General features: G+C 56.3%; 91 protein-coding genes, 7 tRNA genes, 6 rRNA genes, 2 pseudogenes and 2 riboswitches (2 of these 108 only partly in view). Of the genes and pseudogenes, 69 read left to right on the top strand and 37 right to left on the bottom strand.

Features of this window, described 5'->3' with window-relative positions; translation table 11 throughout:
• A protein-coding gene (gene yigL, locus LPQ25_RS24920; protein WP_004146466.1) for a sugar/pyridoxal phosphate phosphatase YigL crosses the window boundary here: on the top strand, positions 1-293 show its final stretch. It extends 508 nt beyond the left edge of the window; only the last 293 of its 801 coding nucleotides appear in the window; its start codon lies beyond the left edge, outside the window; the stop codon is at positions 291-293.
• An 88-nt stretch (positions 294-381) separates the two neighbouring features.
• Positions 382-1,281, top strand: a complete 900-nt coding sequence (locus LPQ25_RS24915) for a carboxylate/amino acid/amine transporter (RefSeq protein ID WP_012737134.1) — start codon at positions 382-384, stop codon at positions 1,279-1,281.
• Here the strand turns inward: LPQ25_RS24915 and metR are convergent.
• Positions 1,169-2,122, bottom strand: coding sequence for an HTH-type transcriptional regulator MetR (gene metR, locus LPQ25_RS24910; protein ID WP_012737135.1), 954 nt, complete (start codon positions 2,120-2,122; stop codon positions 1,169-1,171). The two genes, LPQ25_RS24915 and metR, sit on opposite strands and share 113 nt — an antisense overlap.
• Before the next feature lie 247 nt (positions 2,123-2,369).
• Between metR and metE the strand changes: the two genes are divergently transcribed.
• Positions 2,370-4,634: a 5-methyltetrahydropteroyltriglutamate--homocysteine S-methyltransferase gene (metE, locus tag LPQ25_RS24905; RefSeq protein WP_002883416.1), complete on the top strand. Its 2,265-nt coding sequence runs from the start codon at positions 2,370-2,372 to the stop codon at positions 4,632-4,634.
• Between the two features lie 58 nt (positions 4,635-4,692).
• On the opposite strand, the gene LPQ25_RS24900 is transcribed toward metE, so the two are convergent.
• Positions 4,693-5,505: a dienelactone hydrolase family protein gene (locus LPQ25_RS24900; protein ID WP_002883417.1), complete on the bottom strand. Its 813-nt coding sequence runs from the start codon at positions 5,503-5,505 to the stop codon at positions 4,693-4,695.
• Between the two features lie 272 nt (positions 5,506-5,777).
• On the opposite strand from LPQ25_RS24900, the gene udp reads away from it, so the two are divergent.
• The 9 genes from udp (at position 5,778) to tatD (ending at position 13,744) form a co-directional block, all read left to right on the top strand.
• Positions 5,778-6,539: a uridine phosphorylase gene (gene udp / locus LPQ25_RS24895; protein ID WP_002883419.1), complete on the top strand. Its 762-nt coding sequence runs from the start codon at positions 5,778-5,780 to the stop codon at positions 6,537-6,539.
• A gap of 135 nt (positions 6,540-6,674) precedes the next feature.
• The gene (rmuC, locus tag LPQ25_RS24890; RefSeq protein ID WP_004895061.1) at positions 6,675-8,123 is read left to right on the top strand and encodes a DNA recombination protein RmuC; all 1,449 of its coding nucleotides are present in this window, start codon (positions 6,675-6,677) and stop codon (positions 8,121-8,123) included.
• Between the two features lie 70 nt (positions 8,124-8,193).
• Complete coding sequence (gene ubiE / locus LPQ25_RS24885; RefSeq protein WP_002883421.1) at positions 8,194-8,949, top strand: bifunctional demethylmenaquinone methyltransferase/2-methoxy-6-polyprenyl-1,4-benzoquinol methylase UbiE; 756 nt, start codon at positions 8,194-8,196, stop codon at positions 8,947-8,949.
• 13 nt (positions 8,950-8,962) lie between these two features.
• The gene (gene ubiJ / locus LPQ25_RS24880; protein WP_004895056.1) at positions 8,963-9,568 is read left to right on the top strand and encodes a ubiquinone biosynthesis protein UbiJ; all 606 of its coding nucleotides are present in this window, start codon (positions 8,963-8,965) and stop codon (positions 9,566-9,568) included.
• Positions 9,565-11,205 (top strand): ubiquinone biosynthesis regulatory protein kinase UbiB, encoded by a 1,641-nt coding sequence (gene ubiB / locus LPQ25_RS24875; RefSeq protein WP_004177924.1) that lies wholly within the window; start codon positions 9,565-9,567, stop codon positions 11,203-11,205. Before ubiJ ends, ubiB begins: the two co-directional genes overlap by 4 nt.
• A gap of 129 nt (positions 11,206-11,334) precedes the next feature.
• Entirely contained in the window at positions 11,335-11,586 is a 252-nt protein-coding gene (gene tatA, locus LPQ25_RS24870) for a Sec-independent protein translocase subunit TatA (protein ID WP_002883425.1), read from the top strand.
• A 3-nt stretch (positions 11,587-11,589) separates the two neighbouring features.
• Positions 11,590-12,126, top strand: a complete 537-nt coding sequence (tatB, locus tag LPQ25_RS24865; RefSeq protein WP_012737137.1) for a Sec-independent protein translocase protein TatB — start codon at positions 11,590-11,592, stop codon at positions 12,124-12,126.
• Between the two features lie 2 nt (positions 12,127-12,128).
• Complete coding sequence (gene tatC, locus LPQ25_RS24860) at positions 12,129-12,908, top strand: Sec-independent protein translocase subunit TatC (RefSeq protein ID WP_002883427.1); 780 nt, start codon at positions 12,129-12,131, stop codon at positions 12,906-12,908.
• Positions 12,909-12,940: 32 nt separating this feature from the next.
• Positions 12,941-13,744: a 3'-5' ssDNA/RNA exonuclease TatD gene (tatD, locus tag LPQ25_RS24855; RefSeq protein WP_014908111.1), complete on the top strand. Its 804-nt coding sequence runs from the start codon at positions 12,941-12,943 to the stop codon at positions 13,742-13,744.
• Here tatD and rfaH read toward each other — a convergent pair.
• On the bottom strand, positions 13,741-14,229 hold the full coding sequence (gene rfaH / locus LPQ25_RS24850; RefSeq protein WP_002883430.1) for a transcription/translation regulatory transformer protein RfaH: 489 nt from the start codon (positions 14,227-14,229) through the stop codon (positions 13,741-13,743). The genes tatD and rfaH overlap by 4 nt on opposite strands.
• A gap of 178 nt (positions 14,230-14,407) precedes the next feature.
• Between rfaH and ubiD the strand changes: the two genes are divergently transcribed.
• Positions 14,408-15,883 (top strand): 4-hydroxy-3-polyprenylbenzoate decarboxylase, encoded by a 1,476-nt coding sequence (ubiD, locus tag LPQ25_RS24845; RefSeq protein ID WP_009309755.1) that lies wholly within the window; start codon positions 14,408-14,410, stop codon positions 15,881-15,883.
• A 49-nt stretch (positions 15,884-15,932) separates the two neighbouring features.
• Positions 15,933-16,634, top strand: a complete 702-nt coding sequence (fre, locus tag LPQ25_RS24840; protein ID WP_002883448.1) for an NAD(P)H-flavin reductase — start codon at positions 15,933-15,935, stop codon at positions 16,632-16,634.
• A 106-nt stretch (positions 16,635-16,740) separates the two neighbouring features.
• Here fre and fadA read toward each other — a convergent pair whose 3' ends face one another.
• Positions 16,741-17,904 (bottom strand): acetyl-CoA C-acyltransferase FadA, encoded by a 1,164-nt coding sequence (gene fadA, locus LPQ25_RS24835; protein WP_012737138.1) that lies wholly within the window; start codon positions 17,902-17,904, stop codon positions 16,741-16,743.
• 9 nt (positions 17,905-17,913) lie between these two features.
• Positions 17,914-20,103 carry a fatty acid oxidation complex subunit alpha FadB gene (gene fadB, locus LPQ25_RS24830; protein ID WP_004181655.1) on the bottom strand — a complete coding sequence of 730 codons (2,190 nt, stop codon included), beginning with the start codon at positions 20,101-20,103 and terminating at the stop codon, positions 17,914-17,916.
• Between the two features lie 191 nt (positions 20,104-20,294).
• Between fadB and pepQ the strand changes: the two genes are divergently transcribed.
• From pepQ to birA, 11 genes are all read left to right on the top strand, one after another.
• Positions 20,295-21,626: a Xaa-Pro dipeptidase gene (gene pepQ, locus LPQ25_RS24825; RefSeq protein ID WP_048336825.1), complete on the top strand. Its 1,332-nt coding sequence runs from the start codon at positions 20,295-20,297 to the stop codon at positions 21,624-21,626.
• Entirely contained in the window at positions 21,626-22,240 is a 615-nt protein-coding gene (locus LPQ25_RS24820) for an IMPACT family protein (protein ID WP_002883449.1), read from the top strand. The genes pepQ and LPQ25_RS24820 overlap by 1 nt, the downstream gene beginning before the upstream one ends.
• Before the next feature lie 38 nt (positions 22,241-22,278).
• The gene (gene trkH / locus LPQ25_RS24815) at positions 22,279-23,730 is read left to right on the top strand and encodes a Trk system potassium transporter TrkH (RefSeq protein WP_002883450.1); all 1,452 of its coding nucleotides are present in this window, start codon (positions 22,279-22,281) and stop codon (positions 23,728-23,730) included.
• A gap of 11 nt (positions 23,731-23,741) precedes the next feature.
• Complete coding sequence (gene hemG, locus LPQ25_RS24810; protein WP_002883453.1) at positions 23,742-24,275, top strand: menaquinone-dependent protoporphyrinogen IX dehydrogenase; 534 nt, start codon at positions 23,742-23,744, stop codon at positions 24,273-24,275.
• Positions 24,276-24,662: 387 nt separating this feature from the next.
• Positions 24,663-26,200, top strand: a 16S ribosomal RNA gene (locus LPQ25_RS24805).
• A gap of 71 nt (positions 26,201-26,271) precedes the next feature.
• Positions 26,272-26,348, top strand: a tRNA-Ile gene (locus tag LPQ25_RS24800).
• Between the two features lie 105 nt (positions 26,349-26,453).
• Positions 26,454-26,529: transfer RNA gene (locus tag LPQ25_RS24795), tRNA-Ala, on the top strand.
• 169 nt (positions 26,530-26,698) lie between these two features.
• Positions 26,699-29,591: ribosomal RNA gene (locus LPQ25_RS24790) — 23S ribosomal RNA — on the top strand.
• A gap of 196 nt (positions 29,592-29,787) precedes the next feature.
• Positions 29,788-29,903: ribosomal RNA gene (rrf, locus tag LPQ25_RS24785) — 5S ribosomal RNA — on the top strand.
• The 16S, 23S and 5S rRNA genes sit together here with 2 tRNA genes alongside, the layout of an rRNA operon.
• Before the next feature lie 417 nt (positions 29,904-30,320).
• Positions 30,321-31,349 carry a UDP-N-acetylmuramate dehydrogenase gene (gene murB, locus LPQ25_RS24780; RefSeq protein WP_012737140.1) on the top strand — a complete coding sequence of 343 codons (1,029 nt, stop codon included), beginning with the start codon at positions 30,321-30,323 and terminating at the stop codon, positions 31,347-31,349.
• Positions 31,346-32,308 carry a bifunctional biotin--[acetyl-CoA-carboxylase] ligase/biotin operon repressor BirA gene (gene birA / locus LPQ25_RS24775; protein ID WP_002883521.1) on the top strand — a complete coding sequence of 321 codons (963 nt, stop codon included), beginning with the start codon at positions 31,346-31,348 and terminating at the stop codon, positions 32,306-32,308. The genes murB and birA overlap by 4 nt, the downstream gene beginning before the upstream one ends.
• 25 nt (positions 32,309-32,333) lie before the next feature.
• Here the strand turns inward: birA and coaA are convergent, their stop codons facing one another.
• Positions 32,334-33,284, bottom strand: coding sequence for a type I pantothenate kinase (gene coaA, locus LPQ25_RS24770; RefSeq protein ID WP_002883524.1), 951 nt, complete (start codon positions 33,282-33,284; stop codon positions 32,334-32,336).
• A 428-nt stretch (positions 33,285-33,712) separates the two neighbouring features.
• Between coaA and LPQ25_RS24765 the strand changes: the two genes are divergently transcribed.
• The 14 genes from LPQ25_RS24765 to dcuB all read left to right on the top strand — a co-directional run bounded on the left by LPQ25_RS24765 (position 33,713) and on the right by dcuB (position 49,751).
• Positions 33,713-33,788: transfer RNA gene (locus LPQ25_RS24765), tRNA-Thr, on the top strand.
• Positions 33,789-33,798: 10 nt separating this feature from the next.
• Positions 33,799-33,883, top strand: a tRNA-Tyr gene (locus LPQ25_RS24760).
• Between the two features lie 115 nt (positions 33,884-33,998).
• Positions 33,999-34,073: transfer RNA gene (locus LPQ25_RS24755), tRNA-Gly, on the top strand.
• A 5-nt stretch (positions 34,074-34,078) separates the two neighbouring features.
• Positions 34,079-34,154: transfer RNA gene (locus LPQ25_RS24750), tRNA-Thr, on the top strand.
• Between the two features lie 115 nt (positions 34,155-34,269).
• Positions 34,270-35,454: an elongation factor Tu gene (tuf, locus tag LPQ25_RS24745; RefSeq protein ID WP_004174069.1), complete on the top strand. Its 1,185-nt coding sequence runs from the start codon at positions 34,270-34,272 to the stop codon at positions 35,452-35,454.
• 336 nt (positions 35,455-35,790) lie between these two features.
• Positions 35,791-36,174, top strand: coding sequence for a preprotein translocase subunit SecE (gene secE / locus LPQ25_RS24740; protein WP_002883772.1), 384 nt, complete (start codon positions 35,791-35,793; stop codon positions 36,172-36,174).
• A gap of 1 nt (position 36,175) precedes the next feature.
• Positions 36,176-36,721, top strand: a complete 546-nt coding sequence (nusG, locus tag LPQ25_RS24735) for a transcription termination/antitermination protein NusG (RefSeq protein ID WP_001287521.1) — start codon at positions 36,176-36,178, stop codon at positions 36,719-36,721.
• 156 nt (positions 36,722-36,877) lie between these two features.
• The gene (gene rplK / locus LPQ25_RS24730) at positions 36,878-37,306 is read left to right on the top strand and encodes a 50S ribosomal protein L11 (protein ID WP_002884034.1); all 429 of its coding nucleotides are present in this window, start codon (positions 36,878-36,880) and stop codon (positions 37,304-37,306) included.
• A gap of 3 nt (positions 37,307-37,309) precedes the next feature.
• Positions 37,310-38,014 (top strand): 50S ribosomal protein L1, encoded by a 705-nt coding sequence (gene rplA / locus LPQ25_RS24725; protein ID WP_002884036.1) that lies wholly within the window; start codon positions 37,310-37,312, stop codon positions 38,012-38,014.
• A 413-nt stretch (positions 38,015-38,427) separates the two neighbouring features.
• Positions 38,428-38,925 carry a 50S ribosomal protein L10 gene (gene rplJ, locus LPQ25_RS24720; RefSeq protein ID WP_001207203.1) on the top strand — a complete coding sequence of 166 codons (498 nt, stop codon included), beginning with the start codon at positions 38,428-38,430 and terminating at the stop codon, positions 38,923-38,925.
• 66 nt (positions 38,926-38,991) lie between these two features.
• Entirely contained in the window at positions 38,992-39,357 is a 366-nt protein-coding gene (rplL, locus tag LPQ25_RS24715; RefSeq protein WP_002884142.1) for a 50S ribosomal protein L7/L12, read from the top strand.
• A gap of 324 nt (positions 39,358-39,681) precedes the next feature.
• A complete protein-coding gene (gene rpoB / locus LPQ25_RS24710; protein ID WP_004901914.1) occupies positions 39,682-43,710 on the top strand; it encodes a DNA-directed RNA polymerase subunit beta in 4,029 nt (1,342 codons plus the stop codon).
• Between the two features lie 76 nt (positions 43,711-43,786).
• Complete coding sequence (gene rpoC / locus LPQ25_RS24705; RefSeq protein WP_002884146.1) at positions 43,787-48,010, top strand: DNA-directed RNA polymerase subunit beta'; 4,224 nt, start codon at positions 43,787-43,789, stop codon at positions 48,008-48,010.
• Between the two features lie 400 nt (positions 48,011-48,410).
• Positions 48,411-49,751, top strand: a complete 1,341-nt coding sequence (gene dcuB, locus LPQ25_RS24700) for an anaerobic C4-dicarboxylate transporter DcuB (RefSeq protein WP_002884148.1) — start codon at positions 48,411-48,413, stop codon at positions 49,749-49,751.
• Between the two features lie 42 nt (positions 49,752-49,793).
• Here dcuB and LPQ25_RS24695 read toward each other — a convergent pair whose 3' ends face one another.
• The 10 genes from LPQ25_RS24695 to LPQ25_RS24650 form a co-directional block, all read right to left on the bottom strand.
• Positions 49,794-50,111, bottom strand: coding sequence for a PTS lactose/cellobiose transporter subunit IIA (locus LPQ25_RS24695; RefSeq protein ID WP_004212847.1), 318 nt, complete (start codon positions 50,109-50,111; stop codon positions 49,794-49,796).
• Between the two features lie 3 nt (positions 50,112-50,114).
• Positions 50,115-50,420, bottom strand: coding sequence for a PTS sugar transporter subunit IIB (locus LPQ25_RS24690; RefSeq protein WP_002884150.1), 306 nt, complete (start codon positions 50,418-50,420; stop codon positions 50,115-50,117).
• A 172-nt stretch (positions 50,421-50,592) separates the two neighbouring features.
• On the bottom strand, positions 50,593-52,125 hold the full coding sequence (locus tag LPQ25_RS24685; protein ID WP_004212849.1) for a sensor domain-containing diguanylate cyclase: 1,533 nt from the start codon (positions 52,123-52,125) through the stop codon (positions 50,593-50,595).
• 316 nt (positions 52,126-52,441) lie between these two features.
• Complete coding sequence (gene thiH, locus LPQ25_RS24680; RefSeq protein WP_004177872.1) at positions 52,442-53,575, bottom strand: 2-iminoacetate synthase ThiH; 1,134 nt, start codon at positions 53,573-53,575, stop codon at positions 52,442-52,444.
• Complete coding sequence (gene thiG / locus LPQ25_RS24675; RefSeq protein ID WP_004152308.1) at positions 53,572-54,342, bottom strand: thiazole synthase; 771 nt, start codon at positions 54,340-54,342, stop codon at positions 53,572-53,574. The genes thiH and thiG overlap by 4 nt, the downstream gene beginning before the upstream one ends.
• Position 54,343: 1 nt before the next feature.
• The gene (gene thiS / locus LPQ25_RS24670) at positions 54,344-54,544 is read right to left on the bottom strand and encodes a sulfur carrier protein ThiS (protein WP_002884183.1); all 201 of its coding nucleotides are present in this window, start codon (positions 54,542-54,544) and stop codon (positions 54,344-54,346) included.
• A complete protein-coding gene (thiF, locus tag LPQ25_RS24665; protein ID WP_004177871.1) occupies positions 54,528-55,283 on the bottom strand; it encodes a thiazole biosynthesis adenylyltransferase ThiF in 756 nt (251 codons plus the stop codon). Before thiF ends, thiS begins: the two co-directional genes overlap by 17 nt.
• Positions 55,276-55,911: a thiamine phosphate synthase gene (thiE, locus tag LPQ25_RS24660; RefSeq protein ID WP_004152310.1), complete on the bottom strand. Its 636-nt coding sequence runs from the start codon at positions 55,909-55,911 to the stop codon at positions 55,276-55,278. The genes thiF and thiE overlap by 8 nt, the downstream gene beginning before the upstream one ends.
• Positions 55,911-57,806: a phosphomethylpyrimidine synthase ThiC gene (gene thiC / locus LPQ25_RS24655; protein WP_009485012.1), complete on the bottom strand. Its 1,896-nt coding sequence runs from the start codon at positions 57,804-57,806 to the stop codon at positions 55,911-55,913. Before thiC ends, thiE begins: the two co-directional genes overlap by 1 nt.
• A gap of 85 nt (positions 57,807-57,891) precedes the next feature.
• Positions 57,892-58,016, bottom strand: a riboswitch (TPP riboswitch).
• A gap of 52 nt (positions 58,017-58,068) precedes the next feature.
• Complete coding sequence (locus LPQ25_RS24650; protein WP_002884324.1) at positions 58,069-58,566, bottom strand: Rsd/AlgQ family anti-sigma factor; 498 nt, start codon at positions 58,564-58,566, stop codon at positions 58,069-58,071.
• A gap of 93 nt (positions 58,567-58,659) precedes the next feature.
• On the opposite strand from LPQ25_RS24650, the gene nudC reads away from it, so the two are divergent.
• The 6 genes from nudC to LPQ25_RS24620 all read left to right on the top strand — a co-directional run bounded on the left by nudC (position 58,660) and on the right by LPQ25_RS24620 (position 63,022).
• Positions 58,660-59,433 carry an NAD(+) diphosphatase gene (gene nudC, locus LPQ25_RS24645; RefSeq protein ID WP_002884327.1) on the top strand — a complete coding sequence of 258 codons (774 nt, stop codon included), beginning with the start codon at positions 58,660-58,662 and terminating at the stop codon, positions 59,431-59,433.
• A 40-nt stretch (positions 59,434-59,473) separates the two neighbouring features.
• Entirely contained in the window at positions 59,474-60,538 is a 1,065-nt protein-coding gene (gene hemE, locus LPQ25_RS24640; protein WP_004178235.1) for a uroporphyrinogen decarboxylase, read from the top strand.
• Between the two features lie 12 nt (positions 60,539-60,550).
• Positions 60,551-61,222, top strand: coding sequence for a deoxyribonuclease V (gene nfi / locus LPQ25_RS24635; RefSeq protein WP_012737143.1), 672 nt, complete (start codon positions 60,551-60,553; stop codon positions 61,220-61,222).
• Positions 61,223-61,264: 42 nt separating this feature from the next.
• Complete coding sequence (locus LPQ25_RS24630) at positions 61,265-61,855, top strand: YjaG family protein (protein WP_002884331.1); 591 nt, start codon at positions 61,265-61,267, stop codon at positions 61,853-61,855.
• A gap of 186 nt (positions 61,856-62,041) precedes the next feature.
• On the top strand, positions 62,042-62,314 hold the full coding sequence (hupA, locus tag LPQ25_RS24625) for a nucleoid-associated protein HU-alpha (RefSeq protein ID WP_002884342.1): 273 nt from the start codon (positions 62,042-62,044) through the stop codon (positions 62,312-62,314).
• Between the two features lie 12 nt (positions 62,315-62,326).
• Positions 62,327-63,022, top strand: coding sequence for a DUF1481 domain-containing protein (locus tag LPQ25_RS24620; RefSeq protein ID WP_002884344.1), 696 nt, complete (start codon positions 62,327-62,329; stop codon positions 63,020-63,022).
• 3 nt (positions 63,023-63,025) lie between these two features.
• On the opposite strand, the gene zraP is transcribed toward LPQ25_RS24620, so the two are convergent.
• Entirely contained in the window at positions 63,026-63,463 is a 438-nt protein-coding gene (zraP, locus tag LPQ25_RS24615) for a zinc resistance sensor/chaperone ZraP (RefSeq protein WP_012737144.1), read from the bottom strand.
• 259 nt (positions 63,464-63,722) lie between these two features.
• On the opposite strand from zraP, the gene zraS reads away from it, so the two are divergent.
• Together zraS and zraR are read left to right on the top strand one after the other, a co-directional pair.
• Positions 63,723-65,117 carry a two-component system sensor histidine kinase ZraS gene (zraS, locus tag LPQ25_RS24610; RefSeq protein ID WP_004895017.1) on the top strand — a complete coding sequence of 465 codons (1,395 nt, stop codon included), beginning with the start codon at positions 63,723-63,725 and terminating at the stop codon, positions 65,115-65,117.
• Complete coding sequence (gene zraR / locus LPQ25_RS24605) at positions 65,104-66,435, top strand: sigma-54-dependent response regulator transcription factor ZraR (RefSeq protein WP_012737145.1); 1,332 nt, start codon at positions 65,104-65,106, stop codon at positions 66,433-66,435. Before zraS ends, zraR begins: the two co-directional genes overlap by 14 nt.
• On the opposite strand, the gene purD is transcribed toward zraR, so the two are convergent.
• The gene (purD, locus tag LPQ25_RS24600; protein ID WP_002884357.1) at positions 66,425-67,720 is read right to left on the bottom strand and encodes a phosphoribosylamine--glycine ligase; all 1,296 of its coding nucleotides are present in this window, start codon (positions 67,718-67,720) and stop codon (positions 66,425-66,427) included. The two genes, zraR and purD, sit on opposite strands and share 11 nt — an antisense overlap.
• A 15-nt stretch (positions 67,721-67,735) precedes the next feature.
• Positions 67,736-69,325, bottom strand: a complete 1,590-nt coding sequence (gene purH, locus LPQ25_RS24595) for a bifunctional phosphoribosylaminoimidazolecarboxamide formyltransferase/IMP cyclohydrolase (protein ID WP_002884359.1) — start codon at positions 69,323-69,325, stop codon at positions 67,736-67,738.
• 627 nt (positions 69,326-69,952) lie between these two features.
• On the opposite strand from purH, the gene LPQ25_RS24590 reads away from it, so the two are divergent.
• The 4 genes from LPQ25_RS24590 to rrf (LPQ25_RS24575) all read left to right on the top strand — a co-directional run bounded on the left by LPQ25_RS24590 (position 69,953) and on the right by rrf (LPQ25_RS24575) (position 75,040).
• Positions 69,953-71,489 (top strand): 16S ribosomal RNA (locus LPQ25_RS24590).
• A gap of 85 nt (positions 71,490-71,574) precedes the next feature.
• A tRNA-Glu gene (locus LPQ25_RS24585) sits at positions 71,575-71,650 on the top strand.
• A gap of 182 nt (positions 71,651-71,832) precedes the next feature.
• Positions 71,833-74,729: ribosomal RNA gene (locus LPQ25_RS24580) — 23S ribosomal RNA — on the top strand.
• 195 nt (positions 74,730-74,924) lie between these two features.
• Positions 74,925-75,040, top strand: a 5S ribosomal RNA gene (gene rrf, locus LPQ25_RS24575).
• A gap of 162 nt (positions 75,041-75,202) precedes the next feature.
• On the opposite strand, the gene LPQ25_RS24570 is transcribed toward rrf (LPQ25_RS24575), so the two are convergent.
• The gene (locus LPQ25_RS24570) at positions 75,203-75,664 is read right to left on the bottom strand and encodes an acetyltransferase (RefSeq protein WP_004178258.1); all 462 of its coding nucleotides are present in this window, start codon (positions 75,662-75,664) and stop codon (positions 75,203-75,205) included.
• A gap of 156 nt (positions 75,665-75,820) precedes the next feature.
• Between LPQ25_RS24570 and metA the strand changes: the two genes are divergently transcribed.
• The 4 genes from metA to aceK all read left to right on the top strand — a co-directional run bounded on the left by metA (position 75,821) and on the right by aceK (position 81,883).
• On the top strand, positions 75,821-76,750 hold the full coding sequence (gene metA, locus LPQ25_RS24565; protein ID WP_004146576.1) for a homoserine O-acetyltransferase MetA: 930 nt from the start codon (positions 75,821-75,823) through the stop codon (positions 76,748-76,750).
• Positions 76,751-77,010: 260 nt separating this feature from the next.
• A complete protein-coding gene (aceB, locus tag LPQ25_RS24560; RefSeq protein ID WP_002884559.1) occupies positions 77,011-78,612 on the top strand; it encodes a malate synthase A in 1,602 nt (533 codons plus the stop codon).
• A gap of 79 nt (positions 78,613-78,691) precedes the next feature.
• Positions 78,692-79,996: an isocitrate lyase gene (gene aceA, locus LPQ25_RS24555; protein ID WP_004192658.1), complete on the top strand. Its 1,305-nt coding sequence runs from the start codon at positions 78,692-78,694 to the stop codon at positions 79,994-79,996.
• Between the two features lie 102 nt (positions 79,997-80,098).
• Entirely contained in the window at positions 80,099-81,883 is a 1,785-nt protein-coding gene (gene aceK, locus LPQ25_RS24550) for a bifunctional isocitrate dehydrogenase kinase/phosphatase (protein ID WP_002884575.1), read from the top strand.
• Between the two features lie 50 nt (positions 81,884-81,933).
• Here aceK and iclR read toward each other — a convergent pair whose 3' ends face one another.
• The gene (gene iclR, locus LPQ25_RS24545) at positions 81,934-82,764 is read right to left on the bottom strand and encodes a glyoxylate bypass operon transcriptional repressor IclR (protein WP_002884578.1); all 831 of its coding nucleotides are present in this window, start codon (positions 82,762-82,764) and stop codon (positions 81,934-81,936) included.
• 194 nt (positions 82,765-82,958) lie between these two features.
• Between iclR and metH the strand changes: the two genes are divergently transcribed.
• A complete protein-coding gene (metH, locus tag LPQ25_RS24540) occupies positions 82,959-86,642 on the top strand; it encodes a methionine synthase (RefSeq protein ID WP_004178260.1) in 3,684 nt (1,227 codons plus the stop codon).
• A 129-nt stretch (positions 86,643-86,771) separates the two neighbouring features.
• The gene (locus tag LPQ25_RS24535; protein WP_004177864.1) at positions 86,772-88,403 is read left to right on the top strand and encodes a Na/Pi cotransporter family protein; all 1,632 of its coding nucleotides are present in this window, start codon (positions 86,772-86,774) and stop codon (positions 88,401-88,403) included.
• A 111-nt stretch (positions 88,404-88,514) separates the two neighbouring features.
• Here LPQ25_RS24535 and pepE read toward each other — a convergent pair.
• A pseudogene (gene pepE, locus LPQ25_RS24530) lies at positions 88,515-89,203 on the bottom strand (dipeptidase PepE).
• 198 nt (positions 89,204-89,401) lie between these two features.
• On the opposite strand from pepE, the pseudogene rluF reads away from it, so the two are divergent.
• Positions 89,402-90,275, top strand: a pseudogene (rluF, locus tag LPQ25_RS24525) (23S rRNA pseudouridine(2604) synthase RluF).
• Here the strand turns inward: rluF and LPQ25_RS24520 are convergent.
• The 3 genes from LPQ25_RS24520 to lysC form a co-directional block, all read right to left on the bottom strand.
• On the bottom strand, positions 90,272-90,544 hold the full coding sequence (locus tag LPQ25_RS24520; protein ID WP_002884625.1) for a YjbD family protein: 273 nt from the start codon (positions 90,542-90,544) through the stop codon (positions 90,272-90,274). The pseudogene rluF and the gene LPQ25_RS24520 sit on opposite strands and share 4 nt — an antisense overlap.
• Positions 90,545-90,660: 116 nt before the next feature.
• On the bottom strand, positions 90,661-91,590 hold the full coding sequence (gene panS / locus LPQ25_RS24515) for a ketopantoate/pantoate/pantothenate transporter PanS (RefSeq protein WP_002884627.1): 930 nt from the start codon (positions 91,588-91,590) through the stop codon (positions 90,661-90,663).
• 138 nt (positions 91,591-91,728) lie between these two features.
• Positions 91,729-93,078 (bottom strand): lysine-sensitive aspartokinase 3, encoded by a 1,350-nt coding sequence (gene lysC, locus LPQ25_RS24510; RefSeq protein ID WP_004146591.1) that lies wholly within the window; start codon positions 93,076-93,078, stop codon positions 91,729-91,731.
• 179 nt (positions 93,079-93,257) lie between these two features.
• A riboswitch (Lysine riboswitch) is annotated at positions 93,258-93,493 on the bottom strand.
• A 349-nt stretch (positions 93,494-93,842) separates the two neighbouring features.
• On the opposite strand from lysC, the gene pgi reads away from it, so the two are divergent.
• Positions 93,843-95,492 (top strand): glucose-6-phosphate isomerase, encoded by a 1,650-nt coding sequence (pgi, locus tag LPQ25_RS24505; RefSeq protein WP_012737148.1) that lies wholly within the window; start codon positions 93,843-93,845, stop codon positions 95,490-95,492.
• A gap of 49 nt (positions 95,493-95,541) precedes the next feature.
• Here pgi and LPQ25_RS24500 read toward each other — a convergent pair whose 3' ends face one another.
• The 6 genes from LPQ25_RS24500 to LPQ25_RS24475 all read right to left on the bottom strand — a co-directional run bounded on the left by LPQ25_RS24500 (position 95,542) and on the right by LPQ25_RS24475 (position 99,437).
• Positions 95,542-95,997 carry an acyltransferase gene (locus tag LPQ25_RS24500; RefSeq protein ID WP_004177857.1) on the bottom strand — a complete coding sequence of 152 codons (456 nt, stop codon included), beginning with the start codon at positions 95,995-95,997 and terminating at the stop codon, positions 95,542-95,544.
• 8 nt (positions 95,998-96,005) lie between these two features.
• On the bottom strand, positions 96,006-96,515 hold the full coding sequence (locus tag LPQ25_RS24495) for a GNAT family N-acetyltransferase (protein ID WP_004177856.1): 510 nt from the start codon (positions 96,513-96,515) through the stop codon (positions 96,006-96,008).
• 107 nt (positions 96,516-96,622) lie between these two features.
• Positions 96,623-97,003: a Rid family detoxifying hydrolase gene (locus tag LPQ25_RS24490; RefSeq protein WP_002884637.1), complete on the bottom strand. Its 381-nt coding sequence runs from the start codon at positions 97,001-97,003 to the stop codon at positions 96,623-96,625.
• 20 nt (positions 97,004-97,023) lie between these two features.
• Complete coding sequence (locus tag LPQ25_RS24485; protein WP_004177855.1) at positions 97,024-97,344, bottom strand: AzlD domain-containing protein; 321 nt, start codon at positions 97,342-97,344, stop codon at positions 97,024-97,026.
• The gene (locus LPQ25_RS24480; protein WP_004177854.1) at positions 97,337-98,077 is read right to left on the bottom strand and encodes an AzlC family ABC transporter permease; all 741 of its coding nucleotides are present in this window, start codon (positions 98,075-98,077) and stop codon (positions 97,337-97,339) included. Before LPQ25_RS24480 ends, LPQ25_RS24485 begins: the two co-directional genes overlap by 8 nt.
• Positions 98,078-98,159: 82 nt before the next feature.
• Positions 98,160-99,437 (bottom strand): L-cysteine desulfidase family protein, encoded by a 1,278-nt coding sequence (locus tag LPQ25_RS24475; RefSeq protein ID WP_004178268.1) that lies wholly within the window; start codon positions 99,435-99,437, stop codon positions 98,160-98,162.
• A gap of 373 nt (positions 99,438-99,810) precedes the next feature.
• Here LPQ25_RS24475 and psiE point away from each other — a divergent pair, with 373 nt between their 5' ends.
• Entirely contained in the window at positions 99,811-100,221 is a 411-nt protein-coding gene (gene psiE, locus LPQ25_RS24470) for a phosphate-starvation-inducible protein PsiE (RefSeq protein ID WP_002884721.1), read from the top strand.
• 191 nt (positions 100,222-100,412) lie between these two features.
• On the opposite strand, the gene malG is transcribed toward psiE, so the two are convergent.
• The 3 genes from malG to malE form a co-directional block, all read right to left on the bottom strand.
• Positions 100,413-101,303, bottom strand: a complete 891-nt coding sequence (gene malG, locus LPQ25_RS24465) for a maltose ABC transporter permease MalG (protein ID WP_002884725.1) — start codon at positions 101,301-101,303, stop codon at positions 100,413-100,415.
• 14 nt (positions 101,304-101,317) lie between these two features.
• Entirely contained in the window at positions 101,318-102,862 is a 1,545-nt protein-coding gene (gene malF / locus LPQ25_RS24460; RefSeq protein WP_002884726.1) for a maltose ABC transporter permease MalF, read from the bottom strand.
• Between the two features lie 117 nt (positions 102,863-102,979).
• Positions 102,980-104,170: a maltose/maltodextrin ABC transporter substrate-binding protein MalE gene (malE, locus tag LPQ25_RS24455; protein ID WP_002884740.1), complete on the bottom strand. Its 1,191-nt coding sequence runs from the start codon at positions 104,168-104,170 to the stop codon at positions 102,980-102,982.
• A 370-nt stretch (positions 104,171-104,540) separates the two neighbouring features.
• On the opposite strand from malE, the gene malK reads away from it, so the two are divergent.
• From malK to ubiA, 5 genes are all read left to right on the top strand, one after another.
• Positions 104,541-105,650: a maltose/maltodextrin ABC transporter ATP-binding protein MalK gene (malK, locus tag LPQ25_RS24450; protein ID WP_002884743.1), complete on the top strand. Its 1,110-nt coding sequence runs from the start codon at positions 104,541-104,543 to the stop codon at positions 105,648-105,650.
• An 83-nt stretch (positions 105,651-105,733) separates the two neighbouring features.
• Complete coding sequence (locus tag LPQ25_RS24445; RefSeq protein ID WP_002884747.1) at positions 105,734-107,023, top strand: maltoporin; 1,290 nt, start codon at positions 105,734-105,736, stop codon at positions 107,021-107,023.
• A gap of 114 nt (positions 107,024-107,137) precedes the next feature.
• The gene (malM, locus tag LPQ25_RS24440; RefSeq protein ID WP_004151749.1) at positions 107,138-108,061 is read left to right on the top strand and encodes a maltose operon protein MalM; all 924 of its coding nucleotides are present in this window, start codon (positions 107,138-107,140) and stop codon (positions 108,059-108,061) included.
• 187 nt (positions 108,062-108,248) lie between these two features.
• Positions 108,249-108,746, top strand: a complete 498-nt coding sequence (gene ubiC / locus LPQ25_RS24435) for a chorismate lyase (protein WP_002884807.1) — start codon at positions 108,249-108,251, stop codon at positions 108,744-108,746.
• Positions 108,747-108,758: 12 nt separating this feature from the next.
• The gene (gene ubiA, locus LPQ25_RS24430) at positions 108,759-109,625 is read left to right on the top strand and encodes a 4-hydroxybenzoate octaprenyltransferase (protein WP_002884808.1); all 867 of its coding nucleotides are present in this window, start codon (positions 108,759-108,761) and stop codon (positions 109,623-109,625) included.
• Between the two features lie 48 nt (positions 109,626-109,673).
• Here the strand turns inward: ubiA and plsB are convergent, their stop codons facing one another.
• Positions 109,674-112,097: a glycerol-3-phosphate 1-O-acyltransferase PlsB gene (gene plsB, locus LPQ25_RS24425; RefSeq protein WP_004178269.1), complete on the bottom strand. Its 2,424-nt coding sequence runs from the start codon at positions 112,095-112,097 to the stop codon at positions 109,674-109,676.
• A gap of 128 nt (positions 112,098-112,225) precedes the next feature.
• Here plsB and LPQ25_RS24420 point away from each other — a divergent pair, with 128 nt between their 5' ends.
• The 3 genes from LPQ25_RS24420 to dinF all read left to right on the top strand — a co-directional run bounded on the left by LPQ25_RS24420 (position 112,226) and on the right by dinF (position 114,711).
• The gene (locus LPQ25_RS24420; RefSeq protein WP_002884819.1) at positions 112,226-112,594 is read left to right on the top strand and encodes a diacylglycerol kinase; all 369 of its coding nucleotides are present in this window, start codon (positions 112,226-112,228) and stop codon (positions 112,592-112,594) included.
• A 122-nt stretch (positions 112,595-112,716) separates the two neighbouring features.
• Positions 112,717-113,325 carry a transcriptional repressor LexA gene (gene lexA / locus LPQ25_RS24415; protein WP_002884822.1) on the top strand — a complete coding sequence of 203 codons (609 nt, stop codon included), beginning with the start codon at positions 112,717-112,719 and terminating at the stop codon, positions 113,323-113,325.
• A 69-nt stretch (positions 113,326-113,394) separates the two neighbouring features.
• On the top strand, positions 113,395-114,711 hold the full coding sequence (gene dinF / locus LPQ25_RS24410) for an MATE family efflux transporter DinF (protein ID WP_004151748.1): 1,317 nt from the start codon (positions 113,395-113,397) through the stop codon (positions 114,709-114,711).
• A 19-nt stretch (positions 114,712-114,730) separates the two neighbouring features.
• On the opposite strand, the gene LPQ25_RS24405 is transcribed toward dinF, so the two are convergent.
• Complete coding sequence (locus tag LPQ25_RS24405) at positions 114,731-114,880, bottom strand: hypothetical protein (RefSeq protein ID WP_226340387.1); 150 nt, start codon at positions 114,878-114,880, stop codon at positions 114,731-114,733.
• Positions 114,881-114,945: 65 nt separating this feature from the next.
• Here LPQ25_RS24405 and LPQ25_RS24400 point away from each other — a divergent pair, with 65 nt between their 5' ends.
• A complete protein-coding gene (locus LPQ25_RS24400) occupies positions 114,946-115,155 on the top strand; it encodes a CsbD family protein (protein WP_004151747.1) in 210 nt (69 codons plus the stop codon).
• Positions 115,156-115,249: 94 nt separating this feature from the next.
• Here the strand turns inward: LPQ25_RS24400 and zur are convergent, their stop codons facing one another.
• Positions 115,250-115,343 carry the end of a zinc uptake transcriptional repressor Zur gene (gene zur, locus LPQ25_RS24395; RefSeq protein ID WP_002884931.1) on the bottom strand. The gene runs 422 nt beyond the window's last position, so only the last 94 of its 516 coding nucleotides appear in the window; its start codon lies off the right edge, out of view — the gene reads right to left on this strand; it ends in the stop codon at positions 115,250-115,252.

Below are 115,343 nucleotides of genomic sequence, written 5' to 3'. Positions count from 1 at the left end.
ATCGGGTGAACGTCAGCTTCTCCACCTTAACCTGCCTGGAAGTCATGGCGGGTGGGGTATCGAAGGGGCATGCGCTGGAGGCGGTGGCGAAGATGCTCGGCTACACTCTTTCCGATTGCATCGCCTTCGGCGACGGTATGAACGACGCTGAGATGCTGTCGATGGCTGGCAAAGGCTGCATCATGGCCAACGCCCACCAGCGGCTGAAGGATCTGCATCCGGAACTGGAAGTGATCGGCAGTAACGCCGACGATGCTGTCCCGCACTACCTGCGTAAGCTATACCTCGACTGAAAAAGATTGACGACTGGCGAATAAGCGTCCAGTCGTCAACCTGACTCTTCGCTACAATGCCTGTTCTTTATCCAACGAGACGACCATTGTGGCGCTGTTAATTATCACCACTATCCTGTGGGCCTTTTCTTTTAGCCTGATTGGCGAATACCTGGCCGGTAGCGTCGACAGCTATTTTTCGGTGCTGATGCGCGTGGGCCTGGCGGCGCTGGTGTTCCTGCCTTTCCTGCGCACGCGCGGCCAGTCGCCGCGCACGATCGTGCTCTATATGCTGGTGGGCGCGATGCAGCTAGGCATCATGTACCTGCTGGCTTTCCGCGCCTATCTCTATCTGACGGTCTCGGAATTTCTGCTGTTTACCGTGTTTACTCCCCTGTATATCACGCTGATCTACGACCTGCTCAGCGGACGTAAGCTGCGCTGGGGCTATCTGCTGAGTGCCGCGCTGGCGGTGCTGGGGGCGGCGATTATCCGCTATGACAAAGTCAGCGATCATTTCTGGACCGGGCTGTTACTGGTACAGCTGTCAAACCTCTGCTTCGCCATCGGTATGGTGGGGTATAAGCGTCTGATGGAGGTGCGTCCGATGCCGCAGCACAATGCCTTTGCCTGGTTCTATGTCGGGGCCTTTATCGTGGCGGTGGCGGCGTGGTTAATGCTCGGCAACGCCCAGAAGCTGCCGACCACCACGCTGCAGTGGAGCGTGCTGGTGTGGCTCGGCGTGGTGGCTTCCGGGCTGGGTTACTTTATGTGGAACTATGGCGCCACCCAAGTGGATGCCGGCACGCTGGGGATCATGAATAACGTCCATGTCCCCGCCGGGCTGCTGGTTAACCTTGCCATCTGGCAGGAGCAGCCGCACTGGCCGAGCTTTATTAGCGGAGCGTTGGTGATCCTGGCCTCGCTGTGGGTCCATCGCCGCTGGGTCGCTCCGCACTCCGGACAAACGGCAGATGATCGCAGGCGTGGTTCCGCGCAGAGCGAATAAACGCTTCGGTGACCGGTTGACGCTGTTCGCCATCGCGAACGGCCGCGTACAACCGGCTCCATAATCCCTCACCCAGGGTTTTGGTGACCACCAGGCCCTGGCGTTCAAAGCTTTCCACCACCCAGTGCGGCAGCGCGGCGATGCCCATCCGGGCAGCCACCATCTGGATCAACAACAGCGTGTTATCGACGCTTTTCAGGTGCGGGCTGATGCCGGCCGGCTGCAGGAAGTGGCGCCAGATATCGAGGCGCCCGCGCTGCACGGGATAAATCAACAGCGTTTCCGCGGCCAGATCCTCCGGGGTAACCAGCGTCTTCATAGCTAACGGATGCTCGGGCGCCAGCACCAGACGCACCTCAAAATCAAACATCGGCGAGTAGTGCAGGCCGCTGCGCGGCAGAATATCGGAGGTCATCACCAGATCCAGTTCACCCTGCTGCAGCGCAGGCTGTGGGTCGAAGGTGACGCCGGAATGGAAGTCGACCTCCACATGTGGCCAGCGGGCGCGGAAATTCTCCAGCGCCGGCGTCAGCCACTGAATACAGCTGTGACATTCGATAGCCAGCCTCAGCCGGGTCTGCTGTGGTTCGTTACAGTCCTGCAGGGCGCGAGCGATCTGCGGCAGCACCTGGTTGGCCAGCTGTAAGAGGATTTCCCCCTGAGGAGTAAAACGCAGCGGCTGGCTCTTACGCACAAAGAGACGAAAGCCAAGGCGCTGTTCCAGATCGCTGAACTGGTGAGACAAGGCGGACTGGGTCTGGTGCAGGGCCGCTGCCGCACCCGCCAGTGAACCGCTGTTCCGCAACGCTTGCAGCGTTTTCAGATGTTTAATTTCGATCATGAAAGTCCTTCACTTCGCCATGAGCAATTTGCGCTTGAGGAATATACAGTAACTGTCAATTATGGATGTGTAAACATCTGGACGTCTAAAACTCGTCATATTTCGACTTGCAGATGCGTTGGCTGCCTTGCTTACCCCAGTCACTTCCTTCAGTAAGCTCCTGGGGATGCGCATCGTTGCCGCCTTCCTGCAAGCCGAACTATTGAGACTTTTTCTTCAGATTCAATGAAATAAGAGAGGAACAAAAATGACAATTATTAACCACACCCTCGGTTTTCCTCGCGTTGGCCTGCGCCGCGAGCTGAAAAAAGCGCAAGAGAGCTACTGGGCGGGCAACGCCACTCGCGAGGAACTGCTGGCGGTAGGCCGTGAGCTGCGCGCCCGTCACTGGGAGCAGCAGAAACAGGCGGGCGTTGATCTGCTGCCGGTGGGGGATTTCGCCTGGTACGACCATGTTCTGACTACCAGCCTGCTGCTTGGCAACGTGCCGGCTCGTCATCAGAACAAAGACGGATCCATCGACATCGATACCCTGTTCCGCATTGGCCGCGGCCGCGCGCCGACTGGCGAACCGGCCGCCGCTGCGGAAATGACCAAATGGTTTAACACCAACTATCACTATATGGTGCCGGAGTTCGTGAAGGGCCAGCAGTTCAAACTGAGCTGGACCCAACTGCTGGATGAAGTAGACGAAGCGCTGGCGCTGGGCCACAAGATCAAGCCCGTGCTGCTGGGGCCGGTAACCTATCTGTGGCTGGGTAAAGTGAAAGGTGAACCGTTTGACCGCCTGACCCTGCTGAATGCCATCCTGCCGGTTTACCAGCAGGTGCTGGCCGAACTGGCGAAGCGCGGCATCGATTGGGTGCAGATTGATGAACCGGCGCTGGTGCTGGAGCTGCCGCCAGCGTGGCTGGAGGCCTTTCAACCGGCTTATGACGCCCTGCAGGGCCAGGTGAAGCTGCTGCTGACTACCTATTTTGAAGGCGTTAGCGACAATCTCGCGACCATTGCTGCGCTACCGGTCCAGGGGCTGCACGTCGATCTGGTGCACGGCAAAGATGATGTTGCCGAACTGCACAACCGCCTGCCGGCCGACTGGCTGCTGTCCGCGGGCTTGATCAATGGGCGTAACGTCTGGCGCGCCGATCTCACCGAAAAGTATGCGCAAATTAAAGACCTCGTCGGTAAGCGCGAGCTATGGGTCGCGTCATCCTGCTCTCTGCTGCATAGCCCGATCGATCTGAGCGTGGAGACGCGCCTTGATGCGGAAGTGAAGAGCTGGTTTGCCTTCGCGCTGCAGAAATGCGGTGAGCTGGCGCTGCTGCGCGATGCGCTGAACAGCGGCGATACGGCGGCGATTACCGAGTGGAGCGCGCCAATCCAGGCCCGTCGCCATTCGACCCGCGTGCACAACGCGGAGGTGGAAAAACGGCTGGCGGCGATCACTGCTCAGGACAGCCAGCGCGCCAGCCCCTATGAGGTTCGCGCGCAGGCACAGCGCCAGCGCTTTAACCTGCCGAAATGGCCGACTACCACCATCGGGTCATTCCCGCAAACGACCGAGATCCGCGGCCTGCGCCTGGACTTCAAAAAGGGTAACCTTGACGCCAGTCATTATCGGACGGGGATTGCGGAACATATTAAGCAGGCGATCGTCGAGCAGGAGCGGTTAGGTTTAGACGTACTGGTGCACGGGGAGGCCGAGCGGAACGACATGGTGGAATACTTCGGCGAACATCTGGACGGTTTTATCTTCACGCAAAACGGCTGGGTGCAGAGCTATGGTTCCCGCTGCGTGAAGCCGCCGGTGGTGATCGGCGACGTCAGCCGTCCGCAGGCGATCACCGTCGACTGGGCGAAGTACGCGCAGTCGCTGACCGACAAGCCGGTGAAAGGGATGCTCACTGGACCGGTGACCATTCTGTGCTGGTCCTTCCCGCGGGAGGATGTCAGCCGTGAAACCATCGCGAAACAGATTGCGCTGGCCCTGCGTGATGAAGTGGCGGATCTGGAGGCGGCGGGGATCGGCATCATCCAGATTGATGAGCCGGCGCTGCGCGAAGGGTTACCGCTGAAGCGCAGCGACTGGGATGCCTATCTGCAGTGGGGTGTGGAAGCCTTCCGCCTTAATGCTGCGGTCGCCAAAGACGACACGCAGATCCATACCCATATGTGCTATTGCGAGTTCAATGACATCATGGACTCCATTGCCGCGCTGGACGCTGACGTGATCACCATTGAAACCTCGCGGTCCGATATGGAGCTGCTGGAGTCGTTCGAAGCGTTCGAGTACCCCAATGAGATCGGGCCGGGAGTATATGATATTCACTCGCCAAACGTGCCGAGCGTGGAGTGGATCGAAGCGCTGCTGAAGAAAGCCGCGCAGCGTATCCCGGTGGAGCGACTGTGGGTTAACCCGGACTGCGGCCTGAAAACTCGCGGCTGGCCGGAAACCCGCGCCGCGCTGGCGAATATGGTGCAAGCGGCGCGAAATCTGCGCCAGTCCGCCTAATCGTTACGCGAAAAATCAAAAAGGAGGCATTTGCCTCCTTTTTTCATGCTTAGGGCGATTACCCTTTTTTACCGCCATACTGAGCAAACCAGGCGAGCATCCGCTGCCAGCCGTCTTTGGCTGACTCTTCATGATAGCTGGCGCGATAGTCGGCGTTAAAGGCATGATCGGCTTCGGGATACACCACGATTTCCGCCGTGGCGTTGGCTGCCCGCAGCGCCTGACGCATAGTCTCGACGGTGTCCTGCGGAATGCTGGCGTCTTTAGCGCCGTACAGACCAAGCACCGGGGCGTTGAGATCGACGGCGATATCTACCGGGTGCTTCGGCGAATTCAGTGATTTTTCTCCCACCAGCTTACCGTACCAGGCCACTGCCGCTTTAAGCTGCGGGTTATGCGCGGCATACAGCCAGGTAATGCGTCCGCCCCAGCAGAAGCCGGTGATCAGCAGACGATGGGCATCGCCGCCGTGGCGCGCCGCCCAGCTGGCGACGTGGTCGAGATCCGCCAGCACCTGCGCGTCCGGCACCTTGCTGACCAGCTCTTTGAACAGGGTCGGGATATCGTGGTACTCATTCGGATCGCCCTGACGGAAGTACAATTCAGGCGCGATAGCCAGATAGCCTTCCTGTGCCAGGCGGCGACAAAGATCGCGAATATGTTCATGCACGCCGAAAATTTCCTGTACCACGATAACGATCGGCAGCGGACCGTCGGCATTTTTCGGGCGGGCGTGGTAGGCCGGCATGTTTTCACCCTGAGAGGGAATCGACGTCTCTCCGGCGATAATATGCTCTTCCGGCGTATGAACGGCGGTTGCGGCGTGTGGTGAAGCTGCAGGTGCGAATCCAGGTTGCTTGGTGGTGGTCATGGTATTCTCCGTACCCTTATTTATTAGCGCATCAGTAACTATAGACCCTTTACCTTTAGTTCGGGCGGTAATAAAGCACAGTGCCTGAAAGCGGCTATCTTTTGTTCTGTGATGATGAATATAACTTGTTAATGTGATGTGTATCACTATTTACTGAAAAACAACTGCAATCATTATTGGTCTTGGTGACTATCATCACAAAATGTTGCCAGGGGCTTCTGTACAGTACCGTTTTGCTTCTGCTGATAATTCGACCCACAGAGGAGTTTTTTATGTCCAAGTCTGATGTTTTTCATCTCGGCCTCACCAAGAACGATTTACAAGGGGCTACGCTGGCTATCGTCCCTGGCGATCCGGAGCGTGTGGAAAAGATCGCCGCGCTGATGGATAAGCCGGTTAAACTGGCATCTCACCGCGAATTTACCTCCTGGCGCGCGGAGCTGGACGGCAAACCAGTGATCGTCTGCTCTACCGGCATCGGCGGCCCGTCGACTTCCATCGCCGTGGAAGAGCTGGCGCAGCTGGGGGTGCGTACCTTCCTGCGTATCGGCACCACCGGCGCGATTCAACCGCACATTAACGTTGGCGATGTGCTGGTGACTACCGCCTCCGTTCGTCTGGACGGCGCCAGCCTGCACTTCGCGCCGATGGAGTTCCCGGCCGTCGCAGACTTCGCCTGTACCACCGCGCTGGTGGAAGCGGCGAAATCAATCGGCGCCACCACGCATATCGGCGTGACTGCCTCCTCGGATACCTTCTACCCGGGCCAGGAGCGTTACGACACCTTCTCCGGCCGCGTGGTGAGCCGCTTCAAGGGCTCAATGGAAGAGTGGCAGGCAATGGGCGTGATGAACTATGAAATGGAATCCGCCACGCTGCTGACCATGTGCGCCAGCCAGGGCCTGCGCGCCGGGATGGTAGCCGGGGTTATCGTGAACCGTACCCAGCAAGAGATCCCTAACGCCGAAACCATGAAGCAAACCGAAAGCCACGCGGTGAAAATCGTCGTGGAAGCGGCGCGTCGTCTGCTGTAATTCAACTCTTTCCCTGTCAGGCCGGATCCTCCGGCCTTTCTTTTTTGCGTCGCCTCTCGCAGGAAATTCCTTTTAAACTGGACGTTTGTACAGCACAATTCTATTTTGTGTCATCAGGTTATCGCAGGGGGCGTCGTGGATCTCTCCATTATTATCAGCGCGGTTATCGCACTGGCAGCCGGGTTAATGGTTGGCTGGCTGGCGACCAAAGCGCGCGCCGATCAAATTCGGGCCGATCTCATCGAGGAACGGCGAGAGTTGGATATTGAGCTGAGCGCCGCCCGCCAGCAACTGGCGCAGGAGGCCCACTGGCGTGAGGAGTGTGAGCTGCTGAACAACGAGCTGCGCAGCCTGCGGGATATCAATACCTCGCTCGAGGCCGATCTCCGTGAGGTCACCACCCGGCTCGAATCCACTCAGCTGCATGCGGAAGATAAGATCCGCCAGATGATGAACAGCGAGCAGCGCCTTAGCGAGCAGTTTGAAAACCTCGCCAACCGTATTTTCGAACACAGCAACCGGCGGGTCGATGAGCAAAACCGCCAGAGCCTGCATGGCCTGCTGACGCCGCTACGCGAACAGCTGGACGGGTTCCGCCGCCAGGTGCAGGAGAGCTTTGGCCAGGAGGCGCGTGAAAGACATACCCTGGCGCATGAGATCCGCAATCTGCAGCAGTTGAACGCGCAGATGGCACAGGAGGCGCTGAACCTGACCAAAGCGCTGAAGGGGGATAACAAAACTCAGGGCAACTGGGGGGAAGTGGTCTTAACCCGCGTGCTGGAGGCCTCCGGCCTGCGCGAAGGCTATGAGTACCAGACTCAGGTCAGTATTGAGACCGACAACCGCTCGCGGATGCAGCCGGACGTTATCGTGCGCCTGCCGCAGGGTAAGGACGTGGTGATCGACGCCAAAATGACCCTGGTCGCCTATGAGCGCTATTTCAACGCCGAAGACGACTACACCCGCGAAGTCGCGCTGCAGGAACACCTTGCCTCGGTGCGAAACCATATTCGCCTGCTGGGACGCAAGGATTATCAACAGCTGCCTGGCCTGCGCTCGCTCGACTATGTGCTGATGTTTATTCCCGTTGAGCCGGCGTTCCTGCTGGCCATCGATCGCCAGCCTGAGCTCATCAGCGAGGCGCTGCAAAATAATATTATGCTGGTTAGCCCGACGACGCTGCTGGTAGCCCTGCGCACTATCGCCAATCTGTGGCGCTATGAGCACCAGAGTCGTAACGCGCAAAAGATTGCCGAGCGGGCGGGGCGCCTTTACGACAAAATGCGCCTGTTTGTGGATGATATGTCCGCCATCGGCCAGAGCCTGGATAAGGCGCAAGAGAGCTATCGCCAGGCGATGAAAAAGCTCGCTTCCGGGCGTGGTAATCTGCTGGCCCAGGCGGAGGCCTTTCGCGGCCTGGGCGTGGAGGTCAAGCGCGGGATTAATCCTGATTTAGTCGAACAAGCTACGGCTCAGGACGAGCAATATCGTCTCGAAGATGAGGATAACCTGCCGGAAAATGACGCATTTTCACCCGACTCTGCCGAGACGGTGCGTAGCCGGGAGGCGGCTCCGCCATGCTGAAACGTATGGGAAATGCGCTGAGTCTGATACACTCAGTGAACATTTTCTTGAAAAGCAAGCAGGCATAGAGATGGTTGAGGATTCACAAGAAACGACGCACTTTGGCTTTCAGACGGTCGCTAAAGAGCAGAAAGCAGATATGGTGGCGCATGTATTCCATTCTGTCGCCGCAAAATATGATGTGATGAACGACCTGATGTCGTTTGGGATCCATCGTTTGTGGAAGCGTTTCACCATCGACTGCAGCGGCGTACGACGCGGGCAGACCGTGCTGGATTTGGCTGGTGGTACCGGTGATTTGACGGCCAAGTTCTCCCGCCTGGTAGGGGAAACCGGCCGCGTCATGCTTGCTGATATCAATGATTCTATGCTCAAAATGGGCCGCGAAAAGCTGCGCAATATCGGCATCGTAGGCAACGTTGAGTATGTTCAGGCCAACGCGGAAGCCCTGCCTTTTGCTGATAATACCTTTGACTGCATCACCATCTCTTTCGGTCTGCGTAACGTGACCGACAAAGAGAAAGCGCTGCGTTCGATGTACCGCGTGCTGAAGCCGGGCGGACGTCTGCTGGTGCTGGAGTTTTCTAAACCCATTATCGAACCGCTGAGCAAAGCCTACGACGCTTACTCCTTCCATATCCTGCCGAAGGTGGGCGAGCTGGTGGCAAAAGATGGCGACAGCTATCGCTACCTGGCGGAATCTATTCGTATGCATCCGGACCAGGAAACCCTGAAAGGGATGATGCAGGATGCGGGCTTCGAAAACGTGGATTACTACAACCTGACGGCGGGTATCGTTGCTTTGCATCGCGGTTACAAGTTCTGACAGGAGGGACGCTATGCCTTTCACACCCCTGGTTACCGCTGGCATTGAAACGGCGCTGAATACTTTCCTCTGGCGCGACAAAGCGCTTAAACCCGCTCGCCAGCGCCTGCTGGGCAAGGTATTGCGGGTCCAGCTGCAGGATTTCGCCACGCCCGTGGTGCTGGTATTCAGCGAACGCCAGGTTGACGTCCTGAGCGCCTGGGAAGGAGAGGCCGATTGCACCGTGATTACCCGGCTCAGCGTGCTGCCAAAACTGCGCAATCGTCAGCAGCTCACGGCGCTTATTCGCAGCGGTGATCTGGAAGTGCAGGGCGATCTGCAGGTGGTGCAGAATATGGTCTCCCTGTGCGACCTGGCAGAGTTTGATCCCGCTGAACTGCTGGCGCCCTATACCGGCGATATTGTGGCCGAAGGCGTCGGTAAAGTCCTGCGCGGCGGCGCTCAGTTTCTGCTGAAGGGCGCAGAGCGCCAGCAGCGCTATGTCGCGGAAGCGATCACTGAAGAGTGGCGCCTGGCGCCGGGGCCGCTGGAGCTGGCCTGGTTTGCTGAAGAGACAACGGCTATTGAGCGCGCGCTGGCCGCACTGGAAAAACGGCTGGAAACGCTGGAGGGCAAATGACGCCAGGAGAATTACGGCGACTGTATTTCATCATCCACACCTTTTTGAGCTACGGGCTCGATGAGCTCATCCCCAAAATGCGGATCACGCTGCCGCTGCGTATCTGGCGGCGGATGCTGTTCTGGATGCCAAACCGCCATCAGGATCAGCCTCTTGGCGCCCGCCTTCGGCTGGCGCTCCAGGAGTTGGGGCCGGTGTGGATAAAATTCGGCCAGATGCTTTCCACCCGCCGGGATCTCTTTCCGCCGCATATTGCCGATCAGCTGGCGCTGTTGCAGGACCGCGTGGCGCCCTTTGAAGGGAAGCTCGCGCAGCAGCAGATAGAGAAAGCGATGGGGGGGCTGCCGGTCGAGACCTGGTTTGATGATTTCTCCGTTGAGCCGTTAGCCTCGGCGTCCATCGCCCAGGTGCATACCGCGCGTCTGAAGGAGAATGGCAAAGAGGTGGTGATCAAGGTTATCCGCCCGGATATTTTGCCGATCATTAAAGCGGACATGAAGCTCATCTACCGCCTGGCGCGCTGGGTACCGCGTCTGCTGCCTGACGGTCGCCGTCTGCGCCCGCAGGAGGTAGTTCGTGAATATGAAAAAACGCTGCTGGATGAGCTGAACCTGCTGCGGGAATCCGCCAACGCTATTCAGCTGCGGCGTAATTTCGAAGACAGCCCGATGCTGTACGTGCCGGAGGTGTACCCCGACTACTGCAGCGAAAGCATGATGGTAATGGAGCGCATTTACGGTATCCCGGTGTCCGATGTGGAGGCGCTGGAGGCCCAGGGCACCAATATGCAGCTGCTGGCGGAGCGGGGCGTGCAGGTCTTCTTCACCCAGGTGTTCCGCGACAGCTTCTTCCATGCCGATATGCATCCTGGCAACATATTCGTCAGCTACGAGCATCCGGAAGATCCGCAGTATATCGGCATCGACTGCGGTATTGTCGGCTCACTGAACAAAGAAGATAAGCGCTATCTGGCGGAAAACTTTATCGCCTTTTTCAACCGCGATTATCGTAAAGTTGCCGAGCTGCACGTCGATTCCGGTTGGGTTCCGCCCGATACCAACGTTGAAGAGTTTGAGTTCGCGATCCGCACGGTCTGCGAGCCGATCTTTGAGAAGCCGCTGGCGGAGATCTCCTTCGGCCACGTGCTGCTTAATCTGTTCAATACCGCGCGGCGTTTCAATATGGAAGTCCAGCCGCAGCTCGTTTTACTACAGAAGACATTACTTTACGTAGAAGGGGTAGGCCGGCAGCTCTATCCTCAGTTAGACTTGTGGAAAACGGCGAAGCCTTTCCTCGAGTCGTGGATCAAAGATCAGGTCGGCATTCCGGCGCTGGTGCGCGCGTTTAAAGACAAAGCGCCGTTCTGGATCGAAAGAATGCCGGAAATACCTGAGCTGGTGTATCAGAGCCTGCAGCAGAGCAAACAGCTGCAGACCAGCGTCGATACTATTGTGCGGGATATGCATGTGCGTCATGTGCGCCAGGGCCAATCCCGTTACCTGTTTGGTATAGGCGCGGTTTTATTGCTCAGTGGTACGCTGCTCTTTATCCATCGCCCTGAGTGGGGAATGATGCCCGGTTGGCTGATGGCCGGCGGTGTGGTGACCTGGCTTATTGGCTGGCGGAAAACCCACTGATCGGTTCGCCTCTTCATGACGCAGGCTTATTTGCGCAAAATCATGTCGGCGGCCTGACGAAGAGGCGGCTCGCAGGATGGCGTGTATAATGCGTCCACACAATTCATCATCTGTCATAGGGGAACGTGTATGGGTGGTATCAGTATTTGGCAGTTATTAATTGTTGTCGTCATCGTAGTTCTGCTTTTTGGGACGAAGAAGCTGAGCTCGCTGGGGTCTGACTTAGGGGCATCTATCAAAGGCTTTAAAAAAGCCATGAGTGATGATGATAAACCCGAAAAGTCGGCGCCAGACGCAGATTTCACGGCGAAAACCATCGCCGATAAACAGGATGATGCAAAAAAAGACGAGACAAAACGCCACGACAAAGAGCAGGTGTAACTCGTGTTCGATATTGGTTTTAGTGAACTACTGCTGGTGTTTGTGATTGGCCTCATTGTTCTGGGGCCACAGCGGCTTCCCGTAGCGGTTAAAACGGTAGTTGGCTGGATCCGTACGTTACGCTCGCTGGCGACCACGGTACAAAATGAGCTGGCCCAGGAGCTAAAACTGCAGGAGTTCCAGGAGAGCCTGAAGAAGGTGGAAAAGGCTAGCCTGAATAACCTGACGCCGGAGCTGAAAGCCTCGATGGATGAACTGCGCGAGGCCGCGGAGTCGATGAAGCGCTCCTATAGCGCCCAGGATCCCGAAAAAGCCAGCGACGAAGCCAATACCATCCTTAATCCGGTGGTCAAAGGCAGCGAAGCGCAGCGCCAGGACGTCACGCCGGCGACGGCAGAACATCAGGCCAGCGCTCCGGCTCATGCGCCAGATCCCGTTGCCGACGAGCAATCTGCTTCACCGGCTGACCTTCAGGCAGAGAAAACGTCCGCTACGGCGGCAGTTCCCCATTCTTCCCCCGCATCGAGTGATAAACCGTAAACATGGGCGTAGACGATACACAACCGCTAATTTCGCATCTGATTGAGCTGCGCAAGCGTCTGCTCAACAGCATCATTGCTATTCTGGTGATCTTCCTGGCGCTGGTCTATTTCGCCAATGATATCTACCAGCTGGTCTCGGCCCCGCTTATCAGTAAGATGCCTGTGGGCGCGACGATGATCGCCACCGATGTCGCTTCACCTTTCTTTACGCCGATAAAGTTGACCTTCATGGTGTCGGTGATCCTGTCGGTGCCGATTATTCTTTACCAGGTATGGGCCTTCGTCGCGCCGGCGTTGTATAAGCACGAACGCCGGCTGGTGGTGCCTTTACTGGTATCCAGTACCCTGCTGTTCTATATCGGCATGGCTTTCGCCTATTTTGTCGTGTTTCCGCTGGCGTTCGGCTTCCTGACCCATGCGGCGCCGGAAGGGGTGCTGGTCTCGACCGATATTCGCAGCTATCTCGACTTCGTGATGGCGCTGTTTATGGCATTCGGGGTCTCCTTTGAGGTGCCGGTCGCCATTGTGTTGCTCTGCTGGATGGGCGTTACCACGCCGGAAGACTTGCGTAAAAAAAGGCCGTATGTGCTGGTGGGTGCCTTCGTGGTGGGCATGCTGCTGACGCCGCCGGACGTATTCTCGCAGACGCTGCTGGCCATTCCGATGTACTGTCTGTTTGAAGTCGGGGTGTTCTTCGCCCGCTTCTACACCGGGAAGCGCCTGACGCGCGATGACGACGCCGCGGCCGAAGCTGAAGCCGCAGAGCACAGAGAAGAGTAATACCGCCAACCGCCCGTCAGGGCGGTTGGCATATGGGAGCGATCATGTTTGATATCGGCGTTAATCTGACCAGTTCGCAGTTTTCCCGCGATCATGATGAGGTAGTGGCGCGCGCCCTGGCGGCGGGGGTTAACGGCATGCTGCTGACCGGCACAAATTTGGCGGAGAGCCAGCAGGCGCAGAAACTGGCGAGCCGCTATTCCGGCTGCTGGTCCACGGCGGGGGTTCATCCCCATGACGGTAGCAGCTGGACGCCAGCGGTCGCCGAGGCGATTTATACCCTCGCCGGCGAGCCGCAGGTGGTGGCGATAGGCGAGTGCGGTCTGGATTTTAACCGGAATTTTTCCACGCCGCACGAGCAGGAGGTAGCGTTCAGCGCCCAGTTGGCGCTGGCCGCTGAGCTGTCGATGCCGGTGTTTTTGCACTGCCGCGACGCCCACGATCGGTTTCTGACGCTGCTTAAACCCTGGCTTGAGAAGATCCCGGGCGCGGTGCTGCACTGCTTTACCGGCAGCCGCAGCGAGGTGCAGGAATGCCTGGATCTGGGCCTGTTTATCGGTATTACCGGTTGGGTTTGCGATGAGCGGCGGGGACTGGAGCTGCGCGAGCTGCTGCCGGCGATCCCGGCGGAACGTCTGCTGCTGGAGACCGATGCGCCTTATCTGCTGCCGCGCGACCTCAAGCCGAAACCGGCCTCGCGGCGTAACGAGCCCGCGTATTTGCCGCATATCCTGGGCTGCGTCGCGGCCTGGCGCGGCGAGGAGGCGCAATGGCTGGAGGCGCAAACGGACGCAAACGTCAGGGCGCTGTTTGGCGTTGACATTAACGGCGTTTAGATTTTCTGGAAGTCGGTATTTTTAACGCTCTGCAGGACTTGCTTATTCAGCAGGTTTAACAGCAACATAGAGCGCGCTTCGCCGTCGGGCTCGGTGAAGATCGCCTCCAGGCCTTCAAACGCGCCGTCGGTGATTAGCACGCTATCGCCCTCATGCGGCGTTTCCGGGTCGGTAATCCCTTCCGGTTTGTAGATAGAAAGCTGATGGATGACCGCCGAGGGGACGATAGCGGGTAGGGCGCCAAAGCGCACGAAGTTGTTAACCCCGCGAGTGGCGCTGATGGTGGTGGTATGAATCACCTCTGGATCGAACTCAATAAACAGGTAGTTCGGGAACAACGGTTCGCTGACCATGGTGCGTTTACCGCGAATGATTTTTTCCAGCGCAATCGTCGGCATCAGGCAGTTAACTGACTGACGTTCCAGATGTTCCTGGGCTCGTTGTAGCTGCCCACGTTTGCAATACAGTAAGTACCAGGCTTGCATAATGACTCATTCCACTTCTAATAACGGCAAGCATAACAAATGGCTGGTGTAATCGCGAAAGCCATTATAATTGAAATCCAAATTTCAGCGTTCTTTCACGCTAATTTAACAAAATTACAGCATCGCGCCGTCGAACACCGTATAATTAGCCGCCTGTAGAGAGGTCAATAACACTTCCATGAAATATCACGATCTTCGCGACTTTCTGACACTCCTGGAACAACAGGGCGAACTAAAACGTATCACTCTGCCGGTCGATCCTCACCTGGAAATCACCGAAATTGCCGACCGGACTCTGCGCGCCGGCGGCCCGGCGCTGCTGTTTGAGAATCCGAAAGGCTATACCATGCCGGTGCTGTGCAATCTGTTCGGCACGCCGCGTCGCGTGGCGTTGGGGATGGGGCAGGAGGATGTCAGTTCGCTGCGCGAGGTGGGTAAACTGTTGGCCTTTCTGAAAGAACCTGAGCCGCCAAAAGGCTTCCGCGACCTGTTTGATAAGCTGCCGCAGTTCAAGCAAGTGCTGAATATGCCGACCAAACGCCTGCGCGGCGCCCCCTGTCAGCAAAAAATCATCCAGGGCGATGATGTCGATCTGAATAAAATCCCGATTATGACCTGCTGGCCGGAAGATGCCGCGCCGCTGATCACCTGGGGGTTGACGGTAACCCGCGGGCCGCACAAAGAGCGGCAGAACCTGGGGATTTATCGCCAGCAGCTGATCGGCAAAAACAAACTGATTATGCGCTGGCTGTCTCATCGCGGCGGCGCGCTGGATTTCCAGGAGTGGTGCGCGGCGCGTCCGGGCGAACGCTTCCCGGTTTCCGTGGCGCTTGGCGCCGATCCGGCAACCATTCTTGGCGCGGTGACGCCGGTGCCCGATACCCTGTCGGAATATGCCTTCGCAGGCCTGCTGCGCGGCACCAAGACCGAAGTGGTTAAGTGCGTTTCCAATGACCTTGAAGTGCCGGCCAGCGCGGAAATTGTGCTAGAAGGCTACATTGAGGCCGGTGAAATGGCGCCGGAAGGCCCGTATGGCGACCACACCGGTTACTACAATGAAGTAGACCAGTTCCCGGTGTTTACGGTAACCCATATTACCCAGCGTGAAGACGCGATTTATCATTCTACCTATACCGGCCGACCGCCCGATGAGCCAGCGGTACTGGGCGTGGCGCTGAATGAAGTCTTCGTCCCGATCCTGCAAAAGCAGTTCCCGGAAATCGTTGATTTCTATCTGCCGCCGGAAGGGTGCTCCTATCGCCTGGCGGTGGTGACCATGAAAAAACAGTACGCGGGACATGCCAAGCGCGTAATGATGGGCGTCTGGTCGTTCCTGCGCCAGTTTATGTACACCAAGTTCGTGATTGTCTGCGATGACGACGTCAATGCACGCGACTGGAACGATGTGATTTGGGCGATCACTACCCGTATGGACCCGGCTCGTGATACGGTACTGGTAGAGAATACGCCAATTGATTATCTGGATTTTGCCTCGCCGGTTTCCGGCCTGGGTTCAAAAATGGGGCTGGATGCCACCAATAAATGGCCTGGCGAAACCCAGCGTGAATGGGGTCGCCCAATCAAAAAAGATCCTGCCGTTACGGCGCGTATTGACGCCATCTGGGATGAACTGGCCATCTTTAAACAACAGTAAGCGGGGCTAACGCCGCTGTTTTGCTCTATTGACCCGACAGAGGGGACGCATGACAACCTTAAGCTGTAAAGTGACCTCGGTGGAGGCGATTACCGATACCGTATATCGTGTTCGATTAGTGCCGGAAGCGGCATTTTCCTTCCGTGCCGGCCAGTATCTGATGGTGGTAATGGATGAGCGCGACAAGCGCCCGTTCTCCATGGCTTCCACGCCGGCGGAACAGGAATTTATCGAGCTGCATATCGGCGCCTCGGAGCTCAATCTGTACGCGATGGCGGTCATGGATCGCATTCTGAAAGAGCGTGAAATTGAGGTTGATATTCCGCATGGCGAAGCGTGGCTGCGCGATGACGAAGATCGCCCGCTGATTCTGATCGCCGGCGGTACCGGATTCTCTTATGTGCGTTCTATTCTGTTAAGCGCGCTGGCGCGTAACCCTGATCGCGATATCGCCATTTATTGGGGCGGCCGCGAGGCTAAGCATCTGTACGATCTGGCCGAGCTGGAAGCGTTAAGCATCAAGCATCCGAATCTGCGCATCGAGCCGGTGGTTGAACAGCCGGAAGAAGGGTGGCGTGGTCGCTCCGGTACGGTACTCACCGCCGTGCTGCAGGATTACGGTACGCTGGCCGAGCATGACATCTACATTGCCGGTCGTTTTGAGATGGCCAAGATCGCTCGCGACCTGTTCTGTAATGAGCGCGGCGCGCGTGAAGATCGCCTGTTTGGCGATGCGTTTGCGTTTATCTGAAAATAAAAAACCCGCCCCTGACAGGCGGGAAGAACGGCAACTAAACCTGCTCTCTTCGCCATAGCCGCCAGGTTCTGGTGGCAATGGCGTTGAGATACCCTTTCGCTTAAACCCGCTCAAACACGGTAGCGATCCCTTGTCCCAGGCCGATACACATGGTGGCGAGGCCGAACTGAGCGTCTTTGCGCTCCATCTGGTTGATCAGCGTGGTGCTAATACGCGCCCCGGAACAGCCCAGCGGATGACCGAGCGCGATCGCCCCGCCGTTGAGGTTGATCTTCTCATCGATCTGCTCCATTAAGCCCAGATCTTTAATACACGGTAGGATCTGCGCGGCAAATGCTTCATTCATTTCAAAAACGTCGATATCGCTGGTGGATAAGCCCGCTTTTTTCAGCGCCAGCTTTGAGGCCGGAACCGGGCCATAACCCATAATGGACGGGTCGCAGCCGACCACCGCCATTGAACGGACGCGAGCGCGCGGCTTCAGCCCCAGCTCGCGAGCGCGGCTTTCGCTCATCAGCAGCATCGCCGCTGCGCCATCGGAAAGGGCGGAAGAGGTACCCGCCGTTACCGTACCGGTCACCGGGTCAAACGCCGGTTTAAGCGTGGACAGCGTCTCGACGGTGGTTTCCGGGCGGATCACCTCGTCATAGTTAAAGGACTTGAGTACGCCATCGGCATCGTGGCCGCCGGTGGGGATAATCTCCGCTTTGAATGCGCCGGACTGGGTTGCGGCCCAGGCACGAGCGTGAGAGCGCGCGGCGAACTGATCCTGCATCTCGCGGCTAATACCGTGCAGACGCGCCAGCATCTCCGCAGTCAGCCCCATCATCCCTGCCGCCTTTGCCACGTTGCGGCTGAGGCCCGGATGGAAATCGACGCCATGGCTCATTGGCACATGGCCCATGTGCTCGACGCCGCCAATCAGGCAGACGCTGGCATCGCCGGTCATGATCATACGGGTCGCATCGTGCAGCGCCTGCATGGAAGAACCGCACAGACGGTTGACCGTATTTGCTGGTACCGAATGCGGGATCTCCGCCAGCAGCGCCGCGTTTCGGGCGATGTTAAAACCCTGCTCGAGGGTTTGCTGCACGCAACCCCAGTAGATATCGTCTATCGCGCTTGCCTCAAGCGACGGATTGCGCGACAGCAGGCTACGCATCAGGTGCGCGGAGAGGTCTTCCGCGCGCACGTGGCGAAATGCGCCGCCCTTCGAACGGCCCATCGGGGTGCGAATTGCATCGACAATGACAACCTGTTCCATTGTGACTCCTTAAGCCGTTTTCAGAGCGCCAACCGGACGGGCTGGCTCTACCTGGGGATAATACGCTTCGTTATGGCGCGCTTTGTCACGAAGACCGGCTGGCACTTCATACAGCGGGCCAAGGTGCTGGTATTGCTGTGCCATATCGAGATACTTCGCGCTGCCGATGGTGTCCAGCCAGCGGAATGCGCCGCCGTGGAACGGAGGGAAGCCCAGGCCGTATACCAGCGCCATATCCGCTTCCGCCGGGCTGGCGATAATGCCTTCTTCCAGGCAGCGGACGACTTCGTTAACCATCGGGATCATCATGCGGGCGATAATCTCTTCATCGCTGAAATCGCGCTTCGACTGGCTGACGTCGGCCAGCAGGCTGTCGACGGCAGCATCTTCTTCTTTCTTCGGCTTACCTTTGCTGTCGTCTTTATAGCGCCAGAAGCCGAGGCCGTTCTTCTGGCCGAAACGGTTGGCGTCAAACAGGGCGTCGATGGCGTCGCGATAATCTTTCTGCATCCGCTGCGGGAAGCCCGCCGCCATGACCGCCTGAGCATGGTGCGCGGTATCGATGCCGACCACGTCCAGTAGATAAGCCGGGCCCATCGGCCAGCCAAACTGTTTCTCCATCACTTTGTCGACTTTGCGGAAGTCCGCTCCGTCGCGCAGCAGCTGGCTGAAGCCGGCGAAGTAGGGGAACAGTACCCGGTTGACGAAGAAGCCGGGACAATCATTCACCACAATCGGCGTTTTGCCCATTTTGCTGGCCCAGGCCACCACTTTGGCAATGGTATTATCCGAGGTTTTTTCGCCGCGGATCACTTCAACCAGCGGCATGCGATGCACCGGGTTAAAGAAGTGCATACCGCAGAAGTTTTCCGGGCGCTGCAGAACGCTGGCCAGCTCGCTGATGGGGATCGTTGAGGTGTTGGACGCCAGCACGGTATCCGGGCGCACTTTTGCCTCGGTTTCCGCTAGTACGGCTTTCTTCACTTTCGGGTTTTCCACCACCGCTTCAACGACGACGTCCACGCGGTCAAAACCGCTGTATTCCAGGGTTGGCTGAATGGTGCTAATCACTCCGGCCAGCTTCAGACCGTCGATTTTGCCGCGTTCCAGCTGTTTATTCAGCAGTTTCGCCGCTTCGGTCATGCCCAGGGTCAGCGATTTGTCGCTGATGTCTTTCATCACCACCGGCACGCCCTTCCAGGCCGACTGGTAAGCGATACCGCCGCCCATAATGCCAGCGCCCAGGACGGCAGCATGCTTCGGCGTCTCGACATCTTTGGTCAGCTTTTTCGCTTTCGCTTTGACGTACTGGTCGTTCAGGAAGATACCAACCAGCGCGCGGGCCTCATTGGTATGGGCCAGCGGGACAAAGCTTTTATTTTCCAGCACCAGGGCTTCTTCACGACCAAGACGCGCGGCGGCTTCAATGGTTTTGACCGCGGTGATCGGCGCCGGGTAATGCTTCCCGGCGGTTTGCGCGACCATGCCTTTGGCAATCGTGAAGCTCATGGCGGCTTCAATTTTGCTGAGCTTCAGCGGCTCCAGCTTCGGCTGACGTTTCGCTTTCCAGTCCAGGTCGCCATTCATGGCCTGACGTAGGATCGCCAGCGCGCCGTCGCGTAGTTTTTCCGCAGCGACCACGCCATCCACCAGGCCGATTTTCAGTGCTTGATCGGCGCCGACGTCTTTCCCGGCGGCAATAATTTCCAGCGCGCTATCGGCGCCGAGCAGGCGCGGCAGACGCACGGAACCGCCGAAGCCGGGCATAATGCCGAGCTTGGTTTCCGGCAGCCCAATGCGCAGATCCGGCGTCGCCAGGCGGTAATCGGTCGCCAGCACACATTCGCAACCGCCGCCCAGCGCATAGCCATTGACGGCAGAGATTGTGGGGACGGGGAGATCTTCCAGACGATTGAAGACGCTGTTAGCAAAATGCAGCCACTGGCTTAACTGCTCCTCAGGGACCAGGAACAGCGAGAGGAATTCGGTGATATCCGCGCCGACGATAAATGCCGCTTTTTCAGAGCGCAGCAGCAGGCCTTTGAGATCGCTTTGTTTTTCCAGTACGTCCAGCGCATGACCAAGGCTGGCTACGGTTGCGGTATCAAGCTTGTTGACCGAACCTGGGGCATCGAACACCAGTTCGGCGATGCCATCTTCCAGCCAGTCGAGGTACAGGGTGTCGCCTTTGTAGAGCATGTCAGTCTCCTGAATCCAGCAATATGATCTGGTCATACCAGATGAAACGGAGTGTGGAATTTATGTTAAAGAATTGCAAATTACTCTTTAAATAATTGCTGGTCGGATCACATCCGGCGGAAATCACCCGCACGCAGGTCGATGTGCTAAGATGCGGTGTATCACGATCCCATAAAAGCAAAGGATAAAAGATGGAATCCCTGGCCGCGCTCTATAAAAATCATATTGTTACCCTACAAGAACGTACCCGCGACGTCCTGGCCCGTTTTCAAATGGATGCTCTGCTGATTCACTCCGGCGAGCTGGTTAACGTCTTCCTTGATGACCATCCGTACCCGTTCAAGGTCAATCCGCAGTTCAAAGCCTGGGTGCCTGTGACTCAGGTGCCTAACTGCTGGCTGCTGGTGGACGGTGTGAATAAACCGAAGCTGTGGTTCTATCTGCCGGTAGATTACTGGCATAACGTTGAGCCGTTGCCGACCTTTTTCTGGACCGAAGAGATAGACGTGATCGCGCTACCGAAGGCCGATGGCATCGGCAGCCAGCTGCCTGCTGCTCGCGGTAATATTGGCTATATCGGTCCGGTGCCTGAGCGCGCGCTGGGCCTGGGTATCGCCGCGGATAAGATCAACCCGAAAGGGGTTATCGACTACCTGCATTACTACCGGGCTTACAAAACCGATTACGAGCTGGCCTGCATGCGTGAAGCGCAGAAGTCGGCGGTGAATGGTCATCGTGCGGCCTACGAAGCTTTCCAGTCGGGGATGAGCGAATTCGATATCAACCAGGCCTATCTCACCGCCACCGGCCATCGTGATACCGACGTGCCTTACAGCAATATTGTCGCGCTGAATGAGCATGCCTCCGTCCTGCACTACACCAAACTGGACCATCGTGCCCCGGCGGAGATGCGCAGTTTCCTGCTCGACGCCGGTGCGGAATATAACGGCTATGCCGCAGATCTGACGCGCACCTGGGCGGCGCACGGCGATAACGACTTTGCCCATCTGATCAAAGACGTTAACGATGAGCAGCAGGCGCTGATTAGTACCATGAAGGCCGGTACCAGTTACATTGATTACCATATCCAGTTCCATCAGCGTATCGCGAAGCTGTTGCGTAAACACCAGTTGGTTACCGACATGAGCGAAGAGGCGATGGTGGAGAATGACCTGACCGGGCCGTTTATGCCGCACGGGATTGGCCATCCGCTGGGTCTGCAGGTGCACGATGTCGCTGGCTTTATGCAGGATGACACCGGTACGCATCTGGCGGCGCCGTCGAAATACCCGTATCTGCGCTGCACCCGTATTATCGAGCCGCGGATGGTGTTAACTATTGAACCCGGCATCTACTTCATTGAGTCGTTACTGGCGCCGTGGCGTGAAGGCCCGTTTAGCAAGCACTTTAACTGGCAAAAAATTGACGCCATGAAGCCGTTCGGTGGGATCCGTATCGAAGATAACGTGGTGATTCACGAAAACAGTATCGAAAATATGACGCGCGATCTGAAGCTGGCCTGATGGAGAGCTGGTTAATCCCGGCGGCGCCGGTTACCGTCGTTGAGGAGATTAAAAAAAGCCGTTTTATCACGCTGTTGGCGCATACCGACGGCGTGGCGGCGGCAAAAGCTTTTGTCGAGTCCGTCAGAGCGGATCACCCTGATGCCCGCCACCACTGCGTGGCGTGGGTCGCGGGGCCACCTGATGATTCGCAACAGCTGGGGTTTTCAGACGATGGCGAACCGGCGGGAACGGCGGGTAAACCGATGCTGGCGCAGCTGATGGGAAGCGGCGTCGGCGAGATAACCGCTGTCGTCGTGCGTTACTACGGTGGTATCCTGCTGGGCACCGGCGGTCTGGTTAAGGCCTATGGCGGCGGGGTGCATCAGGCGCTGGCGCAGCTGACGACGCTGCGCAAGACGCCGTTAACGGCATATACTTTGCAGTGTGAGTATGGGCAACTGGCCGGCGTCGAAGCGCTGCTCGCCCAATTCTCCGGAAACGTCGTTGAAAGCGAATATCTGGCGTCAGTTCGGCTGCGCGTGGCGCTTCCCCAGGCCGAAGTGGCGGCTTTTTCAGCAAGACTGGCTGATTTTAGTCGTGGTTCATTGCAATTACTGAAGATTAACGAATAATCCCCTCTGTTTTTTGCCTATCAAAGGAAGCGCCAGAGATGCATTTTCGCGCCATAACCCGAATCGTTGGACTGCTGGTCATCTTGTTTTCGGGGACGATGATCGTCCCGGGATTAGTGGCCCTGATATATCGCGATGGCGCGGGACGGGCCTTCACTCAAACCTTCTTTGTCGCTCTGGCGATCGGCTCCATGCTGTGGTGGCCGAACCGTAAGCAAAAAGGCGAACTGAAATCTCGTGAAGGGTTTCTGATCGTGGTGCTGTTCTGGACCGTGCTGGGGAGCGTGGGGGCCTTGCCCTTTATCTTCTCCGAACAGCCGAACCTGACGGTGACGGATGCCTTCTTCGAGTCATTTTCCGGCCTGACGACGACCGGGGCGACCACTCTGGTGGGGCTGGACTCGCTTCCGCACGCTATCCTCTTTTATCGCCAGATGCTGCAGTGGTTCGGCGGCATGGGGATCATTGTGCTGGCGGTAGCGATTCTGCCTATCCTCGGCGTCGGGGGGATGCAGCTCTACCGCGCGGAAATGCCCGGCCCGCTGAAGGATAACAAGATGCGTCCGCGTATTGCCGAGACGGCGAAGACATTGTGGCTCATCTATGTGTTACTCACGATCGCCTGCGCATTGGCGCTCTGGTTTGCCGGTATGCCGGCGTTCGATGCGATCGGGCACAGTTTCGCCACCATCGCCATCGGCGGTTTCTCGACTCACGATGCCAGCGTCGGCTATTTCAACAGCCCGATGATCAACTCCATCATTGCCATCTTCCTGCTGATCTCCGGCTGTAACTACGGTCTGCATTTTTCGTTGTTGAGCGGACGCAGCCTGAAGGTGTACTGGCGCGACCCTGAATTTAGGATGTTCATTGGCGTCCAGTTGACGCTGGTCATCGTCTGTACGCTGGTGCTATGGCTTCATAACGTGTACGGCTCGGTGTTGACGACGCTGAACCAGGCGTTTTTCCAGGTGGTGTCGATGGCGACCACCGCGGGGTTCACCACCGATAGCATTGCACGCTGGCCGCTGTTCCTTCCGGTGCTGTTGCTGTGCTCCGCATTTATCGGCGGCTGCGCTGGCTCCACGGGCGGTGGATTAAAAGTGATCCGTATCCTGTTGCTGTTCAAACAGGGCAACCGTGAGCTGAAGCGGTTGGTGCACCCGAATGCGGTGTATAGCATTAAATTAGGTAACCGCGCGCTGCCGGAACGTATTCTGGAAGCAGTATGGGGATTCTTCTCCGCCTATGCGCTGGTCTTTATCATTAGTATGCTGGCGATTATCGCCACCGGGGTGGATGACTTCTCTGCTTTCGCCTCCGTGGTGGCGACATTGAACAACCTCGGGCCTGGGCTCGGCGTCGTCGCGGATAACTTTGCCACCATGAACCCGGTCGCGAAATGGATCCTGATTGCTAATATGCTGTTTGGTCGTCTGGAAGTGTTCACCTTACTGGTGCTCTTTACCCCCACTTTCTGGCGCGAATAACAGGAGTGCTCGTGAAAACTTTAATTCTCTTCTCCACCCGCGACGGGCAGACCCGTGAAATCGCTTCGTTTCTCGCCTCTGAGCTTAAAGAGCTGGGCATCGATGCGGACACCCTGAACCTGAACCGTACCGATGTCGTCGAATGGCATCACTACGATCGGGTGGTCATTGGCGCGTCGATTCGCTACGGGCACTTTCATCCGGCGGTGGACCGCTTTGTGAAAAAGCATCTGGCAGCATTGCAGGCGCTGCCGGGGGCATTCTTTTCGGTTAACCTGGTGGCGCGTAAACCCGAGAAGCGCACGCCGCAGACCAACAGCTATACGCGTAAGTTTCTGCTGAACTCGCCGTGGCAGCCGCAGAGCTGCGCGGTATTTGCCGGCGCGCTGCGCTACCCGCGCTACAGCTGGTACGATCGGTTTATGATCCGCCTGATTATGAAAATGACCGGGGGTGAAACGGATACCCGCAAAGAAGTGGTCTATACCGACTGGCAACAGGTATCCCGGTTTGCTCGGGAAATCGCACAAATGGCGCGCAAATAGCGCGTAAAACTCGCGTTGTGATGGAAAATCGAGCGAACGAAAAGTTTTTTTGCATTTCCCCTTGCCACCTCAGAATTACTCCCTATAATGCGCCTCCACTGACACGGAACAACGGCAAACAAGCCGCCGGGTCAGCGGGGTTCCGGTGAGAACCTCGCAGAGAAAAGCAAAAATAAATGCTTGACTCTGCAGCGGGAAAGCGTAATATGCACACCCCGCGCCGCAGCGAAAACGAAGCGGCACTGCTCTTTAACAATTTATCAGACAATCTGTGTGGGCACTCAAAGTGACATGGATTCTTAACGTCCTCGGACGAAAAATGAATACCAAGTCTCAAGAGTGAACACGTAATTCATTACGAAGTTTAATTCTTTGAGCATCAAACTTAAATTGAAGAGTTTGATCATGGCTCAGATTGAACGCTGGCGGCAGGCCTAACACATGCAAGTCGAGCGGTAGCACAGAGAGCTTGCTCTCGGGTGACGAGCGGCGGACGGGTGAGTAATGTCTGGGAAACTGCCTGATGGAGGGGGATAACTACTGGAAACGGTAGCTAATACCGCATAATGTCGCAAGACCAAAGTGGGGGACCTTCGGGCCTCATGCCATCAGATGTGCCCAGATGGGATTAGCTAGTAGGTGGGGTAACGGCTCACCTAGGCGACGATCCCTAGCTGGTCTGAGAGGATGACCAGCCACACTGGAACTGAGACACGGTCCAGACTCCTACGGGAGGCAGCAGTGGGGAATATTGCACAATGGGCGCAAGCCTGATGCAGCCATGCCGCGTGTGTGAAGAAGGCCTTCGGGTTGTAAAGCACTTTCAGCGGGGAGGAAGGCGCTAAGGTTAATAACCTTAGCGATTGACGTTACCCGCAGAAGAAGCACCGGCTAACTCCGTGCCAGCAGCCGCGGTAATACGGAGGGTGCAAGCGTTAATCGGAATTACTGGGCGTAAAGCGCACGCAGGCGGTCTGTCAAGTCGGATGTGAAATCCCCGGGCTCAACCTGGGAACTGCATTCGAAACTGGCAGGCTAGAGTCTTGTAGAGGGGGTAGAATTCCAGGTGTAGCGGTGAAATGCGTAGAGATCTGGAGGAATACCGGTGGCGAAGGCGGCCCCCTGGACAAAGACTGACGCTCAGGTGCGAAAGCGTGGGGAGCAAACAGGATTAGATACCCTGGTAGTCCACGCCGTAAACGATGTCGATTTGGAGGTTGTGCCCTTGAGGCGTGGCTTCCGGAGCTAACGCGTTAAATCGACCGCCTGGGGAGTACGGCCGCAAGGTTAAAACTCAAATGAATTGACGGGGCCCGCACAAGCGGTGGAGCATGTGGTTTAATTCGATGCAACGCGAAGAACCTTACCTGGTCTTGACATCCACAGAACTTTCCAGAGATGGATTGGTGCCTTCGGGAACTGTGAGACAGGTGCTGCATGGCTGTCGTCAGCTCGTGTTGTGAAATGTTGGGTTAAGTCCCGCAACGAGCGCAACCCTTATCCTTTGTTGCCAGCGGTCCGGCCGGGAACTCAAAGGAGACTGCCAGTGATAAACTGGAGGAAGGTGGGGATGACGTCAAGTCATCATGGCCCTTACGACCAGGGCTACACACGTGCTACAATGGCATATACAAAGAGAAGCGACCTCGCGAGAGCAAGCGGACCTCATAAAGTATGTCGTAGTCCGGATTGGAGTCTGCAACTCGACTCCATGAAGTCGGAATCGCTAGTAATCGTAGATCAGAATGCTACGGTGAATACGTTCCCGGGCCTTGTACACACCGCCCGTCACACCATGGGAGTGGGTTGCAAAAGAAGTAGGTAGCTTAACCTTCGGGAGGGCGCTTACCACTTTGTGATTCATGACTGGGGTGAAGTCGTAACAAGGTAACCGTAGGGGAACCTGCGGTTGGATCACCTCCTTACCTTAAAGAACCTGCCTTTGCAGTGCTCACACAGATTGTCTGATGAAAATAGAGCAGTAAGTAATCTCTGCAGGCTTGTAGCTCAGGTGGTTAGAGCGCACCCCTGATAAGGGTGAGGTCGGTGGTTCAAGTCCACTCAGGCCTACCAAATTCGCTCTCGTGCTTTGTTGTGGCAAAGCTCGCATACTTCAGTATGCTTCGCTTCACCACGCCGCGCCCGAAAACGAATTAAGGTTAAAGAGATTCATTCGATGGGGCTATAGCTCAGCTGGGAGAGCGCCTGCTTTGCACGCAGGAGGTCTGCGGTTCGATCCCGCATAGCTCCACCATCTTTACTGCGAACACAAGAAAACTTCAGAGTGAACCTGAAAAGGTGCACTGCGAAGTTTTGCTCTTTAAAAATCTGGATCAAGCTGAAAATTGAAACGACACACAGTTAATGTGTGTTCGAGTCTCTCAAATTTTCGCAATCAGAAGTGAAACATCTTCGGGTTGTGAGGTTAAGCGACTAAGCGTACACGGTGGATGCCCTGGCAGTCAGAGGCGATGAAGGACGTGCTAATCTGCGAAAAGCGTCGGTAAGGTGATATGAACCGTTACAGCCGGCGATGTCCGAATGGGGAAACCCAGTGTGATTCGTCACACTATCGTTAACTGAATACATAGGTTAACGAGGCGAACCGGGGAACTGAAACATCTAAGTACCCGAGGAAAAGAAATCAACCGAGATTCCCCAGTAGCGGCGAGCGAACGGGGAGCAGCCCAGAGTCTGAATCAGCTTGTGTGTTAGTGGAACGGTCTGGAAAGTCCGACGGTACAGGGTGATAGTCCCGTACACCAAAATGCACAGGCTGTGAACTCGAAGAGTAGGGCGGGACACGTGGTATCCTGTCTGAATATGGGGGGACCATCCTCCAAGGCTAAATACTCCTGACTGACCGATAGTGAACCAGTACCGTGAGGGAAAGGCGAAAAGAACCCCGGCGAGGGGAGTGAAAAAGAACCTGAAACCGTGTACGTACAAGCAGTGGGAGCACCTTCGGGTGTGACTGCGTACCTTTTGTATAATGGGTCAGCGACTTATATTCTGTAGCAAGGTTAACCGTATAGGGGAGCCGCAGGGAAACCGAGTCTTAACTGGGCGTTAAGTTGCAGGGTATAGACCCGAAACCCGGTGATCTAGCCATGGGCAGGTTGAAGGTTGGGTAACACTAACTGGAGGACCGAACCGACTAATGTTGAAAAATTAGCGGATGACTTGTGGCTGGGGGTGAAAGGCCAATCAAACCGGGAGATAGCTGGTTCTCCCCGAAAGCTATTTAGGTAGCGCCTCGTGAATTCATCTTCGGGGTAGAGCACTGTTTCGGCTAGGGGGTCATCCCGACTTACCAACCCGATGCAAACTACGAATACCGAAGAATGTTATCACGGGAGACACACGGCGGGTGCTAACGTCCGTCGTGAAGAGGGAAACAACCCAGACCGCCAGCTAAGGTCCCAAAGTCATGGTTAAGTGGGAAACGATGTGGGAAGGCACAGACAGCCAGGATGTTGGCTTAGAAGCAGCCATCATTTAAAGAAAGCGTAATAGCTCACTGGTCGAGTCGGCCTGCGCGGAAGATGTAACGGGGCTAAACCATGCACCGAAGCTGCGGCAGCGACACTATGTGTTGTTGGGTAGGGGAGCGTTCTGTAAGCCTGCGAAGGTGACCTGTGAGGGTTGCTGGAGGTATCAGAAGTGCGAATGCTGACATAAGTAACGATAAAGCGGGTGAAAAGCCCGCTCGCCGGAAGACCAAGGGTTCCTGTCCAACGTTAATCGGGGCAGGGTGAGTCGACCCTAAGGCGAGGCCGAAAGGCGTAGTCGATGGGAAACAGGTTAATATTCCTGTACTTGGTGTTACTGCGAAGGGGGACGGAGAAGGCTATGTTAGCCGGGCGACGGTTGTCCCGGTTTAAGCATGTAGGCTGGTTATCCAGGCAAATCCGGATAATCAAGGCTGAGGTGTGATGACGAGGCACTACGGTGCTGAAGTAACAAATGCCCTGCTTCCAGGAAAAGCCTCTAAGCATCAGGTAACATCAAATCGTACCCCAAACCGACACAGGTGGTCAGGTAGAGAATACCAAGGCGCTTGAGAGAACTCGGGTGAAGGAACTAGGCAAAATGGTGCCGTAACTTCGGGAGAAGGCACGCTGGTGTGTAGGTGAAGTCCCTGCGGATGGAGCTGAGACCAGTCGAAGATACCAGCTGGCTGCAACTGTTTATTAAAAACACAGCACTGTGCAAACACGAAAGTGGACGTATACGGTGTGACGCCTGCCCGGTGCCGGAAGGTTAATTGATGGGGTTATCCGTAAGGAGAAGCTCTTGATCGAAGCCCCGGTAAACGGCGGCCGTAACTATAACGGTCCTAAGGTAGCGAAATTCCTTGTCGGGTAAGTTCCGACCTGCACGAATGGCGTAATGATGGCCAGGCTGTCTCCACCCGAGACTCAGTGAAATTGAACTCGCTGTGAAGATGCAGTGTACCCGCGGCAAGACGGAAAGACCCGTGAACCTTTACTATAGCTTGACACTGAACATTGAGCCTTGATGTGTAGGATAGGTGGGAGGCTTTGAAGCGTGGACGCCAGTCTGCGTGGAGCCAACCTTGAAATACCACCCTTTAATGTTTGATGTTCTAACGTTGGCCCCTTACCGGGGTTGCGGACAGTGTCTGGTGGGTAGTTTGACTGGGGCGGTCTCCTCCCAAAGCGTAACGGAGGAGCACGAAGGTTAGCTAATCCTGGTCGGACATCAGGAGGTTAGTGCAATGGCATAAGCTAGCTTGACTGCGAGCGTGACGGCGCGAGCAGGTGCGAAAGCAGGTCATAGTGATCCGGTGGTTCTGAATGGAAGGGCCATCGCTCAACGGATAAAAGGTACTCCGGGGATAACAGGCTGATACCGCCCAAGAGTTCATATCGACGGCGGTGTTTGGCACCTCGATGTCGGCTCATCACATCCTGGGCTGAAGTAGGTCCCAAGGGTATGGCTGTTCGCCATTTAAAGTGGTACGCGAGCTGGGTTTAGAACGTCGTGAGACAGTTCGGTCCCTATCTGCCGTGGGCGCTGGAGAATTGAGGGGGCTGCTCCTAGTACGAGAGGACCGGAGTGGACGCATCACTGGTGTTCGGGTTGTCATGCCAATGGCACTGCCCGGTAGCTAAATGCGGAAGAGATAAGTGCTGAAAGCATCTAAGCACGAAACTTGCCCCGAGATGAGTTCTCCCTGAGACTTTAAGTCTCCTGAAGGAACGTTAAAGACGATGACGTTGATAGGCCGGGTGTGTAAGCGCAGCGATGCGTTGAGCTAACCGGTACTAATGAACCGTGAGGCTTAACCTTACAACGCCGAAGATGTTTTGGCGGATTTGAGAGAATTTTCAGCTTAGATTCAGAGTTGAGTACGCAATAATTTGCGCAGCAGCAAGGCGACAAGCGACGGAAAGGAAGGAGCATACTGAAGTATGTGACTGACTTTACGAGCGCAGGCAACGCAGCTGATGCGATAAAGAATTGCGTACTGAGCACAAAGAATTTGCCTGGCGGCACTAGCGCGGTGGTCCCACCTGACCCCATGCCGAACTCAGAAGTGAAACGCCGTAGCGCCGATGGTAGTGTGGGGTCTCCCCATGTGAGAGTAGGGAACTGCCAGGCATCAAATAAAGCAGAAAGCCCGGTCGAAAGACCGGGCTTTTTGTTTTATCTGTTGTTTGTCGGTGAGCGCTCTCCAGAGTAGGACAAATCCGCCGGGAGCGGATTTGAACGTTGCGCAGCAACGGCCCGGAGGGTGGCGGGCAGGACGCCCGCCATAAACTGCCAGGCATCAAACAAGTGAAGAGCCCATCCTGCCGGATGGGCTTTTTGCGTTTCTGTCGTCCGGCCAGCGTGCCGGCATGTCTCCCCGGTGGCGCTGCGCTTACCGGGGCTACGGGCCTGTCGCGTTCTGTAGCCCGCACCGGTACACCACATCACCACCGGTAACGCCCCGCAATATCATTGCCCCTGTAATCAGACAAGCCTTCCCCCGCCAGATACGATAAACTAACGCCGATTTTGCATCAGGAAGCTACTATGAACCACTCCCTCAAACCCTGGAATACCTTTGGCATTGAACGCTTCGCCAAGACGATAGTACGCGCCGAAACTGAGCAACAGTTGCTAAGCGCCTGGCAAACCGCTGCCGCGGCAGGCGAACCCACGCTGATCCTTGGGGAAGGCAGTAATGTCCTGTTTCTGAACGACTATGCCGGTACGGTGATCCTCAACCGGATTATGGGGATCGAGGTGAGCGAAACGCCGGACGCCTGGCGCTTGCACGTCGGCGCCGGCGAAAACTGGCATCAGTTGGTGCAGTTCACGCTACAGCATGCGATGCCAGGTCTGGAAAATCTGGCGTTAATCCCTGGCTGCGCAGGATCTTCGCCGATCCAGAATATTGGCGCCTACGGCGTTGAGCTACAGCGGGTTTGCGAATATGTTGACTGCATTGAGCTGGAAACCGGGCGTAAGCAACGTCTTTCAGCCGCGGAATGCCGTTTTGGCTATCGCGACAGTATCTTCAAACATGAATATCAGGACCGCTATGCCATCGTTGCGATTGGCTTATCGTTAGCGAAAACATGGCAGCCTGTACTGAGTTACGGTGATTTAACGCGTCTCGATCCGCAGACCGTCACGCCGCAGCAGGTATTTGATGCGGTCTGTCATATGCGAATGACTAAATTGCCGGATCCAAAGATTAACGGTAATGCCGGCAGCTTTTTTAAGAACCCGATCGTCAGCGCTCAGGTTGCGAAAGCGCTGCTGGCGCAGTTCCCTCATGCACCGCACTATCCGCAGGCAAATGGCAGCGTCAAGCTGGCCGCTGGCTGGCTAATCGATCAATGTGAGCTCAAAGGACAACGCATCGGCGGCGCGGCCGTCCATCGACAGCAGGCGCTGGTACTGATTAATGAAGATCGAGCGACCAGCGAGGATGTGGTAAAACTTGCTCATTATGTTCGCCAGCGGGTGGGTGCGAAATTCGATGTATGGCTTCAGCCCGAGGTGCGCTTCATTGGCACGCATGGTGAAGTCAACGCAGAGGAGAGCATTGCGTGAAAGACCATACTATCCCTTTAACGCTAATTTCTATCCTTGCTGATGGCGAGTTTCACTCTGGCGAACAGCTTGGTGAGCAGTTAGGCATGAGCCGGGCGGCGATTAATAAGCACATCCAGACCTTACGTGACTGGGGCGTCGATGTGTTTACTGTGCCGGGCAAGGGTTACAGCCTGCCGGAGCCTATTCATCTATTAGATGAGAAAAAGATTTCTCAAGAGATAGACCATGGTCGAGTGACGGTCCTTCCCGTCATCGACTCTACTAACCAGTATTTGCTGGACAGGCTTGATGAGCTGACGTCCGGAGATGCCTGTGTGGCTGAATATCAGCAAGCAGGGCGAGGCCGGCGAGGCAGAAAATGGTTTTCGCCCTTTGGCGCGAATCTCTATCTCTCGATGTACTGGCGTCTGGAGCAGGGCCCGGCAGCGGCTATTGGCCTAAGCCTGGTGATCGGTATTGTGATCGCTGAAGTTCTGCAGCAGCTCGGGGCCGAACAGGTTCGCGTGAAATGGCCAAACGATATTTACCTGCAGGATCGTAAGCTGTCAGGGATCCTCGTGGAACTGACGGGGAAAACGGGCGATGCCGCACAAATCGTCAGCGGCGCGGGTATCAACCTTGTGATGCGTCGCGTGGAGTCTGATGTCGTCAATCAGGGGTGGATCAGCCTTCAGGAAGCGGGGGTGGTCATCGACCGTAACCTCCTCGCCGCGCGCCTGATTAAAGAGCTGCGCCTGGGACTGGAGCTGTTCGAGCAGGAAGGATTGGCTCCCTATCTACCGCGCTGGGAAAAACTGGATAACTTTATTCATCGCCCGGTGAAACTGATTATCGGTGATAAAGAAATTTACGGCATTTCGCGTGGCATTGACGCCCAGGGCGCACTATTGCTGGAGCAGGATGGTGTAATAAAAGCCTGGGTGGGTGGTGAAATATCATTGCGCAGTGCAGAATAAAAAAGGGAGCTTCGGCTCCCTTATTTTATTTACGTAAGCGTACCTGATTCACTGAGTGATTGGCGCTCTTAGTCATGATCAGGCTGGCGCGCTCGCGAGTTGGAAGGATATTTTCTTTAAGATTCATTAGGTTGATTTCATTCCATAGCGAAGTGGCAATATCTACCGCTTCTTCCTTCGAGAGCTTAGCGTAATTATGGAAATAGGAATCCGGATCGGTAAACGCCCCTTCCCGGAATTTAAGAAAGCGGTTGATATACCAGCTTTTCAATAATTCTTCCGGGGCATCGACATAAATAGAAAAGTCGACAAAATCGGAAACGAATACATGATGGGGATCGTGCGGATAATCCATTCCACTTTGCAGAACATTCAGCCCTTCAAGAATTAAAATATCCGGTTGCGCGACGGTTTTGTCACCATTGGGAATAACATCATAAATCAGATGGGAATAAACCGGCGCGGTTGCCTGCGGTACCCCTGATTTGAGATCGGAGACAAACTTCACCAGGCGATGCATATCATAGGACTGCGGAAAGCCTTTTTTCTTCATTAACCCACGTTCTTTTAAAACCGAGTTAGGGTGCAAAAAACCGTCGGTGGTAATGAGTTCGACATGGCGATGCTCCGGCCAACGACTAAGCAAAGCTTGCAGAACGCGGGCGGTGGTGCTTTTTCCTACCGCAACGCTGCCAGCGATACTGATAATATAGGGAATTCGCTGACCATTGGTGCCAAGAAATTGTTCGAGAACAGCCTGGCGACGCAGGTTAGAACTGATATAGAAGTTGAGCAAACGCGACAGCGGCAAATAGATCTCGGCAACCTCTTCCAGAGAGAGATCTTCGTTGATGCCTTTTAACCGCGTGATTTCTTCCTCGGTTAACGTCATCGGGACAGAATCACGAAGTGCAGCCCATTGGTGGCGGTTAAATTGTAGGTACGGTGTCATTAACGTCTGCTCTTTTTGGCTCATAAGCATGTTCTTACTATCACCGAATACCTTGAAACGGTGATGCTTCACACGAGTTAATCAGGACAATGGGCAGGAGGGTAACACCAGATTGCCGGGAATAATAAGAAAAAAACTCATTGAATGCTGCTTTCTCGCGCCAGCATCACAAGAGAAGAATAAGTTTCTTATTCTTTGCAAAGCATGGCCTTTGCTAACAGGCTAGGCTAGCGGCCTGAATCCTTTCCGTCAGCGGTCAGCATGCGATAGAGGTAACCGGAGATGATCGGACAGCGCCTGAAGTGCCGAATTATTGGCGAATATTTGCACTCCGCTGCTTGAAATTACACCGTTTTTTCGCGTGAGAGCACAAAATGTGAGCAAGAGAACGTTTTATGCAAATTTTTAGTTGCATGAACTCGCTCCTCTCCCTAGAATGCGCGCTACTTGATGCCGACTTAGCTCAGTAGGTAGAGCAACTGACTTGTAATCAGTAGGTCACCAGTTCGATTCCGGTAGTCGGCACCATAACAATTTGGGTGGGGTTCCCGAGCGGCCAAAGGGAGCAGACTGTAAATCTGCCGTCATCGACTTCGAAGGTTCGAATCCTTCCCCCACCACCACTTTCTGGCGACGCTTTGCGGAGCCGGAGTTGGTTGGGTAAACTAATCAGCTCAATACTAAAGAGAGCAGTCTCTTTAGTATTACAGAAAGAACTGGGTAGCCGAGTTTCAGGATGCGGGCATCGTATAATGGCTATTACCTCAGCCTTCCAAGCTGATGATGCGGGTTCGATTCCCGCTGCCCGCTCCAGACGTGCTGATATGGCTCAGTTGGTAGAGCGCACCCTTGGTAAGGGTGAGGTCCCCAGTTCGACTCTGGGTATCAGCACCACTTCTTTTCTCTCCTTCCCTGTTTCTCTTCTGTTATGTTCATTCAACAAGTCGGGCATGTTGCCTGGTTGATGTGGTGATATCACCGATTTATCCGTGTCTTAGAGGGACAATCGATGTCTAAAGAAAAGTTTGAACGTACAAAACCGCACGTTAACGTCGGTACTATCGGCCACGTTGACCATGGTAAAACAACGCTGACCGCTGCCATCACTACCGTACTGGCTAAAACCTACGGTGGTTCCGCTCGCGCATTCGATCAGATCGATAACGCGCCGGAAGAAAAAGCTCGTGGTATCACCATCAACACCTCTCACGTTGAATATGACACCCCGACTCGCCACTATGCGCACGTAGACTGCCCGGGCCACGCCGACTATGTTAAAAACATGATCACCGGTGCTGCGCAGATGGACGGCGCGATCCTGGTTGTTGCTGCGACTGACGGCCCGATGCCGCAGACTCGTGAGCACATCCTGCTGGGTCGTCAGGTAGGCGTTCCGTACATCATCGTGTTCCTGAACAAATGCGACATGGTTGATGACGAAGAGCTGCTGGAACTGGTTGAGATGGAAGTTCGTGAACTGCTGTCTCAGTACGATTTCCCGGGCGACGACACTCCGATCGTTCGTGGTTCTGCTCTGAAAGCGCTGGAAGGCGACGCAGAGTGGGAAGCGAAAATCATCGAACTGGCTGGCCACCTGGATACCTATATCCCGGAACCAGAGCGTGCGATTGACAAGCCGTTCCTGCTGCCGATCGAAGACGTATTCTCCATCTCCGGTCGTGGTACCGTTGTTACCGGTCGTGTAGAGCGCGGTATCATCAAAGTAGGTGAAGAAGTTGAAATCGTTGGTATCAAAGAAACCGCGAAAACCACCTGTACTGGCGTTGAAATGTTCCGCAAACTGCTGGACGAAGGCCGTGCTGGTGAGAACGTAGGTGTTCTGCTGCGTGGTATCAAACGTGAAGAAATCGAACGTGGTCAGGTACTGGCTAAGCCGGGCACCATCAACCCGCACACCAAGTTCGAATCTGAAGTGTACATCCTGTCCAAAGACGAAGGCGGCCGTCATACTCCGTTCTTCAAAGGCTACCGTCCGCAGTTCTACTTCCGTACTACTGACGTGACTGGCACCATCGAACTGCCGGAAGGCGTAGAGATGGTAATGCCGGGCGACAACATCAAAATGGTTGTTACCCTGATCCACCCGATCGCGATGGACGACGGTCTGCGTTTCGCAATCCGTGAAGGCGGTCGTACCGTTGGCGCGGGCGTGGTTGCTAAAGTTCTCGGCTAATCGCTGATAACATTTGACGCAATGCGCAATAAAAGGGCATCATTTGATGCCCTTTTTGCACGCTTTCACACCAGAACCTGGCTCATCAGTGATTTTATTTGTCATAATCATTGCTGAGACAGGCTCTGAAGAGGGCGTTTATACACCAAACCATTCGAGCCTCAGGGCGACGGCTATTCAACTCCTTCTTTGCAACAGCAGGGCAGGGGTGACACCACCGTCAACATTGAAGCAATTTGAATAGTTAAGTGTATAATCCGAAACTTAATTTCGGTTTGGATCGCCTCGCCCCCGCGGGGTGAAATTGTTTGTAGAATACTTCTGACAGGTTGGTTTATGAGTGCGAATACCGAAGCTCAAGGGAGCGGGCGCGGCCTGGAAGCGATGAAGTGGATTATCGTTGCCGTGCTGCTGATCGTGGCGATCGTGGGCAACTTCCTTTATCGTGACATTATGCTGGCGGTGCGTGCGCTGGCCGTGGTTATTCTTATTGCTGCTGCCGGTGGCGTCGCGCTGTTGACGACGAAAGGTAAGGCGACCGTTGCTTTTGCTCGCGAAGCGAGAACCGAAGTTCGTAAAGTGATTTGGCCGACTCGCCAGGAAACGCTGCATACTACGCTGATTGTTGCTGCCGTGACTGCAGTAATGTCACTGATCCTGTGGGGACTGGATGGTATTCTGGTTCGCCTGGTCTCCTTTATCACTGGCCTGAGGTTCTGAGATGTCTGAAGCTCCTAAAAAGCGCTGGTACGTCGTTCAGGCGTTTTCCGGTTTTGAAGGTCGCGTAGCCACGTCGCTGCGTGAACATATCAAATTACACAACATGGAAGAGTTATTTGGCGAAGTCATGGTCCCGACCGAAGAAGTGGTTGAGATCCGTGGCGGCCAGCGTCGCAAAAGCGAACGTAAATTCTTCCCGGGCTATGTCCTGGTTCAGATGGTCATGAACGACGCAAGCTGGCACCTGGTGCGCAGCGTACCGCGCGTGATGGGCTTCATCGGCGGCACCTCTGACCGTCCGGCGCCGATCAGCGACAAAGAAGTCGACGCCATCATGAATCGTCTGCAGCAGGTTGGCGATAAGCCGCGTCCGAAAACGCTGTTTGAACCGGGTGAAATGGTTCGCGTTAACGACGGTCCGTTCGCTGACTTTAACGGCGTGGTGGAAGAAGTGGACTATGAGAAGTCCCGCCTGAAAGTTTCCGTTTCTATCTTCGGTCGTGCGACCCCGGTAGAACTGGACTTCAGCCAGGTTGAGAAGGCGTAAGCCGGCGATCAAAAAAGCAGCGATTTAATCGTTGCATAGGGCGCGAAATTGGCATACAATTTCGCGCCTTTTGTTTTTATGGGCCCGGCCCGTAAAACGATGTTTAATCACGGGGAGCTTCTCTGAAGCGTTAATACCCATTTTGAGGATTTAAGAATGGCTAAGAAAGTCCAAGCCTACGTCAAGCTGCAGGTTGCAGCTGGTATGGCGAACCCGAGCCCGCCGGTCGGCCCAGCACTGGGTCAGCAGGGCGTGAACATCATGGAATTCTGCAAAGCGTTCAACGCCAAAACTGATTCCCTGGAGAAAGGTCTGCCGATCCCGGTTGTTATCACCGTTTACGCTGACCGTTCCTTTACCTTTGTTACCAAGACTCCGCCGGCTGCTGTTCTGCTGAAGAAAGCTGCAGGCATCAAGTCTGGTTCCGGTAAGCCGAACAAAGATAAAGTGGGTAAAATCTCCCGCGCTCAGCTGCAGGAAATCGCGCAGACCAAAGCTGCCGACATGACTGGTGCCGACATTGAAGCGATGACTCGCTCCATCGAAGGTACTGCACGTTCCATGGGCCTGGTAGTGGAGGACTAAGAAATGGCTAAACTGACCAAGCGCATGCGCGTGATCCGTGAGAAAGTTGATGCAACTAAACAGTACGACATCAACGAAGCCATTGCTCTGCTGAAAGAGCTGGCCACAGCTAAATTTACCGAAAGCGTAGACGTTGCCGTTAACCTCGGCATCGACGCTCGTAAATCTGACCAGAACGTCCGTGGCGCAACTGTACTGCCGCACGGTACTGGCCGCTCCGTTCGCGTAGCCGTATTTACCCAGGGCGCAAACGCTGAAGCTGCTAAAGCTGCAGGCGCTGAGCTGGTAGGTATGGAAGATCTGGCTGAGCAGATCAAAAAAGGCGAAATGAACTTTGACGTTGTTATTGCTTCCCCGGATGCAATGCGCGTTGTTGGCCAGCTGGGCCAGGTTCTGGGTCCGCGTGGCCTGATGCCGAACCCGAAAGTAGGTACCGTAACTCCGAACGTTGCTGAAGCGGTTAAAAACGCGAAAGCAGGCCAGGTTCGTTACCGTAACGACAAAAACGGCATCATCCACACCACCATCGGTAAAGTGGACTTTGACGCTGACAAACTGAAAGAAAACCTGGAAGCTCTGCTGGTTGCGCTGAAAAAAGCAAAACCGACTCAGGCGAAAGGCGTGTACATCAAGAAAGTTAGCATCTCCACCACTATGGGTGCAGGTGTTGCAGTAGATCAGGCTGGCCTGAACGCTTCTGCAAACTAATGCCTTTACGTGGGCGGTGCTTTTGTCTACAATCTTACCCCCACGATTCTGTCAATAAGACAGACGCTATGCGAGTCATTTGAATTGCAGCAAGGCAGCAATCGAGTGAATCACCGGGAGTGTAGTTAACTACATGACCGGTGTGAACGAGAGCAGCTAACGCCGCTGCGGTTCGAAGGACGAAGTCATAGGAAGAATTTGTTCGTTGGAGCCTGGCCTATCCAGGCCTCCGTCGAAGACCGCAGGTGTTTCGCAAGAAACTTAATCCCCTGCGTAGACGGTGACAGAACGCTAAGATTATTTTTGGATATTCTGGCTTGTTTCTGCTCACCGTATTTAGACGCTCTTTTCGTTGAATTGAGTGAAGTGAGTTCCAGAGCATAGGCTCTGGCAAACATCCAGGAGCAAAGCTAATGGCTTTAAATCTTCAAGACAAACAAGCGATTGTTGCTGAAGTCAGCGAAGTAGCCAAAGGCGCGCTGTCTGCAGTAGTTGCGGATTCCCGTGGCGTAACTGTAGATAAAATGACTGAACTGCGTAAAGCAGGTCGTGAAGCTGGCGTATACATGCGTGTTGTTCGTAACACCCTGCTGCGCCGCGTCGTTGAAGGTACTCAGTTCGAGTGCCTGAAAGACACGTTTGTTGGTCCGACCCTGATTGCATACTCTATGGAACACCCGGGCGCTGCTGCTCGTCTGTTCAAAGAGTTCGCGAAAGCGAATGCAAAATTTGAGGTCAAAGCCGCTGCCTTTGAAGGTGAGCTGATCCCGGCGTCGCAGATCGACCGCCTGGCAACTCTGCCGACCTACGAAGAAGCAATTGCACGCCTGATGGCAACCATGAAAGAAGCTTCGGCTGGCAAACTGGTTCGTACTCTGGCTGCTGTACGCGATGCGAAAGAAGCTGCTTAATCGCAGTTATCTTTGTAAAGCATTCGCTTACGTATAAACTTATTCTGATATTCAGGAACAATTTAAATGTCTATCACTAAAGATCAAATCATTGAAGCAGTATCCGCTATGTCCGTAATGGACGTTGTTGAGCTGATCTCTGCAATGGAAGAAAAATTCGGTGTTTCCGCTGCTGCTGCTGTAGCTGTAGCTGCTGGCCCGGTTGAAGCTGCTGAAGAAAAAACTGAATTCGACGTAATTCTGAAAGCTGCTGGCGCTAACAAAGTTGCTGTTATCAAAGCAGTACGTGGCGCAACTGGCCTGGGTCTGAAAGAAGCTAAAGACCTGGTAGAATCTGCTCCGGCTGCACTGAAAGAAGGCATCAGCAAAGACGACGCTGAAGCTCTGAAAAAATCTCTGGAAGAAGCTGGCGCTGAAGTTGAAGTTAAATAAGCCAACCCTTCCGGTTGCAGCCTGAGAAATCAGGCTGAGGCTGGTGACTTTTTGGTCACCAGCCTTTTTGCGCTGTAAGGCGCCAGTAGCGTTTCACGCTGTTTGACTACTGGTTTGCCTCTCAATGCTTGTTTCTATCGACGACTTAATATACTGCGACAGGTTAGGGTTCCTGGGCTGTGTAAATCGCAATGAAATGGTTTAAGCGTGATAGCAACAGGCATTGCGGAAAGTGTTCCATTTTCCGGTCAACAAAATAGTGTTGCATAAAAAACTGCCCTCTGCGGGCAGATGGGTCGACTTGTCAGCGAGCTGAGGAACCCTATGGTTTACTCCTATACCGAGAAAAAACGTATTCGTAAGGATTTTGGTAAACGTCCACAAGTTCTGGATGTGCCATATCTCCTTTCTATCCAGCTTGACTCGTTCCAGAAGTTTATCGAGCAAGATCCTGAAGGGCAGTATGGTCTGGAAGCTGCTTTCCGTTCCGTATTCCCGATTCAGAGCTACAGCGGTAATTCCGAGCTGCAATACGTCAGCTACCGTCTGGGCGAACCGGTTTTTGACGTTAAAGAATGTCAGATCCGTGGCGTGACTTATTCTGCACCGCTGCGCGTAAAACTGCGTCTGGTGATCTACGAGCGCGAAGCGCCAGAAGGCACCGTCAAAGACATTAAAGAACAAGAAGTCTACATGGGCGAAATTCCGCTCATGACCGACAACGGTACCTTTGTTATCAACGGTACCGAGCGTGTTATCGTTTCTCAGCTGCACCGTAGCCCGGGCGTCTTCTTTGACAGTGACAAAGGTAAGACCCACTCCTCCGGTAAGGTTCTGTATAACGCACGTATCATCCCTTACCGCGGTTCCTGGCTGGACTTCGAATTCGACCCGAAAGACAACCTGTTCGTTCGTATCGACCGTCGTCGTAAGCTGCCGGCTACCATCATCCTGCGCGCGCTGAATTACACCACTGAGCAGATCCTTGACCTGTTCTTCGAAAAAGTGGTCTTTGAAATTCGCGACAACAAGCTGCAGATGGAGCTGATTCCGGAGCGTCTGCGCGGTGAAACTGCCTCCTTCGATATCGAAGCCAATGGCAAAGTGTACGTTGAGAAAGGCCGTCGCATCACGGCTCGTCATATCCGTCAGCTGGAAAAAGACGATATCAAGCATATCGAAGTGCCGGTTGAATATATCGCGGGCAAAGTGGCGGCTAAAGACTATATCGATGAAGCGACTGGCGAACTGATCTGCCCGGCGAACATGGAGCTGAGCCTGGATCTGCTGGCTAAGCTGAGCCAGTCTGGCCACAAGCGTATCGAAACGCTGTTCACCAACGATCTGGACCACGGCCCGTACATCTCTGAAACGGTACGCGTCGACCCGACTAACGATCGTCTGAGCGCGCTGGTAGAAATCTACCGCATGATGCGCCCTGGCGAGCCGCCGACTCGTGAAGCCGCTGAAAGTCTGTTTGAGAACCTGTTCTTCTCTGAAGACCGCTACGATCTGTCCGCGGTTGGTCGTATGAAGTTCAACCGTTCTCTGCTGCGCGACGAAATCGAAGGTTCCGGTATCCTGAGCAAAGACGACATCATCGAAGTGATGAAGAAGCTCATCGATATCCGTAACGGTAAAGGCGAAGTGGACGATATCGACCACCTCGGCAACCGTCGTATCCGTTCCGTTGGCGAAATGGCGGAAAACCAGTTCCGCGTTGGCCTGGTACGTGTAGAGCGTGCGGTGAAAGAGCGTCTGTCTCTTGGCGATCTGGATACCCTGATGCCTCAGGATATGATCAACGCCAAGCCGATTTCCGCAGCAGTGAAAGAGTTCTTTGGTTCCAGCCAGCTGTCTCAGTTTATGGACCAGAACAACCCGCTGTCTGAGATTACGCACAAACGTCGTATCTCCGCACTCGGCCCAGGCGGTCTGACCCGTGAGCGCGCAGGCTTCGAAGTTCGAGACGTACACCCGACCCACTACGGTCGCGTATGTCCGATCGAAACGCCTGAAGGTCCGAACATCGGTCTGATTAACTCCCTGTCCGTGTACGCGCAGACCAACGAATATGGCTTCCTTGAGACGCCGTATCGTAAAGTGACCGACGGTGTGGTTACTGACGAAATTCACTACCTGTCTGCTATCGAAGAAGGCAACTACGTTATCGCTCAGGCGAACTCCAACCTGGATGAAAACGGCCACTTCGTAGAAGATCTGGTTACCTGCCGTAGCAAAGGCGAATCCAGCTTGTTCAGCCGCGACCAGGTTGACTACATGGACGTATCCACCCAGCAGGTGGTATCCGTCGGTGCGTCCCTGATCCCGTTCCTGGAACACGATGACGCCAACCGTGCATTGATGGGTGCGAACATGCAACGTCAGGCGGTTCCGACTCTGCGCGCTGATAAGCCGCTGGTTGGTACCGGTATGGAACGTGCTGTTGCCGTTGACTCCGGTGTTACTGCCGTGGCTAAACGTGGCGGTACCGTTCAGTACGTGGATGCTTCCCGTATCGTTATCAAAGTTAACGAAGACGAGATGTACCCGGGCGAAGCAGGTATCGACATCTATAACCTGACCAAGTACACCCGTTCTAACCAGAACACCTGCATCAACCAGATGCCTTGCGTGTCCCTGGGCGAACCTATTGAGCGCGGCGACGTGCTGGCAGACGGCCCGTCCACCGACCTCGGTGAGCTGGCGCTGGGTCAGAACATGCGTGTAGCGTTCATGCCGTGGAACGGTTACAACTTCGAAGACTCCATCCTCGTTTCCGAGCGTGTTGTCCAGGAAGACCGTTTCACCACTATCCACATTCAGGAACTGGCGTGCGTGTCCCGTGACACCAAGCTGGGGCCGGAAGAGATCACCGCTGACATCCCGAACGTGGGTGAAGCTGCGCTCTCCAAACTGGATGAATCCGGTATCGTTTATATCGGTGCGGAAGTGACCGGCGGCGACATTCTGGTTGGTAAGGTAACGCCGAAAGGTGAAACCCAGCTGACGCCGGAAGAGAAACTGCTGCGCGCGATCTTCGGCGAGAAAGCGTCTGACGTTAAAGACTCTTCTCTGCGCGTACCGAACGGTGTCTCCGGTACCGTTATCGACGTTCAGGTCTTTACCCGTGACGGCGTAGAAAAAGACAAACGTGCTCTGGAAATCGAAGAGATGCAGCTGAAGCAGGCCAAAAAAGACCTGTCTGAAGAACTGCAGATCCTCGAAGCCGGTCTGTTCAGTCGTATCTACGCGGTGCTGGTCTCCGGTGGCGTTGAAGCTGAGAAGCTCGACAAGCTGCCTCGCGATCGCTGGCTGGAACTGGGCCTGACCGACGAAGAGAAACAAAATCAGCTGGAACAGCTGGCTGAGCAGTATGACGAACTGAAACACGAGTTCGAGAAAAAACTCGAAGCGAAACGCCGTAAAATCACCCAAGGCGACGATCTGGCACCGGGCGTGCTGAAGATTGTTAAGGTATATCTGGCCGTTAAACGCCGTATCCAGCCTGGTGATAAGATGGCAGGTCGTCACGGTAACAAGGGTGTTATCTCTAAGATCAACCCGATCGAAGATATGCCGCACGATGCTAACGGTACGCCGGTAGATATCGTACTGAACCCGCTGGGCGTACCGTCTCGTATGAACATCGGTCAGATCCTTGAAACTCACCTGGGTATGGCTGCAAAAGGCATCGGCGATAAGATCAACGCCATGCTGAAGCAGCAGCAGGAAGTCGCGAAACTGCGCGAATTCATCCAGCGTGCTTACGATCTGGGCGCTGACGTTCGCCAGAAAGTTGACCTGAATACCTTCAGCGATGAAGAAGTTCTGCGTCTGGCTGAAAACCTGCGTAAAGGCATGCCGATCGCAACGCCGGTATTCGACGGTGCGAAAGAAGCTGAAATCAAAGAGCTGCTGCAGCTGGGCGACCTGCCGACTTCCGGTCAGATCACCCTGTTTGATGGCCGCACCGGTGAACAGTTCGAACGTCCGGTAACCGTGGGTTACATGTACATGCTGAAACTGAACCACCTGGTCGACGACAAAATGCACGCTCGTTCCACCGGTTCTTACAGCCTGGTTACTCAGCAGCCGCTGGGTGGTAAGGCACAGTTCGGTGGTCAGCGTTTCGGTGAGATGGAAGTGTGGGCGCTGGAAGCATACGGCGCGGCCTACACCCTGCAGGAAATGCTCACCGTTAAGTCTGATGACGTGAACGGTCGTACCAAGATGTATAAAAACATCGTGGACGGCAATCACCAGATGGAACCGGGCATGCCGGAATCCTTCAACGTACTGTTGAAAGAAATTCGCTCGCTGGGCATCAACATCGAACTGGAAGACGAGTAATTCTCGCTCAAACAGGTCACTGCTGCCGGGTTAACGCCCGGCAGCGGAATGTGCTAACTCCGACGGGAGCAAATCCGTGAAAGACTTATTAAAGTTTCTGAAAGCGCAAACTAAAACCGAAGAGTTTGATGCGATCAAAATTGCTCTGGCTTCGCCAGACATGATCCGTTCATGGTCTTTCGGTGAAGTTAAAAAGCCGGAAACCATTAACTACCGTACGTTCAAGCCTGAGCGTGACGGCCTTTTCTGCGCCCGTATCTTTGGGCCGGTAAAAGATTATGAGTGCCTGTGCGGTAAGTACAAGCGCCTGAAACACCGCGGTGTGATCTGTGAGAAGTGCGGCGTTGAAGTGACCCAGACTAAAGTGCGTCGTGAGCGCATGGGCCACATCGAGCTGGCATGTCCGACTGCGCACATCTGGTTCCTGAAATCCCTGCCGTCCCGTATCGGTCTGCTGCTGGATATGCCGCTGCGCGATATCGAACGTGTACTGTACTTTGAATCCTATGTGGTTATCGAAGGTGGCATGACCAACCTCGAACGCAACCAGATTCTGACGGAAGAACAGTACCTGGACGCGCTGGAAGAGTTTGGTGACGAATTCGACGCGAAAATGGGCGCGGAAGCGATCCAGGCGCTGCTGCGCAATATGGATCTGGAGCAGGAATGCGAGCAGCTGCGTGAAGAGCTGAACGAAACCAACTCCGAAACCAAGCGTAAAAAGCTGACCAAGCGCATTAAGCTGCTGGAAGCTTTCGTTCAGTCTGGCAACAAGCCGGAGTGGATGATCCTGACCGTTCTGCCGGTACTGCCGCCAGATCTGCGTCCGCTGGTTCCGCTGGACGGTGGTCGTTTCGCGACGTCTGACCTCAACGATCTGTATCGTCGCGTGATCAACCGTAACAACCGTCTGAAACGTCTGCTGGATCTGGCTGCGCCGGATATCATCGTACGCAACGAAAAACGTATGCTGCAGGAAGCGGTTGACGCCCTGCTGGATAACGGTCGTCGCGGTCGTGCGATCACCGGTTCTAACAAACGTCCTCTGAAATCTTTGGCCGATATGATCAAAGGTAAACAGGGTCGTTTCCGCCAGAACCTGCTCGGTAAACGCGTTGACTACTCCGGTCGTTCTGTTATCACCGTAGGTCCATACCTGCGTCTGCATCAGTGCGGTCTGCCGAAGAAAATGGCGCTGGAGCTGTTCAAACCGTTCATCTACGGCAAGCTGGAACTGCGTGGCCTGGCCACCACCATCAAAGCCGCTAAGAAGATGGTTGAGCGCGAAGAAGCTGTCGTTTGGGATATCCTGGACGAAGTTATCCGCGAACACCCGGTCCTGCTGAACCGTGCGCCAACCCTGCACCGTCTGGGTATTCAGGCATTCGAACCGGTTCTGATCGAAGGTAAAGCCATCCAGCTGCACCCGCTGGTTTGTGCGGCATACAACGCCGACTTCGATGGTGACCAGATGGCTGTTCACGTACCGCTGACGCTGGAAGCCCAGCTGGAAGCGCGTGCGCTGATGATGTCTACCAACAACATCCTGTCCCCGGCGAACGGCGAACCAATCATCGTTCCGTCTCAGGACGTTGTACTGGGTCTGTACTACATGACCCGTGACAGTGTTAACGCCAAAGGCGAAGGCATGGTGCTGACTGGCCCGAAAGAAGCTGAGCGTATTTATCGCGCCGGCCTGGCCTCTCTGCATGCGCGCGTTAAAGTGCGTATCACTGAATACGAAAAAGACGACAATGGTGAGTTTGTCGCGAAAACCAGCCTGAAAGACACGACCGTTGGCCGTGCCATTCTGTGGATGATCGTACCGAAAGGTCTGCCGTTCTCTATCGTGAACCAGGCGCTTGGTAAGAAAGCGATCTCCAAGATGCTGAACACCTGTTACCGTATTCTGGGTCTGAAACCGACCGTTATTTTTGCGGACCAGACGATGTACACCGGCTTTGCTTACGCAGCGCGTTCAGGTGCATCCGTTGGTATCGATGACATGGTCATCCCGGAGAAAAAATACGAAATCATCAGCGAAGCGGAAGCGGAAGTTGCTGAGATTCAGGAACAGTTCCAGTCCGGTCTGGTGACCGCGGGCGAACGCTACAACAAAGTTATCGATATCTGGGCTGCGGCGAACGATCGTGTATCCAAAGCGATGATGGATAACCTGCAAACCGAAACCGTGATTAACCGTGACGGTCAGGAAGAGCAGCAGGTTTCCTTCAACAGCATCTACATGATGGCCGACTCCGGTGCGCGTGGTTCTGCGGCACAGATTCGTCAGCTGGCTGGTATGCGTGGTCTGATGGCGAAGCCGGATGGCTCCATCATCGAAACGCCGATCACCGCGAACTTCCGTGAAGGTCTGAACGTACTCCAGTACTTCATCTCCACCCACGGTGCTCGTAAAGGTCTGGCGGATACCGCACTGAAAACAGCGAACTCCGGTTACCTGACCCGTCGTCTGGTTGACGTTGCGCAGGACCTGGTCGTCACTGAAGACGACTGCGGCACCCTGGAAGGCATCACCATGACGCCGGTTATCGAAGGTGGCGACGTTAAAGAGCCGCTGCGCGATCGCGTACTGGGTCGTGTGACTGCGGAAGATGTTCTGAAGCCGGGTACCGCGGATATTCTGGTTCCACGCAACACGCTGCTGCATGAGCACTGGTGTGACCTGCTGGAAGCGAACTCCGTTGACTCCGTCAAAGTGCGTTCCGTTGTATCCTGTGACACCGACTTTGGCGTCTGCGCGCACTGCTATGGTCGTGATCTGGCGCGTGGCCACCTCATCAACAAAGGTGAGGCTATCGGCGTTATCGCGGCACAGTCCATCGGTGAGCCGGGTACACAGCTGACGATGCGTACGTTCCACATCGGTGGTGCGGCATCTCGTGCGGCTGCTGAATCCAGCATCCAGGTGAAAAACAAAGGTAGCATCAAGCTCAGCAACGCGAAGTCGGTTGTGAACTCCAGTGGTAAGCTGGTTATCACTTCCCGTAATACCGAGCTGAAGCTGATCGACGAATTCGGTCGTACCAAAGAGAGCTATAAAGTACCTTACGGTGCGGTTATGGCGAAAGGCGACGGTGAGCAGGTTGCCGGCGGTGAAACCGTCGCAAACTGGGATCCGCACACCATGCCGGTTATCACCGAAGTTAGCGGTTTCATCCGTTTCACTGACATGATCGACGGCCAGACCATTACTCGTCAGACTGACGAGCTGACCGGTCTGTCTTCGCTGGTGGTTCTGGACTCTGCAGAACGTACCGCAGGTGGTAAAGATCTGCGTCCAGCACTGAAAATCGTTGATGCTCAGGGCAACGACGTTCTGATCCCAGGCACTGATATGCCTGCTCAGTACTTCCTGCCGGGTAAAGCGATTGTTCAGCTGGAAGATGGCGTACAGATCAGCTCGGGTGACACCCTGGCGCGTATTCCGCAGGAATCCGGCGGTACCAAGGATATCACCGGTGGTCTGCCGCGCGTTGCGGACCTGTTCGAAGCACGTCGTCCGAAAGAGCCGGCTATCCTGGCTGAAATCAGCGGTATCATTTCCTTCGGTAAAGAAACCAAAGGGAAACGTCGCCTGGTTATCACCCCGGTAGACGGTAGCGAGCCGTACGAAGAGATGATCCCGAAATGGCGTCAGCTCAACGTGTTCGAAGGTGAACGTGTGGAACGTGGTGATGTGGTTTCCGACGGTCCGGAAGCACCGCACGACATTCTGCGTCTGCGTGGCGTACATGCTGTGACCCGTTACATTGTTAACGAAGTCCAGGACGTATACCGTCTGCAGGGCGTTAAGATTAACGATAAGCACATCGAAGTTATCGTTCGTCAGATGCTGCGTAAAGCCACCATCGAAAGCGCAGGCAGCTCCGACTTCCTCGAAGGCGAGCAGGTGGAATACTCCCGCGTCAAGATCGCGAACCGCGAACTGGAAGCGAACGGCAAAGTGGGCGCAACGTTCTCCCGCGATCTGCTGGGTATCACCAAAGCGTCTCTGGCCACCGAGTCCTTCATCTCCGCGGCATCGTTCCAGGAGACCACTCGCGTGCTGACCGAAGCAGCCGTTGCGGGCAAACGCGACGAACTGCGCGGTCTGAAAGAGAACGTCATCGTGGGTCGTCTGATCCCGGCCGGTACCGGTTATGCGTATCACCAGGATCGTATGCGCCGTCGCGCTGCTGGCGAGCTGCCGGCGGCACCGCAGGTGAGCGTGGAAGAAGCGTCTGCCAACCTGGCAGAGCTGCTGAACGCAGGTCTGGGCGGTTCTGACAACGATTAATCGTTGATGCACTGCTAAAAAGCCGGTCAGGTTTCCTGACCGGCTTTTTTTATTGTCTATTTTTCGCCGCTTTCCCGGCCCTTAATTACATTTACGACATATTAAATCTTCATTTTCTTAGCAATTAATTCATGCAAAATATCTATTAGAAGCCTTTTTCTAAAACCTTTCTTTATGTATGGGTAAAACTTCTACTCATATCAAAAAATAATCAATTCAAAGGGTATATATTCAAAATACCTGATGAATCATGGGATTACTTCTGTTGCTGTATCTTCGGCGCGACGGCGCTGGAGAGGGATAGCCGCATCTCATGCTTCTCCCGGTCTGGCGCAGAAATAATCCCGAGAGGCAGGTAGGGATCATTTTTAGATCTGAGTGGACAGGCTCTGGGGGCTGCATGGAATTCGCGATACAACTCATTATTATATTAATTTGTCTGTTTTATGGTGCCCGAAAAGGGGGGATTGCGCTGGGGCTGCTGGGCGGCATCGGTTTGGTGATCCTCGTCTTTGTTTTTCATCTCCAGCCGGGCAAACCGCCGGTTGATGTGATGCTGGTGATCATTGCAGTGGTAGCCGCCTCGGCGACCCTGCAGGCGTCCGGCGGGTTAGACGTGATGCTGCAGATTGCCGAGAAGCTGCTGCGGCGTAACCCGAAATATGTTTCTATCGTGGCGCCTTTCGTCACCTGCACGCTGACCATCCTCTGCGGTACCGGCCACGTGGTGTATACCATCCTGCCGATTATCTACGATGTGGCGATTAAGAATAACATTCGTCCGGAGCGTCCGATGGCCGCCAGCTCCATTGGCGCTCAGATGGGGATCATCGCCAGCCCGGTCTCGGTGGCGGTGGTATCGCTGGTGGCGATGCTGGGAAATTTTACCTTTAACGGGAAACACCTGGAGTTTCTCGATCTGCTGGCGATAACCATTCCGTCCACGCTGCTGGGTATTTTAGCCATCGGTATCTTCAGCTGGTTCCGCGGCAAAGACCTGGATCAGGACGAAGCCTTCCAGGCGTTTATTGCGCTCCCGGAGAACCGCCATTACGTCTATGGCGATACGGCGACGCTGCTGGACAAAAAGCTGCCGACCAGCAACTGGATAGCAATGTGGATTTTTCTGGCCTCTATCGCCGTGGTGGCGCTGCTTGGCGCTTTTTCTGAACTGCGCCCGGCCTTTGACGGTAAACCACTGTCGATGGTGCTGGTTATCCAGATGTTTATGCTGCTCTCCGGAGCGCTGATCATCATCATTACAAAAACTAACCCGGCATCGATTTCCAAAAATGAGGTCTTTCGTTCGGGAATGATCGCTATCGTCGCGGTGTACGGCATCGCGTGGATGGCGGAGACCATGTTTGGCGCGCACATGACTGAGATTAAAGGCGTGCTTGGTGAGATGGTAAAAGAGTATCCGTGGGCTTATGCCATCGTGCTGCTACTGGTTTCGAAATTTGTGAACTCCCAGGCGGCAGCGCTGGCGGCGATTGTGCCAGTAGCCCTGGCCATCGGCGTCGACCCGGCCTATATCGTGGCTTCTGCGCCGGCCTGCTATGGCTACTATATTCTGCCGACCTACCCAAGCGATCTGGCGGCGATCCAGTTTGATCGCTCAGGGACCACCCATATCGGCCGCTTTGTGATTAACCACAGCTTTATCCTGCCCGGGCTCATCGGCGTCGGCGTCTCCTGCGTGTTTGGCTGGGTATTCGCGGCGATGTACGGCTTTCTGTAAGAAGGACGGGCGCCGGCAGCGACGCCCGTTAAATCCGTGAGATTATTGCGCGAGGGGCAGACGACGATAGAGTTCAATCATGTCGGTCGCCAGATCCTGAATGACCATAGCGTTCATCAGATGGTCCTGGGAATGCACGGTGATCAGGTTGACCGGCAATTTACCGCTGCCTTCATCCATGCCGATAAGCTGGGTCTGAATTTTATGCGCATGTTTGACGAACTCATGGGATTCAGCCATGGCCTGCTCCGCGGCGGCAAAATCGCCTTTTCGCGCCAGCTGTAGCGCCGTCAGCGCCGCGCTACGTGCGGAACCCGCGTTAACCAGCAGCTCCATGATGATCGTTTCTAAATCTTCCATCGATTACTCCAGCATCTTAAGGGCTTTATCCAGAACGGCATCACCTTTCATCATGCCGTAGTCCATCATATCGATCACGGCGACCTTCTTGCCGAACGGGTCGGCCAGCGCCTGCAGCTTCGCCTGCTCATATTTCACCTGCGGGCCGAGCAAAATAATGTCGGCGGCGGCCAGATTATCTTTAAACTCAGCGACCGGTACGGCCTTGATAGAGACCTCAACACCCTTCTTCTGCGCGGCATCTTGCATACGCTGAACCAGCATGCTGGTAGACATACCGGCGGCACAGCACAAAACGATATTCTTCATAGTCAGTGGCCCTTGTGTTCCGTGATGTCTTATCTTTATCGCGGCCCTGGCGATGCGACAACCGCTTTACCGTGATTGTGTGTAAGGCATCACACAATAATTGAAACCGGTTTCATTTTTTCCGGAAAAAATAAAAAAGCCCACCGAAGTGGGCGGTGGCGGCGCTGAAGTCTTACGCGCGCAGGATACGGTTTTTACCCTGCTGTTTGGCTTTGTACAGCGCTTCATCGACGCTCACCACCAGCTTATCCAGTGGCTCCATATTCCATTCCCCAAGTCCGGCGCTGAAGGTGACCGTCAGGCCATCTTCGCGCCAGGTGCGTCGTTCGACGTTTATCCGCCATGTTTCCAGCAGCGTGCGGGCGTTATCGATATGTTCGGCAGGAAAGACCACCGCGAACTCTTCGCCGCCGTAGCGATAGAGGGATATCTCCAGCGGCTGGAGGACCTGTAGCCCTTCGCGAGCGACGTTACGCAGGACGATATCGCCATTGAGATGGCCCCAGGTGTCGTTGATCGATTTAAAGTTATCGATATCGACCAGCGCGAGGGCGAATGGCTGGTGATCGTTCATCAGGGCGGCAATATCGCTGTCGAAGGCGCGGCGGTTTTTGCAGCCGGTGAGAGCGTCGATGGTCGCCTGGCGGACGTAGGACAGTTCGCGCTGTTTATTGGTTTCAATCGCTTTACTCAGCATCGCCTCAAGGCGCGGGGCGCGTTTGACGTCACCGGTTTTAATCGCATTGATGATATTCATCAGCACGGAACGGGAAGCATGACGCAGATAAAGACCGAACAGGATAATAATGATCGCTGCGAGAGTGAAACCGCCGATCACTAAATTGGTCTCATGACGTGTCAGATTGACCAGGGTGGCGTTATCGACACGGAAAATCACAAACCAGTCGGGATTGGTAAAGGAGTAATAGTAATACCAGGTGTCGCTCCCGGGATCGTAGAGCTGCCCCTCTCCGCTGGTCATTTTATCCATCAGCTCGTCCCTGACGAAGGGTTTAAACAGCGCGCCCGGGTCGGAGTGCAGGACCACTTTGCCATCCCGTTGCACCACAAAAAATTCCCCCTGTACGGGCGCCACCATCTGGCGCAGCGCGAACCCCATGGAGGTGAGATCGAGATGAAAGGCCAGGCTGCCCTTGAGTTTCCCTTCCGGGGTAATGATGGGTTTGAAAATGGTAATCGTCGGATGGTGGGTGAAATAATCCATATACGGACTGGTGTAGTGGCTGAAGGTGCTGGCTTCCGCCTGTTTGATAAACCAGGGCCGCGTTCTGGGATCGAAAGCCCGACTGTCTTCGTTTTCCAGCACCTCCGGGGCGCGCAGATAGTGGCCCTCGGTATCCGCCAGCGAGATGGATGAGACGCTTGGCATCATGTTCTGTAACTGCATCAGCGTGGTTAACCCTTTCTCCGGCTCCACATTGACTGCGCGATTCAGTTCGTCATTGCGGGCAAAGAAGGCGGCTGCGCGCCCGAGGATAAAATCATTTTCCCGCAGCAGGGTTTCCGTATAGTTGATCGCCAGGTTATGGGTAAAATTGCGGTTAATATCGTGATAATCTTCGAGAAAATCTTTCTGTTGCGCCAGAGTCACAAAAATAGCGATCAGCATAAAACTGAGCAAAATACCGGCAAACCCCACGACGATCGGCGTCGTAAAAGAGAGCTTTCTGTTGTGTAGAGCCATGAATCGTTAATCGTCCCGGATGTATAAACCATGGGTCCGAACGCAGGTTGCGTCTGGGACGCCTGCCGATCGAATCAGTTCACTATTGCTCAATTATAACTCTGAGGCCTTCATGTATCGTGATTTATATTCGGCGATAATGTGCAGGCCTCTGCTCAGCGCGGAGAGGCAGGGCGAAAATGAGGAAGAAAAGGTTCGCCCTGGTCAGCGTCCGCTGCTGACCAGGGCAGAATAGAAAAACGGCGTCGGGCGGGCCAGCCTCTGTTTTTCATCTCTCGTGCAGGCGCGCAAAATTATCAGGCGTTTACACTGTACATCATGAGGTTTGCGAAGCGCGTCCCAGCCAGCTATCCCAGTCTTTCCATACCGGCTGCAGGCCGCGGGCGGCCAGCGCGCTGGCGACCTCTTCAGGGCGGCGATCGTCGTGCGGGGCAAATTGCTCGAGCTCCGGATGATCGTCGGCGTAGCCGCCGGGCTGGGTTTTAGAGAAGGCGCTGACGTTATTGATCGCCAGCGGGATCACCCGGTCGCGGAACCAGGGTGATTCGCGGGTGGATAGCGACAGCTCAACCTCTGGCGCCAGCAGGCGGAAGGCGCAGATAGTTTGCACCAGCTGGCGCTCATCCATCAGCGAAGCCGGTTCAATACCGCCGGCGCAGGGACGCAGGCGCGGGAAGGAGACCGAATAGCGGCTGCGCCAGTAGCGCTGCTGCAGCCACAGCAGGTGCTCAGCGACTATAAAGCAGTCCACCCGCCAGCTGTCGGAAAGGCCGATGAGCGCGCCAAGGCCGATCTTATCGATCCCCGCCGCGCCTAAGCGATCCGGCGTATCCAGCCGCCAGAAGAAATCCTGTTTTTTTCCTTTCAGATGGTGTTGGGCGTACATGCTTTCATGATAGGTCTCCTGATAGACCATCACCCCGTCGAGTCCCAGGGTTTTCAGCTCGGCATACTCTTCAGTCGCCAGCGGCTGCACCTCCATATGCAGCGAGGCAAACTGGCTGCGGATAGCCGGTAGGTGCTGACGGAAATAATCCATTCCCACCTTACCCTGATGTTCGCCGGTCACCAGCAGCAGATGCTCAAAGCCCAGGTTGCGGATCGCGGCGCACTCGCGGGCAATCTCGGCGGCATCCAGCGTCTTGCGCTTAATGCGGTTGCTCATCGAGAAGCCGCAGTAGGTGCAGTCGTTAGCGCACAGGTTGGAGAGATACAGCGGCACGTAGAAGCTGACGGTATTGCCGAAGCGCTGCCGGGTGAGGCGCTGCGCGCGCTGGGCCAGCGGTTCAAGGTAATTGGCCGCGGCAGGCGAGAGCAGGGCCATCATATCGTCGCGGGTGAGCTGTTTAGCCGCCAGCGCCCGTTCGACGTCGGCGGCGGTTTTGCTGTTGATGCGCAGGCGGATATCGTCCCACTCCAGCTGCCGCCAGCGATCGCTAAAGGTTTTCATGCCAGCGCCTCCAGGAATCCGGTGAGCGGGCTGGTGGCCTGCGCCTGCGTACTGCGTGCCCCCGGTCCGGCCTGACGCGCCAGTAATCCGGCATCGATCGCCATACGGAAGGCGCGGGCCATGGCCACGGGGTCGTCGGCGACGGCAATGGCGGTATTGACCAGCACCGCGTCCGCGCCCATCTCCAGCGCCTGCGCCGCATGGCTCGGGACGCCGATCCCGGCGTCGACCACCACCGGGACCGTCGCCTGCTCGATAATAATCTCCAGCATGGCTTTGGTTTCCAGCCCCTGATTGGAGCCGATCGGCGCACCCAGCGGCATCACCGCCGCGCAGCCTACCTCTTCCAGTCGTTTACACAGCACCGGATCGGCGCCGCAGTAGGGCAGCACCACGAACCCTTCGCGGACCAGCAGCTCCGCCGCTTTCAGGGTTTCAATCGGGTCGGGCAGCAGCCAGCGGGCGTCCGGGTGGATCTCCAGCTTCAGCCAATGGGTACCCAGGGCTTCCCGCGCCAGGCGGGCGGCAAACACCGCCTCTTCCGCCGTCTTGGCGCCTGAGGTATTCGGCAGCAGGTTAACCCCCGCCGCCAGCAGCGGGGCGAGGATGGCGTCATTGCGCTGGCGTAAATCGACGCGCTTCATCGCCAGGGTTACCAGCTGGCTGCCCGAGGCGCGAATCGCCTCAACCATCACCTCCGGGGCGGCGAATTTGCCGGTACCGGTGAAAAGATGGGATTCAAACGTTTTGTCTGCAATACGTAACATGTCAGCCTCCAGCGATAACCTGAAAAAGCAGGACCCGATCGCCTTCCTGCAAGAGATGATCTTCCCACCGGTCGCGCGGCAGGATGTGTTGATTGAGCGCCAGCGCAACGCCCGGCTGCTGCTGTTCGAGCTGGGTCAGCAGGGCGCTGACGCTGAGATTGTCGGCGCACGCCAGCGGCTCGTCGTTAAACCAGATCTGCATGCCGCCCTCCGCACACCGGGCAGCTCCGGGAACGCTGTAGCGCAAGGGCGCGCCAGTTGCTGGTGCGGGCGTCGAACAGCCGCAGGGTGTTGCGCGGCGTCGCCATGCCGCTGAGCAGCTTAATTGTCTCCAGCGCCTGCAGGGTGCCCATCATGCCGACCACCGGGCCGACGATCCCCGCGGTGCGGCAGTTGCGCTGCGGTTCATCGCTTTCCGGCCACAGGCAGCGATAGCAGCCCTGCGTCCAGGGCGGGGTGAGCACCATCAGCTGACCGCCGAAGCCCACGGCGCTGGCGGTCACTAACGGGGTATCGAGGGCCACACAGGCGGCATTGATCGCCTGGCGGGTGACCATATTATCGGTACAGTCCAGCACCACGTCCGCTTTCGCCACTTCGGCGCGGAGCGCCTCGCCGCTTAAGCGCTGCTGGAGCGCTACCAGTTTGATCTGCGGGTTTAGCTGGCTGAGCCGGGTCTGTGCCGCTGCGGCTTTTGGCCGATCGATATCCGCGCTGGTGAACAAGATCTGCCGTTGCAGGTTGCTGAGATGCACCGCGTCGTCATCGGCCAGGGTCAGCGTCCCGACGCCAGCCCCGGCCAGATAGAGCGCCGCCGGGGAGCCCAGCCCGCCAAGGCCGATAATCAGCACTCGACTGGCTAACAGCTTCTGCTGCCCTTCGATGGCAATATCCTCCAGCAGCAGCTGGCGGCTATAGCGCATAAAGTCGTGATCATTCATCGCCCGCTCCCGCCAGCGCCAGCAGTTGGTCGGTCGCTGCCCGCCAGTCCGCCGCCTGGGTGATGGCGCTGACCACCGCGATGCTGCCGACGCCGGTCGCCAGTACCCCCGGCGCCTTTTCCAGGCTAATTCCGCCGATCGCCACGGTGGGGTAATCCGCCAGGCGTTGAATATGTCTGGCAAGCTGCTCGAGGCCCTGCGGCGCGGAAGGCATCTGTTTGGTTTGCGTCGGGAAGACGTGACCTAGCGCGATGTAAGAGGGGCGCGCCGCAAGGGCGACATCAATTTCCATATCATCGTGAGTAGAGACGCCAAGACGCAGCCCGGCCTGGCGGATAGCGCTCAGATCGGTGGTTTCCAGATCTTCTTGTCCGAGATGCACGCCATAGGCCTGGTGCTTAATCGCCAGTTGCCAGTAATCGTTAATGAACAGTCGGGCGTGATAACGGCGACCAAGGGCGATGGCGGCGATCACGTCATCCTCAACTTCGCTGTCGCGCCGGTCTTTGATGCGTAACTGAAGGGTACGTACCCCAGCTTCGAGCAGGCGCTCAATCCACGCCACGCTGTCCACCACCGGGTAGAGTCCGAGACGAAACGGGACGGGTGGAAAATCAGGTTGATACATCAGGCTTCCTCCTGTTTCAGGTAGATTTCGCCGCCGCGGGCGCGGAAGTTATTCGACATATCGGCCATGCCGGCTTCGATACTTTGCTTCGCGGCGTAGTCGCGGACCTCCTGAGTGATTTTCATCGAACAGAATTTCGGCCCGCACATGGAGCAGAAGTGGGCGACTTTGCCGGACTCCTGCGGCAGGGTTTCATCGTGATAGGCCCGCGCGGTGAACGGGTCGAGCGCGAGGTTGAACTGGTCTTCCCAGCGGAATTCAAAACGCGCTTTTGACATCGCGTTGTCGCGGATCTGCGCCCCGGGGTGGCCTTTCGCGAGGTCGGCGGCGTGGGCGGCGATTTTGTAGGTAATCAGCCCCTGTTTGACATCCTCTTTGTTGGGCAGGCCGAGATGCTCTTTCGGCGTGACATAGCACAGCATGGCGCAGCCGAACCAGCCGATCATTGCCGCGCCGATACCGGAGGTGAAATGGTCGTAGCCCGGCGCGATATCAGTGGTGAGCGGCCCCAGGGTGTAGAACGGCGCTTCGTGGCAGTGCTCCAGCTGTTCGGTCATATTGCGGCGGATCATCTGCATCGGCACGTGGCCAGGGCCTTCAATCATCACCTGCACGTCATATTCCCAGGCGATTTTCGTCAGTTCGCCGAGGGTGCGCAGCTCGGAAAACTGCGCCTCGTCGTTGGCATCCTGAATGGAGCCGGGGCGCAGGCCATCGCCCAGCGACAGCGACACGTCATAGGCGGCGCAGATTTCGCAGATTTCGCGGAAATGCTGGTAGAGGAAGTTTTCCTGATGATGCGACAGGCACCACTTAGCCATGATTGAGCCGCCGCGCGAGACGATACCGGTCAGGCGCTTCGCCGTCATCGGGACGTAGCGCAACAGTACGCCGGCGTGAATCGTGAAGTAGTCGACGCCTTGCTCGGCCTGTTCCAGCAGGGTATCGCGGAAGACTTGCCAGGTGAGATTCTCGGCGATGCCGTTGACCTTCTCCAGCGCCTGGTAAATCGGCACGGTACCAATCGGCACCGGGCTGTTGCGCAGGATCCACTCGCGGGTTTCGTGGATATAGCGGCCGGTGGAGAGGTCCATCACCGTGTCGGCGCCCCAGCGGGTTGACCAGACCAGTTTCTCGACCTCTTCTTCGATGGAAGAGGTCACCGCCGAGTTGCCGATATTGGCATTCACTTTCACCAGGAAGTTGCGGCCGATAATCATCGGTTCAGACTCCGGGTGGTTGATGTTGGCGGGGATGATGGCGCGTCCGGCGGCCACTTCATCGCGAACAAACTCGGGGGTGATGTTTTCCGGTAGGTGGGCGCCGAAGCCTTCACCTGCGTGCTGCTGGCGCAGAACCTCGCTGCGGATACGTTCGCGACCCATGTTTTCGCGAATGGCGATGAACTCCATCTCCGGGGTGACTATCCCCTGGCGGGCGTAGTGCAGCTGGGTAACGCATTTGCCAACGACGGCGCGTTTGGGCGTCAGCAGGCCGCTGAAGCGCAGCTCATCGAGACCGTCGTCGGCCAGCCGCGCTTTGGTATAGGCCGAGCTGCGTTCGCTGAGTGGCGCGCAGTCGTTACGCGCGTCGATCCACGGCTGGCGCAGCTTTGCCAGCCCCTGGCGGACATCAATGCTAATATCCGGGTCGCCATACGGCCCGGAGGTGTCATACACCGGGATCGGTTCGTTGGTTTCGTACCGGGGGTTATCTTTATCGCCGCCGACGAGAGTTGGGCTGAGCTGAATTTCACGCATCGGGACGCGGATATCCGCTTGTGAGCCGTGAACATAGATGCGGCGTGAATTAGGAAAAGCGGTACCCGCCAGCGTATCAATGAATCGCTGCGCGTGCTCGCGTTGTTCCCGACGGGTTAGTTTGGTAGTAGACATAGCGCATTCCAGTTAAAAAAGGACATGGCTTGTCAGACGACGGATGGAGTAACAGATGCGATCGGCCCTGACGGACTGACGCGAACAGCAGTTTACTCTTGTTCCCTTCGCAGGTATTAGCCTGATCAGGTTCCGCGGATCCCGAATTAACGGTCTCAGCCTTTTCCACGTTAGCCTGCGCATGGAAAATAGGCACTCCGACAAGATGAAATCCCTCCGCAGAGGGATAATGTACGTAAATTACGCGTTAACGGTTCACAACTCAAGCGGTCGGCGCAATATTATCGCGCACGTCATTGCTCAGGTTATGGGCGACAGCCAGGGCGATCAGTTTATCTTCCAGCGCGAAACGCGCCTCCAGCGACTCGCCGATATCCGACAGCGCCTGCTGAAATTCAAGATAGTTATCGTGATCGATGGCGTTTTCGAGGCAGGTATCGTAGTAGTCCATCATCTGCTGGGTATTGGCTTCCAGCTGCGGGTAAAGCCGGGTGGCGGCTAAAAGAGGGGTATCGCCTTCCATTTCGCCAATAATGCGTTCATAAATACTAAAATGACCGGATGAGAGGTAATCCACCAGACTTTGGCAAAAGTCATCCAGCGCCTTTTCGTTTAGCCGCATAAACGACTCTTTGCCCGGTTTCAGGCCAACCAGGTTGTAGTAAGCCACGAGCAGATGCTTACGCACTTGTAGCCAGCGATCGACCAGTTCATTACTACCGCCAACGCGCTCCGTCAGATTTTCCAGCTGGTTTAGCATGATTGACTCCGCTAGTTTTGATTTAAATCTGCTCACCAAAATGTAAATATAATGTTAACAACATGCCAGTGAAGCAAAGGTAGTGCAATAGATATGGATCGTATTATTGAAAAATTAGATCGCGGCTGGTGGGTTGTCAGTCACGAACAAAAATTATGGTTGCCTGGTGGAGAATTACCACATGGCGAAGCGGTTAATTTCGATCTTGTCGGCCAGCATGCGCTGCATATTGGCGAGTGGCAGGGCGAGTCCGTGTGGATGGTGCGCCAGGATCGTCGCCATGACATGGGATCGTTGCGCCAGGTGCTGGATCAGGATCCGGGACTCTTCCAGCTGGCTGGGCGGGGGATCCAGCTCGCCGAATTTTATCGCTCGCATAAATTTTGCGGTTACTGCGGCCACCCGATGCATGCCAGCAAAAGCGAATGGGCGATGCTGTGCAGCCACTGCCGTGAACGTTACTACCCGCAAATTGCCCCCTGCATTATCGTGGCAATCCGTCGCGACGATGCGATCCTGCTGGCGCAACATACGCGCCATCGCAACGGCGTGCACACCGTGCTGGCCGGCTTTGTCGAGGTCGGCGAAACCCTTGAGCAGGCGGTGGCTCGCGAGGTGATGGAGGAGAGCGGTATTCGGGTAAAAAACCTGCGTTACGTGACCTCTCAGCCATGGCCGTTCCCGCAGTCGCTGATGACCGCCTTTATGGCGGATTACGCAGATGGCGAGATCGTGGTCGACAAAAAAGAGTTACTGACCGCGGACTGGTATCGCTATGACGACCTGCCGCTTCTGCCGCCGCCGGGGACAGTGGCGCGGCGGCTTATCGAAGATACCGTCGCGATGTGTCGGGCAGAGTTCGAGTGACATGTTACACTGGGCGTATCAACGCTAAAGGAATGTAAAAATGACCGAACTGAAGAACGATCGTTACCTGCGCGCGCTGCTGCGTCAGCCGGTTGATGTCACCCCGGTGTGGATGATGCGCCAGGCGGGCCGCTATTTACCGGAGTACAAAGCCACCCGTGCGCAAGCGGGCGACTTTATGTCGCTGTGTAAAAATGCCGAGCTGGCCTGCGAAGTGACGCTCCAGCCGCTGCGCCGTTACCCGCTGGACGCGGCGATCCTCTTTTCGGACATCCTGACCATCCCGGACGCCATGGGGCTGGGGCTGTACTTTGAAGCTGGCGAAGGTCCGCGCTTCACCTCGCCGGTAAAAAGTAAAGCCGACGTCGACAAGCTGCCGATCCCGGATCCGGAGCAGGAGCTGGGCTATGTAATGAACGCCGTGCGCACCATTCGCCGCGAACTGAAAGGCGAAGTGCCGCTGATCGGTTTTTCCGGTAGTCCATGGACGCTGGCTACGTACATGGTGGAGGGCGGCAGCAGCAAGGCTTTCACCGTGATTAAAAAGATGATGTACGCCGAGCCGCAGGCGCTGCATGCGCTGCTGGATAAGCTGGCGAAGAGCGTTACCCTGTATCTCAACGCGCAGATCAAAGCCGGCGCGCAGTCGGTGATGATTTTTGACACCTGGGGCGGGGTGCTGACCGGCCGCGACTATCAGCAGTTCTCCCTCTACTACATGCATAAGATCGTCGATGGCCTGCTGCGGGAAAACGAAGGCCGCCGCGTGCCGGTGACTCTGTTCACCAAAGGCGGTGGTCAGTGGCTGGAAGCGATGGCGGAGACCGGCTGCGATGCGTTGGGTCTCGACTGGACCACCGATATTGCCGATGCCCGCCGTCGCGTGGGTAACAAAGTAGCGCTGCAGGGCAATATGGATCCGTCGATGCTCTATGCGCCCGCCCCGCGTATTGAAGAAGAAGTGGCAACCATTCTTGCCGGCTTTGGCCAGGGGGAAGGCCACGTCTTTAACCTTGGACACGGTATTCATCAGGACGTTGACCCCGAGCATGCGGGCGTCTTTGTTGAGGCTGTGCACCGTCTGTCCGCACCCTATCACCAGTAGGAGATAAGCCCTATGGATTTAGCCGCACTACGTACCCAACAGCAACAGTTAGCCGCGTCGGTAGAGCGTGCGGATCGACTGGATCGCGACCCGCCGGCGTTGATCGGCGGCGCGGACGTCGGGTTTGAGCAGGAAGGGGAGATCACCCGGGCTGCGATGGTGCTGCTGACCTGGCCTGAGCTTGAGCTGGTGGAGTATCAGGTGGCGCGGGTCGCCACCTCTATGCCCTATATTCCCGGCTTTCTCTCGTTTCGCGAAACGCCTGCGCTGCTGGCGGCGTGGGAGCAGCTTTCGCAAAAACCGAACCTACTCTTCGTTGACGGACACGGCATTTCTCATCCCCGGAGATTGGGCGTCGCCAGCCATTTTGGCCTGATGATTGATGTGCCGACTATCGGAGTGGCGAAAAAACGCCTGTGCGGCAAAATCGGCGACCTGGGTGATGAGCCTGGCGCGCTGGCCCCGCTGATGGATAAAAATGAGCAACTGGCCTGGGTCTGGCGCAGCAAAGTGCGCTGCAACCCGCTGTTTATTAGCACCGGCCACCGGGTAGGCATGGACAGCGCTTTAATGTGGGTTGAGCGCTGCATGCGAGGCTACCGTCTGCCCGAGCCGACGCGTTGGGCCGATGCGGTGGCGTCCCGTCGTCCGTCGTTTGTGCGTTGGCAAGCAAATCACAGCTGATTCAGGTACACTGCGCCTAATTTCTGACTTCGAGAATTAATCATGTTACAAAACCCGATTCACCTGCGCCTGGAGAAGCTGGAAAGCTGGCAGCATGTCACTTTTATGGCCTGCCTGTGCGAACGTATGTATCCCAACTACGCGATGTTCTGCAAGCAAACCGAGTTTGGCGACGGCCTGCTTTATCGTCGTATCCTGGACCTGATCTGGGAAACGCTGACGGTTAAAGATGCGAAGGTGAATTTCGACAGCCAGCTGGAGAAGCTGGAAGAGGCGATCCCGGCGGCAGATGATTTCGACATGTACGGTGTCTATCCGGCCATAGACGCTTGCGTGGCGTTGAGTGAACTGATTCATTCTCGTCTGAGCGGCGAAACGCTCGAGCACGCGATCGAGGTGAGCAAGACCTCCATCACCACCGTGGCGATGCTGGAAATGACCCAGGAAGGTCGCGAAATGACCGACGAAGAGTTGAAAGCGAATCCGGCGGTAGAGCAGGAATGGGATATTCAGTGGGAAATTTTCCGCCTGCTGGCCGACTGTGAAGAGCGTGATCTTGAGCTGATAAAAGGCCTGCGCGCGGACCTGCGCGAGGCTGGCGAGAGCAATATTGGTATAAATTTTCAGCAGTGAGACCAGAAAACGTGATTTACCGCCTGAATTGTAGCGTCTGAAGGCTTCCATTCCGCCCCCCGTCTGGTCTACATTTGGAGGGCGAAAAAAAGTGGCTATCGGTGCGTGTATGCAGGAGGGTGCTTTTTTGGCATTTCCGTCGCACTCGATGCTTAGCAAGCGATAAACACATTGTAAGGATAACTTATGAACAAGACTCAACTGATTGATGTAATTGCGGACAAAGCTGACCTGTCCAAAGCACAGGCTAAAGCTGCCCTGGAATCTACCCTGGCTGCAATTACTGAGTCTCTGAAAGAAGGTGATGCTGTTCAACTGGTTGGTTTCGGTACCTTCAAAGTGAACCACCGCGCTGAGCGTACTGGCCGCAACCCGCAGACCGGTAAAGAGATCAAAATCGCTGCAGCTAACGTGCCGGCATTTGTTTCTGGCAAAGCACTGAAAGACGCAGTTAAGTAAGACCGCGTGGCAGTGAACAGTTTTATCGAAGGGGCTATTAAGCCCCTTTTGTCTGTCTGGCGCCGGCCTCTGGCGCTGGCGGGCATCCTGTTGCTGACTGCCTGCAGCCACGACACGTCGCTACCGCCGTTTACCGCCAGCGGATATGCGGACAATCAGGGAGCGATGCGCATCTGGCGTAAAGATTCTGGCGATGAAGTCCATCTTCTCGCCGCCTTCAGCCCGTGGCGTCACGGGGACACTTCGACCAGCGAATATCGCTGGCAGGGCGATCAACTGGCGCTTATCGAACTCAATGTCTATGGCAAACCGCCGGAACATATTCGCGCCCGTTTCGACGCGCAGGGCGATCTGAGCTTTATGCAACGGGAAGTGGACGGGCAGAAGCAGCAGCTCTCCAGCGACCAGGTCGCGCTATATCGTTATCGCGCCGAACAGATCCGCCAGACCAGCGACGCCCTCCGCCAGGGGCGGGTCGTCCTGCGGCAGGGGCGCTGGAACGCTGCCGCGCATACCGTGCTGACCTGCGAAGGGCAGACGGTTACGCCCGACCTCGATAGCCGGGCCCTGGCGCACATTGAACGCCGCCAGAGCCACGCTTCCGCCGCAGTGAGCATTGCCTGGCTGGAGGCGCCGGAAGGCTCTCAACTGCTGCTGGTCGCCAATGAAAACTTCTGCACCTGGCAGCCGACGGAAAAAAGCTTCTAACCTTTACCAGTGGTTCATGCCCATATGACCGCCGGCGCTACCGCGACAGCCGCCATATCCCATTCCTGCGCCGCGGGGAACGCCTGCCTCAGCCAGGGCGATATCAAACTTCACCCGCTGCTGATCCAGCTTCTGGCGTAAGCCTTCCATCTCCTGAGCGACAGCTTCAATCTTCCCGCTGTCCGGCTTTTGCGCCGTGAGCAGCGCATTGTACTCATAGCGTTTGGACTGCAGCTTCTGGCGCAGGGCGCTGGTTTGCGCATAGTAATCGTTATGCAGCTTTTGCACGGTAGCCTGCTGCTCCTGGGTCAGCTGACTGTAGCCCTGGTTGCCCATCCCGTTATTGTTGCCCCAGTGGTGGTTGGCCCAGGCCGCGTTGCTGGCGAAGGTCAGCGCGGCAAAGGTAACGAGGGCGAGAGGTAAGGTACGGTTCCGTTTCATGGCATTTTCTCCTGTGTGGTTTCCCTCGGTATTGCATCTTCCATGCCAGTCTGAAAAAGCCCGTCTGTGTGGGCCTGCCGAAGCCTTTGCCGAGGAGAGCGAGTAAAAATGACCCGTTCCGCCAGGGTCAGGCGAGTCATTTTTACTCGCTTAAGCGCAGGCGATATGTTTGAGAGCAGGATTGGCCGCGCGGAAACATGGCATGATTTCTGCTGAAGGAGCCTGCAGATAGTGAAAAAGAGATGACAAGGACTCGCCGATGAAGATCAAATCTCTCTCCCGGGACGCCGCCGCTGGCGCGCTGAGCTGGCTGCTGACCGGCACGGTTGTGCTGCTGGTCATGCTGTTCTCCGCGATGATCGTCCGCGACTACGGTCGCGAGACGACCGCTGCCCGACAAACCATTGAAGAGAAAGGGAGCGTGCTGATCCGCGCGCTGGAGTCCGGCACGCGCGTCGGGATGGGGATGCGTATGCATCATGCGCAGCTGCAGGCCCTGCTGGAAGAGATGGCCTGGCAACCGGGCGTCCTGTGGTTCGCGGTGACCGATGAAAACGGTAAAATTATCGCCCATAGCGATCCGCAGCAGGTGGGTAAAACGCTGTATAGCCCGGCGCAGATGCGTGCGTTAGCGGTTGGCGAACAGGCCCGCTGGCGCCGGCTTAGCGAACCGCAGCCGGCGCTAGAGATCTATCGCCATTTTCGCCCGCTTAATCCGGCCCGCGGCCACCATATGGGAATGATGAACCGCGGCAATAGCGCCCTGGCTCAGGCCATCGTCCCGCAGGTGATTTTTATCGCCTTTGATAGCCGCGAGCTGGATGCCGCGCAGGCCCGCGGGCAGCGAAATATGGCCATCATGCTGGGTGCCGCCGCGCTGGTGATAGCGGCGACGATCCTCGCTCAGTTCTGGTTCCGCCGCTATCGTCGCTCGCGGAAACAGCTGCTGGAGGCGATGGCCCGCAAGGAAAAGCTGGTGGCGCTTGGCCATCTGGCGGCGGGGGTCGCGCACGAGATCCGCAACCCGCTCTCGTCGATTAAAGGGCTGGCGAAATATTTTGCCGAGCGCACGTCGCCTGGCGGCGAGTCGCATCAGTTAGCCCAGGTGATGGCCAAAGAGGCTGATCGCCTGAACCGGGTGGTCAGCGAGCTGCTGGAGCTGGTCCGTCCCGCCCATCTAAACTACCAAACAGTCGATATCAACGCGCTTATCCGCCACTCATTGCAGTTGGTAAGCCAGGATGCGCAGAGCCGCGGGATCGCGCTGCAATTTACTCCGCGACCTGAGTTAACCACGATCAGCGCCGACCCCGATCGCCTGAATCAGGTGCTGTTGAACCTGTACCTGAATGCAATGCAGGCGATTGGTCGTGACGGCGTCATTCGCGTAACAGCAAGCGAAGCCGATCGTCAGCGGGTGAAAATCGTCGTCACGGATAGCGGTAAGGGGATGAGCGATGAAGAGTTACAGGCTATCTTCACGCCGTATTTCACCACCAAGGCGGACGGCACCGGGCTGGGGCTGGCCGTAGTGCAGAATATTATCGAACAACATGGCGGGACGATCCGCGCCGAAAGTCAGCCGGGAGCTGGAGCGATATTTACGCTTTGGTTACCGGTGGATGCTCAACGGAGGGAAGATGAGCAGCGATAAAGTACAGATTCTGGTCGTTGATGATGACATCAGCCACTGCACGATCCTGCAGGCGCTGCTGCGCGGCTGGGGCTATCAGGTGGGGGTGGCTCACAACGGCCTGCAGGCGCTGGAGCAGATCCATCAGCAGGTCTTCGACCTGGTGCTGTGCGATATCCGTATGGCGGAGATGGACGGTATCGCAACGTTAAAAGAGATTAAGGCCTATAACCCGGCGATACCGGTGCTGATCATGACGGCGTTTTCCAGCGTCGGTACGGCGGTAGAAGCTATTAAGTCCGGGGCGCTGGATTATCTGGTTAAACCGCTGGATTTTGACACCCTGCAGCAGACGCTGGTTCAGGCATTGGCGCACACCCGGCAGAGCGAGAGCGACCCCAGCGTTGCGACGGATTCACGGTGGGGCATGATTGGCGACAGCCCGGCGATGCAGGCGCTTCTTAACGATATTACGCTGGTGGCCCCTTCGGACGCGACGGTGCTGATTTATGGGGAGTCGGGAACCGGTAAGGAGCTGGTGGCGCACGCCATCCACGCCTGCAGCGAGCGTCGTGACAAGCCGTTGGTCACGCTCAACTGCGCGGCGCTGAATGAGTCACTGCTGGAATCCGAGCTGTTCGGTCATGAAAAAGGGGCGTTTACCGGGGCGGATCGGCGACGGGAAGGACGCTTTGTCGAGGCGGATGGCGGCACGCTGTTCCTTGATGAAATTGGCGATATCTCGCCGCTGATGCAGGTGCGTCTGCTGCGGGCGATTCAGGAGCGGGAGGTGCAGCGGGTCGGCAGCAACCAGACGCTTGCCGTTGATGTGCGGCTTATCGCCGCCACCCATCGCAACCTTGCGGAAGAGGTGAGCGCCGGGCGCTTTCGCCAGGATCTCTATTACCGACTCAACGTCGTGACCATCGAGATACCGCCGCTGCGCCGGCGACGGGAAGATATTCCGCAGCTGGCGCAGCATTTTCTCAAACGCTATACCGAACGCAATCGTAAGACGGTAAAGGGGTTCACGCCACAGGCGATGGACCTGCTGATCCACTACCCCTGGCCGGGCAATATACGCGAGCTGGAAAACGCGGTGGAGCGGGCGGTGGTGCTACTGACCGGAAACTATATCTCTGAGCGAGAACTGCCCCTGGCGATCGCCGGTACGCCGCTGCCATCAGGCGGGAGCGAGGAGGGAGGAATTCAGCCGTTAGTGGAAGTGGAGAAAGAGGTGATTCTGGCGGCGCTGGAAAAAACGGGCGGCAACAAAACCGAAGCCGCCCGTCAGTTAGGCATTACGCGCAAAACGCTGCTGGCGAAACTTAGCCGTTAGCCTTTTCACGTTCGATGGCGCGCCAGCCGATATCGCTACGGCTAAAGCTACCGTCCCAGCGAATGTCGGTCAGCAGCTGATAGGCGCGCTGCTGCGCCTGCGCTACGGAGTCACCCAGCGCGGTGACGCACAGCACGCGCCCGCCGTTGGTGACCACGCGCTGGTCGTCAGACAGTTTGGTGCCGGCGTGGAAGACTTTACCGTCTGCGACTTCCTGCTGCGGCAGGCCGTAGATCTCATCGCCCGTATTGTAGCTGCCCGGATAGCCGCCGGCGGCAACCACCACGCCCAGCGACGCGCGGTCATCCCACTCGGAGGTTTTCTCGTCCAGCTTGCCCGCGCAGGCGGCGAGGCACAGCTCGACCAGGTCGGACTTCATGCGCAGCATGATCGGTTGGGTTTCCGGGTCGCCAAAGCGGCAGTTGAACTCAATCACCTTCGGGTTGCCCTGCTTGTCGATCATCAGACCGGCGTAGAGGAAACCGGTATAGGTGTTGCCTTCAGCGGCCATGCCTTTCACGGTTGGCCAGATAATCCGCTCCATGGTGCGCTGGTGGACTTCGTCAGTAACCACCGGCGCCGGGGAGTACGCCCCCATCCCGCCGGTGTTCGGGCCGGTATCGCCGTTGCCGACGCGCTTGTGATCCTGGCTGGTGGCCATCGGCAGGACGTGCTCGCCGTCGACCATCACAATAAAGCTAGCCTCTTCGCCATCGAGGAACTCTTCAATCACGATGCGGTGGCCTGCGTCGCCAAAGGCGTTGCCGGCCAACATATCTTTGACCGCCGCTTCGGCTTCCTCGAGGGTCATCGCCACGATAACGCCTTTACCCGCCGCCAGACCGTCGGCTTTGATGACGATCGGCGCGCCTTTCTCGCGCAGATAAGCCAGCGCAGGCTCCACTTCGGTGAAGTTCTGGTATTCCGCCGTCGGAATATGATGACGGGCGAGAAAATCTTTGGTGAAGGCTTTTGAGCCTTCCAGCTGCGCGGCGCCTTCGGTTGGCCCGAAGATGTTCAGCCCGGCGGCACGGAACGCGTCGACCACGCCAATGACCAACGGCGCTTCCGGACCAACGATGGTCAGATCGATGTTCTCATCCTGCGCGAAGCGAAGCAGCGCCGGAATATCGGTGACGCCGATGGCGACGTTTTGCAGCGACGGCTCCAGGGCGGTACCGGCGTTGCCCGGCGCGACGTAGACGGTATCAACCAGCGGCGACTGAGCCGCTTTCCAGGCCAGCGCGTGCTCGCGCCCGCCGTTACCGATTACTAATACTTTCATCTGCTGCTCCAGGAATTAATGGCGGAAGTGGCGCATGTCGGTGAAGATCATGGCGATGCCGTGTTCGTCAGCGGCGGCAATCACTTCGTCGTCACGGATAGAGCCGCCCGGCTGAATAACGCAGGTGATGCCTACCGCGGCTGCGGCATCGATGCCGTCGCGGAACGGGAAGAAAGCGTCAGAGGCCATGGCGGAACCTTTCACTTCCAGACCTTCATCACCGGCTTTAATTCCGGCGATTTTCGCCGAGTAGACGCGGCTCATCTGACCGGCGCCTATACCGATGGTCATATTATCTTTGGCATACACAATGGCGTTGGATTTGACGAATTTCGCCACTTTCCAGCAGAACAGCGCATCGCGCAGTTCCTGCTCGGTTGGCTGACGTTTGCTGACCACGCGCAGTTCACCTGCGGTGACCATGCCGAGATCGCGGTCCTGAACCAGCAGACCACCGTTAACGCGTTTGAAATCGAGGCCGGCAACGCGAGTATCCCACTGGCCGCAGGTCAGTACGCGGACGTTCTGCTTCGCGGCGGTGATTTTCAGCGCTTCTTCGCTGGCGGACGGCGCGATGATCACTTCGACGAACTGGCGAGAGATGATCGCCTGCGCGGTTTCAGCATCCAGCTCGCGGTTAAAGGCAATGATGCCGCCGAACGCGGAGGTCGGGTCGGTTTTGTAAGCGCGATCGTAGGCGTCAAGAATCGAGTCGCTGACGGCAACGCCGCACGGGTTGGCGTGCTTAACGATAACGCAGGCCGGCTCGTTGAACTCTTTTACACACTCCAGCGCCGCATCGGTATCGGCAATGTTGTTATAGGAGAGCGCTTTGCCCTGCAGCTGAGTGGCGGTCGCCACGGAGGCCTCTTTTACATTCTCTTCTATATAGAAAGCCGCCTGCTGGTGGCTGTTTTCGCCGTAGCGCATATCCTGCTTCTTAATGAAGTTCAGATTCAGGGTACGCGGGAAGCGGCCAGCGGCTTCTTTGCTTTCGCCGTGATAGGCCGGAACCATGCTGCCGAAGTAGTTGGCGATCATGCTGTCGTAAGCGGCGGTGTGTTCGAAGGCTTTAATGGCGAGGTCGAAGCGGGTGGCCAGCGTGAGGGAACCTTCGTTGGCGTCCATCTCATTAATGATGGCGTCGTAGTCGCTGCTCTTTACTACGATGGCGACATCTTTATGGTTCTTCGCCGCAGAGCGCACCATAGTCGGGCCGCCGATATCGATGTTTTCCACCGCGTCTTCCAGCGAGCACCCTTCACGAGCGACGGTCTGGGCGAACGGGTAAAGGTTCACGACAACCATATCGATAGGCGCGATACCGTGTTGCTGCATGATACCGTCATCCTGACCGCGACGACCGAGGATGCCGCCGTGTACTTTCGGATGCAGGGTCTTCACGCGTCCATCCATCATTTCCGGGAAACCGGTGTAGTCAGAGACTTCGGTAACCGGCAGGCCTTTATCTGCCAGCAGGCGAGCGGTGCCGCCGGTGGACAGCAGCTCGACACCACGAGCGGAAAGCGCCTGCGCGAATTCGACGATACCGGCCTTGTCAGAAACACTGAGCAGAGCGCGGCGGACTGGACGACGTTGTTGCATGGTATTAAATCCCCAGGATTTGAACATTACAGAGAGCGTTAGGTGAGTTTTTGCCTAAAAACTCACCTAACGCACCCAACCGGGCATCCGTGTCATAGCGCGGCATTGTAACGAAAACGTTTGCGCAACGCTCGCGAATTTTTATGTTTCTCTCCAGGCCGGTGATTCTCCTTCTATATAGCTGGCGATCCACGGGGCTAGCGGTCATGTTTTTACGCTCTCCTGTGGATAATTCTGTGTGTAACGAGGTATAAAGCGGGGTTTTGCTGGGGAATGCAGCAGTCAGTCATTTTTCTGCCATTTTTCTATTGCGGACGCTCGAGAACTCCCTATAATGCGCCTCCATCGACACGGCAGATGTGAATCACTTCACACAAACAGCCGGTTCGGTTGCAGAGAAAAATCCTGAAAAACGGGTTGACTCTGAAAGAGGAAAGCGTAATATACGCCACCTCGCGACAGAGCGCTAAAGCGCGTCGCAACTGCTCTTTAACAATTTATCAGACAATCTGTGTGGGCACTCAAAGTGACATGGATTCTTAACGTCCTCGGACGAAAAATGAATACCAAGTCTCAAGAGTGAACACGTAATTCATTACGAAGTTTAATTCTTTGAGCATCAAACTTAAATTGAAGAGTTTGATCATGGCTCAGATTGAACGCTGGCGGCAGGCCTAACACATGCAAGTCGAGCGGTAGCACAGAGAGCTTGCTCTCGGGTGACGAGCGGCGGACGGGTGAGTAATGTCTGGGAAACTGCCTGATGGAGGGGGATAACTACTGGAAACGGTAGCTAATACCGCATAACGTCGCAAGACCAAAGTGGGGGACCTTCGGGCCTCATGCCATCAGATGTGCCCAGATGGGATTAGCTAGTAGGTGGGGTAACGGCTCACCTAGGCGACGATCCCTAGCTGGTCTGAGAGGATGACCAGCCACACTGGAACTGAGACACGGTCCAGACTCCTACGGGAGGCAGCAGTGGGGAATATTGCACAATGGGCGCAAGCCTGATGCAGCCATGCCGCGTGTGTGAAGAAGGCCTTCGGGTTGTAAAGCACTTTCAGCGGGAGGAAGGCGGTGAGGTTAATAACCTTGTCGATTGACGTTACCCGCAGAAGAAGCACCGGCTAACTCCGTGCCAGCAGCCGCGGTAATACGGAGGGTGCAAGCGTTAATCGGAATTACTGGGCGTAAAGCGCACGCAGGCGGTCTGTCAAGTCGGATGTGAAATCCCCGGGCTCAACCTGGGAACTGCATTCGAAACTGGCAGGCTAGAGTCTTGTAGAGGGGGTAGAATTCCAGGTGTAGCGGTGAAATGCGTAGAGATCTGGAGGAATACCGGTGGCGAAGGCGGCCCCCTGGACAAAGACTGACGCTCAGGTGCGAAAGCGTGGGGAGCAAACAGGATTAGATACCCTGGTAGTCCACGCCGTAAACGATGTCGATTTGGAGGTTGTGCCCTTGAGGCGTGGCTTCCGGAGCTAACGCGTTAAATCGACCGCCTGGGGAGTACGGCCGCAAGGTTAAAACTCAAATGAATTGACGGGGCCCGCACAAGCGGTGGAGCATGTGGTTTAATTCGATGCAACGCGAAGAACCTTACCTGGTCTTGACATCCACAGAACTTTCCAGAGATGGATTGGTGCCTTCGGGAACTGTGAGACAGGTGCTGCATGGCTGTCGTCAGCTCGTGTTGTGAAATGTTGGGTTAAGTCCCGCAACGAGCGCAACCCTTATCCTTTGTTGCCAGCGGTTCGGCCGGGAACTCAAAGGAGACTGCCAGTGATAAACTGGAGGAAGGTGGGGATGACGTCAAGTCATCATGGCCCTTACGACCAGGGCTACACACGTGCTACAATGGCATATACAAAGAGAAGCGACCTCGCGAGAGCAAGCGGACCTCATAAAGTATGTCGTAGTCCGGATTGGAGTCTGCAACTCGACTCCATGAAGTCGGAATCGCTAGTAATCGTAGATCAGAATGCTACGGTGAATACGTTCCCGGGCCTTGTACACACCGCCCGTCACACCATGGGAGTGGGTTGCAAAAGAAGTAGGTAGCTTAACCTTCGGGAGGGCGCTTACCACTTTGTGATTCATGACTGGGGTGAAGTCGTAACAAGGTAACCGTAGGGGAACCTGCGGTTGGATCACCTCCTTACCTTAAAGAACCTGCCTTTGTAGTGCTCACACAGATTGTCTGATGAACGTAAAGAAGCAAGGCGTCTTGCGATTGAGACTTCAGTGTCCCCTTCGTCTAGAGGCCCAGGACACCGCCCTTTCACGGCGGTAACAGGGGTTCGAATCCCCTAGGGGACGCCACTTGCTGGTTCGTGAGTGAAAGACGCGTGCCGAACTATCTCAAAACTCATCTTCGGGTGATGTTTGAGATATTTGCTCTTTAAAAATCTGGATCAAGCTGAAAATTGAAACGACACACAGTTAATGTGTGTTCGAGTCTCTCAAATTTTCGCAATCAGAAGTGAAACATCTTCGGGTTGTGAGGTTAAGCGACTAAGCGTACACGGTGGATGCCCTGGCAGTCAGAGGCGATGAAGGACGTGCTAATCTGCGAAAAGCGTCGGTAAGGTGATATGAACCGTTATAACCGGCGATGTCCGAATGGGGAAACCCAGTGCAATTCGTTGCACTATCGTTAACTGAATACATAGGTTAACGAGGCGAACCGGGGGAACTGAAACATCTAAGTACCCCGAGGAAAAGAAATCAACCGAGATTCCCCAGTAGCGGCGAGCGAACGGGGAGCAGCCCAGAGTCTGAATCAGCTTGTGTGTTAGTGGAACGGTCTGGAAAGTCCGACGGTACAGGGTGATAGTCCCGTACACCAAAATGCACAGGCTGTGAACTCGAAGAGTAGGGCGGGACACGTGGTATCCTGTCTGAATATGGGGGACCATCCTCCAAGGCTAAATACTCCTGACTGACCGATAGTGAACCAGTACCGTGAGGGAAAGGCGAAAAGAACCCCGGCGAGGGGAGTGAAAAAGAACCTGAAACCGTGTACGTACAAGCAGTGGGAGCACCTTCGGGTGTGACTGCGTACCTTTTGTATAATGGGTCAGCGACTTATATTCTGTAGCAAGGTTAACCGTATAGGGGAGCCGCAGGGAAACCGAGTCTTAACTGGGCGTTAAGTTGCAGGGTATAGACCCGAAACCCGGTGATCTAGCCATGGGCAGGTTGAAGGTTGGGTAACACTAACTGGAGGACCGAACCGACTAATGTTGAAAAATTAGCGGATGACTTGTGGCTGGGGGTGAAAGGCCAATCAAACCGGGAGATAGCTGGTTCTCCCCGAAAGCTATTTAGGTAGCGCCTCGTGAATTCATCTTCGGGGTAGAGCACTGTTTCGGCTAGGGGGTCATCCCGACTTACCAACCCGATGCAAACTACGAATACCGAAGAATGTTATCACGGGAGACACACGGCGGGTGCTAACGTCCGTCGTGAAGAGGGAAACAACCCAGACCGCCAGCTAAGGTCCCAAAGTCATGGTTAAGTGGGAAACGATGTGGGAAGGCACAGACAGCCAGGATGTTGGCTTAGAAGCAGCCATCATTTAAAGAAAGCGTAATAGCTCACTGGTCGAGTCGGCCTGCGCGGAAGATGTAACGGGGCTAAACCATGCACCGAAGCTGCGGCAGCGACACTATGTGTTGTTGGGTAGGGGAGCGTTCTGTAAGCCTGCGAAGGTGACCTGTGAGGGTTGCTGGAGGTATCAGAAGTGCGAATGCTGACATAAGTAACGATAAAGCGGGTGAAAAGCCCGCTCGCCGGAAGACCAAGGGTTCCTGTCCAACGTTAATCGGGGCAGGGTGAGTCGACCCCTAAGGCGAGGCCGAAAGGCGTAGTCGATGGGAAACAGGTTAATATTCCTGTACTTGGTGTTACTGCGAAGGGGGACGGAGAAGGCTATGTTAGCCGGGCGACGGTTGTCCCGGTTTAAGCATGTAGGCTGGTTATCCAGGCAAATCCGGATAATCAAGGCTGAGGTGTGATGACGAGGCACTACGGTGCTGAAGTAACAAATGCCCTGCTTCCAGGAAAAGCCTCTAAGCATCAGGTAACATCAAATCGTACCCCAAACCGACACAGGTGGTCAGGTAGAGAATACCAAGGCGCTTGAGAGAACTCGGGTGAAGGAACTAGGCAAAATGGTGCCGTAACTTCGGGAGAAGGCACGCTGGTGTGTAGGTGAAGTCCCTGCGGATGGAGCTGAGACCAGTCGAAGATACCAGCTGGCTGCAACTGTTTATTAAAAACACAGCACTGTGCAAACACGAAAGTGGACGTATACGGTGTGACGCCTGCCCGGTGCCGGAAGGTTAATTGATGGGGTTATCCGTAAGGAGAAGCTCTTGATCGAAGCCCCGGTAAACGGCGGCCGTAACTATAACGGTCCTAAGGTAGCGAAATTCCTTGTCGGGTAAGTTCCGACCTGCACGAATGGCGTAATGATGGCCAGGCTGTCTCCACCCGAGACTCAGTGAAATTGAACTCGCTGTGAAGATGCAGTGTACCCGCGGCAAGACGGAAAGACCCCGTGAACCTTTACTATAGCTTGACACTGAACATTGAGCCTTGATGTGTAGGATAGGTGGGAGGCTTTGAAGCGTGGACGCCAGTCTGCGTGGAGCCAACCTTGAAATACCACCCTTTAATGTTTGATGTTCTAACGTTGGCCCCTTACCGGGGTTGCGGACAGTGTCTGGTGGGTAGTTTGACTGGGGCGGTCTCCTCCCAAAGCGTAACGGAGGAGCACGAAGGTTAGCTAATCCTGGTCGGACATCAGGAGGTTAGTGCAATGGCATAAGCTAGCTTGACTGCGAGCGTGACGGCGCGAGCAGGTGCGAAAGCAGGTCATAGTGATCCGGTGGTTCTGAATGGAAGGGCCATCGCTCAACGGATAAAAGGTACTCCGGGGATAACAGGCTGATACCGCCCAAGAGTTCATATCGACGGCGGTGTTTGGCACCTCGATGTCGGCTCATCACATCCTGGGGCTGAAGTAGGTCCCAAGGGTATGGCTGTTCGCCATTTAAAGTGGTACGCGAGCTGGGTTTAGAACGTCGTGAGACAGTTCGGTCCCTATCTGCCGTGGGCGCTGGAGAATTGAGGGGGCTGCTCCTAGTACGAGAGGACCGGAGTGGACGCATCACTGGTGTTCGGGTTGTCATGCCAATGGCACTGCCCGGTAGCTAAATGCGGAAGAGATAAGTGCTGAAAGCATCTAAGCACGAAACTTGCCCCGAGATGAGTTCTCCCTGAGACTTTAAGTCTCCTGAAGGAACGTTAAAGACGATGACGTTGATAGGCCGGGTGTGTAAGCGCAGCGATGCGTTGAGCTAACCGGTACTAATGAACCGTGAGGCTTAACCTTACAACGCCGAAGATGTTTTGGCGGATTGAGAGAATTTTCAGCTTAGATTCAGAGTTGAGTACGCAATAATTTGCGCAGCAGCAAGGCGACAAGCGACGGAAAGGAAGGAGCATACTAAAGTATGTGACTGACTTTACGAGCGCAGGCAACGCAGCTGATGCGATAAAGAATTGCGTACTGAGCACAAAGAATTTGCCTGGCGGCACTAGCGCGGTGGTCCCACCTGACCCCATGCCGAACTCAGAAGTGAAACGCCGTAGCGCCGATGGTAGTGTGGGGTCTCCCCATGTGAGAGTAGGGAACTGCCAGGCATCAAACAAGTGAAGAGCCCATCCTGCCGGATGGGCTTTTTGCGTTTCTGTCGTCCGGCCAGCGTGCCGGTATGTCTCCCCGGTGGCGCTGCGCTTACCGGGGCTACGGATCCTCGGCCACCTGCTGGCCGAGGGGACATCAATGCCGCAAAGTTACCGACGTCAATCGTAGTCTGCTTCAGCCTGCTGCTCATACATCAAATTCAATAACGGATACGGTTGCCCCAGATCGTCCGTTTCAGAGCGCCCTGTCACCCTAAAACCCATCTTCTGATAAAACCCGACCGCTTGTTCATTCTGCTCATTTACATTGGTCGTCAGCTTCGGCGTTAACGACAGCGCATGCTCAATCAGCAACTTCCCCACGCCACAGCCGCGGACATCCGGATCGACGAACAGCGCATCCATATGATCTCCGGTCAGCAGCATAAAGGCGATCGGCTGGTCTTCCGTATTAACCGCCACCCACAGCGGAGCCTCCGGTAAAAATGCGCGTACCATCTCCTCCAGCTCCTTTCGATACGCTTTTGTCAGAAAATCATGCGTGGCGTCGACCGACCGACACCAGATCGCAGTCAGTTTATCCCCTTCATCAGGCCGGGAACGGCGGATGTTAATAACCATACTTTCTCCTTTTCTACATTCTTATATTCTAACTCAACAAGCGCCGTGAAATTTTCTCACCGTGAACATGCAGACTCGACATTCACCCGATTCCTGGTTATCTTCAGCTATCTGGATGTCTAAACGTTTATACGTATGCTATGAGGTAATACAGTTATGCCAATTCGGGTGCAGGACGAGCTGCCAGCCGTCAATTTCTTGCGCAATGAAAACGTCTTCGTAATGACGACAACACGTGCAACGACTCAGGAAATTCGCCCCCTGAAGGTGTTAATCCTCAACCTGATGCCGAAGAAAATCGAGACGGAAAATCAGTTCCTGCGTCTGCTATCAAACTCTCCGCTGCAGGTGGATATCCAGTTATTACGTATCGATGCGCGCGAGTCGCGTAATACCCCTGCGGAGCATCTGAATAACTTTTACTGTAATTTCGATGAGATCTGCGATCAGAACTTTGACGGCCTGATTGTTACCGGCGCTCCTTTAGGCCTGGTTGAGTTTAACGATGTTGCTTACTGGCCGCAGATCAAACAGGTGCTGGAGTGGGCCAAGGATCACGTCACTTCGACGCTGTTCGTCTGTTGGGCGGTTCAGGCCGCGCTGAACATTCTGTACGGCATTCCCAAGCAGACCCGCGCCGAAAAGATTTCCGGCGTCTATGAACACCATATTCTTCATCCGCACGCCTTACTGACCCGCGGTTTCGACGACTCTTTCCTGGCCCCGCACTCACGCTATGCTGATTTTCCGGCCGGACTTATTCGCGACTATACCGATCTTGAGATCCTCGCGGAGACGGAAGAGGGCGATGCGTATTTGTTCGCCAGCAAAGATAAGCGCATCGCCTTTGTCACTGGCCACCCGGAGTACGATGCCAATACCCTGGCAAGTGAATATTTCCGCGATGTGGAAGCCGGTTTGAACCCTGAGATACCTCATAACTATTTCCCACAAAACGACCCGCAGAACAAACCGCGCGCCACCTGGCGCAGCCACGGCAATCTGCTGTTCGCTAACTGGCTTAACTATTACGTCTACCAGATTACGCCATACGATCTGCGTCATATGAATCCGACGCTGGAATAATACACTACGTGAGACGATCCTAAAGCGTTTCAGCATTTTGCCTCTGGCACCTTCGGGTGCCTTTTTTATTTCCGAAATTCACTTCATACGCGAGGATAACTTTAATTTCATTGTTATCAATGTGTTAATGATAAATTAAAATTAAAATGGAAATTGTTTTTGATTTTGGAAATTAATTGAGTAGTCTTAATTGTGCTGAGCGAAAACTGCACAACGATCTTTCGCTCGCTTCCAGCGGATCAACCAAGAGGAGCAGCACAATGACGCAGCAGGCGACAATCACCGATGAACTGGCCTTTAGTCAGCCCTATGGCGAGCAGGAGAAGCAGATCTTAACGCCTGAGGCGGTAGAATTTCTGACGGAACTGGTGAGCCGCTTTACGCCGGCGCGCAATAAGCTGCTGGCCGCGCGTTTGCAGCAACAGCAGGCTATTGACGACGGGCAGCTTCCGGATTTTATTTCGGAAACTGCTTCCATTAGAAATGGCGACTGGACTATTCGCGGTATCCCGGCTGATTTGCAGGATCGCCGTGTTGAAATCACCGGCCCCGTCGAGCGCAAGATGGTCATTAACGCGCTGAATGCCAACGTCAAAGTCTTTATGGCGGACTTTGAGGATTCGCTGGCGCCTGACTGGCGCAAAGTCATTGATGGTCAAATCAACCTGCGCGATGCCGTGAACGGGACCATCAGCTACACCAACGAGGCCGGCAAAATCTATCAGTTGCAGCCCAATCCCGCTGTGCTGGTATGCCGTGTGCGCGGCCTGCATCTGCCGGAAAAGCATGTGACCTGGCGTAATGAGGCCATCCCCGGCAGCCTGTTCGATTTTGCGCTCTATTTCTTTCATAACTACCAGGCGCTGCTGGCGAAAGGAAGTGGTCCCTACTTCTATCTGCCAAAAACACAGGCCTGGCAGGAGGCGGCATGGTGGAACGATGTCTTCAGTTTTACGGAAGATCGCTTTGACCTGCCGCGGGGCACCATCAAAGCCACGCTGCTGATTGAGACGCTGCCAGCGGTGTTCCAGATGGATGAGATCCTGCATGCGCTGCGCGACCATATTGTTGGCCTGAACTGCGGCCGCTGGGATTACATCTTCAGCTACATCAAGACGCTGAAAAACCATCCGGATCGCGTACTGCCGGACCGGCAGGTGGTGACGATGGATAAACCCTTCCTCAGCGCCTACTCACGGTTGTTGATTAAGACCTGCCATAAACGCGGCGCGTTTGCGATGGGCGGTATGGCGGCGTTTATCCCGAGCAAAGATACCGAACGTAACCGCCAGGTGCTGAGTAAAGTCACCGCCGATAAAGAGCTGGAGGCCAACAACGGTCACGATGGGACCTGGATCGCCCACCCGGGCCTGGCGGATACCGCCATGGCGGTGTTTGACCGCGTGCTGGGCGATAAGCCGAATCAGCTCTCGGTCACCCGGAGCGAGGATGCGCCAATTACCGCTGAACAACTGCTGGCTCCCTGCGAGGGCGAACGCACGGAAGCCGGAATGCGCGCCAACATTCGCGTGGCGGTGCAGTACATCGAAGCGTGGATCTCCGGCAACGGCTGCGTACCGATTTATGGCCTGATGGAAGACGCCGCAACGGCCGAGATCTCGCGCACCTCTATCTGGCAGTGGATCCATCATCAGAAAACCCTGAACGACGGTACCCCAGTCACTAAGGCGCTGTTCCGCCAGTGGCTGGCGGAAGAGCTGATGGTGATTCAGGAGGAGCTGGGAGAGCACCGCTTCAGCCACGGCCGCTTTGACGATGCGGCGCGACTGATGGAGCAGATCACCACCTCCGACGAGCTAATTGATTTTCTGACATTGCCGGGCTACCGCCTGCTGGCCTAATCGCCAGATGGTGTGGTTCGCCATTTAGTCCTTCACCTATGAGCCTGGGGAGCCAGGAAATTATATGGAGCATCTGCACATGAAAACCCGTACCCAACAAATCGAAGAATTAAACAAAGAATGGACGAACCCGCGCTGGGAAGGCATTACCCGTCCCTACAGCGCGGAAGAAGTGGTGAAGTTACGCGGCTCGGTGAATCCGGAATGCACGCTGGCGCAGCTTGGCGCGGCGAAACTGTGGCGTCTGCTGCACGGGGAGGCGAAAAAAGGGTACGTCAACAGTCTCGGCGCGCTGACCGGCGGCCAGGCCTTGCAGCAGGCGAAGGCGGGTATCGAAGCCATTTATCTCTCCGGCTGGCAGGTGGCGGCGGATGCTAACCTGGCGTCCAGCATGTATCCGGATCAATCGCTGTATCCGGCCAACTCGGTACCGGCGGTGGTGGATCGGATCAACAACACCTTCCGCCGCGCCGATCAGATCCAGTGGTCAGCGGGAATTGAACCGAACGATCCGCGCTTTATCGACTACTTCCTGCCGATCGTGGCGGATGCGGAGGCCGGTTTTGGCGGCGTCCTGAACGCCTTTGAGCTGATGAAATCGATGATTGAAGCCGGTGCAGCGGCTGTTCACTTCGAAGATCAGCTGGCATCGGTGAAGAAGTGCGGCCATATGGGCGGTAAAGTGCTGGTTCCGACTCAGGAGGCGATTCAGAAGCTGGTGGCGGCGCGTCTGGCGGCCGACGTGATGGGGGTCCCGACGCTGGTCATCGCCCGCACCGATGCCGACGCCGCGGATTTAATTACCTCAGACTGCGATCCGTACGATCGTGAGTTTATTACCGGGGATCGCACCAGCGAAGGGTTCTTCCGCACCCACGCCGGGATCGAGCAGGCGATCAGCCGCGGGCTGGCCTACGCGCCGTATGCGGATCTGGTGTGGTGTGAAACGTCGAAACCGGATCTCGAGCAGGCGCGCCGCTTTGCCGAGGCTATCCATGCGCGTTTCCCGGGCAAACTGCTGGCCTATAACTGCTCGCCGTCGTTTAACTGGAAGAAAAATCTCGATGATAAAACCATCGCCAGCTTCCAGCAGCAGCTGTCGGACATGGGATACAAATACCAGTTTATTACCCTCGCGGGGATCCACAGCATGTGGTTCAACATGTTCGACCTCGCCCATGCCTACGCTCAGGGTGAGGGGATGCGCCACTATGTTGAGAAAGTGCAGCAGCCGGAATTCGCCGCCGGGCCGGAAGGCTACACCTTCGTCTCGCATCAGCAGGAGGTGGGCACCGGCTACTTCGACAAGGTCACCACCATTATCCAGGGTGGCACCTCGTCGGTAACGGCGCTGACCGGCTCGACCGAAGAAGATCAGTTTTAAGCCATGCCCGGTGGCGCGACGCTGACCGGGCCTGCAAGAGGACGCAGGCCGGATAAGCGAGCGCGCCATCCGGCATGACGTGGCGCCGGATGGGGGAAAGCGATGACGCGTGGTCTGGAATTACTGATTGCCCAAACGATATTGCAGGGATTTGACGCGCAGTATGGGCGTTTTCTTGAAGTCACTTCCGGCGCGCAGCAGCGCTTTGAACAGGCTGACTGGCACGCCGTGCAGCAGGCGATGAAGCAGCGGATCCATCTCTACGATCACCACGTGGGCCTGGTAGTAGAGCAGCTGCGCTGCATCACCGAAGGGAAAAGCACCGACGTCGATTTTCTTCTGCGGGTGAAACAGCAGTACACCCAACTTTTACCGGATTACCCTCGCTTTGAAATTGCTGAGAGCTTTTTCAATTCGGTCTACTGCCGCCTGTTTGACCACCGCTCGCTGACCCCCGAGCGGCTCTTTATTTTCAGCTCGCAGCCCGAGCGACCCTTTCGTACCCTCCCGCGACCGCTGGCGAAAGATTTCTTTCCGGAACGCGGTTGGTCGCACCTGCTGGGTAAAGTACTGTCCGATCTGCCGCTGCGGCTACCGTGGCAAAACAAAGCGCGGGATATCGGCTATATCATTGCCAGTCTGCAGGAGGCGCTGGGGGAGGAACTGCTCGCCACCTGTCATCTGCAGGTCGCCAATGAGCTGTTCTACCGCAATAAAGCCGCCTGGCTGGTGGGCAAACTGGTCATGCCGATGGCGACGCTGCCTTTTTTGCTGCCGATCCACCGCAGCGAAGAGGGTGAGCTGTTTGTTGACACCTGCCTCACAACCCATGCCGAAGCGAGTATCGTTTTTGGCTTCGCGCGTTCCTATTTTATGGTTTATGCGCCGTTGCCCGGCGCCCTGGTGGAATGGCTGCGCGAGATCTTGCCGGGTAAAACGACGGCCGAGCTGTACATGGCGATTGGCTGTCAGAAGCACGCCAAAACCGAAAGCTATCGCGAATATCTACACTACATTACTCGCTGCGATGAGCAGTTTATTGAAGCGCCGGGTATTCGCGGGATGGTGATGCTGGTGTTTACCCTGCCGGGCTTTGACCGGGTGTTTAAGGTGATCAAGGACCGCTTCGCGCCGCAGAAAGAGATGACCGCCGCCCATGTGCGTGCTTGCTATCAGCTGGTAAAGGAGCATGACCGCGTCGGGCGGATGGCGGACACCCAGGAGTTTGAAAATTTCGTGCTGGATAAACGGCAAATCGCGCCGGCGCTGCTGGCGCTGCTGCAGGCGGAAGCGGGGAACAAACTCACCGATCTCGGCGACCGCATCGTCATCAGCCATCTCTATATTGAACGGCGAATGGTGCCGCTCAACCTGTGGCTGGAGCAGGTTAACGGCCAGGCATTGCGTGATGCGGTAGAAGAGTATGGCAATGCTATCCGCCAGCTGGCCGCCGCCAACATCTTTCCCGGCGATATGTTATTTAAAAACTTCGGCGTCACCCGCCATGGCCGGGTGGTGTTCTACGACTATGATGAAATCTGCTATATGACGGAAGTGAATTTTCGCGAGATCCCGCCGCCGCGCTATCCGGAGGATGAGCTGGCCAGCGAGCCGTGGTACAGCGTTTCGCCTGGCGATGTGTTTCCGGAGGAGTTCCGCCACTGGCTGTGCGCCGACCCGCGCATTGGGCCACTGTTTGAAGAGATGCATGCCGACCTGCTGCGCGCCGACTACTGGCGCGCACTGCAGATGCGGATTAAAAACGGCCATGTGGAAGATGTCTACGCCTACCGGCGCAAGCAGCGTTTTAGCGTGCGCTATGGCGCCGACAGTAGACCGGATAAGGCGTTTACGCCGCCATCCGGCAAGGTGCGCCGATCTGCCTGATGGCGCTACGCTTATCAGGCCTACTTAAAATGCCCCTCTGGGGCATTTTTTTATTTAACCCCGCCATACGCCAGCGTCACTTCCTTCGCCGCCTTGATCACCAGCGCGCCCAGCTCAGTCACCCGATCATCGGTCATACGCGAGATGGGGCCTGAGATGGAGATTGCCGCGAACGGTTCGCGATGTTCATCGTAAATGCAGGCGGCGACGCAGCGCAGGCCGAGCGCGTGCTCCTCATCATCGAAAGAGTAGCCCCGCTTGCGGGTCTGGGCTAAATCTTCCTTCAGATGCAGCGGGGAGACCAGCGTGGCATGCGTATAGGCATGCAGCCCTTTACGATGCAGCAGACTGGTGACCTGCTCTTCGCTCAGTTGCGCGAGAAACGCCTTCCCGGCGCCGGAAGCGTGCATCGGCAGTTTACCGCCGATTGGCGCCGACATCCGCATCAGCTGGGTGCACTGCACCTGATCGATAATGATCGCCTGGTGGTCGCTCTGGTCGAGCACCGCCAGATTCACCGTTTCACCGGAATCTTCCATCAGCTGGCGCAGGATCGGGTGGACAATGGCCAGCAGATTGCGGCTTTGTAGAAAGCTGCTGCCGACCACGAAAGCATGCGCCCCGACGGCCCAGTGACCCAGCTCGCCAACCTGGCGGACGAAGCCCAGCTGTTGCATGGTGGTCAGCAGACGGTGAGTCGTGGAGTTGGGCAGACCCGCCTGCTGCGCCAGTTCGGTCAGCGCGACGCTGCTGTGGGACTCGGCAATCCATTCGAGTAATTTCAGGCCGCGGGTCAGCGACTGAACCTGACCGCCAGCCTGCTGGGCAGTGGCAGCCGCGGGTTTTCTGCCGCGTTTCGCGGGAATGGGGGTAGTGGCCATCGCGAACTCCTTTTTCTGTATCGTGGAAATAATTTTCGTTTTATTTGGCAATAATGCAATCACAACCGGACTCATCGGAGGAGTGAAGCTGAACATGTCTCATATTGCCCGTTGTTGTCTTTTCCGCTCCGGTGGTTTATGCCAGTATGGTTTGTTGGCTATTTGGCCTGAGTCGAGCGTTGTCGGGAGCAAGTGTGAGCAGCAAAGTTGAGCAACTGCATCAGCAGTTAAAAGAACGTATTCTGGTTCTGGATGGGGGCATGGGCACCATGATCCAGGGCTATCGTCTGAGTGAGCAGGACTTTCGCGGTGAGCGCTTTGCTGACTGGCCGTGCGACCTGAAAGGCAACAACGACCTGCTGGTGCTCAGCAAACCCGAAGTGATCCGCGAGATCCACGACGCCTATTTCGAGGCCGGCGCGGATATCGTTGAGACCAACACCTTTAACTCGACGACCATCGCGATGGCGGATTACCAGATGGAATCCCTGTCGGCCGAGATCAACTTTGCCGCGGCGAAGCTGGCCCGCGCCAGCGCCGACGCCTGGACGGCCCGCACGCCGGAAAAACCGCGCTATGTCGCGGGCGTGCTTGGCCCGACCAACCGCACCGCTTCTATTTCGCCTGATGTGAACGATCCGGCGTTCCGTAATATTACCTTTGACCAGCTGGTGGCCGCCTATCGCGAATCCACCCGGGCGCTGGTGGAAGGCGGCGTGGATCTGATCCTGATTGAAACGGTATTTGACACCCTGAACGCTAAAGCGGCTATCTATGCGGTGAAAGAGGAGCTGGAGGCGTTAGGCGTTGACCTGCCGCTGATGATCTCCGGGACCATTACCGATGCCTCCGGCCGCACGCTTTCCGGACAGACCACCGAAGCCTTTTATAACTCGCTGCGTCACGCCGAAGCCTTATCGTTTGGTCTGAACTGCGCCCTCGGGCCGGACGAGCTGCGGCAGTACGTCCAGGAGCTGTCGCGCATTGCCGAATGCTACGTCACCGCGCACCCGAACGCCGGCCTGCCCAACGCTTTCGGCGAATACGATCTGGACGCCGACACCATGGCGACGCAAATTCGCGAATGGGCGGAAGCCGGTTTCCTCAATATCGTTGGCGGCTGCTGCGGTACCACCCCGGAGCATATCGCCGCCATGAGCCGGGCGGTAGCGGGCCTGCCGCCGCGTCAGTTGCCGGAAATTGCGGTGGCCTGCCGCCTCGCCGGCCTGGAGCCGTTGAATATCGGCGACGATAGCCTGTTCGTTAACGTCGGTGAACGAACTAACGTCACCGGCTCGGCGAAATTTAAGCGGCTGATTAAAGAAGAGAAGTACAGCGAAGCGCTGGACGTTGCGCGTCAGCAGGTGGAAAGCGGCGCGCAGATTATCGATATCAACATGGACGAGGGGATGCTCGACGCGGAAGCGGCGATGGTGCGTTTCCTTAACCTGATTGCCGGCGAGCCGGACATTGCCCGCGTGCCGATCATGATTGACTCCTCCAAGTGGGAAGTCATTGAAAAGGGCCTGAAATGTATTCAGGGCAAAGGCATCGTTAACTCGATTTCGATGAAAGAGGGCGTCGAATCCTTTATCCACCATGCGAAACTGGTTCGCCGCTACGGCGCCGCGGTGGTGGTGATGGCTTTCGACGAGGTTGGTCAGGCCGACACCCGCGAACGTAAAATTGAGATTTGCCGTCGCGCCTACAAAATCCTAACCGAAGAGGTCGGCTTCCCGCCGGAAGATATTATCTTCGACCCCAATATCTTTGCCGTCGCCACCGGTATCGAAGAGCATAACAACTACGCACAGGACTTTATCGGCGCCTGCGAAGACATCAAACGCGAGCTGCCGCATGCGCTAATCTCCGGCGGGGTCTCCAACGTCTCCTTCTCCTTCCGCGGTAATGACCCGGTACGTGAGGCGATCCACGCCGTATTCCTCTACTACGCGATCCGCAACGGCATGGACATGGGGATCGTCAACGCCGGTCAGCTGGCCATCTATGATGACCTCCCGGGCGAGCTGCGCGACGCGGTCGAAGACGTGATCCTCAACCGCCGCGATGACAGTACCGAACGGTTACTTGAGCTGGCGGAAAAATATCGCGGCAGCAAAGCGGACGACGGCGCGAATGCCCAGCAGGCGGAGTGGCGCACCTGGGAAGTGAAAAAACGCCTCGAATATTCGCTGGTTAAGGGCATTACCGAATTTATCGAACAGGACACCGAAGAAGCGCGTCAGCAGGCCGCCCGCCCGATTGAGGTCATTGAAGGGCCGCTGATGGACGGCATGAACGTGGTCGGCGATCTGTTCGGCGAAGGCAAAATGTTCCTGCCGCAGGTGGTGAAATCCGCCCGTGTAATGAAACAGGCGGTGGCCTACCTTGAGCCGTTTATTGAAGCCAGTAAAGAGCAGGGCTCCAGTAACGGCAAAATGGTGATTGCCACGGTAAAAGGCGACGTTCATGACATTGGCAAAAACATCGTCGGCGTGGTGCTGCAGTGCAATAACTACGAAATCATCGATCTTGGCGTGATGGTCCCGGCGGATAAAATTCTCAAAACGGCCAAAGAGGTAAACGCGGATCTAATTGGTCTTTCCGGGCTGATTACCCCATCGCTGGACGAGATGGTTAATGTGGCGAAAGAGATGGAGCGCCAGGGCTTTACCATCCCGCTGCTGATAGGCGGCGCGACCACCTCGAAAGCGCATACGGCGGTGAAAATCGAGCAGAACTACAGCGGCCCGACCGTTTACGTACAGAACGCCTCGCGCACCGTCGGCGTGGTGTCTGCGCTGCTCTCGGACACGCAGCGCGACGAGTTTGTCGCCCGCACGCGCAAAGAGTATGAAACGGTGCGTATCCAGCATGGGCGTAAAAAACCGCGTACGCCGCCAGTGACCCTTGCCGCCGCGCGGGAAAACGATCTGGCCTTTGACTGGGAGAGCTACACGCCGCCGGTGGCTCATCGTCTGGGAGTACAGACGGTGGAAGCCAGTATCGAGACTCTGCGCAACTACATCGACTGGACGCCGTTCTTCATGACCTGGTCGCTGGCGGGTAAATATCCGCGCATTCTGGAAGATGAAGTGGTAGGGGAAGAGGCGCAGCGCCTGTTCAAAGATGCTAACGAGCTGCTGGATAAGCTGAGCGCAGAGAAAACCCTGAACCCGCGCGGCGTGGTGGGTCTGTTCCCGGCCAACCGCGTGGGCGACGATATTGAAATCTATCGCGATGAAACCCGCACCCACGTGCTGACGGTGAGCCATCATCTGCGCCAGCAGACGGAGAAGGTTGGCTTCGCCAACTACTGCCTCGCCGATTTTGTCGCGCCGAAGCTGAGCGGCAAGGCGGACTACATCGGCGCCTTCGCCGTGACCGGCGGCCTGGAAGAGGACGCGCTGGCGGACGCCTATGAAGCGCAGCATGATGACTATAACAAGATCATGATCAAGGCCATCGCCGATCGCCTGGCGGAGGCCTTTGCCGAGTATCTGCATGAGAAAGTGCGCAAGGTTTACTGGGGATATGCGGCCAATGAGAACCTCAGCAATGAGGAGCTTATTCGCGAGAACTACCAGGGGATCCGACCGGCGCCGGGATATCCGGCCTGTCCGGAGCACACCGAAAAGGGGACCATCTGGCAGCTACTGGACGTCGAAGCCCATACCGGCATGAAGCTCACCGAATCGTTCGCCATGTGGCCGGGCGCATCGGTTTCCGGCTGGTACTTCAGCCATCCGGATAGCAAGTACTTCGCCGTGGCGCAGATCCAGCGCGATCAGGTCGAAGATTACGCGCTGCGTAAAGGAATGACGCCGGCGGAGGTCGAGCGCTGGTTAGCGCCTAATCTGGGCTATGATGCGGACTAGTCGTCATCTTTCCTTACAACAAACAAGGCGCTCTGTGAGCGCCTTGTCTCTTTATTGAGGTTAACCCCTTATACTGAGATAGGTTCCTGAACTTCGGAAAACCTATAACGATAAGGAGAAGCTGATTCCGTGTTAACTCTGCTACACCTGTTGTCCGCGGTTGCTCTGCTGGTGTGGGGCACGCATATCGTGCGTACCGGGGTGATGCGCGTCTATGGCGCTCGCCTGCGTACCGTTCTCAGTAGCAGCGTAGAGAAAAAGCCGCTCGCCTTCTGCGCGGGTCTTGGCGTGACTGCGCTGGTGCAAAGCAGTAACGCCACCACCATGCTGGTGACCTCATTTGTCGCCCAGGATTTAGTGGGTCTGATGCCAGCGCTGGTGATGGTGCTGGGGGCCGACGTCGGGACGGCGCTGATGGCGAGGGTGTTGACCTTCGACCTGTCGTGGCTGTCGCCGTTGTTGATATTTATCGGGGTGATTTTCTTCCTCGGCCGCAAGCAGACCCGCGCTGGGCAGCTTGGACGGGTGGGGATCGGTCTGGGGCTGATCCTGTTGGCCCTCGAGCTGATTGTCCAGGCCGTACACCCCATAACCCAGGCGAACGGCGTGCAGGTGATTTTCGCCTCGCTGACCGGCGATATCATGCTGGATGCCTTGATCGGCGCCGTATTTGCAATCATTAGCTACTCCAGCCTGGCGGCGGTGCTGTTAACGGCGACGCTGACCGCGGCGGGAGCGATCTCTTTCCCGGTGGCGCTGTGTCTGGTGATTGGCGCCAACCTGGGATCGGGGCTGCTGGCGATGCTTAACAACAGCGCGGCGAACGCGGCGGCGCGCCGGGTGGCGCTGGGCAGCCTGCTGTTTAAGCTGGTGGGGAGCCTGATTATTCTGCCGTTCGTCCATCCGCTGGCCGCGGCGATGCACAAGCTGCCGTTGGCCGAGTCCGAGCTGGTTATCTACTTCCACGTCTTTTACAACCTGCTGCGCTGCATCGCGATGGTGCCCTTTGCCGGACCGATGGCGAAGCTGTGCCAGCGTCTGATCCGCGATGAGCCCGAGCTGGATAACCATCTCAAACCCAAGCATCTCGACCCGTCGGCGCTGGACACCCCGGCGCTGGCGCTGGCCAATGCCGCGCGTGAGACGCTGCGCATTGGTGACGCGATGGAGCAGATGCTGGAGAGCCTGCACAAGGTGATGCATGGCGAACCGCGTCAGGAGAAAGAGCTGCGCCGTATGGCGGATGATATCAACGTACTTTACACCGCTATTAAGCTCTATCTGGCGCGAATGCCAAAGGATGAGCTGGCGGAAGAGGAATCCCGGCGCTGGGCGGAAATTATTGAGATGTCGTTAAACCTCGAACAGGCGTCCGATATCGTCGAGCGAATGGGCAGCGAGATCGCCGATAAATCGCTGGCGGCGCGGCGCGCCTTCTCGGTAGAAGGGTTAAAGGAGCTGGACGCCCTGTACGATCTGCTGCTCAGCAACCTGCAGCTGGCGATGTCGGTCTTCTTCTCCAGCGATGTGCCCAGCGCCCGCCGCCTGCGGCGCAGCAAACACCGGTTCCGCATTCTTAACCGCCGCTACTCGCATGCGCACGTTGACCGTCTGCATCAGCAGAACGTGCAGAGCATCGAAACCAGTACGTTGCACCTGGCGCTGCTAGGGGATATGAAGCGTCTGAACAGCCTGTTCTGCTCGGTGGCTTACAGCGTGATGGAGCAGCCGGATGAAGACGACGAACGGGATGACTACTGAGCCATTCCCGGCGGCGCTGTGCTAACCGGGATTTTGCGTTTGGACGTTCCATTGAGGCAGCCCGGATAAGGCGCAATGCGCCGCTATCCGGGAAACGTTAGCCAACCAGGCTCAGAAGCGGTGGCCCGCAGGCAGGGTTATCGCTTCTTCCCCGCTTTGAACAACAGCGTCGGGTTCGGGCCACCGAGCGTCGCGTGACCATCGGTGACCTGGATCCAGTTTCCTTCCGGCAAACCAATCACCGTTAATTCCGGCGCCACGACCAGTAGTTCGCGGATACGCTGTTCGCGGGTTTCGCCCTGATGCCCGGTCGGCAACGCGTTGGTGAAGTGCGGGTTAATCTGTAGCGGGAACAGCCCCAGCGCATCAAATCCCTGCGGATCGACAATCGGCATATCGTTGGTGGTGCGAATGGTCGGGCAGGCAAGGTTTGAACCTGCGCTCCAGCCGATATACAGCGCCCCGCGTTTGACGACATCGACAATCGGCGCCAACAGACCGCGGCTGCGGCACTCTTTCAACAGCTGGAAGGTGTTCCCGCCGCCGACGATCACCATCTCGGTGCTTTCAATGGCGGCGATAGGGTCGTCGACGCTGTGGATACCGGTTACGCTGACCGCCATGGGCGCCATAACCGCAGCCACTTTGGCCGTATAATCATCCCAGGATTGCGTCACGCCAGCGAAGGGGATGAATACCGCCTTACGGCGGCCTTTGACCTGACCGGCGATCAGCGGCAGGGCGTGTTCCAGCCAGGCTTTCCCCGGCAGCGTGGAGTTACTGAGTAACAGTAGTTCCATCTTTTCTTCCTGTTTTAAAAATATTATTGAAGCAGAAATTCTAGCATCGCCCCCATACCGACGCGCTGATATGGCGCATGATGTGGGTAAGCGGAATGCTGTTCACAAGCCCGACGAAGCTTCTGGATAATGAATCACACAATCCAGGTTTTTTCTCGCCCACAAGGTAGGGTATATTTCGCTTTTACAGGAGAATCTATGCTGCCCGACTCATCAACCCGATTAAACAAATACATCAGTGAAAGCGGCATCTGCTCGCGTCGCGAAGCGGACCGCTTTATTGAACAAGGCAACGTCTTTATCAATGGCAAGCGCGCCACGATTGGCGATCAGGTGAAGCCTGGCGATTTAGTCAAAGTGAACGGACGGTTGATTGAGCCGCGCGAAGCGGATGATCTGGTACTGATTGCGCTGAATAAGCCGGTCGGCATTGTGAGCACCACGGAAGACGGCGAGCGCGACAACATTGTCGATTTCGTCAACCACAGCAAGCGTATCTTCCCTATTGGCCGTCTGGATAAAGATTCTCAGGGCTGATCTTCCTCACCAACCACGGCGATCTGGTGAACAAGATCCTGCGCGCCGGCAACGACCATGAAAAAGAGTATCTGGTGACGGTCGATAAGCCGGTGACCGATGAGTTCATTCGCGGCATGGGCGCGGGGTACCGATTCTCGGGACCGTGACCAAAAAATGTAAGGTAAAGAAAGAAGCGCCGTTCGTTTTCCGCATCACTCTGGTGCAGGGGCTGAATCGCCAGATCCGTCGTATGTGCGAGCACTTTGGCTATGAAGTGACGAAGCTTGAGCGTACGCGGATCATGAACGTGAGCCTGACGGGGATCCCCTTGGGTGAATGGCGTGATCTAACCGATGACGAGCTGATCGACCTGTTCAAGCTGATTGAAAACTCCTCTTCCGAAGCGAAGCCGAAAGCCAGGCCGAAGGCCAAAGCGGCGACTCCCGGCATCAAGCGCCCGGTGGTGAAGATGGAAAATAGCAACGATAAGGGCCGCCCGGCTGGTAACGGGAAACGTTTCACCCAGCCGGGACGTAAAAAGAAAGGGCGTTAACGCCTGCCGCGGGTCGGCGTATTCGCCGACCAGGAAAAGGTCGCTTCCTTATCCGTTTTATAAGCCTGCTGTTTTCTCACCTGGCGGGCTTTCTTCGCTTCCGCTTCACGCTGCGCCATCAGCTTATCGATATATTCCTTTTTCACGCTGTTCGTTTCCGCATTGCTCAGCGGGCGGCCATGCGCAATACGCGCGCGGTCAAGCAGCGTTTTCAATTCGCGCTGTTCGCGCTCGGTCATCTCTTTTTGTGTAATACGGGGGAGTGCCATGGTGGTGCCCTCAGTCAGACCAGAGCACCCAGTGTACGGCAATGAATATTTTACTGATACCCTGTATGGCAACTAAAGCAGGCACACGCCCGGGCCTGCGCCCGGACGTATCACACTCAGCGCTTGTCGGCTTTTTTGGCGATGGGCTTTCCTGACCAGTACCCGGCCAGCAGCGAACCGGACAGGTTATGCCAGACGGAGAACAGCGCGCCCGGCAGCGCCGCCAGCGGGCCGAAGTAAATTTTACCCAGCGCGGCCGCCAGGCCGGAGTTCTGCATCCCCACCTCGATCGCCAGCGTACGGCAGGTGGATTCATCAAAACCAAACAGACGTCCGCCCCAGTACCCGCCAAGCAGACCAATAGTGTTATGCAGGATCACCGCGATAATCACCACCAGGCCGACGGAGGCGATATGGGCGGCGGAACCCGCCACCACCGCGCTGATGATCGCCAGAATGCACACCATCGAGAAGGCGGGCAGGAACGGCTCTACCGCTTTCACCACCTTCGGCAGCAGATGATGGACAATCAGTCCCAGCGCGATAGGAATGACCACAATCTGCAGAATGCTGAGCAACATGCCCATGACGTCGACCTGAATATGCGCGTCGACGTACAGACGGGTGAGCAGCGGTGTCGCCACGACGCCGACGAGGGTGGAGACCGAGGAGATGGTCACCGACAGCGCCACATCCCCTTTGGCAAGAAAGATCATCACGTTGGAGGCGGTCCCGCTGGCGACGCTGCCGACCAGCACCATCCCGGCGGAAAGCTCCGGCGGCATATGAAACAGCAGCGCCAGCAGCCAGGCGGCGAGCGGCATCACCAGATAATGGAGAAAGATCCCCGCAGCGACCGGCGCCGGGCGCGACAGGACGCGTTTGAAATCCTCCAGCTTCAGATGCACGCCCATACCGAACATGATCAGCATCAGCAGGGTGGTGACCCATGGGCCAATTGGGGTGAAGGTAGTGGGAGTGTAATAGGCCAGAACGGAGAGCAGCAGTGCCCATAACGGGAACAGCCGCGTCAGAGTTGCGAGCATGTTGTGTTCCTTGCGATACGCGAACCGGGCCGCGCCATCCCGATGGGCGGCGAGCAGGTCAGCTGGTTGTGTTGATGTTGTTATAAAAAAGCCGGGTTCGAGCCCGGCTATAGGTATTGTTTATCGTGCTAAGGAATTTTATTCAAACAAATTATGATGCAGCTTCTGCACAACCTTCTCCGCATCGTCGCCCGGCACCAGGAAGCACAGGTTGTGGCTGGAGGCGCCATAGCAGATCATGCGGATGTTAAACGGCTCGAGGACGCCAAAGACCTCTTTGCCGACGCCGCAGGCTTTCGACAGCTCATTGCCAATCAGGGCGACCAGCGCCAGATTTTCTTCCACTTCCACGCGGCACAGCGAAGAGAGCTCGGTCAGCAGCGCCTGGGTCAGCAGGGTATCGCCCGCAGAGGTCGAGCCGGTGGTGTCCATGGTCAGGGCCACGCTCACTTCGGAGGTGGTGATCAAATCAACTGAGATGTTATGGCGCGCCAGAATACCGAACACTTCGGCGAGGAAGCCGCGGGAGTGCAGCATATTCAGGCTGTGCAGCGTCAGCAGCGTTTGCCGGCGACGCAGCGCCAGCGCGCGGAACAGCGGCGGGTTCTCGGTGGTTTTACACACCAGCGTACCGCCCGCTTTAGGCTCTTTACTGGAGCCGACAAACACCGGGATATCGCTGCGCACGGCAGGCAGCAGGGTCGCCGGATGCAGCACTTTGGCGCCAAAGGTGGCCATTTCCGCTGCCTCTTCAAAGGCGATGACGTCGATGCGTTTCGCCGCCGGCGCGACGCGCGGGTCGGTAGTATAGATCCCCGGGACATCGGTCCAGATATCGACGCGGGTGGCATTCAGCGCTTCGCCGAGCAGAGCGGCGGTATAATCGCTGCCGCCGCGGCCGAGGGTGGTGGTACGGCCTTTCGCTTCGCTGCCGATAAAGCCCTGGGTCACCACCAGGCCTTCCGCCAGGCGCGGCGCCAGCTGCTGCTGGGTCAGTTCGGCGACGGCGGCGATGTCCGGTTCGGCGCGGCCAAAGCGATCGTTAGTGCGCAGCACTTTACGGGCGTCAAACCACTGCGCCTGAATACCGCGTTCACGCAGAATTTCCACAAACAGCAGGGTGGACATCAGTTCGCCATGGCTGACCAGTTCGTCGGTCAGGGCGGTTGAGGAGGCGAGCGCGGCGGCTTCCGCCAGCGTCGTGATATTTTCCAGCAAGCGCTCAATCTCTTCGCGGATCACGTTGGGATAACGCAAACGCTCCAGAATATTGAACTGGATCTGACGCAGAGCGTCCAGCTGGGAAAAACGTTCGGTGGGTTCCAGCCCTCCCGCTAAGGCCACCAGAATGTTGGTCACGCCGGCAGAGGCGGAGAGCACAACAATACGGGTATTGGCATCGAGCAGCGCCACATCGATGCTGCGGTTCATTGCGTCAAAATCAGCAACGCTGGTGCCGCCAAATTTGGCGACGACTAGATCTGTCATAACAACCTCGTGTCAGGGGGCCTGACTTATTAAAACGATTCCTGAGCACCGATCCTGGCAGGGGCTGGACGCCGCCGGATCGCAACAAAATGTCTTAATAAGCCAGGCCAAATTATTCAGCCATGGCACAAGGGAAGAGCGATAAACAGGGTGGCGCAGAGTGATAAACAACTACGATGTCACCCAGAAGTGCTCCACCTTGTAGACCCGACTCACCGCTTTGGGCGCTGAGGTGTTCGGGTATGAAACGCCCGACTGCGAACGTTTCTGGTGACAACCCAGGGGATTCAGCCCCTGTGGCCGGCGAGGAGCGTGACCAGACGCTCTTTCACCTCGGCGTTGCTCCCCCTCACGTATCTTCCCCGGACTGGTTCCTCCAATACGGTTACCTGGGCAACGCACCTCTTCTGGCAATTACTGACGTCTTTCACCTGGCCGGGGGAACAGGGACATTATATCCCCCGCGAATACCCTTTCGCTGTAGCGTGAAATGCGCGAGCAATAGATACCTACCAATACGTAAGCACTGCGGATATATAAAGGCTTAACGCCAGCTATGTCAACGCTGCGGTTATGCGGATTTTTCATGCCTCTGCGGCTAACAGAAAAAAGCCTTATGATAGCTATACTAATGGGGCTTTTTACTCCGTTTTGACCCGATTCCTGACCGGCGTCAGGGTCAAGTCACAAAAATCATCACAATTTTCCGTCACCGGCGCTACAATCGACCGAAGTCACAATCTCAAATCAGAAGAGTATTGCTAATGAAAAACATCAACCCAACGCAGACCTCTGCCTGGCAGGCATTACAGAAACACTTCGACGAAATGAAAGATGTCACTATCAGCGAGCTTTTCGCCAAAGATAGCGACCGTTTTTCTAAATTTTCCGCGACGTTCGACGATCTGATGCTGGTGGACTTCTCCAAAAACCGCATCACTGAAGAGACGCTGGCTAAACTGCAGGATCTGGCGAAAGAGACTGACCTGGCGGGCGCTATCAAGTCGATGTTCTCAGGTGAGAAGATCAACCGCACCGAAGACCGCGCGGTACTGCACGTCGCGCTGCGTAACCGCAGCAATACGCCGATTGTGGTTGATGGCAAAGATGTGATGCCGGAAGTGAACGCTGTGCTGGAGAAGATGAAAACCTTCTCCGAAGCGATTATCTCCGGTAGCTGGAAAGGCTACACCGGCAAACCGATCACCGACGTGGTTAACATCGGCATCGGCGGCTCCGACCTCGGTCCTTTCATGGTGACCGAGGCGCTGCGTCCGTATAAAAACCACCTCAACATGCACTTTGTCTCTAACGTCGATGGCACCCATATCGCCGAAGTGCTGAAGAACGTGAATCCGGAAACGACTCTGTTCCTGGTGGCGTCCAAGACTTTCACTACCCAGGAAACCATGACCAACGCCCACAGCGCGCGCGACTGGTTCCTGGCAACCGCGGGCGACGACAAGCACGTGGCGAAACACTTCGCCGCGCTTTCCACCAACGCGAAAGCGGTTGGCGAGTTCGGCATCGACACCGCCAACATGTTCGAATTCTGGGACTGGGTTGGCGGCCGTTACTCCCTGTGGTCGGCGATTGGTCTGTCCATCATTCTCTCCGTGGGCTTCGACAACTTCGTTGAGCTGCTGTCCGGCGCGCATGCGATGGATAAGCACTTCTCCACCACTCCGGCGGAGAAAAACCTGCCGGTGCTGCTGGCGCTGATCGGCATCTGGTACAACAACTTCTTCGGTGCGGAAACCGAAGCGATTCTGCCGTACGACCAGTACATGCACCGCTTTGCCGCTTACTTCCAGCAGGGCAACATGGAGTCCAACGGTAAGTATGTTGACCGTAACGGCCACGCGGTAGACTACCAGACTGGCCCAATCATCTGGGGTGAGCCGGGCACCAACGGTCAGCACGCGTTCTACCAGCTGATCCACCAGGGCACCAAAATGGTACCGTGCGATTTCATCGCTCCGGCTATCACCCACAACCCGCTGTCTGACCACCATCAGAAACTGCTGTCTAACTTCTTCGCCCAGACCGAGGCCCTGGCCTTTGGTAAATCCCGCGAAGTGGTTGAGCAGGAATATCGCGATCAGGGTAAAGACCCGGCGACCCTGGAGCACGTGGTGCCGTTCAAAGTGTTCGAAGGTAACCGCCCGACTAACTCCATCCTGCTGCGTGAGATCACCCCGTTCAGCCTCGGGGCGCTGATTGCCCTGTACGAGCACAAAATCTTCACCCAGGGCGCGATCCTCGACATCTTCACCTTTGACCAGTGGGGCGTTGAGCTGGGCAAACAGCTGGCTAACCGCATCCTGCCGGAGCTGAAAGACGGCAGCAAAGTTAGCAGCCACGACAGCTCTACTAACGGCCTGATTAACCGTTATAAAGCCTGGCGCGCATAACGCTTGCGCAGCTAAGACGGAATGCCGACCCTTTGGTCGGCATTTTTATTTATAGCCGCCGCAGCAGCCTCGCCGGATTCCCCGCCCACACGCCTTTCTCGGTAATGGACTTCGTTACCACGCTGCCCGCGCCTATCACCACCCCATCGCAGATGCTGACGGCCAGAATCGTGGCGCCGCTGCCGATCGACACGTCATCGCCAATCTCGATCCGCCCCCAGCTGGCGCGGTCGGCGTTTGGTTTACCCTCGCGAAACAGGTCGTTGGCAAACATCACGCCGTGACCGATAAAGCAGCGCTGGCCGATGGTGACGTACTCGCAGATAAAGGTATGGGATTGAATTTTACTGTTCGCGCCGATGCGGGTATTCCCCTGGATCTCAACGAACGGCCCGACGAAGACGTTATCGCCGAGCTGGCAATCATAGAGGTTGGCGGGCTGGTAAATAACGACATTTTCCCCACAAACGACGTTACGTACACCGGTATCACGAAGCTCAGGCATAGTTCCTCTCAAATAGGTTTGGCCAGAATATGTAAGGTGCTTTGCTGGCTGGCGGAGTGGAAAGTCGTGTCTCTGATGTGCTGCATTCCCTGGCGTTCGTAAAAACGGCGCGCGGCGGGATTCGCGGCGAGTACTTCCAGCCACAGCCAACTTTCACCGGCCGTTTTTGCTCGCGTCTCGACGGCGTGAAAAATATGCTCGCCGTAGCGGTGGCCAGTCTTCCCCGGCATCAGGTAGAGCTTATGCAGCAGCGTACCAATCTTGCCGTCGTCAGCCATTCGCTGCTGATAGCTATATTTAGCGAAACCAACAGGAGAGGGGGCTTCGGCGATGAGCCAGTGTTGGGTCGCATCCGCAAGACTCCGACGTAGCGCATCTTCGGCATATTCTTGCTTAAGAAATAACGCCAGTTCATCGGCATCGCGCCAGAGATGAGCAAAGTGGTGATGATAGCTGGCATAGCCCATCGCGCTAAGCTGGGGCGCGTCCTCGGGACATGCCTGTCGAATAGTTAACATGCTGCGTTCCTCGCGTCGTTCTGCGGCTATATTGCCTGTAAAGTGAACAATGTGGAACGACAAAAATCGGTGGGAGAAGGCTGGAGGCGCTCCCTCCAGCCTGGGGGTTAGCGGGCGAAAGCGATCGCTTCGATTTCGACGCCGGCATCTTTCGGTAACCTTGCTACCTCCACACAGGAGCGCGCCGGAAAGGCCGCCTGGTGTTCGATAAAGAAGGCCTCGTAGGCGGCATTGATGGCGGCAAAATCCGCCAGGTCTTTGACAAACACCGTAGTTTTAACGATCTGCCCGACCGTGAGTCCGGCGGCTTCGACGATGGCTTTCACGTTCTCCAGTGATTGCCGCGCCTGTTCGGCGATATCGCCTGGCATGGTGCCGTCCAGCGGATTAATCGGCAGCTGACCGGAGGTGATGGTCATCGCGCCGAGATTGACGCCCTGCACGTACGGGCCGATAGCGGCAGGCGCGTCAGCGGTGGTAATAATCATACGGTTTATCCTTCAAACGGTTACATAAAATAATTTAACAACACCAGCGAGCCGACGCCGCTCACTACCACCCACACCAGGCCTAAACGGAAGCTGGCGAGCGTGCAGATGATGGCGGCGATCACCTTCGGATTTTTTAAGTCGAACTCCATGCTGGAATTCACGCTCAGGATCTGAATGGTGATGATGGCCGGCAGAACGGTGACCGGCACGAAGCGTAGCGTTTTGGTCACCCGCTCGGACATCTGGATCTTGCCGGCCAGGCCGATAAACGAGAAACGGATGAGAAAAGTCACCGCGGCCATGCCCAGCGTCAGGGCGATAAAATAGCTATTACTCATTTTCCATCGCCTCCACTAACGGCATATCGGATTCGGTTTTTGCCATCTGCTTGCGCTCTTCCGCCAGGTCGACGCACAGGCCGGCGAGGACGCCAAGCACTGAGGCGACGACGATACCCAGCGAATAGGGTAGGACCACTAACAGCACGCCGGAAACGGCGGCTACAACCGCGGCGACGGTGCAGGCCTGGCTTTTAATTTGCGGCACCACGATGGCGATAAAGGCGGCGACCATGGCGAAATCGAGACCGTATTTCTCAATGTGGGGAAACGAGGCGCCGACCAGCGCGCCAAGAAAATCAGCCAGCACCCAAATCGCCCAGAAGGTAATCATCGCCGAACCATAAAACAGATATTTTTCCTTTTTATTTCCTTCCATCTCTTTGACGGTGGTGGCATACACCTCGTCGGTGAGCGCATAGGACATAAAGCATTTTTTAAAGAATGAAGCTTCGCGCACGGTGCCGGAAATAGAGGCGCTATACAGCACGTGGCGAAGATTGATAATTAATGTGGTGAAAATAATCACGCCGAGCGTGGCGCCGGTTTTTAACATATTCAGTGCCAGCATTTGCGCCGAGCCGGCAATGACGATCGCCGACCACGCCGTACTCTGCCAGACGCTCATGCCCGCGCTAACGCTTAATGCGCCGACAATAAATGAAAATGGAAAGTCGCCGATGCATAGGGGCATAATAGCGCTGGCGCCGCGGAAGATGACTTTTTTATTCATCTGCTATACCTGCTAATTTATAAATAATAGTGTGGGTAGAGTACGTTAATCGGGCCTGCTCTTTCAGGCCCGTGAAATGGTATTATTTAGCGACCATAATGCTGATAATTTCTTTATCGGTGAGAGTCATTGGTTTAATCACCAGACGGCACAGGTTATTAATAGTCTGCTCGACATCGGCGCAGACAATACCGTCATTGGCGCCAGCGCAGCTATTTTGCATTGCCATTAGTACCGCCTTAAAGGCGCTGGATACCACTGACGAGACTTTCATCGCGCAGCTGTTGGAAGCGCCATCACAAATCATGCCGGTAATATCGCTGACCATATTAATAATTGCGGTATTAATGGTGTTGATGTCGCGGGTAAACAGCCATGCCATACCGGCGGCGGCGCCCATAGCGGCGGTTGAGGCTGCGCATAGCGCAGATAAGCGCGTATAACGAGAATGAATTGAGATGGCGGTGAGATGAGATAGAGACAAAGCGCGAGCCAGGGTCTCTTCATCGACGCCGAGATGCTCTGCAACCACCACTACCGGCATGGTTGCTGTAATGCCCTGATTGCCTGAGCCGAAGTTAGACATCGCTACCACCGGCGCGCCGCCCATGCGGGCATCTGAAGCGGCGACGGTGTTGATGATCACCTTGCTTAACAGATCGTTGCTCATCAGGCCGTTTTTCACTGCGTCAGAAAAGGTACCGTTAATGTTCAGGCCATATTTTTTTGTTTTGCCTTCTGCCGCCAGCGCGGAGTTTAAGCGCGCGGCGTCGAGAATAAAGCGAATATCATTAAAGTCGACGCGATTAATAAATTCGTAAGCCTGTTGTAGCGAGAAAGTGGGCAGCGTTTCGCGCTGGGTGCGCGTATTCTGTTTTTCGCTTAATGGCTGCGGCTGGCCATTAATATAAAGTTCGACCACGTTGGTGTGGGTTCCTTTGACCACGACACGACAGCAATTCTCGCCAGCAGAGAGGGTTAAATCGAGATGAATAAAATCCGGGGTCTCTTCGACGGCAATATCAACGGCGTTATTGGCGATCAGCTTCTGCGCCATTTCAACGTGTCGCGGAGTGATATCTTCCAGCGTTTTTAATCCCTTTTGCGGGTCGCCGCCAAATGCGCCAATTGCGGCTGCCAGCGGTACACCGCAAACGGTGGTGCCGGGTATGGTGACGCCCATCGCGTTTTTATAAAGATTGGCGGAAATAAAACCGCTAATTTTAGTGCAAGGCTGATCCAGATATTGTGCGGCGTAGGCGGCCGCGAAGGAAATAGCGACGGGTTCAGTACAACCTAAAGCCGGGGCGACCTCTTGTTTGAGCCATTTTACGTACAGGGAAGCGTTATCGGTGTTCATAATGATTTAATGTCCAAAATTAAATTTTATTCAGCTGCGATAATGCTAAGACAAAAGATAAGAAAAAACTTACCCTAATAACCATAAAAAGACTGTGGTTTGGAGAAAAATTTTATCTTACGGGAGGTTTTAAGATATACCTGTTTCAAAAAGTAAACTTTTTATATTTCAGTTAGTTGGGCTGATTCGTTCTAAGCGTAACGGATGATTTTGTTAATCTGCTCACAGCGTTGCTGGAAGGACAATTTTCTCTTGTTCGTACTTTTCGAATCAATAGCCCAGAGATAGCGTAAGACGAAGGAATCATAGGTAGATCTGGATCACACTTTTGCGCTATACAGATCGACAACGTTCATGCATTTGAGGTGTCACTATGCCGTCGGTATATCGTCCGCTGGTTAATTTCGTTGCGAAGGCCATGCAGGCCGTGCTGAATCTGGCACTGCTGTGCCTGGGAATTATTCTGGTGGTGTTCCTGGGAAAGGAGACCCTGCATCTGGCGCACGTACTGTTTACGCCGGAGCCGGTGAGTAAGTACAAGCTGGTCGAAGGGCTGGTGGTCTATTTTCTCTACTTTGAGTTTATCGCGCTGATTGTTAAATATTTTGAATCCGGTTTTCACTTTCCACTGCGCTATTTCGTCTATATCGGTATTACCGCAATTGTGCGGCTTATTATCGTCGATCATGAGTCGCCGCTGGCGGTGCTCATTTACTCCGCGGCGATCCTGATCCTGGTGATTACGCTCTGGCTGTGTAACTCCAATCGCCTGAAACGCGAATAAAAAAAAGCGGCCTCCAGGGCCGCTGACCAACAGTCACAAATAGAATTTATGTAGGGTCCAGTTGAGGATAGCAGTGGCATTGACCTTACTTTTTCAGCTGAGGGCGACGGCGACAATACCCGGTTGGGGTCGTGTATTGCGGCTAGACCGTCGGCCCTCCTCTGAAATTTGGGGCCGGTGTTACAAAAAAATTAACCTTTCACTCCACCCGCCGTCAGGCCATTAACCAGCCAGCGCTGCGCCAGCAGGAAGACAACCGTGATCGGAATGGCGGAGAGCACCGCCGCGGCGGCAAAGTCGCCCCACAGATAGTTCTGCGGGTTGAGATACTGTTGCATACCTACCGCCAGGGTATAGCTGTTCACATCGCGCAGCAGCAGCGAGGCGACCGGCACTTCGGTGATGGCCGCGATGAACGACAGAATAAACACGACTGCCAGAATCGGCACCGACAGCGGCAGCAGCACCAGACGGAAAGCCTGCCATGGGGTCGCGCCATCCAGCGCCGCCGCTTCTTCCAGCGAGCCATCGATGGTTTCGAAGTAGCCTTTAATCGTCCAGACGTGCAGCGCGATACCGCCCATGTAGGCAAAGATGACGCCGCCGTGGGTGTTGAGGCCGACGAACGGGATGTACTGGCCCAGGCGGTCAAACAACGCGTACAGGGCAACCAGCGACAGCACCGCCGGGAACATCTGGAAAATCAGCATCCCTTTCAGCAGGGTCGCTTTCCCCGGGAAGCGCATACGGGCGAAAGCGTAGGCGCAGGTGGTGGAGAGAGCGACGATACCGATCGCGGTGATCCCGGCGACCTTAATCGAGTTCCACAGCCACAGCAGGACCGGGAACGGCGGCGGCGTGACGCGGCCATCGGCGTGTTCGACGCTGAAGCCTAACGCCAGACGCCAGTGTTCCCAGGAGATGGTATCCGGGATCAGGCTGCCGGTGGCGAAGTTACCCTCGCGCAGCGAGATAGCGATAACCATCAGCAGCGGAAACATAATCGCGGCGATAAAAATCAGTAGCAGGAGATGCGTGGTAAATAAACGTAGCTTCTGCGATTTGGGTTGGACCATAGCCATTGTCGTTATCTCCCTTAGTCAAACTTCATGCGCGTGGCTTTCAGATTCACAATCGCTAACGCGCCAACCAGCAGGAAGATTAGCGTTGCGATAGCCGCCGCCAGGCCGAAGTCCTGACCGCCGCCGCCTTCAAAGGCGATGCGATAGGTGTAGCTCACCAGCAGGTCGGTATAACCGGCCGGGGTGGTGGTGCCGAGACGGTCCGGACCGCCGTTGGTCAACAATTGAATCAGGACGAAGTTGTTAAAGTTAAAGGCGAAGCTGGCGATCATCAGCGGCGTTAGCGGCTTAATCAGCAGCGGGAAGGTAATTTTAAAGAAGTTCTGGAACGGGCCGGCGCCATCCATTGCCGACGCTTCGTACAGATCGTCCGGAATCGCCTTCAGCAGCCCCATGCACAGGATCATCATGTACGGGTAGCCCAGCCAGGTGTTGACGATGATGATCATGGTACGCGCGGTGGTCGGGTCGCTAAACCAGGCCGGCTTAATGCCGAACAGCGTGCTGAGCATCATGTTGATTTCACCAAAGCTCTGGTTGAACAGCCCTTTGAAAATCAGAATCGAAATAAACGACGGTACGGCGTACGGCAGAATCAGCAGGACGCGATAAATCGCTTTGCCTTTCAGCGCTTCCCACTGCACCAGGCAGGCGAGGATCATCCCCACCGCGACGGTCAGCACTACGGTCAGCACCGAGAACACCACCGTCCAGACGAAGATCGCGAAGAACGGTTTCTGAATGCCTTCATCGTGGAAGACGCGGGTAAAGTTGTCCCAGCCGATAGTCACAGTGTAGCCCGGGCTCAGCTTCTCATTGCCCCAGCTGCCGTCGGCGTTAATTGACTGGTAGAAGCCGACGTCGTTGTTCGGGCGGTATTTAACGTGGGTCTGATTGTTGGTCAGTACCCCGTCTTCGCCGAGGGTATACAGAGGCTGGGTACCGGAGAACTGGCGCAGGGAGCTCATGATGACTTTGCTGTCATCCGGCAGCACAGCGGTCAGCTGGTTCAGCGCGGTGCGATTCTGGGTAATCACGCGCAGGTTGGCGCGCTCGCCTTCCGGCAGGGCGTCGGTTTCTTTTAACGCCAGCTTCTGCTCGCCGCCAAATTTAAAGGCGTCAGAAAGGTAGTTTTTACCGCTTTCGCCGTCGGTCAGCGCCAGCTTCCACTCGTCACCCGCCGGGATCAGCGTGAAATTATAGGCTTTGCCGGCCTGGAAGGAACGATCCATCAGCACCTGCTGCGCACGCTCAAAGGTCAGCTGGTTGGTGCTGCTGTAGTTGGTAAACGCGATAGCGATAGTGCAGATCAGCGGAAACAGGACAAACAGGCCCATGCCGGCGAGGCCGGGATAAACATAGCGCCAGGCATAAGCCTTGCGATTAGCGAAAATATACAGGCCAACTGAGCTTAAAATCAGCGTCATGATGGCGAACAGGTACTCCCCCTGGGCGTACATCAAAACAACAAGGTAACCCACCAGCAGGCACAGTAAGCCAATCACAGACCATGTGAGTTGCGGGCTTTGCCACCAGTGTCTCTTTTTAACGGCATCCATGGGGATCATCCTCTACAGCGGTGAAAACTTATTTGTCAGGTGGCGCTTCGCTTACCTGACCTACGGTCCGAGCCGTAGTGGTAGGGCGGGTAGGCGCACGCGCCACCCGCCGTTTTCTTACTTAGTGATACGGCTCTGTGCATCTTTCAGCGCAGCATCGACAGTCTGGCGACCGCTGGCGGCGTTGATAACCGCGGTACGAACGGCATACCAGAAGGCAGACATCTGCGGGATGTTAGGCATGATTTCGCCTTTCTGGGCGTTCGCCATGGTGGCAGCGATGCGCGGATCTTTTTCCAGTTTTTCCTGGAAGGATTTCAGCGCCACGGCACCCAGCGGTTTGTCGTTGTTAACGGCTTCCAGACCCTGATCGGTCATCAGGTAGTTTTCGAGGAACTCTTTGGCCAGCTCTTTGTTCGGGCTGGCGGCGTTGATCCCCGCGCTCAGCACGCCAACGAACGGCTTCGATGGTTTGCCTTTAAAGGTTGGCAGCAGGGTCACGCCGTAGTTAACCTTGCTCTTATCGATGTTAGACCACGCCCACGGACCGTTGATGGTCATCGCGGTTTCGCCTTTGTTGAAGGCCGCTTCCGCGATGGAGTAGTCGGTGTCGGCATTCATGTGCTTGTTCTTGATCAGGTCAACCAGGAAGGTCAGGCCCGCTTTCGCGCCTGCGCTGTCCACGCCGACGTCTTTCACATCGTACTTGCCGTTTTCAAACTTGAACGCGTATCCGCCGTCGGCAGCGATCAGCGGCCAGGTGAAGTACGGTTCCTGCAGGTTGAACATCAGCGCGCTCTTACCTTTCGCTTTCAGTTCTTTATCCAGCGCCGGGATCTCTTCCCAGGTCTTCGGCGGGTTCGGCACCAGGTCTTTGTTGTAAATCAGGGACAGGGCTTCGACTGCGATCGGGTAGGCGATCAGTTTGCCGTTATAGCGAACCGCATCCCAGGTGAACGGATAGAGTTTGTCCTGGAACGCTTTGTCCGGGGTGATTTCCGCCAGCAGGCCCGACTGCGCGTAGCCGCCGAAACGGTCATGCGCCCAGAAGATGATGTCCGGGCCGTCGCCGGTCGCCGCAACCTGCGGGAATTTCTCTTCCAGCTTGTCCGGGTGTTCTACGGAAACTTTAATGCCGGTGTCTTTTTCAAACTTTTTACCCACTTCAGCGAGGCCGTTGTAGCCTTTGTCGCCGTTAATCCAGATAACCAGCTTACCTTCTTCAATTTTTGCGAGGGCAGAGGCGGAAAACATCATCGTGGTCAGTGCCGACAGCGCGAGGATGCGAGCGCCAGTTTTGATTTTCATATACCCGTCCTTTTTGGTGTTGTACTCGTGGATACACTTCGGTGGCTTAACGATGATGAGTTTCCTTTTTTAACAACCCCTTTCCATCCTCCCCAGGTCTACGCCCCACCCGCTGGTTGTGTGATCTCCATTGCAAAAACGGCCGTATTGCGTCCTGGAGCACAGAAAAAAGCGCCCAATTTTGTCGCCTCCATCACGAAATCACGCTCCGCCCGCCATCCCCCGCGGCGAGAGCCAATCTCTCATCCTCCCATCTCCTCCCCCATAAAAAAGCCGGGGGGTGGAGGATTTACCTGCGTAATGAATGCCGCATAGTCGACCCATCTTGAATGTGACTGTTAGTGACAGGTTGTAACGAAGGGAGAAGGGCATGGCGAGCGTACAGCTGCGAAATGTAACGAAAGCCTGGGGTGACGTGGTGGTATCGAAAGATATCAATCTCGATATCCACGAAGGGGAATTCGTCGTGTTTGTCGGGCCATCGGGCTGCGGCAAATCTACCCTGCTGCGTATGATTGCCGGGTTAGAAACTATTACCAGCGGGGACCTGTTTATCGGTGACACCCGCATGAACGAGATCCCACCGGCAGAACGCGGCGTTGGGATGGTATTCCAGTCTTATGCACTCTATCCCCACCTTTCCGTTGCGGAAAATATGTCGTTTGGCCTGAAGCTGGCCGGCGCGAAAAAAGATCTGATTAACCAGCGGGTGACTCAGGTTGCGGAAGTGCTGCAGCTGGCCCATCTGCTGGAGCGTAAACCGAAAGCCCTCTCCGGCGGTCAGCGCCAGCGCGTGGCGATTGGTCGTACGCTGGTGGCAGAGCCAAGCGTTTTCCTGCTGGATGAGCCGCTTTCCAACCTCGATGCCGCCCTGCGCGTCCAGATGCGTATCGAAATCTCCCGTCTGCATAAGCGACTGGGCCGCACCATGATCTATGTCACCCACGATCAGGTGGAAGCGATGACCCTCGCCGACAAGATCGTGGTCCTCGACGCCGGCCGTGTGGCGCAGGTTGGGAAACCGCTGGAGCTCTATCACTATCCGGCTGACCGCTTCGTTGCCGGCTTCATTGGTTCGCCGAAGATGAACTTCCTGCCGGTCAAAGTCACCGCGACGGCTATCGATCAGGTGCAGGTTGAACTGCCGAACCGTCAGCAAATCTGGCTACCGGTGGACAGCGCCAACGTGCAGGCGGGCGCCAATATGTCCTTAGGTATTCGACCGGAGCATTTACTGCCCAGCGATATCGCCGATGTAACCCTTGAAGGCGAGGTCCAGGTCGTCGAACAGCTCGGTCACGAAACGCAAATTCATATCCAGATCCCCGCCATCCGTCAGAACCTGGTTTACCGCCAGAACGACGTGGTGTTGGTAGAAGAGGGAGCCACATTCGCTATCGGTTTGCCGCCAGAACGTTGCCATTTATTCCGTGAGGATGGCACCGCTTGTCGTCGGCTGCATAAAGAGCCGGGCGTGTAAGGCTTCCCATTAAAAAAGCGCGAACCCGGCTGGCGATATACCGGCGAAGCGTGCAAAGAAAAGCAATGATCTCAGGAGATAGAATGATGATTACTCTGCGCAAACTTCCTCTGGCGGTCGCCGTCGCAGCAGGCGTGATGTCTGCTCAGGCGCTGGCTGTCGATTTCCATGGCTACGCGCGTTCCGGCATTGGCTGGACCGGCAGCGGCGGCGAGCAACAGTGCTTCAAAGCGACCGGCGCTCAAAGTAAATACCGTCTTGGTAACGAATGTGAAACCTATGCGGAACTGAAGCTGGGCCAGGAGCTGTGGAAGGAAGGGGATAAGAGTTTTTATTTCGATACTAACGTTGCCTATTCCGTGAATCAGGAAGATGACTGGGAAAGCACCTCTCCGGCGTTCCGTGAAGCCAACATCCAGGGTAAAAACCTGATCGACTGGCTGCCGGGCTCCACGCTGTGGGCGGGTAAACGCTTCTATCAGCGTCATGACGTTCACATGATCGACTTCTACTACTGGGATATCTCCGGCCCGGGTGCAGGTCTGGAAAACGTTGACCTTGGCTTCGGTAAGCTCTCTCTGGCCGCTACCCGTAACTCAGAAAGCGGCGGCTCTTATACTTTCTCCAGCGATGACACCAAAAAATATGCTGCGAAAACTGCCAACGACGTCTTTGATATCCGTCTGGCGGGTCTGGAAACCAACCCGGGCGGCGTGCTGGAGTTAGGGGTCGATTACGGCCGTGCTAACCCGCAGGATGACTATCGCCTGGAAGACGGCGCGTCGAAAGACGGCTGGATGTGGACCGGTGAACATACTCAGTCTATCTGGGGCGGCTTCAACAAGTTTGTGGTTCAGTACGCCACTGACGCAATGACCTCCTGGAACAGCGGCCACTCTCAGGGGACCAGCATTGATAACAACGGCAGCATGATCCGCGTTCTGGATCACGGCGCGATGGACTTCAACGATGACTGGGGCCTGATGTACGTGGCAATGTACCAGGACGTGGATCTGGACAGCAAGAACGGTTCTACCTGGTACACCGTGGGTGTCCGTCCGATGTACAAATGGACGCCGATCATGAGCACCCAGCTGGAAATCGGTTACGACAACGTGAAATCCCAGCGTACCAGCGAAAACAACAACCAGTACAAAATTACTCTGGCTCAACAGTGGCAGGCAGGCAACAGCGTCTGGTCTCGTCCGGCTATCCGTATCTTCGCAACCTACGCGAAGTGGGATGAAAACTGGGGCTACAGCAACACCTCCGGTCTGCAGACGAAAGACAGCAGCGGAAGCGGCGCTTTCACCTCCAGCCGCGGTGACGACAGCGAAGTTACCTTCGGTGCCCAGATGGAAGTGTGGTGGTAATACCGTCCGCAGGACGGGTGTAACCTGGGAGGGGCGCCAGCCCCTCCTGATTATTCAGGGTTAGCGCGCTATTGCCTGGCTACCGCTAAACCGATGCTATCCAAGGTGAGAAGAATGAAAATGAAGAAAACTCTCGTCGCTCTGTGTTTATCCGCAGGGATGTTGGCATGCGTGCCGGGGATGAGCCTTGCCGATGTTAACTTTGTACCGCAGAACACCAGCGCCGCGCCGGCTATTCCAGCCAGCGCGCTGCAGCAGCTGATCTGGACGCCTGCCGATCAATCAAAGACGCAGAGCGTTGATTTAACCACCGGCGGTCAACGCCTGGATGTCCCGGGGATCGTCGGACCGGTCGCCGCCTGGAGCGTGCCGGCCAATATCGGTGAGCTGACCCTGACGCTCGACAGCGAACTGAACAAACATAAGCAGATTTTTGCGCCGAACGTGCTGATTCTCGACCAGAACATGACGCCCGCGGCGTTCTTCCCCAGCAATTACTTTACCTATCAGCAGCCGGGCGTGATGACCGCTGACCGCTTGGGCGGCGTGATGCGCCTGACCCCGGCGCTGGGCCAGCAAAAGCTCTATGTGCTGGTGTTTACCACTGAAAAAGATCTCCAGCAGACCACGACCCTGCTGGATCCGGCGAAAGCCTATGCCAAAGGCGCTGGCAATGCGGCCCCGGATATCCCGGATCCGATCGCTAAACATACCACCGATGGCGTGCTGAAGCTGAAAGTGAAAACTAATAGCACTTCCAGCGTGCTGGTGGGGCCGCTGTTCGGCTCCTCCGGCCCGGGTCCGGTAACCGTCGGCAACACCGCGGCGCCGGTAGCCGCGCCAGCCGCCGCCGCGGCGCCGGCCGCCAAAAGCGAACCGATGCTCAGCGATACCGAAACCTACTTCAACAATGGTATTAAGCAGGCGGTGAAACAAGGTGACATCGACAAAGCCCTGAAATTGATGAACGAAGCTGAGCGCCTCGGCTCGAAATCCGCTCGTTCCACCTTTATCAGCAGTGTAAAAGGCAAGGGGTAATCGTCTCCCCACAATGCTGATGTTTAGGCACAGCCTTTAGGTGCATCCTCCGGGATGCACCTTTTTTTGCACGCGCGGCAGCCTGTTGCATGGCTGTTGCGTGAATGATCGTATATTGACGTTTGCCCGCCACCAACCGCCTATTCTGCGATACAATGCTTTCACGTTATGTACCGGAGAATCAGGCATGTCCCATCCTGCGCTTACGCGACTGCGTGCGCTGCGCTATTTTGCCGTTATGCCATCCCTGCCGCCGCCGCTAAGTGACTGGCTGCTGCTGGAGGACTCAATGACCCAGCGCTTTGAACAACAAGGAAAGCAGGTCACCGTGACCCTGGTTAACGAAGGGTATATCGGCCGTGACGCGCTGACTGACGAAGCGGCGCTGCTGCCCGACGAGCCGCGCTACTGGCTGCGGGAGATTATACTCAATGCCGATGGCGAGCCCTGGCTGGCCGGGCGCACGGTGGCGCCGGAGTCGACGCTGTGTGGTCCGGAGCTGGCGCTACAGCAGCTCGGGCAAACTCCGCTGGGCCGATACCTGTTTACGTCGTCGACATTAACCCGCGATTTTATTGAAATTGGTCGCGATGCAGCGCTGTGGGGGCGTCGTTCCCGCCTGCGGCTGAGCGGCAAACCCCTGCTGCTGACCGAGCTTTTTTTGCCTGCGTCGCCGTTGTACTAAGAGGAAGAAAAAATGGAGTGGAGTCTGTCGCAGAATAAGCTGTTGGCGTTTCATCGCCTGATGCGCACTGACAAACCGATCGGCGCTTTGCTGCTGCTGTGGCCGACGCTGTGGGCGCTATGGGTGGCCTCGCCGGGCGTCCCGCCGTTGTGGATCCTGGCGGTATTCGTCGCCGGCGTCTGGCTGATGCGCGCCGCCGGCTGCGTGGTGAATGACTATGCCGACCGAAAATTTGATGGTCACGTAAAGCGTACCGCCCGCCGTCCGCTGCCGAGCGGCGATGTTACCGAGAAAGAGGCGCGAACGCTGTTTATCGTGCTGGTGCTGCTCTCTTTCCTGTTGGTGCTCACCCTCAACACCATGACCATTCTGCTGTCGGTGGCGGCGCTGGCGCTGGCGTGGGTCTACCCGTTTATGAAGCGCTACACTCATCTGCCGCAGGTGGTGCTGGGCGCGGCCTTTGGCTGGTCGATCCCGATGGCCTTCTCGGCCGTCAGCGAATCGCTGCCGCTGAGCTGCTGGCTGATGTTCCTCGCCAATATTCTGTGGGCGGTGGCCTACGATACCCAGTATGCGATGGTGGATCGCGATGACGACGTTAAGATCGGCATCAAGTCGACGGCGATCCTGTTTGGCGAAAACGATCGTCTGATTATCGGTATCCTGCAGGTGGCCGTACTGGCGCTGATGGGCGCGGTGGGTTGGCTGAATGGGCTGGGCTGGGAATATTACTGGTCGCTGTTCGTGGCGGCGGGTCTGTTTGGCTGGCAGCAGAAGCTTATCTTCAATCGCGACCGCGATAACTGCTTCAAAGCGTTTATGAACAATAACTACGTCGGGCTGGTGCTGTTCCTCGGCCTGGCGATGAGCTACCTGTAACCTCCTGTCCGCTGCCCCCCGGCATTCCGGGGGGCAGCAAACGCCGCGTTACGCGTCGTCCTGCGTGACGCTCTCAATGGTCAGTCGGACATCCGACGTAATCAAGTCCGCCAGCATCCGATAAACCTTCAGGGTCTCTTCCGGCTCGGCGTCGCCGGTGTCGCTGATATAGCCTTCATCGCGCAGGGTCAACACCAGGGTGCTGAACACCGCTTTGTCGAAGAACTCCGGCGCATTGATGCCGTGTAGCACCGACAGACGCTGGGCCACGGTGCGACTCTCTTTTTCCAGCGAGCTGCGGTTGATCGCCGGGTTAGCGCTCAGCAGCCAGAAGGTGATGGCATAGCGCTGCAGCGTCTCGCGGGCGCCAGCGGCCAGCAGCTGCAGGGAGCGAGAGTGCGACGGGTTGAGGCTCATGACATCGCCATCGACGACGATCAGCTCCTGACGCAGCATCTCGGCAATCAGCGCATCCACCACTCCGGCCAGCTCCGCTTTTTCCCAGCGCAGGAACAGCTCGGCCTTGAGGAACGGATAGAGTGTTTCCACATGACGCAGCACTTCGGCGCGGCTGAGATGACGATGCTGAGTCACCAGAGCGGCTAACAGCGACGGCATCACCAGCATATGGGCGATATTGTTGCGATAGTAGGTCATCAGCACCGCCTGCTCGCGCGGCAGGATGATGATGTCGCCAATGGTGTCCTTCTCCACTTCGAACTTGTTCATCTGCAGTGCATGATCGATGAGCTCGCTGGCCGAAGCGGATGGGGCGGTCGCATCCGGAGAATAGGGCACATTGCGCAGCAGCGCGAGGTAGCACTCTAACTGCTGGGTGAGCTGCTCACGGGTCAGCGAACGCTGGCGGGAGGCCAGTAGCGCCGTACAGCACAGGTTCATGGCGTTGGCCGCGCCGGCGTTATTGATGCGCACCATCAGGTCAGCGGCGATGCTATTCACCGTCGGCGTCAGCCAGGAGGGGCGAACCGCTTCGATCGGGTCGATCGCTTCCCGCCAATCCGGCACATGCTGGTTAAGATAGGTCATCAGCGGCAGCGGTTCGCCGAAGTTAACGTAACCCTGGCCCAGGTTGCGCAGCTTGCTTAAACCGCGCACCATCTGCGGCAGACTCTCTTTCTCTTTAGTGGCGCCGCGCAGCTCTTTGGCGTAGGTTCCTACCTCCATCACGTGCTCATAGCCGATGTAAATCGGCACCAGGGTGATCGGTCGGGTTCCGCCGCGCAGCATCGCCTGGATGGTCATCGACAGCGTACCGGTCTTCGGATCGAGCAGACGGCCGGTACGGGAGCGGCCGCCTTCGACGAAATACTCCACGGAATAGCCGCGGCTGAACAGTTCGCCAAGGTATTCGCGGAACACGGTGGAATAGAGCTTGTTGCCCTTAAAGGTGCGGCGAATAAAGAAGGCGCCGAGGCGGCGGAAGATCGGTCCGGCCGGCCAGAAGTTGAGGTTGATGCCCGCCGCGATATGCGGAGGGACCAGCCCCTGATGGTACAGGACGTAGGAGAGCAGCAGATAGTCCATGTGGCTGCGGTGGCAGGGGACATAGACAATTTCATGGCCGTCGTGCGCCAGCTGGCGTACGCGCTCGGCGTTATGCACGTTGATGCCCTGGTACAGGCGGTTCCAGGTGAAGCCGAGAATGCGGTCGGTCAGGCGGATCATCTCGTATGAGAAGTTCGCCGCAATCTCTTCCATCAGCGCGATAGCGTTCTGCTGTGCCTTCTCGTGCGAAATTTTCTTGCTGCGCGCTTCGTCTTCCACCGCGCGGGCAATCGCTTTCGAGGCCAGCAGTTTATTAAACAGATCCTGGCGGGCCGGCAGACGCGGGCCAACGGCGGCCAGCCGCTGGCGGGCAAAATGCATGCGAGCGACGCGAGCCAGCTTCTGGGCGATGATCTTATCGGTACCGTGCTCATCCGCCATGCGGCGCAGCGAAACGGACGGCGAGAAGCGCACGAAACTGTCGCGGCCGAGCCAGGAGACGGCGAAAAATTTCTGAATGCCGTTCAGCATCCGCAGCGGCGGATTGACTTCTCCTTTCTCGCGACCCGGCGAACGGCCGAACATGACCGAAACCGGCACCATTTGCACATCGAGGTCCGGATGGTTGCGGTGCAGATCGAGGTAATCGTGGAACAGCTTGATGGACTCTTCTTTTGGCGTGTAATAAGTAAATACGCGCGGCCCACCGTGGATGAATACGTAACGCGGCAGCAGGGCGCCGTCGATTTCCAGCGGTTCAAGCGGGTCAGGTAAATCATGCGCCAGGCATTGGGCGCGCAGCGTCAGCAGGTCCGCCTTCGAATTATAGGGCAGGACGTACATGACCGGACGCGAGGTATCGAGTCCTAATTCCTGGGCAGGCTCTGCCGGAATAGACTTGCTTTTTACCAGCACCTGTAATGGTAAATTCAGTAATTTATAGTAAATTCGTTGCCAGCCGGACATAAACGATGTGAAGCCTCTGGTTAATCATGCAAATGCGCGGCAAGAATAACAGAAAGTGGGCAAAATTTCCGTTACCACGCGGCAAACGCGCACACTCATCGACGTCATTTACGTAAAAAGGTTTTGTGATGGCCAATAATACCACCGGGTTAACCCGGATCATTAAGGCGGCAGGTTACTCCTGGAAAGGATTTCGCGCGGCGTGGATCAACGAGGCTGCGTTTCGTCAGGAAGGCGTCGCCGCTATCGTGGCCGTCGCGGTAGCCTGCTGGCTGGACGTCGACGCCATCACCCGCGTATTGCTGATTGGCTCGGTCCTGCTAGTGATGATAGTCGAAATTCTCAACAGCGCGATTGAAGCGGTTGTGGACCGTATCGGCTCGGATTTTCACGAGCTTTCAGGGCGGGCCAAAGATATGGGGTCGGCGGCGGTTCTGCTGGCGATTATCATCGCGCTGATCACCTGGGGAACGCTGCTGTGGAGCCATTATCACTAACGTTCTTCGCTAACCCTCGCAAAATATGAACAATCCGCCGATTTTTGTGTGCCATGTGGTTCCAAAATCACCGTTAGCTGTATATACTCACAGCATAACTGTATATACACCCAGGGGGCGGAATGAAAGCGTTAACGACCAGGCAGCAAGAGGTGTTTGATCTCATTAGGGATCATATCAGCCAGACGGGCATGCCGCCGACGCGTGCGGAAATTGCTCAGCGCTTGGGGTTCCGTTCCCCAAACGCGGCGGAAGAACACCTGAAAGCGCTGGCGCGTAAAGGCGCGATCGAGATCGTCTCCGGCGCTTCTCGCGGTATTCGCCTGCTGACGGAAGAAGAGCAAGGCCTGCCGCTGATTGGCCGCGTCGCCGCCGGTGAGCCGCTGTTGGCGCAGCAGCATATTGAAGGCCACTATCAGGTCGACCCGTCGATGTTTAAGCCCAACGCCGATTTCCTGCTGCGCGTCAGTGGGATGTCGATGAAAGACATCGGTATTCTGGATGGCGATTTGCTGGCGGTCCACAAAACCCAGGATGTGCGTAACGGCCAGGTGGTTGTCGCGCGTATCGATGAAGAAGTGACGGTGAAGCGTCTGAAAAAGCAGGGCAATGTCGTTGAACTGTTGCCGGAAAACAGCGAGTTTTCCCCGATCGTCGTCGATCTGCGCCAGCAGAGTTTTACCATTGAGGGTCTGGCCGTTGGCGTGATCCGTAATGGAGAATGGCTGTAGCGCCTGCCTCTGCGCAGCGTCATCTGTTGCGTGACGCTGCGACGTTTTTCCTCAATCAGGTCCTCAAACATGCTGCTCAACGCTGCCGATAAAGCGCTGTGGCGTCTTGCCCTCCCTATGATTTTCTCCAACATCACCGTCCCGCTGCTGGGGCTGGTGGATACGGCGGTGATCGGCCACCTGGACAGCCCGGTATACCTCGGCGGCGTAGCGGTCGGGGCGACGGCCACCAGTTTCCTCTTCATGCTGCTGCTGTTCCTGCGCATGAGCACCACCGGGCTCACCGCTCAGGCCTGGGGCGCCAAAGATCCGCAGCGCCTGGCGCGGGCGCTGGTGCAGCCGCTGGCCCTGGCGCTGGGCGCCGGGGTGCTGATTATCCTGCTTCGCCTGCCGCTAATTGACCTCGCTCTGCATATTGTCGGCGGCAGCGAGGCGGTGCTTGAGCAGGCGAGACGGTTTCTCGAAATTCGCTGGCTCAGCGCCCCCGCCTCGCTGGCCAACCTGGTGCTGCTCGGCTGGCTGCTGGGCGTCCAGTACGCCCGGGCGCCGGTTATTCTGCTGGTGGTGGGTAATCTGTTGAATATTGTGCTCGATCTGTGGCTGGTGATGGGCCTGCGGATGAACGTCCAGGGTGCGGCGCTGGCCACGGTCACCGCGGAGTACGCCACCCTCATTATTGGCCTGCTGATGGCGAAGCGGGTGCTGACGCTGCGCGGCGTGTCGCTGGCGATGCTGAAAAACGCCTGGCGCGGGGATCTGCGCCGTTTATTGGCGTTGAATCGGGACATCATGCTGCGCTCGCTGCTGCTGCAGCTGTGCTTTGGCGCGCTGACCGTATTCGGCGCCCGTCTGGGCAGCGACATCGTGGCGGTTAACGCCGTACTGATGACTATGCTGACCTTTACCGCCTACGCGCTGGATGGCTTTGCCTATGCCGTGGAGGCTCACTCCGGCCAGGCTTACGGCGCGCGCGACGGTAGCCAGTTGCTGGAGGTGTGGCGGGCGGCCTGCCGGCAGTCCGGCATGGTGGCGCTGGCGTTTGCCCTGATTTACAGCCTGGCGGGGCAGTACATTATCGCGTTGTTAACCTCACTGCCTTCCCTGCAGCAACTGGCCGATCGCTATCTGATCTGGCAGACGATCCTGCCGGTGGTCGGCGTCTGGTGTTATCTGCTGGATGGCATGTTTATCGGCGCGACGCGCGGCGCTGAGATGAGGAACAGTATGGCGGTCGCCGCGGCGGGGTTTGCCGTGACGCTGCTTACGCTACCGGTGCTTGGCAACCATGGTCTGTGGCTGGCGCTGGCGGTGTTCCTCGCCCTGCGCGGCCTGTCGCTGGCGCTGATCTGGCGTCGTCACTGGCGACGCGGCACATGGTTTAGTTAGTCATCTCCCGTCATTGCCGCTAGCCGTGACCTTCCCCGGTCGCGCTACGCTTACAGGGCGATTCAATAGCCCGGCTCAGCGTGGCGCAAGCCGGGAACATCCTCTTCGCGTTATCCCGCGGTGCGATGTTTAAAAATTCCGAATAACGAATCGACGCCAGCATTCTCATCTATAGTTAATACCATGTCCGGCACAAAACGGGCTGTAAACCCACCGAATGATGAGGACGTTATTATGAATAAAGACGAAATCGGCGGTAACTGGAAACAGTTTAAAGGTAAAGCCAAGGAACAGTGGGGCAAACTTACCGATGATGATATGACCGTAATCGAAGGGAAGCGCGACCAGCTGGTCGGCAAAATTCAGGAGCGTTACGGCTATGAGAAAGATCAGGCTGAGAAAGAAGTCTCAGACTGGGAGCATAAGAACGACTATCGCTGGTAGCGTTCCTTGATCCGAAGAATGAAGCATTTGTGTTAGTGCCTGTCTGAATGGCGCAGGGACGCGCCGTTAACCCTTTTCCCGCTGCGGCAGCCGCTCAGCGGGCTTTCTTTTTGAGCTGAATAGTATGATCGTGCTGGCAGTGTCCCGGGGTGCTGCAGGCTTCGACTTCCACGCAGCCCGCGCAAAGC

The organism is Klebsiella sp. KPN54798 (assembly GCF_021184225.1).
In the GTDB taxonomy this organism is placed as follows: Bacteria; Pseudomonadota; Gammaproteobacteria; order Enterobacterales; family Enterobacteriaceae; genus Klebsiella; species Klebsiella pneumoniae.
Note: the sequence above shows the minus strand (reverse complement) of the source record. Positions and strands in the feature narration are given on the sequence as shown.

What these genes read in the sequence shown, in the direction of transcription:
- LPQ25_RS24820 (WP_002883449.1), top strand. Translation starts at nt 21,626, where the DNA reads ATGGAGAGCTGGTTAATCCCGGCGGCGCCGGTTACCGTCGTTGAGGAG.
- nfi (WP_012737143.1), top strand. Translation starts at nt 60,551, where the DNA reads ATGGATTTAGCCGCACTACGTACCCAACAGCAACAGTTAGCCGCGTCG.
- LPQ25_RS24475 (WP_004178268.1), bottom strand. Translation starts at nt 99,437, where the DNA reads ATGAACACCGATAACGCTTCCCTGTACGTAAAATGGCTCAAACAAGAG.
- metR (WP_012737135.1), bottom strand. Translation starts at nt 2,122, where the DNA reads ATGATCGAAATTAAACATCTGAAAACGCTGCAAGCGTTGCGGAACAGC.
- iclR (WP_002884578.1), bottom strand. Translation starts at nt 82,764, where the DNA reads ATGGCCACTACCCCCATTCCCGCGAAACGCGGCAGAAAACCCGCGGCT.
- tuf (WP_004174069.1), top strand. Translation starts at nt 34,270, where the DNA reads ATGTCTAAAGAAAAGTTTGAACGTACAAAACCGCACGTTAACGTCGGT.
- thiS (WP_002884183.1), bottom strand. Translation starts at nt 54,544, where the DNA reads ATGCAGATCTGGTTTAACGACGAGCCGCTGGCGTGCGCCGACAATCTC.
- lexA (WP_002884822.1), top strand. Translation starts at nt 112,717, where the DNA reads ATGAAAGCGTTAACGACCAGGCAGCAAGAGGTGTTTGATCTCATTAGG.
- fadB (WP_004181655.1), bottom strand. Translation starts at nt 20,103, where the DNA reads ATGCTCTACAAAGGCGACACCCTGTACCTCGACTGGCTGGAAGATGGC.
- malF (WP_002884726.1), bottom strand. Translation starts at nt 102,862, where the DNA reads ATGGATGCCGTTAAAAAGAGACACTGGTGGCAAAGCCCGCAACTCACA.
- ubiD (WP_009309755.1), top strand. Translation starts at nt 14,408, where the DNA reads ATGAAATATCACGATCTTCGCGACTTTCTGACACTCCTGGAACAACAG.
- thiH (WP_004177872.1), bottom strand. Translation starts at nt 53,575, where the DNA reads ATGAAAACCTTTAGCGATCGCTGGCGGCAGCTGGAGTGGGACGATATC.
- plsB (WP_004178269.1), bottom strand. Translation starts at nt 112,097, where the DNA reads ATGTCCGGCTGGCAACGAATTTACTATAAATTACTGAATTTACCATTA.
- tatD (WP_014908111.1), top strand. Translation starts at nt 12,941, where the DNA reads ATGGGAGCGATCATGTTTGATATCGGCGTTAATCTGACCAGTTCGCAG.
- LPQ25_RS24520 (WP_002884625.1), bottom strand. Translation starts at nt 90,544, where the DNA reads ATGGCACTCCCCCGTATTACACAAAAAGAGATGACCGAGCGCGAACAG.
- nudC (WP_002884327.1), top strand. Translation starts at nt 58,660, where the DNA reads ATGGATCGTATTATTGAAAAATTAGATCGCGGCTGGTGGGTTGTCAGT.
- hupA (WP_002884342.1), top strand. Translation starts at nt 62,042, where the DNA reads ATGAACAAGACTCAACTGATTGATGTAATTGCGGACAAAGCTGACCTG.
- rplA (WP_002884036.1), top strand. Translation starts at nt 37,310, where the DNA reads ATGGCTAAACTGACCAAGCGCATGCGCGTGATCCGTGAGAAAGTTGAT.
- pgi (WP_012737148.1), top strand. Translation starts at nt 93,843, where the DNA reads ATGAAAAACATCAACCCAACGCAGACCTCTGCCTGGCAGGCATTACAG.
- LPQ25_RS24900 (WP_002883417.1), bottom strand. Translation starts at nt 5,505, where the DNA reads ATGACCACCACCAAGCAACCTGGATTCGCACCTGCAGCTTCACCACAC.
- dinF (WP_004151748.1), top strand. Translation starts at nt 113,395, where the DNA reads ATGCTGCTCAACGCTGCCGATAAAGCGCTGTGGCGTCTTGCCCTCCCT.
- malK (WP_002884743.1), top strand. Translation starts at nt 104,541, where the DNA reads ATGGCGAGCGTACAGCTGCGAAATGTAACGAAAGCCTGGGGTGACGTG.
- thiF (WP_004177871.1), bottom strand. Translation starts at nt 55,283, where the DNA reads ATGAATGATCACGACTTTATGCGCTATAGCCGCCAGCTGCTGCTGGAG.
- thiG (WP_004152308.1), bottom strand. Translation starts at nt 54,342, where the DNA reads ATGTTACGTATTGCAGACAAAACGTTTGAATCCCATCTTTTCACCGGT.
- zraP (WP_012737144.1), bottom strand. Translation starts at nt 63,463, where the DNA reads ATGAAACGGAACCGTACCTTACCTCTCGCCCTCGTTACCTTTGCCGCG.
- metE (WP_002883416.1), top strand. Translation starts at nt 2,370, where the DNA reads ATGACAATTATTAACCACACCCTCGGTTTTCCTCGCGTTGGCCTGCGC.
- thiE (WP_004152310.1), bottom strand. Translation starts at nt 55,911, where the DNA reads ATGTATCAACCTGATTTTCCACCCGTCCCGTTTCGTCTCGGACTCTAC.
- tatA (WP_002883425.1), top strand. Translation starts at nt 11,335, where the DNA reads ATGGGTGGTATCAGTATTTGGCAGTTATTAATTGTTGTCGTCATCGTA.
- rplL (WP_002884142.1), top strand. Translation starts at nt 38,992, where the DNA reads ATGTCTATCACTAAAGATCAAATCATTGAAGCAGTATCCGCTATGTCC.
- fre (WP_002883448.1), top strand. Translation starts at nt 15,933, where the DNA reads ATGACAACCTTAAGCTGTAAAGTGACCTCGGTGGAGGCGATTACCGAT.
- trkH (WP_002883450.1), top strand. Translation starts at nt 22,279, where the DNA reads ATGCATTTTCGCGCCATAACCCGAATCGTTGGACTGCTGGTCATCTTG.
- ubiB (WP_004177924.1), top strand. Translation starts at nt 9,565, where the DNA reads ATGACGCCAGGAGAATTACGGCGACTGTATTTCATCATCCACACCTTT.
- coaA (WP_002883524.1), bottom strand. Translation starts at nt 33,284, where the DNA reads ATGAGCCAAAAAGAGCAGACGTTAATGACACCGTACCTACAATTTAAC.
- LPQ25_RS24690 (WP_002884150.1), bottom strand. Translation starts at nt 50,420, where the DNA reads ATGAAGAATATCGTTTTGTGCTGTGCCGCCGGTATGTCTACCAGCATG.
- secE (WP_002883772.1), top strand. Translation starts at nt 35,791, where the DNA reads ATGAGTGCGAATACCGAAGCTCAAGGGAGCGGGCGCGGCCTGGAAGCG.
- rpoB (WP_004901914.1), top strand. Translation starts at nt 39,682, where the DNA reads ATGGTTTACTCCTATACCGAGAAAAAACGTATTCGTAAGGATTTTGGT.
- aceA (WP_004192658.1), top strand. Translation starts at nt 78,692, where the DNA reads ATGAAAACCCGTACCCAACAAATCGAAGAATTAAACAAAGAATGGACG.
- zraS (WP_004895017.1), top strand. Translation starts at nt 63,723, where the DNA reads ATGAAGATCAAATCTCTCTCCCGGGACGCCGCCGCTGGCGCGCTGAGC.
- LPQ25_RS24485 (WP_004177855.1), bottom strand. Translation starts at nt 97,344, where the DNA reads ATGAGTAATAGCTATTTTATCGCCCTGACGCTGGGCATGGCCGCGGTG.
- LPQ25_RS24400 (WP_004151747.1), top strand. Translation starts at nt 114,946, where the DNA reads ATGAATAAAGACGAAATCGGCGGTAACTGGAAACAGTTTAAAGGTAAA.
- purH (WP_002884359.1), bottom strand. Translation starts at nt 69,325, where the DNA reads ATGCAACAACGTCGTCCAGTCCGCCGCGCTCTGCTCAGTGTTTCTGAC.
- LPQ25_RS24480 (WP_004177854.1), bottom strand. Translation starts at nt 98,077, where the DNA reads ATGAATAAAAAAGTCATCTTCCGCGGCGCCAGCGCTATTATGCCCCTA.
- LPQ25_RS24630 (WP_002884331.1), top strand. Translation starts at nt 61,265, where the DNA reads ATGTTACAAAACCCGATTCACCTGCGCCTGGAGAAGCTGGAAAGCTGG.
- LPQ25_RS24570 (WP_004178258.1), bottom strand. Translation starts at nt 75,664, where the DNA reads ATGGTTATTAACATCCGCCGTTCCCGGCCTGATGAAGGGGATAAACTG.
- LPQ25_RS24490 (WP_002884637.1), bottom strand. Translation starts at nt 97,003, where the DNA reads ATGATTATTACCACCGCTGACGCGCCTGCCGCTATCGGCCCGTACGTG.
- hemE (WP_004178235.1), top strand. Translation starts at nt 59,474, where the DNA reads ATGACCGAACTGAAGAACGATCGTTACCTGCGCGCGCTGCTGCGTCAG.
- tatC (WP_002883427.1), top strand. Translation starts at nt 12,129, where the DNA reads ATGGGCGTAGACGATACACAACCGCTAATTTCGCATCTGATTGAGCTG.
- aceK (WP_002884575.1), top strand. Translation starts at nt 80,099, where the DNA reads ATGACGCGTGGTCTGGAATTACTGATTGCCCAAACGATATTGCAGGGA.
- ubiE (WP_002883421.1), top strand. Translation starts at nt 8,194, where the DNA reads ATGGTTGAGGATTCACAAGAAACGACGCACTTTGGCTTTCAGACGGTC.
- rfaH (WP_002883430.1), bottom strand. Translation starts at nt 14,229, where the DNA reads ATGCAAGCCTGGTACTTACTGTATTGCAAACGTGGGCAGCTACAACGA.
- LPQ25_RS24685 (WP_004212849.1), bottom strand. Translation starts at nt 52,125, where the DNA reads ATGGCTCTACACAACAGAAAGCTCTCTTTTACGACGCCGATCGTCGTG.
- ubiA (WP_002884808.1), top strand. Translation starts at nt 108,759, where the DNA reads ATGGAGTGGAGTCTGTCGCAGAATAAGCTGTTGGCGTTTCATCGCCTG.
- lysC (WP_004146591.1), bottom strand. Translation starts at nt 93,078, where the DNA reads ATGACAGATCTAGTCGTCGCCAAATTTGGCGGCACCAGCGTTGCTGAT.
- LPQ25_RS24650 (WP_002884324.1), bottom strand. Translation starts at nt 58,566, where the DNA reads ATGCTAAACCAGCTGGAAAATCTGACGGAGCGCGTTGGCGGTAGTAAT.
- aceB (WP_002884559.1), top strand. Translation starts at nt 77,011, where the DNA reads ATGACGCAGCAGGCGACAATCACCGATGAACTGGCCTTTAGTCAGCCC.
- LPQ25_RS24445 (WP_002884747.1), top strand. Translation starts at nt 105,734, where the DNA reads ATGATGATTACTCTGCGCAAACTTCCTCTGGCGGTCGCCGTCGCAGCA.
- malE (WP_002884740.1), bottom strand. Translation starts at nt 104,170, where the DNA reads ATGAAAATCAAAACTGGCGCTCGCATCCTCGCGCTGTCGGCACTGACC.
- murB (WP_012737140.1), top strand. Translation starts at nt 30,321, where the DNA reads ATGAACCACTCCCTCAAACCCTGGAATACCTTTGGCATTGAACGCTTC.
- LPQ25_RS24495 (WP_004177856.1), bottom strand. Translation starts at nt 96,515, where the DNA reads ATGTTAACTATTCGACAGGCATGTCCCGAGGACGCGCCCCAGCTTAGC.
- LPQ25_RS24420 (WP_002884819.1), top strand. Translation starts at nt 112,226, where the DNA reads ATGGCCAATAATACCACCGGGTTAACCCGGATCATTAAGGCGGCAGGT.
- purD (WP_002884357.1), bottom strand. Translation starts at nt 67,720, where the DNA reads ATGAAAGTATTAGTAATCGGTAACGGCGGGCGCGAGCACGCGCTGGCC.
- panS (WP_002884627.1), bottom strand. Translation starts at nt 91,590, where the DNA reads ATGCTCGCAACTCTGACGCGGCTGTTCCCGTTATGGGCACTGCTGCTC.
- thiC (WP_009485012.1), bottom strand. Translation starts at nt 57,806, where the DNA reads ATGTCTACTACCAAACTAACCCGTCGGGAACAACGCGAGCACGCGCAG.
- ubiJ (WP_004895056.1), top strand. Translation starts at nt 8,963, where the DNA reads ATGCCTTTCACACCCCTGGTTACCGCTGGCATTGAAACGGCGCTGAAT.
- ubiC (WP_002884807.1), top strand. Translation starts at nt 108,249, where the DNA reads ATGTCCCATCCTGCGCTTACGCGACTGCGTGCGCTGCGCTATTTTGCC.
- malG (WP_002884725.1), bottom strand. Translation starts at nt 101,303, where the DNA reads ATGGCTATGGTCCAACCCAAATCGCAGAAGCTACGTTTATTTACCACG.
- udp (WP_002883419.1), top strand. Translation starts at nt 5,778, where the DNA reads ATGTCCAAGTCTGATGTTTTTCATCTCGGCCTCACCAAGAACGATTTA.
- zraR (WP_012737145.1), top strand. Translation starts at nt 65,104, where the DNA reads ATGAGCAGCGATAAAGTACAGATTCTGGTCGTTGATGATGACATCAGC.
- rplK (WP_002884034.1), top strand. Translation starts at nt 36,878, where the DNA reads ATGGCTAAGAAAGTCCAAGCCTACGTCAAGCTGCAGGTTGCAGCTGGT.
- rplJ (WP_001207203.1), top strand. Translation starts at nt 38,428, where the DNA reads ATGGCTTTAAATCTTCAAGACAAACAAGCGATTGTTGCTGAAGTCAGC.
- LPQ25_RS24695 (WP_004212847.1), bottom strand. Translation starts at nt 50,111, where the DNA reads ATGGAAGATTTAGAAACGATCATCATGGAGCTGCTGGTTAACGCGGGT.
- malM (WP_004151749.1), top strand. Translation starts at nt 107,138, where the DNA reads ATGAAAATGAAGAAAACTCTCGTCGCTCTGTGTTTATCCGCAGGGATG.
- psiE (WP_002884721.1), top strand. Translation starts at nt 99,811, where the DNA reads ATGCCGTCGGTATATCGTCCGCTGGTTAATTTCGTTGCGAAGGCCATG.
- fadA (WP_012737138.1), bottom strand. Translation starts at nt 17,904, where the DNA reads ATGGAACAGGTTGTCATTGTCGATGCAATTCGCACCCCGATGGGCCGT.
- metA (WP_004146576.1), top strand. Translation starts at nt 75,821, where the DNA reads ATGCCAATTCGGGTGCAGGACGAGCTGCCAGCCGTCAATTTCTTGCGC.
- nusG (WP_001287521.1), top strand. Translation starts at nt 36,176, where the DNA reads ATGTCTGAAGCTCCTAAAAAGCGCTGGTACGTCGTTCAGGCGTTTTCC.
- dcuB (WP_002884148.1), top strand. Translation starts at nt 48,411, where the DNA reads ATGGAATTCGCGATACAACTCATTATTATATTAATTTGTCTGTTTTAT.
- LPQ25_RS24500 (WP_004177857.1), bottom strand. Translation starts at nt 95,997, where the DNA reads ATGCCTGAGCTTCGTGATACCGGTGTACGTAACGTCGTTTGTGGGGAA.
- pepQ (WP_048336825.1), top strand. Translation starts at nt 20,295, where the DNA reads ATGGAATCCCTGGCCGCGCTCTATAAAAATCATATTGTTACCCTACAA.
- LPQ25_RS24405 (WP_226340387.1), bottom strand. Translation starts at nt 114,880, where the DNA reads ATGAGAATGCTGGCGTCGATTCGTTATTCGGAATTTTTAAACATCGCA.